We start from the raw sequence: 115,343 nt of genomic DNA, 5'->3' as shown, positions 1-115,343 counted from the left end.
TTAATTTGCTCTTTTTCTTGGGCAAAACCACAAAAGGAAACTACAAGCAATAAATAAAGGATATTTTTTTTCATAGTATACTATTCTTCAATTTCAATAATGTCTTCTTCAGGGTTTGCAATAGAATCTCTTAGAGTGTCTCGCTCTCTTAATAGCTCTTTTTCGATATTTTCTGGAATAGCAAGAGATAATTCGTTTAACTGTATTATCAGACTATTGTATGCGGTAATTAGTCTAATATTAGCATTTATTAATTTCTGTGAATCTTGTTTTTTATTTTCGCTTAGTTGCAATAGTAAACCCGATTCTGTAGCTAAAACAGCGATACGAGAAATAATGGTATTTACTTTAAGATCTGCAGAAATATTTTCTTTAAAATTTTCAACCATTAAATTCATGCTATCAGCATATTTTCTAACATAGAAAGGATTAGATTCTTTCATGGATACAACTAAGTTTTTAAGATTTTGAAAATCTTCAAAACTTTCTAAGTCTTTAGAAGCTTCTGGAGACAATTTTAAAACATCAACCGTAGCCTTTTCTTTAGATAAACTATCTAGTTGGATAATTTCTTTTTCTTCCTGAGTAGTGTTGGAATTTTCTTTTTTGCATCCTGTACAGAATATAGTAAGAATACATAATGTAGAAAGCAATAATCTCATCGTGTAATTTTCAATAACAGACCAAAAATAAACAATATCGTTGCAACTAAAAATTAAAAGCCTTAAGTATATCTACCTAAGGCTTAAAACAATTACTAATTTATATATTACGCATAATACCAAGCGCCATTTACATAGACCACTTCTCTCCAACCATAACGAGAGCTATAGTAATACCATTTGTCATTGTATCTATATACTCTTAATCCGTATACCGTATAGTATTGACCATTTTCATAAGTTGGTTCTCCACCGCCACCATCTCCATCAGGATACATTTTATCAATTCCTTGTAAATCACTAGAGGATAATGCATTTCTTTGAACGGAATAAGTGCTACCATCTTTTTTAGTGATTGTAGGTTGCCCATTTTTAGAAAAAGAATAAGCTCCATACATCATAATAGATCCAAAATCTAAGGCATCAGTATATTCGTCACCATCATAACCCTGTTCTACATAGGTTCTGAAATTAAACTCTCTTCCGGATTGAATATTCTGAAAATTGATCGTTAGATATTGATCTCTATCTGCTCTACTTTGTTCGTGCCATAAACCTACAGCATGACCAATTTCGTGTATGGTATTTCCAGTACTACATCCGCTTGCAAGATTAATGTTTTGTCTTCCACCAACCATTCCAACATTAGAAGAACAACCACTACCAGGTCTAAAATAGATATAGTTTGGTTCGTTTGTTCTTTCAATAAATGTTAGATTCGTGTTGTTTTCCCAGCTTGCAATTGCATTAGTAACACGTGCCTTGTTCGGTAAATCACTCGCGATTGTGTAATATACCGTATTGTTCGGCCATCTTCCAGAAGTTCTTCCAACGCTTTTGCTTTCGGATGGATCTTGGCCATCTTCCAAAACAAAGTTAGTATCTTCGGAGAAGACGTGATCTTTGGGAAGAATGATATCCCCTTCAAAAATACGATCTCCATTTAGCGATTCGTAATTAATGGGAAGACCTGCATAGAATCCTTCTTCAATAGTTCCTGTCGTGCTAAAATTAGCCCTTTCTGCTCCATCAAAAAGAGGTGTTTCTGGTTCTAAATTCTCTAGATCCGAAATAGGCTCGTTCTCAGAGCATGAGAACATAGCTAATGCTGTTCCTAGCATTAGGATTGATTTGTTAATTTTCATTTGAGTTTGTGTTTTTATGTTATTAACACTTGCTCTAACCAGAAACCACATCAATTAGTATTTTTCTAATAAATAATTAACACTTAATGCGATATAAAACAGGAAACGTTAATATTTGTAACATAAGAACTAAAAATCCTACAAACAGATTGATTTTCAGTGATTTGTTTGTCGACAAGTTTAAGGGTTAGGGTTTTGTATAGTGAGATCAGAAATGATTTGCCAGGTGTTTTCTTGATTTTTTACTAGCAAAAAAGTTACTTGCATACTATTTTCAGGAGCTTCTAGTAGTGCAATAACGGTTGCAGAATGTTCTTTAATATCTAGATGTAAAATAGAGGTTTTATAAGGCGTGCCGCCAATTTTCTTTTGATTCATTAATGAAATATATCCGGCTCCTGAGATGACGGTGGTTTTATCAGAAGTAGGATATCGATTTACCACAACTCGAAAGTCGGGATGTAAAATTTCACCAAACATAACTGTGTTGCGTTGGGCTCCTGCGGTTACAAATTTTTCTACCATAGTTTTAATTTCGTTTTCCATAACCTCTTCATTAGTTTGAGATTTACAATCGGCCGTACATAAACATATAATACAAACCATAATTCGTGCTAAAGTTTTCATTAGTATCAATTTTAGAATTTTAAACGGTGTGAAACTAAGAATACGGAAACAGGATTTTTGTGACGATGATCACAAAGTGTAATTAGGACATTCTTTTACGAATTCTACTCAGAGTTTCTCTGGCAACGCCAATATAAGATGCTAAATATTGAACTGGTATTTGCTGAATAAGTTCTGGATTGTGTTCTAATAAATATTTATATCGATCTTCGGGCTTTAGCGATGTTAACATTGTTGTAAAGGTATGCTGCTCACTTAATAAATGTTCAAGTAGTTTTCTTCCTAAACGTTCAAAGGATATTGATTTGTCATAAAGTTGTAAAAGTTCAGTTCTCTTAATAAAAAAACCTTCTGTATCACTTATGGCTACAATGTTTTTGTTGGAAGTGTTTTGAGAAGCCAAGCTGGATATTTCTGTGGCAAAATCAGAAACACTAAAAAAAGAAGTGTAAATCTCTTTAGTATTAATGAGCTCGTATAGACCCAAAATGCCTTTGGTAACAAATAAAATCCCATGATTGTATTGCCCGTTTTGTAATAGAAATTCCTTTTTTGCTAATGTTTTGTATTCAGAAATTTTTAAAAATTCTTTAAACTCTTCGTCCGTGAGTTTATGAAAGTTATGAAGAGTGGTTTTGAGATGATTAATAGCATTGTCCATACTATACGTAAACTAACTTTTGTTTTGTGTAAAGCACTAAGGTATTGTTTTAAAAAAAAGAACACAACATTACTTATAAAGAATATAATTCATATTTCTGCTCAATCCATTGGTTGAAATTGATATAACCTAATATGAAATTTGGGATGGGGTTTTTCTTTAGTTCTAAAGCTAACTCCTCAAAAGCATCCTTCTTTGCTTTTTCAGAAAGTTCGACAGTTTTGCTTAAAAATTTCAATATGAGCTTTTCATAGACTTCTATGTTTTTTTGCTTTTTAATATGTTTTTTTAGTGCATCTATCAAATATCTCATCGAAAATCCATTTCCTAGTTCGTAGTGTGTTAGAAGGTTGAGCCAATAGGTATAGGTGATAAGGTCTTTTCGGTCTTTTTTTGTCTGATTGTTCAGAATGTCATTGATCCAGTGAAGGGATTTTTGAAAATCTCTTTTTTGAAAGTAGATGTTAGCAAACTGAAATCTAAAAGAAAGCCAATAATTATCTGGAATTACATTTTTGTTTTCTTCTATAAAACCATGAATATTTTCTATAACCTCTTGTGTGTTGTGAATGTCTTTTAGGTTTCTGTGAATTTCTAATTCTATATTGTACAGACGAAGTTTTTCTTTAATTAATGAAGCGGAATTTACTGTAACCTCTGATGCTTTTTGTTTTAAGAATAATATTCTAACAAATGCTTCTTTGTATAGTTTTTCAAAAACAAGATATCCTAGATAATTATTGTAGACTGAGAAATATGTAGTAAAATATTCTTTAAGCAATTCTGGCTGTTGTTCCCATTCTTTGATCAGTTTTTCTATGAGTTGTTTTGCCTTTTTTGGATTGTTAGAGGCAAGATGTTTTCGGTATAAATTAAGTGCCTTTAGCGTTTTGTTCTGTAGGTGATTTGTTTTTTTGTGAGATAAAGAGGCGTTTGTGGGGTCTGTGTTGGCTAATAAAAGATTGATATAGTTGGTTGTAGAATCTAAGCATTGTTTCTGCTCCGTGATAATATCTTTTAAGGTTTCGAAATCTTGAGGATGCAAGGCTTGATAAACTTTTCTTTTCCAATCCTTTATTTGAAAAAGCAATACGTTTTGTTGAAAGTTGATAGCTTTTTTTTCTGCTCTTTTTAATTCACTATTGCAAATAGTATATAATCCTTTGTGAAATAAAATTTCAACATTCTTGATAATGCTTATTAATTCAGCTTGTATGGAGATTTTGGCGTGATAGTTTCTAAGAGATTGTAGAACACGTTGTTTTAGATAGTTCTTTATGGTTGTTAGCTGGTTTATAAAAGCTTTGTCTGAGAATTGTACTTTGATTAATGTTTCATCATAGGTCTTTTGCGATTCTATAGCATCAAAAAGTAATAGGTATTCAGCGTCTTCTCCTCCTTTAGAACTGAGTCGAAAATAACGCTTTTCACTTTTTGTCAATGACTTAATTAAATAGAATAATTCTTCGTTTTTTTTCATTTTAGAAACCTATGTTTTTTCAAAAATAATACTTTTTTTCATGACTCTGATCATATACCTTTGAGAGAATCTTAATCAATACTTTATTTTATTATGTCAAATGCAATTAGCTGGTTTGAAATACCAAGTACCAATTTTGAAAGAGCTGTAAAATTTTACAATGAGCTTTTAGATGTAGAACTACAACCTATGGAGATGGAATTTAAAATGGCATTTTTTCCATACAAAGATGGTGGAGTAGGTGGCTGTGTTACGCATGGAAACGGAAATACACCATCACAAGAAGGTACATTTGCCTACCTTAATGGAGGAGATGATCTTTCCATTCCTTTAGCCAGAGTAGAAAAAGCTGGAGGAAAGATTTTAATGCCTAAAACTTCTATAGGAGATAATGGTTTTATGGCAATTTTTCTGGATACCGAAGGAAATAGGGTTGCATTTCATTCCATGAAATAAACTATTTAATACATTCCTAAACTATCTAGAGATTTATACTATCCAACAGAAGTTCATTAAGAAATTCAGGATGTTTATGTTACTCTAGATAGTGTTTTGCTATATTTAATAACTGATACAAAAGACAATGCAATATTTTACACAAGACTATGTAGAATTTTTTAAGGAATTAGAATTTAATAATCATAAAGAGTGGTTTCATGCCAATAAAAAGAGATATGAAGCAAGTGTGAAGAGACCTTTTGAGATTTTTGTGGGTAAAATGATTCAAGAAATTCAGAAGTATGATCCTACGTTGCAAATTGATGCTAAAGAGTGTGTGCTACGTATAAACAGGGATATTCGTTTTTCAGAAGATAAATCCCCGTATAATTTATACTACACAGCCTTTATATCTAATGGAGGACGAAAAGATAAAAGTGTTCCGGGTTTATTTTTGCGATTGTCACCTATTATGGTTGGAGTTATGGGAGGATGTTTTGGTATTACAAAGGAACAATTGTTTAATTTAAGAACTACGATTAGTAATAATCCTAAAGATTTTAGAAAATTAATTGAAGAAAAAGAGTTTGTTGAGAGATTTGGAGAAATCAAAGGACGAGCAATAAAACGAATTCCAAGAGAATGGAAAGAAGCTTACAAAATTGAACCTTTAATTGGGAACAAACAATTTTATTTTGTTGGAGAAGAACCACCTTCATTAATCACCAATGAATCTCTGATTGATAAATTAATGGAGTATTGGAAGATAATGCGTCCTATAAATGAGTATTTAACCAAAGCAATTCAATAATGGCGTATAGTGAGTTCCTTTCGGATCGGATTCATCAGATTTTTAAAGACAAAAGAACAAATTTCTATACCAAAAGAATGATGGGAGGTCTTTGTTTTATGGTAGATGACAAAATGTGTTGTGGAATCCATTATGATAAAAAGAAGGAAACCGATTTATTAATGGCAAGAATAGGAGAAGAAGCCTATGCTATTGCTATCAATAGAACTGGGTGTTATCCAATGGATTTTACAGGAAGACCAATGAAAGGATATGTTTTTGTAACTCCAGAAGGTTTTGATATGGATGAAGATCTTGAATATTGGATACAATTATGTCTAGATTTTAATCCTTTAGCCAAAAGTAGTAAGAAGAAGAAATAGGCATGAAAATTTCTAAAATGCTATTTTAAAATAGATAGTCTTTGTAATTGTTAAAGTTCGATAGCGACCTATTGCATATGTCTAAAACAATCTTTATTAAAACAAACGTATTTATTGCAATGCAGTATCTTTTTGCTAGGAAAAAACAGAGTTTTTTGGCAATGATTGGTGTGTTGTTAGGAGTAACTACTTTCATAGTGATGATTAACTTTATGACTGGAGTGAATGATTTTTTAGATGATGCTGTTTTTAATGGAAGTCCTGATATAATTATTAGTAAGGATGTAGAAAAACCGAACGCTAATTCGATATTAAGTCAAGGAAGCTTTTTAGACAACTATGATAAAATCGACTCTTTTTTAAAGGATAAGAATAATGTGCAAGGTTTTGCGCATCAAATAATCTCTCCAGCAATTTTAATAAGTGATGCTAAGCAACTTCCTGGCAGTATTAATGGAGTTTTTCCGACTCAGGAAGATACCATGGTTGATCTCGAAAGAAGATTGGTAGAAGGAAAAGGGTTTCAGAGTTTATCTGCAAAAAACACCATCCTTATCGGTATAAGCTTGGCAAAAAGATTGCAAGTTTCTGTTGGGGATTCTATTAAAATGATTCTTCCTAATGGTAGAAATCAACAATTAGAAGTTTCAGGAATTTTTAGTTTTGGGATTACCACAATTGATAACGTACGAACTTATACCTCTTCAGAAACATTACAACATTTATTAGGTCAGAAGAATCATATCACTAATATTCACATTAAATTAAAAGATAGAGATGATGTGAGTATTAAAGATGATCTTGTTCAAAAATTCCAAGGGATAACTACAGAAGATTGGAAGGACAGTAATAAAACTATTGTCATTGGTAATAAAGTAAGAGACATTCTAACATGGTCAGTTTCTTTTGCATTGCTTTTGGTTGCAGGATTTGGAATTTATAATATTCTAAATATCACCGTAATTCAGAAAAGAAAGGATATTGCCGTTTTGAAAACCGTTGGATATTCTAGTGAAGATATTGTATTTATCTTTTTGGTACAATCTATTATTATTGGGGTGTTTGGAGCATTTTTAGGCGTCTTATTTGGATATGGTATTAGTTATTTAATATCTACAACACCCTTGGATACTTCGGATTTTATTATAGTAGAGACGTATCCTATTAACTTTAAGGTTTTTTACTACGTTTTGGGATTTTTCTTTGGTGTTTTGACAACTGCTTTCGCGGGGTATTTTCCATCTAAAAAAGCTAGTAAAGTGGATCCGGTAACGATTATAAGAGGGATATGATTTTAAAAGCTAAACAGATCAATAAATATTTTACAGAACCAGAAAAGCATCAGGTTTTACATGATGTTTCTTTATCAATTTTTGAAGGGGAGTTAGTATCTGTATTTGGTGAGTCTGGAAGCGGTAAATCTACCTTATTATACATTTTGTCTACGTTAGATACTGATTTTGATGGTGATCTAACAATATATGATCACAAAATTAAAAGGTTAACTGCTTCGCAATTAACTGATTTTAGAAATAAACATATCGGTTTTGTATATCAATTTCATTATTTGCTTCCGGAGTTTAATGTCCTTCAGAATGTAATGTTGCCTGCCATGAAACTTTCCTTAAAAAGTAAAAAGGAGATAGAACATGATGCTATGAGTTTATTAGCAGAAGTGGGTATGAAATCCTTTGCTAAACGCCCTGCATATCAACTTTCTGGTGGGCAACAACAGCGAGTAGCTATTGCAAGAGCCTTAATAAACAATCCTTCATTAATTGTTGCAGATGAACCTACTGGAAATTTAGACCAAAAAAACTCAGAATTAATATTCGATTTGCTTAAAGAAATTACAGGATCTAAAAATAAAGCTGTAGTAATTGCCACCCATAATTCTAAAATTTATCATAATTCCGATAGAAGTATTGAAATGATTGATGGAGTTATACGACTATGATTGTATAAAAACTTAAAAATCAATAAAATGGAAACTTCTTTTAATAAAAGTATTGTGATTTTCGATGGTGAATGCAATTTATGTAATGGTGTAGTAGGCTGGTTGATGAAATTTGCTCCGAAAGATCTTTTCCATTTTACTCCTTTTCAATCTCCACTGGGGCAGGAATTATTAAAAGAGCATGGATATCCAACTGAAAGGTTAGATACGGTGATTTTGATCGATGAAAATGGAGCACATACACACTCTGATGGTTTTATTAAGATAGTCTCTAAAATTCCAAAGTGGAAACGAGTAGCAGCCCTGTTAGCCTTTGTTCCTCGAATGATACGCGATGGAATTTATAAATTAGCTTCTCGCAACAGAGTAAAGTGGTTTGGACAGTCTACCAGTTGCACAATTAATTTTAGATAATTTTTTACTTCACTTCGCTATTGAAGGTCAATTAAAAAGAATTGCTACATTTGGATGATCACACAATACAATTCTGAATGAGCTTTTTTGTTAATAGGTATACGCGAATATGTATATTTTATTGGATGTTGTTGTCTGCTTTTTGGACTTTTGAGCTAAGTGCACAGAAGGAAGAAGTTATAGGAGTAGATACAATCCAAAACAAAAGTATTGATCAACTAGTAGACTTGATTAAAAATTCTAGAAGGGAAAAAGCTGCAGTTTATGAAAATATACTAAAAAGCAAAAACCTGTCGGGTAACGATCTTTCTGAGATTTATATAGATATTGGATACAGCTTTTATAAAAGAGAAGAGTCTGAAATAAGTATTTCATATTTTCAAAAAGCTATTGATATAGCGAAACGAAATTCGGATAATGAAACCCTTGCTAATGCATACTTAAAATTAGGAAATTCTTATTTGCAAGATTGGCAAAATCAAAAAGCCTTAGATACCTACCATCAAGTTTTACAAATGGCACAGGAACGAGGGAATCTTAAAAAAGAAATTGTTGCCAAATCCAATATTGTAATTGTGCTCAGAAGAATGAATCAGTTAGATAAAGCACTGGAAGACTGCAGAGGTTTATTGAGTTTTATAGATAAGACATCATATAAGAATAAGAAAAATCATGTAAATGTATTGACGATTATAAGTGAAGTGTATTTAGATCTAGGACAGTTTGATTCTGTTCTAAAATACGCGGATATAGGTATTGCTATTAGTACTCCTTTAAATTATGAAATCGGGATAGCAGATTTATATACCAAAAAAGGAATTGTTTTCTTTAAAAGGAAAGACTATGATCAAGCTTTGAGCTTTTTATATAAAGCGGAAAAAATCTTAAACAAATTAAAAGTTAATGATAGATCCAACCAGAGAATTAATGTGAATTATTTTTTGGCGAGTTATTTCTATGACATGCAATCATATGAAAAAGCAGTTGACTATCTATTAAAAACGATCAATGCCTTAAAGGAAAATGACCTAAGAAAGAATAGAGTGATAGATGCACATATGCTTCTCGCTAAAAGCTACAAGGAAATTGGAAATACAGATGCCTCAATAGTATGGTTTTCGAAACATCAGGAATTACAGGATCAATTTCAGAAAGATAAAGATAAAACAGTTCATAAAATCTATGATCAGAGTACACAGCAACTGGATAACAAAATTAGAAAGCTAGAAAGTAAACAGGAAAAAGAACAAAAGCTTAAGAGTTATATTTTATGGGCTTTAGTCATTGTGGCATTATCCCTTGTTTTTATACTAATTACTTATTTTAGAAAGCAAAAAGCAAATAAGAAGGTTTTTAATAAACTGATTCAAAAAATTTCTGATCTTGAATCAAAAGAAGCTCAAGAAAATATAGAAACTAGAGAGTCTACTAAAGAAATTTATATTGATGATGACAAAATTAATGCAGTGCTAAAGGGATTAGAGAAACTAGAAAAGCAAGAGTATTTTTTAAGTGTCGATTGCAATTTAAGATCCATTGCGAAAAAGGTGAAAACCAATGCTACCTACCTTTCCAGAATTATAAATAACTATAAAGGAAAAAGTTTTAATGATTATATCAATGACTTAAGAATTGATTATGTATTAAAACGATTAAAAAACGACAACAAGTTCAGGTCATTTTCTATTAGTTCGATTGCTAGCGAGATTGGATATAAAAGCGATAATTCTTTTACCAAACATTTTAAAGCCAAAACAGGGTTAAATCCTTCTTATTATATCAAGAATATTGAGAAGTTACCTGTAAAACTATAAAACTTCAAAAATGTCAATAGAAGAATGCCGCATTTTGTTTAAAATGAGGTTTGTCAATTATGATTTAAGGCTTGTAAAAAGTATATTTCATTATATTAACTCTATAGATCTTATTAGTTTTTAACGGTTTTTAGGATCTTTTAAATATTACATAATGAAAAAGCAATTAAAGAAAAGTGTAAGTCTCAAAAAGCTTACCGTTGCCAGAATTAATGATTATGGTATGACAAAAATTAAAGGAGGCGATTGTTTAGCTACTGATCATTGTAATTCGCATATGGAATGTGAATCCACTCAACATCGGTATTAGATCAACTACAAAAAAAATAATTAGAAAAAGCTTCATCAGTAAATGAGGCTTTTTTTATGCCTTATTTTATCCAAAATGCGGAAATTATACTTTTTTACTGCGTTTCACTGTGCTAATTTGGTAGAAGAACAAAATGAGAAATTGTTAACAATTCATTTTAGCAAGGGGTAACCGAAAACCTTAGAAAAAGAGTAGGTGTCTTAATTAAAATTACATTCATGAAAAAATCATTGAAAAAGCTGGAGCTTAAAAAACAAACAATTAGTGACTTAAATCTTAATAAAATCAAAGGAGGTATCAATCCAACACATTGTTGTCCTACGTTAGACGCTTTTAACAGCTGTCCTCCTCCAGGAAGATATTGTTTCTAATAAAATTATGACAAGTACTATATTTTTTAAAATGATTTCATAGTACCTGTCATAATACAAGTTTTTTTAATATTTTGAACGCTGAAACTGCCTTACTTTTAGGCAGTTTTTTTATAGTATGTTTTAAAGAGAAAAATGAATACAGAATCTATTTTATTAGATAAGCTAGAAAAGATTAGTGCTATCCTTTCAGAAAATTATACAGATAATCAACACGTAGGTGTTTTATCCGGAATATCAGGAATTGCATTGTTTCAGTTTTATTATGCAAAATTTACTGAGAATGATGCTCATGCTGATGTTGGAGTGGATATGATATCAACAGTGATCGAAAAAATAAATCAAGGCTATAGTTTTCCTACTTTTTGTACTGGTATAGCGGGAGCAGGTTGGACTATTGAGTTGTTGGACGATGAAGGTTTTATTGATGTGGATTGTGATGAGTTATTGGCAGATTTAGATGAATACCTAACTAGTGCAATCATTCAAATGGGAGAAAAAGATAAATTTTATGATTTCTTACATGGAACTATCGGAATTGGTTTTTATTTCTTCAAAAGATATCAAAATACAAAGTCTAAAACTTTGAAGGATGCTTATAAAGCAAAACTTTTAGAACTTATTGCCTCCCTAAAAAGAACTGCAATTGAAGAAGATAGTATGTTAAGATGGGAAACCTCTTTTAGTAATAATACTAGAGTAATTGGAGCCAATCTTAGTTTGTCTCATGGTATGGCAAGCATTGTTAATTTTTTATCACGTTTGTTAGGCTACGATGATTTTAGGGATGAGGTTAGACCTCTTTTAGAGAAAGCTACTCAGTTTATCCTAAGTTATGAAAATACAGATTCTTCTTGTTCTTCGTCTTTTCCAAGTTGGATTTATGAAGGCATGGAAAAGAATGGCCAAGAACGTTTAGCTTGGTGTTATGGTGATTTAGGGATTGGACTTACTTTATTTAGGGTTGGAAGAGCATTAAAAAATGATATGATAACCGAAAAAGGTATGAAAACAGTAGAACATTCTTGTAAACGAAGAGATCTGGAAGAAGCCAAAGTAAAAGACAATGGTTTGTGTCATGGTACTTTTGGTATGGTACAGATTTACAATTATATGTACAAGGAAACAAAAAAGGAGATTTTTAGGGAAACCGCAAATTTTTGGATGGAGCAAGGGATCGATATGGCCGTACACGAAGATGGGTACGTAGGATATAAGCAATGGTTTGGAGGAGAAGATCAAGGCTGGAGAAAGGAAATCAATTTATTAGAAGGTATCGCTGGGATTGGGTTAAGTATTATCTCTTATTTGGCGCCATTTGATACGAAATGGGATGAATGTTTATTAATCAGTTAATTTGAAGTATAAAGTAATATGAGCTATAAAAATTTTCCAAAATATGTTTTGCGAGCTCCTCTTTTTTCTTTTTCCTTTTTTAAAGAATTAACTGGGGATAATGAACTGAAAGAAGAAAAGCTAAAAAAGATATGTTCGGATCAGATTATTAAAGAGGCAATTTTTTTAGCTTCACCCTCCTTATATCAGGAATTTGAAAAGTGGTTAGCAGGGAATCTTACCGAAAAAGCGACGTCGGAGCGTATGATGTATTCTGTACTGAAGTATTTAAGTAGAATGTCTTCAAGATGTACGCCCTTTGGTATTTTTGCTGGAACTTCGGTAGGAAGCTTTTCGGAAATTGCAAACATTACACTTTCAGATAAATCAAAAAACAATCGTCATACACGATTGGATATGAATTATTTGGTAGCACTGTCCCAAGATATTGTAAAGGACGAAAAAATTAAAGAACAATTACTCTTCTATCCCAATACTAGTATCTACAAAGCCGGCAAACAATTAAGATATGTAGAATACTCTTATGTTAAAAGTAGAAGGGTTCATCATATTGTAGCAGTAGAAGATTCTGAATACTTACAAATAATATTAAGACAAGCGCGAAAAGGGGCTTTATTAAGAGATTTAGCGGCATTACTGGTAGATGATGATATTACATTAGAAGATGCATCAGGGTTTCTTGATCAATTAGTAGACAGTCAATTACTGATTAGCGAATTAGAACCTTCAGTATCTGGACCAGAATTTTTGGATCAGATAATGCCAGTTTTAAAAAGACTTTCAGGAACTGAGCATATTATTTCCGAATTAGAAAATGTTCAGTCTACTCTAGATCGAATTGATCAAAATATAGGTAACAATGCATATGAGTATATAAAACTAAGTGAATCTCTTAAGAAATTAGGGACAGAATTCGAATTAAAATATATGTTTCAGACAGATATGAGCTTATCTGTGGAATCGAATACCCTCAGTTATGATACCATAAAAAAAATAAGAAAGGGGCTTTCTATTATTAATAAAATAACCTTACCACCAAAAGAAACTTTTATTTCTAGATTTAGGACAGCCTTTTATGAGCGATATGAGAGTAGAGAAGTTTCCTTGTCTAATGCTCTGGATGTAGAACTTGGTATAGGTTTTTTACAAGATAAGGATTCGGGCGATGTAAGTCAGATTATAGATGATCTTATGCTGCCGTATAATTCAGAGAAAGTAGCTGTCAGAGATGTAAAATGGTCAGCTATTAATGCGGTACTTCAGAAGAAATTGGTAAAAAGTATCAAGGAAGAGGAGCATGTATTAGTAGTTACAGATGATGACTTTAAAGGATTAGAAGAGAATTGGGAAGATCTTCCTGATACTGTTTCCGCAATGGTGGAAGTGGTAAAAGTCAAATCAGAGGAGAAAATAATAATGTCTAGTTGTGGAGGTTCGAGTGCAGCCAATTTATTAGGTAGATTTTGCCATGGAGATAAGGAGTTAAATACATATACACAGGAGATAATTGATCTAGAAACCAAATTGAATCCAGATAAAATTCTTGCAGAGATTGTTCATTTGCCAGAATCAAGAGTAGGTAATATTTTAATGAGACCAAATTTTAGAAAATATGAAATCCCCTATTTGGCAAAATCTGTTCTAAAAGATGAAGATCAATTATTATTAGATGATCTAATGATCTCAGCAACTCCAAGAGGCAAAGTGAAACTTAGGTCTAAAAAATTTGATAAAGAAGTGATACCACATCTTAGAAATGCTCACAATTATTAGAGTTATGCTCTGACGATCTATCAGTTTTTAACAAATATGCAAACTCAAAATGTAAGAGGCGGAATTGGATTTGATTGGGGACCTTTTGCCGATGAATACGATTTTTTGCCTAGGGTAGAGTATAAAGATGTTATACTCTCTAGTGCAATATGGAATATATCCTCTAAAGATATTAAAGAGCTTTTGGGGGTATTAAAAGATGAAGAAAAATTCTTTGAAGAATTAAACAAATTTATTGATGCCAAGAAACTACCTCGTTTTGTGCTGCTCGCTGATGGAGACAATGAGTTGCTGGTGAATACTAGGAACACAACGTCAATAAAAATGTTATTGAATACTGTAAAGAAAAGAGGAAGATTTAAATTAAAAGAGTTTTTGCATACCGAAGATAGTATTGTAAAGAGTGGTGATAAAGCATTTACAAACCAAATTGTAGTGTCTTTTTACAACGAAAAGAAACTAAAAAATATACAGAATTAATGGAAGGAGTACAAAGAGCTTTTATTATAGGTAGTGAATGGTTATACTATAAAATCTATACTGGTCCTAAAACTTCAGACCTTATTCTAACTGAAATTATAAAACCTATAGCGAGTCAACTTTTAGAACAAGATGTTATTGATAAGTGGTTCTTCATTCGGTATAACGACCCTAAACATCATATTAGAGTTAGATTTCACTACAATGAACCAGAAAATGTAGCAGCTGTCATTAACGCATTGTATGCAGGATTAAAAGAGTTTTCTGATGAAGATTTAATATGGAAAATACAGTTGGATACGTATCAAAGGGAGATTGAACGTTACGGTGTTGATACAATGGTAGCTTCAGAAGAATTATTTTTTCTGGATAGCAAGATGATCGTAGATTTTCTCGATTTGATTGATGGAGATGAAGGGGAAGAGTTAAGATGGTTGTTTGGGATAAGAGCAATCGATCAGTTGCTTGCGGATTTTGGATATGATGAAGACCAGAAATTGGTTTTAATGGAGCGATTAAAAACTGGTTTTGGAGCAGAGTTTGGGATGAATAAAAATCTCAAAAAGCAAATGGATAAGAAGTTTAGAAATGAGCAAGAAAAGATTAAAAATTTTCTTAGACTTAGCAAAGAAGCAACTCCTGAATATATACCAATTCTTGATCTGCTTGAAGAAAAAACTAATAAGAGTAAAGCCTTAGTTGAAAGTATAAAATCTAAGGTGGATACTTCAATATTAGATGATAGAATGAGTAGTTATATTCATATGTTTATGAACAGGTTGTTTAGATCTAAAAATCGTTTGCATGAGATGGTTCTTTATGATTTGCTATATAGAAATTATAAAATTGCCTGGGGAATCCGAAAATTTAAAAACAAAAAACAACCTAATTAAATCATTATCAATACGTCTTTGTTTCAAAAATTTTAAATTGAATTAGGTAGAGGTATTTTAAAGTTATCTCCTTTTCAATTTAATTTCTGCATCATACCACTTTCAAAACAGAACTTTATTCTTTGATAATTTTTTTAGTAATTGTTGATGTTTCAGAAAATATTTTCATTAAATATAAACCCGAATGAAATGTAGAAATGTCAATACTATTAGAAGTGTTATGACTATCTAATGTTTCAGAAAATATTAGTTTACCGTGAATATCGTAAAATTCAACACTTTCTAATTTAAGATTTAACTCACCAGATATATTAATTGTGTTTTTTGATGGTATTGGATAAATGGCAAGCCTTTCCAAAGGATTTTCATCATTAACACTTAAGGTATTGTCAAAATTAATCATAAATTCAGTTAATACGGTATTTTCATTCCCATACAGATCGGTAAAGCTGCCAGGATTAATATAAACGGTTACTGTTCCCGTAGTGATAGCAGTAACAGTTGCCTGATAGGAGAGACCTCCTCCAGAAAAATTACTTATTGTTCCATTATCAACAATAATATCATTCAAACTAAAATTATTAATATCCTCATCGAAATTAATTGTGATTTCAAAAGAAGAGTTAGCCGTAGGATTGCTTTCGGCAGAGGTAATACTTGCGATTGGAGGTGTATCATCTATGACTAATATATTTATATTGGATGAATTAGCACAAATGTTGGCAACGGTATATGTAATTGTATATGTATTCGGTACTGAATTGGTTAGGTTGATTTCTCCCGTAGTACCATCTATATCTAATCCAGTTGGTATTGAGTTGAAAACACCACCTGTGATCCCTGTAATAATAGGAACAGCGTTTGGAGCTGTGGTTGAAAATGAGGATTCAGTGTATGAAAATGATGCGTCATCTAAATCGTTAATAGTAATATTAAAATCAAATGAGTTAGGACAAGTTCCAGTTGTGGTATAGGTTACTACATAATCACCCGGATCACTGTTAGTAATATCAATAACTCCTGAATCAGGATCAATATCCAATCCAGTTGTACTAGAGAATATCCCTCCTGTTAGTCCTGTAACAGTAGGTGTTGCCTCAGATTGATCTTTACAGTATAAGGATTGATCATAGCTAAAGCTAGGATCATCAAGTTCAGTTATATTTACGTTTACTTGACTGGAGTTTGGACAAGTTCCAGTTGTAGTATAGGTTACTACATAATCACCCGGATCACTATTTGTGATATCAATAACTCCTGAATCAGGATCAATATCTAATCCAGTTGTACTAGCGAATACTCCACCCGTTAGTCCTGTAATAACAGGTGTTGCCTCAGATTGATCTTTACAATATAATGATTGATCATAGCTAAAGCTAGCATCATCAAGATCTGTTATATTTACGTTTACTTGACTGGAGTTTGGACAAGTTCCAGTTGTGGTATAGGTTACTATATAATCACCCGGATCACTATTTGTGATATCAATAACTCCTGAATCAGGATCAATATCCAATCCAGTTGTACTAGAGAATATCCCTCCTGTTAGTCCTGTAATAGCAGGTGTTGCCTCAGATTGATCTTTACAATATAATGATTGGTCATAGCTAAAGCTAGCATCATCAAGATCTGTTATATTTACGTTTACTTGACTGGAGTTAGGACAAGTTCCAGTTGTGGTATAGGTTACTACGTAATCACCCGGATCACTATTAGTAATATCAATAACCCCAGAAGCAGGATCAATATCTAATCCAGTTGTACTAGCGAATACTCCACCAGTTAATCCTGTAATAGCAGGTGTTGCCTCAGATTGATCTTTACAATACAAGGATTGGTCATAGCTAAAGCTAGGATCATCAAGTTCAGTTATATTTACGTTTACTTGACTGGAGTTTGGACAAGTTCCAGTTGTGGTATAGGTTACTACATAATCACCCGGATCACTATTTGTGATATCAATAACTCCTGAATCAGGATCAATATCCAATCCAGTTGTACTAGAGAACACTCCACCAGTTAGTCCTGTAACAGTAGGTGTTGCCTCAGATTGGTCTTTACAATATAAGGATTGATCATAGCTAAAGCTAGCATCATCAAGTTCAGTTATATTTATGTTTACTTGACTGGAGTTAGGACAAGTGCCTGTTGTGGTATAGGTTACTACATAATCACCCGGATCACTGTTAGTAATATCTATGATTCCTGAATCAGGATCAATATCCAATCCAGTTGTACTAGAGAATATCCCTCCTGTTAATCCTGTAATAGCAGGTGTTGCCTCAGATTGGTCTTTACAATATAAGGATTGATCATAGCTAAAGCTAGGATCATCAAGTTCAGTTATATTTACGTTTACTTGACTGGAGTTAGGACAAGTTCCAGTTGTGGTATAGGTTACTACATAATCCCCAGGATCACTGTTAGTAATATCAATAACTCCTGAATCAGGATCAATATCTAATCCAGTTGTACTAGCGAATACTCCACCCGTTAGTCCTGTAATAACAGGTGTTGCCTCAGATTGATCTTTACAATATAATGATTGATCATAGCTAAAGCTAGCATCATCAAGATCTGTTATATTTACGTTTACTTGACTGGAGTTAGGACAAGTTCCAGTTGTGGTATAGGTTACTATATAATCACCGGGATCACTATTTGTGATATCAATAACTCCTGAATCAGGATCAATATCCAATCCAGTTGTACTAGAGAATATCCCTCCTGTTAGTCCTGTAATAGCAGGTGTTGCCTCAGATTGGTCTTTACAATATAAGGATTGATCATAGCTAAAGCTAGGATCATCAAGTTCAGTTATATTTACGTTTACTTGACTGGAGTTAGGACAAGTTCCAGTTGTGGTATAGGTTACTACATAATCACCCGGATCACTGTTAGTAATATCTATGATTCCTGAATCAGGATCAATATCCAATCCAGTTGTACTAGAGAACACTCCACCTGTTAGTCCTGTAATAGCAGGTGTTGCCCCAGATTGGTCTTTACAATATAAGGATTGATCATAGCTAAAGCTAGCATCATCAAGTTCAGTTATATTTACGTTTACTTGACTGGAGTTAGGACAAGTTCCAGTTGTGGTATAGGTTACTACATAATCACCCGGATCACTATTTGTGATATCAATAACTCCTGAATCAGGATCAATATCCAATCCAGTTGTACTAGAGAACACTCCACCTGTTAGTCCTGTAATATCAGGTGTTGCCTCGGATTGATCTTTACAATATAATGATTGGTCATAGCTAAAGCTAGGATCATCAAGATCTGTTATATTTATGTTTACTTGACTGGAGTTAGGACAATTTCCAGTTGTGGTATAGGTTACTATATAATCACCGGGATCACTATTTGTGATATCAATAACTCCTGAATCAGGATCAATATCCAATCCAGTTGTACTAGAGAATACTCCACCTGTTAGTCCTGTAATATCAGGTGTTGTTTCGGATTGATCTTTACAATATAATGATTGGTCATAGCTAAAGCTAGCATCATCAAGATCTGTTATATTTACGTTTACTTGACTGGAGTTAGGACAAGTTCCAGTTGTGGTATAGGTTACTATATAATCACCCGGATCACTATTTGTGATATCAATAATTCCTGAATCAGGATCAATATCCAATCCAGTTGTACTAGAGAATACTCCACCTGTTAGTCCTGTAATATCAGGTGTTGTTTCGGATTGATCTTTACAATATAATGATTGGTCATAGCTAAAGCTAGCATCATCCAGAGGATTCACATTTATTGTGATGGTTAAGCAATTAGCTGTTGTTTCATCGATACAGCTAATGCCACCATCTTCTGCTCTTATGTAATAGGTGGTACTGGGTGCTGTTGGAATTACTTCAAATGTTGAAGTATTTGTTTTGGTAGTTCCCAATAAATTTCCTCCACAGGAATCAGTGTAAATAGACCAGGTAGAAGCAATGTTTAAGTCACCAGTTATAGTAATAGTAGTTGTTTCTCCTTCACATACTTCAGTAGCTGCAGAAATATTTGGTGTACTTGGGGCTATACATACAGGAATTTGTTTAAACCATGCAAATCTTGCTACATTGAAACTACCTAAAATAGCATCTTTTAAACCATCTCCATCCACATCTCCAAAGTCTATAGTAGGAAAACTTCCTATTTCACCACGAGTTAATTCTCCATTGAAAGTACTTTGTACGGAGGCAAAGTTTGGAGCGGTAGGTGTTCCAGTATTTTCTAACCATCTAACAAAACCTGTATCAATCATAAAAAACATATCAAGATCCCCATCTTTATCAAAATCTTCGAATACAGGTATTGGAACATCCATATTATTAAACGCACTTTCGTCATCCCATGGACTATCCGCTTCGGATTGGCGTTCGAAGATAGGATTGTTTATGGTTCCGATATTTTTAAAATAAGTTAGTTTGTCGCTACCAAGTGCCACAAGATCTAAATCTAAATCATTATCAAGATCTACAAAACCTAAACCTGGAAATTCAGCTATCTCTTGATCATGGAGCCCTGGCAATCCATCGGGTATATATTCAAATACCGGAGTTTCTGGAGTTCCTATATTTCTGTAAAAAAGAACATCGTTATCTCTATCTCGTTCATAATCATAATCAGTACCAATAAACAAGTCTAGATCTCCGTCGTCATCAATATCTGCAAGTTGCGGTCTGTTTTGATTTCTTACTGTAAGTGTTCTTTCTATCCAAATAGTATCTAAAGTAGGAATGGATGCTGATACCCAATTAGGGGTTGTAATTGTACCATTGTTTTCAAAATAATGTACAGTTCCTCCTTGACTACCAGAAATGAAATCTAAATCACCGTCATTATCCAAGTCACCCAATATAGCAGATCGTAGACGACCTCTGGTAATGGAAGTATTAGGTATTGTTGCTACATCTAGTCCAGCTGGCACGGGTCCTGGTCCAGTCGATGTTCCATCAGGGTTATTGAGAAGACTTCCTCCTCTAAATTCCCAACTTATATAATCTGCTTGGGAGAATAGTAATTGATTCCCCAATAAAAGAAGTAGATAAATAGAAATTAATTTTTTTATCATTTTATTCCAGATATAGCTGATTAGTTCTGTAAACAGAATTTAACCATAAAAGCTTTTTATACAATTTTTAAACAGTACTATTTTTACAAGTAACAATTATGTGCTATAAAGTTCATAATTGAGAATTGTTCTTATCTCATTATCTTGATTTAAAATAGTATTATAATTATCTAGAGGAGGGGATGTTAGATAATTTTTTCCTTTCTTACTTTTTGGCAAAACTAGTAATTAAGTTTTTCTCTGGCAACATAAAGTAATATTAATGACTTATATTAGAGTAATGTAGAATAGGGATTGAATTTTAATTAAATATTCTGATAAAAGCCTAATGATGAAGAAGATCATCAAACTAATACCGGTTCTTTGTATCACAATATTGAACCTACAGTGTTGCAAAAAAGAATTAGATCCCGAAAAGATTGTGTTAAAATCAATTGAAGCACATGGAGGTATTGATAAGTGGAAGTCTGCAAAAGAACTTTCTTATGTAAAAACAACTATTTTATATGATAGCCTGGGAAGTGTTGAGCAAAAAACTATTCAAACTCATAAGAATATATTTGGTGCTAAACTTACTGCCGAAATGAAATGGATAGAAGATAGTATTAGTAAAATCATATTGCTTAAAAACGATAACATTTCGATCTATTTTAATGGCGTTGAACAAAAAGAACTAAAACTTAAAGAAAAATACCGTAGTGCCATAACTGGAGCGAATTACGTGATTTGGCAGCCTTTTAAATTATTAGACGAAGGATTGCATCTATCTTATGAAGGAGCAGATGTGGTAGATAATAAAAATGTATATACTGTGAAGGTAATTTATTTTAAAGAAGATGGTTCTCCTGACAACATATGGTGGTATTATTTTGATCAGAGAACCTATAAACTTTTAAGTACTATGGTACACCATGGTGATACCTATAGTTATATAGAAAACACCAAATATGAAACTGTAACAGGGTTATCCTTGAATAAGGAACGAAAAAGTTATAGAGTAGATAGCTTAAGAAATAAAAAGTTCTTAAGAGCCGATTATTTTTATGAAATTTTAGAATTCAATTGATTTTCTTTTTAAACTCAATAGTTTATTATGATAAACAATATCTTCCAGGTTCTGGCATGGCTGCTGTCGGTGGTATGTATATAAAGTTTTCACATTGTCCTGCACTGTAATCTGTACCTCCATTTACTTTCGATAACTCTTGCCGTGTTAATTTTCTAAATTTTTTCAATGTCCTCATTTTACTATGTTTTGGTTCTTTAATAAAGTTAATAAATTTTAGAATAGAGAGAAAAAAGAGTTTGTAAAAGATGAAAACCTATTTAAAAACAAAAAAGTCTATTAGTATTTTCCAAGTTGTAGTTTTGTTTGTTATTTTCTAATTAAAATTTATTAATGAGTTCTAAATATTAAAAAGAAGATGTTGAAAGTAATTTCTAATCAATAGTCTTTCTTTCTTCTAGATATCGGTGTATTTGACTAATAGCCATAGAACCTTCTCCAACAGCTGAAGCAACTCTTTTTACGGAACCCTTTCGAACATCACCGACCGCAAAAAAACCTGGTACACTTGTTTCCAAGGATTGTGGTTTTCTTTGTTCAAAAATCGCACACTTAGTCAAAGCGTTTTCAGTAACATCTGATCCCGTATAAATAAAACCTTTTGAATCGGTTGCAATTACTTCTCCAAGCCATTCCGTGCAAGGTTTTGCTCCTATAAAAGTAAAAAGATTAGAAATGGATATAGTTTCCTTTTTACCATTAGTTTGCAGCGTAACGGATTCTAAATGATGTGTTCCATATAAGTCAACTACATTGGTTTCCTTATGCAGTATGATATTAGGCTCTGTAATTATTCTTTGTACTAAATAGTCGCTCATTTTCGCTCCAATATTAGTGCCGCGAATTATGATATGAACTTCCTTTGCATGTTCAGCTAGAAAAAGAGCAGCTTGTCCAGCAGAATTACCTCCACCAACAACACCTACTATTTCATTTTTGCAAGAAGAGGCGTTCATCACTGTTGCAGAATAGAAAACTCCGCTGCCTTCAAACTTTTCAATAGTCTCTATAGGTAATTGTCGGTATTGTGCTCCTGTGGCTGCTATTACTGCTTTAGCTTTTATCGTCTTTCCATTGGTAGCACAAATAGTAAAGTAATTTTGATTGTATTCTAATGTCTTAGCTCGATGTGGAATAGAAATATTACATCCAAATTTTTGAGCCTGAATATAAGCCTTATTGGCTAGATCATTTCCTGAGATGCCTGTTGGAAATCCTAGATAATTTTCAATTTTTGAACTTTTTCCGGCTTGTCCTCCTGGTGCATTACTGTCTATAGTTACTACGCTTAATCCTTCAGAAGCAGCATATACACTTGCGGCTAGTCCAGATGGGCCTGCTCCAACGATTAAGACATCATAAAGCTCGTCTCCAAAGTCCATTAAAACACCTGCTTGCTTGGCAAGTTCTGGAATACTTGGTTTTCTGCAAATCTCTCCGGCAGGGTTTAATAGTATTGGTAATTCATTTTCTTTAACACCAAAGCTTTCTAATAACTGCTGCGCTTCTTCAGAAGTATCTATATTTAAAAAAGTATGCCAGATGTGGTTTTTTTCCATAAAATCACGAAGTGCATATGTTTCTTTAGAAGATAACGAACCAATTAATTTTATCCCTCCTTCGAATTCGTGTAACATTGTTTCCTGCCTTTGAACAAAAGCACTTAAAAGAATATCGCTAATATCGCTATGAGTTGAGATTACGTTACGAAGTTTATCGGCTTTTACACGTAATAAGGTAGAACCTTTTGAAGCATATCCATTGAATTGTGCTTTTCTATCAGACAGCATGCTATTATCTCCAGTAAATTCATTAATACTGTGAGTAACTATGATCTTTTCTGCTCCGCTTTCATCCTTTATATATACCTCTCCCTTAATAACAATGAAAAAATCATAATCCTTATCTCCAACGTTAAATATTGGTGTTTCGGTTTCAAAGTCTAGAAAGGTTCCATATTCTTTGAAAATATGAATTTGTTTTTGAGTTAATACAGGAAATCGTGAGTCGGTCATAAGCTGAGGTAAGTTTTTTAAGTTTTTTTTATTGTATAATCATCAAGTTATTATATGCTGAAGACAAATGTCTAATAACTAATTTACTACTTGAAGGTTAATGCTCCCGATGGGCAAGCATTAATCTGATCTTTTAGTGCTTCTATTGATGCGTTTTCCGGTTTAATCCAAGGTCTATCCTTGGGATTATAAACCTTAGGTAAAGTTTTAACACAAATGCCCGAATGGATACATTTTTTAGGTTTCCATACGACTGTAAAATCACCTTTCTTATATTCTTTTATTTTTTCCATAGTTAAGGTTTTAATACATCCTTGATATCATCGAGTTTTTTAAACATAGCGTTAGCAAAGGGACATAAAGGAAGGATCTTTATATTTTTTTTTCTTGCCATTTCTACAATTTTATAAAGCAATTGCTTACCAACACCTTTACCATTATATTCTGGTTCTACCTCTGTATGATCGATAATTATGAAATCACTTCCTGGATCAGAATAGGTCATTATCCCTGCTTTTTTATCATTGTCTCGAGCAATAGCAAATCCCTTATTTTCACGTTCTTTGATTTGTATTTCCATTTGTTAGATTTTAAGATTCATATGGCATGTCTTGTGTATCTAAAAGTAACTCTTTTAATTAAAAGTTTTTTTGAGAAGATTCTTAAAATACTCACAAGAATCATCAGATTTTGAATTTTCTTCAAATTGCACTTTAGATATTCTTATGTTCAGACTATTCGGATATGCTACGAGATTCTTTCCGCGTAAGAAGCGGGTTCAATTCCAGAGCCATATCGCGATGATAAAACTTTAGTAAATTCTGCACCAAAAAATAGTATTAAACTAGAATAGGAAACCCATAATAAAATTAAAATTACAGATCCAGCTGCACCAAAAGCAGATTGTGGGTTTACAGTTCCAAAATATATTCCTAATGCATACTTACCAATACTAAATAGCAATGTAGTTATGAATGCACCTAACCAAACATCTTTCCATTGTATCTTAACATCAGGTAAAACCTTAAATATCAATGCAAATAATACAGTAGTTAGTATAAAAGATAAAATGAAATTAATAAACTGGATAATGTAAATAATAAAGTTGGGAAAATGTTCTCCTATCCAGTCAGTAGTTGCGGTAATCAAAGCGGTAAGTACTAAAGATGTTAGAAGAAGAAAACCTATTACGAGAATTAAACCTAAAGAAAAGACACGATCTTTAATCATTTTTAGAAGCTCATTTTTTGGTTTAGGTTTTACTTTCCATATCGTGTTTAGTGACTTTTGTAAGGCAATAAACATACCCGTTGCTCCATATAATAAGGTGATAATTCCGATAATTATTACTAACGAGGTCTGTTCTATATCAATTGCATTTTGTAACATACTTTCTATAGTGCTCGCAGCGTCTCTGCCGAGAACTTCTGATATCTCTTTAATAATTTTGTTTTTAATTTGTTGCTTTTCATAAAAAATACCTGTCGTTTGAATGATGATGATAAGCAATGCTGGAAAAGAAAATAATGCATAATAGCTTACTGCAGCACTCATTTGAAAAGGTTCATTTGCATTCCAATTTTTAAAAGTTGTAATCAACGTTTTAAGAAATGACTGGATATGTTTAAATATTTTACTCACAATTTTTATAATTTATAAATCAAGAAGGTATAGCCCTTATGTAGATGAAAAAGGCTAACCTTATTTTTTTGCTTCGATAGTAAATATATTATTTGCCAAAGAATAATAATGCCTCAATCTCTATAAATATTAGCGCTTTAAGCGAAAGAGTTACCCTTTCTATCATATGCATCAAACTCTGGATCAAATCTGATATATCTTGCCATTATTCAAATTCGAATGTTATAAAAAGAATTAAAAAATATATCCTGCACCTAGTAGTGACATTAATACCAATGATGATTTTTTCACAAGAGATAATACATAAAAATAACAAGATATTACCAGGCAATCTAAAGAATGAAATTCTTAAAGCGCTTTCGTATTATCCAGAGTTAAAAGAAGTGGCTATAGAGTTTAAAATACAGCCATCTCTTAATAAATCATTTATGAAGGCTCAACCAAAGTTGAGTTCATTTTTTCGATCTAAAAAAAACAGAAAATATGTAATACTAATTAGTAATTCATTTAGCCTAGATGAATTGGTATTAAAAATCGAAGATATTCCTTCTGAGGTTTTGATTGGTTGGTTTGGTCACGAACTAGGGCATATAATTGATTATCAACAGAGAAGTTCAATAAACTTAGTGTGGTACGGCATTAGATATTTGTTGTCTCAAAATTACATACGAGAGGCTGAAAAAGCAGCTGATGTATATGCTTTAACCCATAATATGCAGCATTACATCCTACAGACCAAAAGATTTATTCTAGATAATGCAAGTTTACCCCAGAAATATAAGGATAGAATAAGAAGATTGTATTTATCACCAGATGAAATTCTTTTGTTGACTAAGGAGTTTGAGCAAAACTAATAGCGTTTACGCATCATCAAGGAATTTACTAACATGGAATCAATACTTAAAAAATCAGAAACATACATTTTTGAGCTCTTTAAAAAGGAGCTTTCACCTAGTTATTTGTATCATAATTATTTGCATACGAAAAGAGTAGTTACAGCTGCTTCAGAAATATTGGAGCATAGCGATATTAAAGAAGAGTTGCACGAAATTGTATTGATTTCTGCTTGGTTTCATGACGCTGGCTATATAAAAGGTTCCAAAAATCACGAAGAAAGAAGTGCTGATCTAGCTAGAGACTTTTTGGAAAAGGAACAGATAAGTTCAGAAAAGATCACTTTGATCACTGACTGCATTCTGGCAACAAGAATTGATCAACAACCTATCAACGAGTGTGAAGAGATTTTAAAAGATGCAGACACTTCTCATTTAGCCAAGAAATATTTTGATAAGGTTAGTAATTTATTGCTTCAGGAATTAAAATTAGAAGGCACTTATGAATATAGTACCGAAGAATGGAGAGAAGAAAATATAAAGTTACTTACACAAGAGCATCGATATTATACAAAATATGCAGTAGAGCATTGGGAACCAGAGAAACACAAGAACTTATTATCAATTCTGAAGAAGAAAAAAAAGAGAATTAGAAAAAGAAATAAAGAAAAGCTAAAAGCAAAATTAAAAGTAAAGTATAAAAATGAAAGCCCTGAAAGAGGCATTCAAACACTATATAGAGTTACCCTTAGAAATCATATAAAGTTAAGTGATATAGCAGATACAAAAGCAAATATTCTTCTTTCTGTAAATGCGATTATTATTTCTCTTGCGTTGGCAAACTTGATTCCTAAGCTAGATGCACCATCTAACCGACATTTAATGATTCCTAGTCTTATACTAATCTTGTTTAGTGTGGCATCCATTATTCTTTCTATAAGATCAACACAACCTAAAGTAACAGGAGGCGAGTTCACAAAAGAACAAGTGAAAAATAGAAAAGTGAACCTTTTGTTTTTTGGGAATTTTTTCAAAATGCCATATGACCGCTACCAAGAGGCTATAGATGAGGTGATTAATGATAAAAAATATGTTTATAAAATGCTCACAAAAGATCTCTACCTATTGGGGATTGTTTTAAAAAAGAAATACAGACTACTGAAGGTAACTTATATAGTATTTACAATCGGAATCATTCTTTCTGTTATCGCATTTATTGTGGCTTTTGCTGATATGAGTTTTGCGGAGCAGGTTGCTAAACCAATAATAACAAAATAGAAGTTTATGGAAATTGTAGGATCATTAATTAAAGGAGCCATTGATTTAAAAGGAGCATTATCAAATGAACCTAATCACATAGAATCCCAGAAAAAAGTACTCATCGATTTATTACGTAAGGCAGAAAAAACAGAATTTGGAGAAAAGTATGATTTTAATTCTCTAGCTAAATCAGAAGAGGTTCAGAAAGATTTTTCTAAAAGAGTTCCTTATAGTGATTATCATCAAATACATAATGATTTTTGGAAAAGAGTGGTAGAAGGAGAAGAGAATGTGACATGGCCGGGAAATCCAGATTATTTCGCATTAAGCTCTGGAACTACTGGTAAAAAAAGTAAGCGAATTCCTGTAACCGAAGATATGATTACTGCAATTCGTAAAGCAGGAATTAAGCAGGTAGAAGCACTTGCAAATTTTGATTTACCACCCGCTTTTTTTGAGAAAGAAATCTTGATGTTAGGAAGTTCCACAGATTTAAAACAGAAAGATGGTCATTTAGAAGGAGAAATTAGTGGAATTAGTGCTAGTAATATTCCTTTCTGGTTCGAAGGGTATTATAAACCAGGGAAAGAAATTGCTAGAATCGATGACTGGGACCAAAGAGTAAAACATATTGTCAAGCATGCAAAAGAATGGGATATAGGAGCACTAAGTGGAATCCCTTCATGGATGGAGTTATTATTGCAGGAAATTATAAGGTATTACAGGCTTAATAACATACACCAAATATGGCCAAATTTACAGGTGTATACTTCTGGAGGAGTAGCTTTTGGACCCTATGAAAAAAGCTTTAATAAATTACTTGCACAACCGATCACTGTTATTGACACTTATTTGGCTTCTGAAGGATTTATAGCTTATCAAGAACGCCCAGAAACGGATGCCATGAAGTTAATCACTGATAATGGTATTTATTTCGAATTTGTGCCGTTTAAACCCGAATATATCAATCCAGATGGATCCCTTAAACAGAATGCGCCTTCCATCACAATTAATGAGGTGGAAACAGGACAAGATTATGTGTTAATCATTAGTACGGTTTCTGGAGCATGGAGATATATCATCGGCGATACTATTGAGTTTACAGATATTGACAGAGCTGAAATAAGAATCACAGGAAGAACTAAGTTTTTCTTAAATGTCGTGGGATCTCAGTTATCAGTCAACAAAATGAATACAGCACTTCGGGAACTAGAAGAAAAATTTAATACAGAAATACCCGAATTTACTCTATCCGCAAAAAGAATTGATGGCGAATTTTATCACTGTTGGTATTTAGGTATGGAGACGGAGATTAATGATCAAGAGTTGGCCGAAGCTTTAGACCAATCTTTAAAAAATAGCAACAAAAACTATAAAGTTGCTAGAAATAAATCTCTCAAAGGAGTCAAAGTTACAACAGTTCCTGTATCCATTTTCTCAGAATGGAGCGGAACTCAAAAGAAAAAAGGAGGACAGGTAAAAATGGAAAGAGTCATGTCTGAAGAGAAATTTTCGGAATGGGAATCCTTTGTCTCAGAAAAAATATCAAAATAGAAATCGTTTTATGAATTTTAAAAATACATGTTATAGTCTTATTCTTTTCATTGTTTGCAGTTGTGCAACATATGAGCCTAAATATCGAGAACCTTTCGATGAATCTGGGGTTTCAGTTACTGAAAAGACAGTAGACAAAACTTTTTATTTAATAGGTGATGCAGGATATGCTAAGCCCAATCAAAGTACCTTAGGATTAACAGCCTTAAAAAAGTACATAGCGGATCATCCACAAGAAGGAGATTACACAATTTTTTTAGGAGACAATATTTATCCAGAAGGAATGCCTGATAAAGAAAGCAAGAAAAGAAAGTTAGCAGAGCATAGACTGGATGCACAGATAGAAGCGGTAAAGAATTTCGGTGGTAAAGTCTATTTTATCCCAGGGAATCATGATTGGTACAACAAAGGGCTTAAAGGATTAAAACGAGAAGAAGATTATATAGAGGATCAATTAGATGATAATAAACTTTTTAAACCAAAGACAGGATGCGCGTTAGAAAGTATTGAGATTAGTGAAAATGTACAATTGATATTATTTGATTCGCAATGGTTTTTAGAAGATTGGGACAAACATCCTACTATAAATGATAACTGTCCAGAAATTAAGACCAGAGAAGCATTGTTCTTGGAAATAGAAAGTGAATTCAAAAAAAATCAGAACAAAACTATTCTGTTTGCCCTACATCATCCTCTTTACACAAACGGAGTCCATGGAGGTAATTTCGCTTTAGAAAAACATCTATTTCCTTCACAAAAGAAAATACCCTTACCAGGGTTAGCATCTTTATCATTGTTGATTAGAACCAGTGGAGGTGTTTCTAGTCAGGATAATTTAAATAAGCAATATAAACAACTGGTTAATCGATTAGAGACTTTAGCAAATGCAACGACTGCGGGAAATATCATATTTGCATCAGGTCATGAACATTCCTTGCAATATATAGAAGAAGGTAGTATAAAACAGATCGTATCAGGATCTGGATCTAAAAACTCATATGCAACACTTAGAAACAATGGATTGTTTGCCTATGGAGCGCAAGGTTTTGCGAAGCTAAATATATACACAGATGGTTCATCAGAAGTGTCATTTTTTGTGAATAAAGAAGGAAAACCAGAATTAGTATATACCAAAGAAATATTTCCTGCCAATAAAAAGTTTGATACTTCTTCTCTTAAACCAATTACATATAATAAAATAAAAGCGTCAGTTTATAATCTGGAAGGGACTAGGCGCACCGAATTTTATAAAGGAATATGGGGAGATCATTATAGAAAATTATATGGGACTAAAATCGAAACACCCGTTGTCCAATTAGACACTCTTTATGGCGGTCTTACAGTAGTTAGAAGAGGTGGAGGTCATCAAACACGATCTTTACGATTGGTGGATAAGCAAGGTAGAGAATATAATATGCGAGCACTTAGAAAAAGTAGTGTGTTGTTTCTACAGTCTACTTTATTTAAAGATAACTACGTAGGTAATTCTCTAAAAAACACGGTTTCAGAAGACATTTTGCAAGATTTCTACACGGCTGCACATCCATTTGCCTTTCTGGCAATTCCAAAATTAGCAGATGCGGTAGGTGTTTTTCACACGAATCCAAAGCTTTATTATATACCCAAACAGGAAGCTTTAAAAGACTATAATAAGAGTTATGGAGACGAATTATATATGATAGAAGAACGTCCTGAAGAAGGTCATAAAGATTTGAAATCTTTTGGAGAACCTGATGATATAGAAAGTACAAATGACCTTTTCGAAAGATTGCGTAGAGATGAAAAATACAAACTCGATGAATCTGCTTACATAAGAGCACGATTATTTGATATGTTGATAGGAGATTGGGACAGGCATGAGGATCAATGGAGATGGTCAGAATACAAACTAGAAAATGGGAACAGACTTTTTAAACCGATCCCGAGAGATCGAGATCAGGTGTTTTCTAATTTCGACGGAGCTTTTTTAGGAACACTTCGTGGTTTACTTGGCTTTGCAAACCAATTTCAGGTGTATGGCGATGATATCAAAGATGAAAAGTGGATGAATATATCCGCTCTTAGAATGGATAGGTCGCTATTGAACAATAGTAGTAAAGACAATTGGGTTCAACAAGCGACATACATAAAGAACAATTTAAGTGATCAAGATATAGAGGAAGCTTTTACTCACCTTCCTATTGAAGTGCAAAATGAAACAACGACTGACATCGTCACTAAATTAAAAGGACGTAGAGATAACTTGGTAAATATAGCAGAGCGCTACTATGAGTACTTGGCAAAATTAGCAATAGTTACAGGAACGGATAAAGATGATTATATAGAAATAGAAAGGCTTCCTAAGGGTAAAACTAAAATTACTATTTCTAGAATCAAAGATGGTGAAAAAGCAGATATTGTTAATGAGAAAATATACAGTAAAGAGTATACGAAGGAAATATGGATTTATGGTTTGGATGATGATGATGTTTTTGAGGTATCAGGAAAACCAGAGAACCCTATTAAAATTAGAATAATAGGAGGTCAAAATAATGATATATATAATATCAAGAAAGGAAGAAAAATTACGGTATATGATCATAAAACAAAACCAAATACAGTTAAGAAAAAAGGTGGTGCATCTTTTAGGTTTACCGATAATTATGAAGTAAATCATTTCAATAAGGATCAACGGATTTTCAATAGTAATTCAATTGTTCCAACTGTTGGATTTAATCCAGATGATGGAGTCAGATTAGGATTATCAAATACATACACTTATAACGGTTTTTTTAGAAATCCGTTCACACGTCAGCATCAAATAAGACTTGGATATTATTTTGCGACACAAAGTTTCGATATTGAATATACTGGAGAATTTGCTGGGCTTTTAGGAGATTATAATGTAGAAATCTCGGGATTGTATTCCAACCCGAATTTTGCTGTCAACTTTTTTGGATTTGGTAATGATAGTCAAAATAATCAGGACGAATTAGATTTCGATTATAATCGTGTTCGATTAAGTCAATATGGAGGCCATATTGGTGTAGTAAAACGAGGAAGATTCGGAAGTTATTTTAATCATCGTATTTCTATAGAAGGTGTTGAGGTCGAACAGACTCCTGACCGATTTATTTCTGAGTCCATTTTTACAGAAGGGAATAGCCGAGTTTTTGATCGGTTATGGTTTGCAGGAGCAGAGACTACATATCGATATGAAAGTTACGATGTGGATGTGAATCCTACTCAGGGAATGAAGTTTGAAGTGAAGGCAGGTGGTAAATTAAATTTAGAAGATTCTGAGAGAGCATACGGTTATATCAAACCTTATTTAGGGTTCTACAATTCGATTATTAGAAGCAGGAAACTAGTACTTAAAACTGCAGTTTTAGGACATTTTAATGTTGGACGAAATTATGAGTTCTATCAATCTGCTCAGATTGGTGGAGAAAATCTACTAAGAGGATATCGAAATCAACGTTTTTCTGGTCAGAGTGCTCTAGCAGGAAATATAGACCTAAGGTACAGTTTCGATCAATTTAAGACGCGTCTTCTTCCATTACAAATTGGAGTATTCGTAGGAACTGGAACGGGTAGAGTGTGGTTAGAAGGTGCAGATATCACAAATACCTGGCATAGTGATTTTGGAGGTGGATTTTGGTTGAATAGTGCAGATGCTATTCAGGGTACTCTAAATTTATTTACAGGTGAAGATGGGTTGAGGTTTTCATTTGGATTCTCATTTAATTTTTAAACAAAAAAATAAATCATATGATAGTTAGAACATTTACATTAATTCTACTTACTGTTTTTTGTACAGTAAATAGTTATTCGCAAAAGGATTCACCCTATGAAACCGACTTATGGGTTGATGGAGCTTGGACAACCTTAGGTGTGGCAGGATCCGTATACGGGTTTACGCTATTGGTTAATAAGGAAGGGATTAATGAGCAAGAGCTTAATGATCTTAGTAGAGATGATATACCTTCTTTTGATAGATGGGCAGCTGGCAATTATTCTGAAAGTATAAATAAAGTAAGTGATATTCCTTTTTATACATCTTTTGCTACTCCATTTTTATTCTTGTTAAATGGAGATACTAGAGGACATGCAGGTCAATTATCAATAATGCTTGTAGAAAGTATGGCTACTACGGGAGCACTTTTTACAATAACTGCAGGTTTAGTAAATAGGCCTAGACCTTTAGTGTATTCTGAAGAAGCTCCTTTATCCGAACGATTATCAAAAGACTCTCAGAGATCCTTTTATAGTGGTCATGCTGCTGCATCAGCAACAGCAACGTTCTTTGCGGCGAAGGTTTTTAGTGATTTTTTCCCTGATTCTAAAGCAAAACCTTTTGTATGGGCTGGAGCTGCAATTATTCCTGCCGCAGTAGGATACTTTAGAATTCAATCTGGGAAACATTTTCTTTCAGATGTAATTCTAGGGTATACAATTGGTGCATTAACGGGAGTGTTAGTTCCAGAATTACATAAAAAAAAGAATAGAAACCTAAAGATAATGCCAAGCATAGGCTTTGGAGAACAAAATCTACGTATCTCGTATCGCTTCTAGAACTATTGTTTAATACTAAACTTTTAAAAATTTATGCATAGACTTTATATCCTTTTCTTTTTATGTTCATTTACGATGTATGGCCAACTTTCTGATTTGGCTAGGATAGAATACACCTATTTTCCGCAAAGAGATAGTGATAATTCTTTTAGAAGATTCAGGACATTTATAAAGTATCCTATCAAATTAAATGATAAGGGTAGCTACCTGATTCCTGGAATTGAATACAGAAATTTTAACTTTAGGTATCGTGATGAAGTAAATTTTGATAAAACAGATTTGGAACGATTCAGCTCGTTTGAAGCAAGTTTAGGATATACTTTTAAATTAAAAAATGATTGGAGATTTGCTGCACAATTGGGAGGAATTGTAGCGTCAAATTTTGAAAATGGAGAAATTGACAAGGATGATATCTTATTTACTGGATCAGTTTTTTTCATAAAAGACCATACAAAAAAAGAGATCCCAAAACCTTGGAGGCTTATTTTAGGGATCCGTTATTCTACCACAGCAGGAAGACCATTTCCACTGCCTTTTATTAACTATTATAGAGAATTTAAACCTGATTGGTCTTTTGTTTTGGGAGTTCCTAAGTCTAATATCAAATATCGATTTAAGAAAAAGAATGCTGTTCAGGCTTTCGCTACCTTGGATGGATTTTTTGCCAATATTCAAAATAATAGAAACTTTAATGATAGTATTACTGCAGAAGAAAAAGTTGCTAATAATATATCAATGACAATTGTATTAGCAGGCTTAGGATATGAACGATTTATTACCAAAAATCTTGTTTTTTACACGTATGGAGGATTTACAATTTTAAATGATATTAGACTTAGAGATGAAGATCAAGAAAATGTATTAACCTTAAACGATCAAAACAGTTTCTATATCCGTGGAGGTTTAAAATTGAAACTCTAAAAATTGTATTACAATAGTGGATTAAAAAATCTAGCAATACCTTCTAATAATTTCATTTTTAGAGGCCTGTTCTTAAAGGATTCATAGTCCAATTGAGTGCTCGTATCACAATCTTCAATAAAATGCTTAGTTAGTTCTCTCGAAACGTTTTCATCATAAATTAGCACATTGGTTTCAAAATTATGTTCAAAACTTCTATGGTCAAAGTTTCCGGATCCTACTGAGGCAATTTTATCATCTATAATAATTAATTTGCTGTGTAAGAAGTCTTCTTTTTGTTGATATACTTCAATCCCAAGGAAAAGCAATTCTTCTAAGAAAGAAAGTACACTGTATTTAGCTAACCAGGAATCTGATTTTCTAGGAATTAATAATTTAATCTTTACACTACTTAATGCTGCTATTCTAAGAGATTCCAGCATAGCACTATTAGGTATAAAGTATGGATTAGAAATATGGATGTACTCTTCGGCTAAATTGATCATTGTGATATACTGCTGCATAATGGATGGATGATCAGAGTCTGGACCACTAGAGACTATCTGGACAGGAACATCATCTACCATTTTTATTTTTGGAAGATAATAATCTGTTAAAAGTAATTCCTTATCACTGGCGAAGTAATAGTCTTTTATAAAAACTCGATGTAAATGATCAACTGCGGGTCCGTTTAGATACAAATGCGTATCATCCCAAATGCCCAAATCAGATTTAGGATTAATGTATTTATCAGAAATATTTACGCCTCCTGTAAAACCAATTTCACCATCAATGATTAGTATTTTTCGATGGTTTCTATAGTTTAAAGTAAACAAAAAGCTACCATAATGCAATGGCATTATAGGGAATATTTTTACACCTATATTTTTAAACTTCGAAATAGTATTTTTTTTCAGAGAATAGCTCCCAATGGCATCGTAGAGGATGCGGACTTCTACATTTTCTTGTATTTTTTCTTTTACTACTTTATATAATTTATCAACTAATTCACCCTCTTCTAAGATGTAATATTGTAGATGAATAAATTTTTTTGCTTTTTCTAGTGCTGTAAAAATGGTATCAAATGTTGTTTGTCCGTCTTGTAGTATGTTAATTTCATTTCCAGAAAGTGTAGTGAAGCCCGAACTTTTTTTCATCAATTGCGATAGTTTGAAGCATGTTTTATCCTCGAATTGGCTTTGGTATTCTTTTATAAGTTCTTGATTAAAACTTTCGTTATAAAGACGCCTTCGTACTGTTTGCTTTAATTTGAAAAATTTAAATTTTCTTCTGTTGATTCCAAAAATAATATAGAGAATAATCCCTATAAAGGGGAAAAGGATAATAATAAGTAACCAACTTAAGGATTTTGTAGGTCTTGAGCCGTACAATATGATATGTAGTGTAGCAAAAAAATTTAGGAGTCCATAAAGACATAGAATATATATCATATTTAATATGTGATCTTGTTGAAAAGCCTTTATACTAATATTAACTTCAAAAATTGAAATTAGTAAAATAAATGTTCAAAAGATAATTTCTTTTTTTAGACTTTAAAAAAGCGAAGAAGGTTCTGGTTTTTAGGAATCTTGTAGTAACAAAATTCATCCCAGTTTTATCTATAATATATATTGAGTTATTAATTGAGATGAATTCAAAGAATGGATATTCAGGAGTATGTTTTTTTGATTAAACTAGAGTTAGGTTAGCACTTTTATAAAGTAAATACACATAAATAAAAATAGCACTATAAAAAAGTTTATAGTGTACTTTACAATTTTTTTTAGTGGAATATTGTTCATGAGTGCGTTTTTAGAATTGGTTATTTTAAAAACAGGCAATTACCATACCCCTAGAATCACCTGTTTTTTTCTTTACAATTAATATTTAAATATTAATTGTCATCAGTAGCATCTTCCACAGCATCTCCAACTTCATCAGCTGCATCTTCTACTGCATCAGTGGTTTCTTCTACTGCATCTTCAATTTTTTCTCCAGTGGTTTTCTTTTCTCTACAACTAGTGAATCCTATAAGTAACAGGCACACTGTTGTTATGGTTATAAATGTTTTTTTCATCATATAATTATTTAAGGTTTGGATTGGTTAGGCTTTGAATCTTTTTCCAAATATTAAGGATACTAAAAAGAGTATTATAAATAGGAAAAATAATATCTTGGCGATACTAGCTGCTCCTGCAGCGATTCCTCCAAATCCAAATATTCCTGCAACTATTGCTAAAATGACAAAAATGACGGTCCAACGTAACATAATGTGTGTTTTTAATGATTTAACTTGCTCTGTGAAGAGTGGTTTGATTTTCAAACCTTAACTGCTGTAAAGGTCTTTAAATCAAGAGGAATTGTTTAACTGTATCACTTTAGATCTTAACTCCTTTACTTTTCGGTCATAGAATTTAAAAGACTTCGTTAAATTAGATTATCTTTATATTATACAACAAATCATCTAAGTGAAAAAAAAGATTTCAGTAAAGGATCAAAAGACTCAAAATATTGTCATAGACATGGCCAATGATTTGGGAGTGGACTATGAACAAATTAACAGAGAATATTGTATACGTATACCAGAAGAATTTGGCTCTGGGTACGTTCGATCTTTTGAATTTGATTTTGGAGTTGGAGTTGTAGAGACAGACTATTTATTAAAAAAAGAATTTCAATTTCATTTACAAAAGGGAGTAGTACACCCTTTAAAATTAATTTTTAATAGAGAATCTAGTATCTTTCATAAGTTTGAAGAAGAAGAGAAATTTCAGGAGATACGAAGGTTAGAAAACATTATTGTAGCGAGTACCCCTTCGAATAATCATATTTTTAAGGTGCCGTCGGGTAATCCAATTTGTATTTTTAGTTTAGAAATTAATAGAAAACTGTTTGAGGAAAAGATAGAATCGTTCCTTCCCGATATGCATGACGATCTCAGAATGCTATTTCGTGACGTGAATGGAATCAATACATTTTACAGTAAAAATAATTATAGTCTAGACATCTCGAAACTTATTTCAGAATTTACAGAGTGCGAGCTTTCTGGTTTTATGCGACAGGTATATTTAGAAGGGAAAGCATATGAAATATTAACATTACTCTTAAAACAGTATTTGGATGATTTAAAAGATCCAGATAAACGCCAAATAATTAGACAAGCTACTATCGAAGCTGTTGAAAATGCAGTAACAATTATAGAAGAAGAAATAGAAGGTATTGGCAATATTGTTAATCTTGCAAAAAGAGTTGGTCTTAATCAAAATACACTTCAGAGTGGTTTTAAAAAATTGTATAACACATCGGTCAATGAGTTTATTAAAAACTTTAGGATCGAAAAAGCTAAAGATTTATTGGAAGAATCGGATCTTAATATAACCGAAATTACCTATAAAGTTGGTATTAATTCTAGAAGTTATTTTTCTAAATTATTTAAGAAGAAGTACGGTGTGACTCCAAAAAATTACTTAGATAAAGTGAGAGGTAATAAAGATGATTCTAAATCTGCATAAACTACTAATGTAGAACAACTTTATTCAGTACATATAGCTTCCAATCCCTTGTTATAACTATTTTTCCTTATGCAAAACTGACCAATAGTGTTAGTATAAGTTTCAAAATTGTTAATCTGTTTAGGCTAAATCTAATTTCTTTGTACAAAAGCTAAATTACAAGTTAGATTGAGTCAAAAAATGCAGAGAATCGAAATACGAAGTATTGATGGTGCGGAAATTTTACAACAACTTAATGAATTCTTAGAGGGTAATATCGTAGAACAGTGGGGAGAGTATGTTCTAGAGTTTGATAATAAATTTGGAAAAGGATCTATAAGAAGTATCGCTTTTGATTGGGGAATTACTTTAGTGGATTACAATGTCAACTTTACCGAGGACACTAAGATTATCTTTAGTGTTGGCAATGCAAGCCCTATAGAGTTTATTTTTATATCCGAGGGTAGTTTAGAGTACCAGAATAGCTCCAGAGAAGGATCATATTCTTTCGAACGTTATCAAAATATTATCATTTCTAGTGAAAAGTTATCTAAAGAGACTTATATTTTTCCAAATAATACTAGTGTAAAAGTAAACTTCATTTACGTATTGCCCAGTAAGTTTATAAAGAAAAGAAATAACAATCTAACTTATTTGAGCAAAGGTTTACTTTCTTTATTCAATCAAGAAGAAAATGTTTTACCGTATAAGCATTTTGGAAATTACAATTTGAAAATTGCAGATCAGATCAAGCAATTGCAGGAAAGTTATGATCATGGAATTGTAAGAACCCTTTCTATAGAGGGTCAGTTAAATTTGATCATGGCTATGCAAATGTTAGAACATTATAATTATGAAAATAATCTGGGACTTCCAGAATCATTGTCCAGATACGATATAAAAAGGATTCATAAATTATCGGGATATATTATGGATAACATTTCAGAACCGTTATCCGTTAGTGCGCTGGCTACACGAGCGGGAATGAGCCCTAAGAAATTACAATTGGGTTTTAAGGTATTGTACTCAAAATCTGTTAACGAGTATATAAGACAATTGAAGCTCGAGATTTCTAGAGATTATATCAAAAATACCAACGATTCTATATCAGAGATCGTTTATAAAATAGGCTTAAAAAGTAGAAGTTATTTTTCTAAAATCTTCTTTGAGCGCTATGGAATTCTACCAACAGAATACAGGAAAAAAGTAAGGAAAGAGTAATAGAAAGAGCTGTTTTTGGAATACTAATACAAATTCTAAATGCTAAAACCTATCTGCTAAAATGTAGTAATTATTACATTTTAAAGGATAGATATTGTCTAAATCTTAATAAATATGACCTTAACACAAAAGGAAAGAACACTAGTAAATCTAAAATTTAAAACTACGTTGCCAATCGAAGAGCTGGAAAAGATCTCTACGGAACGGAAACGTATTTTAAAAAAAACAAAGGGATTGATATCGTTTTTCTGCTATACAAATGATGAAACCAAAACCATTGGAGGTATTTTTATTTTTGAAAGTTTGATCCTTGCAAACCAATACGTCGGAAAATTCTTAACCGATGGCTTAGGCCCAAAATATGGAGTGATTCCCATGACGCTGAAAATAGATATAGGTTCTATTAAAGAAGAAATAATTGGAGAAAATTTTGATATCGAAAATATTAGGGAATAGGAATGTCGTTGTAATAAACTGGGGCTAACATAGATTCAAAAGAAATATCATTTTTAAAAAACTCTTTGGCAATTGGATGTGCTGTTAATTCAGATGATGTTGCATTGTCCAAAAGTTCGTTAGTTTCATTAAGTGTTAATTTTGAATTTAACCATGTTTTGTAGTCTTTGTTGGTAATAATAATTGGCATTGAATTACAAAGATTTTGGATGGTTTGCACAATTCCAGTAGCTTTTGAAGTTACTATACTGCAGGTTATAAACCCATCATCGAGCGTATTATAAATTCCTGCTACTAAAAATGGTTTTCTATTTTTTTGATAAACGTAATACGGGTAAAGATTTCCATTATGTAAATGATATATATAAAAGCCTGTAATGATTATTGCACAATGCCTTATATCAAAAGAATTCTTTATCACTAAATTCGTATGTAGTTCATCTTTATGTACATGAAGGGTGTTGTAAACTTTTTGAAAATCAGACCATTCATCTTGATAGTTACTTGGCAAAAGGCCCCAAATACCAAAAGATATGTTGTTTAAGTTTTCTGAAGTAATAATAGATATCGTTGATTCACTAGTACCGTCAATCACGGATTTTTGGGTATAAAGTTTTGGAAACTTATATTTAATTTTAAATTCAGTTTCTATAGTATCCTTATCTGCTATGTTTGCAATTTTTTTAAACATCTCTTCTTCTTACGATTGCAAGTAAAAAAAATATACAAGACAAAGTTATCTCGTATCATTTAATTAGTAACGCATTTAAATGCTTTTTAGAAATTATTAGTAGTCGTTTATTTTTTTATGCGATAGAGTCAATCAAAAACCCAATAAAGATAAAGAATTGTTTATTTGCGGATTAAATTTGCAAATAGTACAAAATGCTAAACTTCTAAAATTCAACAAGATAAATGTTGTCCATGAATACATGAAAAGTGTAAAAATGAATACTTCAAATATTCCATCAGAGTTAAAAACTCTAAATGAACTTTTTCATGGAAGTGTTCAAACAAAGTATAATATTCATACACTTGTCATTGATTCATCTATAGGGGTTGGTCATATTAGATATACAAACTTACAGAAAGGTCTGTATACGTACGATTTTGATATCAAATTGTTCAAAGATTTGATGTTGCCAATAAATTCTATTACAACTAATTCTATACAATTTTTATATTGTCTGAAAGGATATTATTATCACCGATCGGATGAGTTTATTGAACAATTAAAAATAGAACAATATCATACTGCAGTTGCACACAGTAATAACTTTTCAACTAATAAGATATATATAGAAAAGAATTGTTCATTTATGTTTAATATAATTTGTATTGATAAAAATGAATATTTCGATTACTCAAACCTTCAAAACAACCTTTTTGATAAGAAAATTCAAGATTTATTATTCAATGTAAAGAATACATCAAAGTGTTTTCATCTAGGAAATTATAATTTAAAAATAGCCGAACAACTAAAATTGTTATTTAGTATAGAACATAGTATTGAGTTTTCGGAATTACTTTCTCAAAAGGGGAGATATTATCTTATCCTGGCTAAACATATAGAGCAGTTTTATACAGAAATCGAAAATGAATCAAACACTACTGGTTTACTAAAAAACGAATTAACTTCTATTTCAGCATTAGGGGAATTCATTAGAAATCATCCAGAAATTCAACATAGTATTAAATCATTATGTCTTAAATCTAGTATTTCTCCAGCAAAATTACAAGAAGGGTTTAAATTTATTTATGAAAGAACCGTATCTGATTTTGTACGCAATGTGCGGTTAGAAAAAGCCGCAAAACTTATAAGAAATACAGATTTATCGATTTCAGAAATTGTATACTCCGTTGGGCTCACAAGTAGGAGTTATTTTTGTAAGATATTTAAAAAAAAATATCTCTGTAGTCCAAAAGAATATAAACTAAAAAAAACATCATAATCATTACTCCTCTTAATAATAAAATTCCCTTTTTTAAAATTTTAATACCTTAATTAATCTGTCAATAAATAAAGTCCCCCTTACAAACCTTCATGGGATAAAAGACTTATAAGAGGAACTTTTACAACTAATTAACAGGGAATCGTAGAATTAATTTAGGTCTTCCAATCTCTTTATATTAGATAAGCCGAGTTCTATTTTTTGTTTCTGTTTTGCTAAGATAGTTTGTGTACTTGGCGGTAGTGTAGTTTCTGCAAGAACATCTTCATATTCCTCTACAGAAGCTTTTTCTCCTCTTATGGCTTCTTCTAACATGGATTCTTCATTATTACCAGATACTAAAGATTTAACATCCATCCATGTTCTATGTAAATTTCCTGTTATACTTCCTCCTTTATCTACTTCTTGCCCAAAGGATTTGATTTCACTTTTTAGCTCATGACCGAATTCATAACGCTCTTGAGCTTTTTGATTGAAATAGTTCTTAAGAGACGAATGTTTTACGTTTTCTGCGGCCTTCTTAAAGCCTTTTTCTGCATCATACGTCTTCTCTAATAGATCATTTAATTTACTTCCTACCTTTTCAGAATATGTTTCCATATTTATACTAAATTTTAAGTTATACGGTATGTTGTTTTAGGATGATTACCGATAAATCATCTTATATTTCTAATTTTTCTCTTAGAAAAAATATATCTGATATTAATTTTGAGAAATCCTTTGAGGACAACCAAAATTATTCCTGTTGCAAATCCACATACAAAAATTAAAAGCGCTTCTAATATCATATCATCGGGTTCTTGCCACTAAATTATTTCTGATTTAGGAAAAAGAATGGTTCAAATAGAACAAAAGTTAACTCATATGATTTTTAACTTTTTTTTAAAGTGCAAATAGTTTTAAAGAATTGTTTTGGGTCAATAAAAATTCCGTTTGAATCAAATTATAATTTTTTAAAAAAGGAAATTGTCACCAAAAAAATGATACAAGAAGGAACTATAGTTAAATGGAAATGGGGCAATGGAATGGCTGAAGGTAAAGTAGTGGAAACCTATACTGATAAAATTACCAAAACCATCAAAGGAACTGAAGTTTCACGAAATGGTGAACAAGGAAATAAAGCTCTATATATTAGACAAGAGGATGGAGATCATGTACTAAAAAGTGAAGAAGAAGTTGAGAGAGTAGAATAGTAATTCTATATAAAATTTGAAACCATGATAGAAAAAGGAATGACGGTTAAATGGAATCAAGGAAGTAAAATTTTATCTGGTACTGTAGAAGGAATACATATGTATTCCATCGGACGAGAAGTGAAAAAGAGTATCCTTAATAAATCCAGGAAAGCCCGTCTAGCTTTATTTATTCGTGTTGCTGATGGAACTCATGTTCTTAAAAATGACACACAAGTCTATTTAATCGAAAAATAAAATAATGATAAACCTTATAAAATTAATCGAATGTCTATACTAACAATACTTTTAAATATTTTTTTACCACCCTTAGCAGTTTTTTTAAAGCACGGTCTAGGTACTGCATTTTTAATTAGTTTACTCCTTACAATTATAGGTTGGATTCCAGGAGTGATTCATGCTTTTATTGTTAATCAATAATTAAGTCATTATGGAATATGTTAATGAATTGCAGGATGTTTTAAAATCAATGTTTCTATCAGAACGTAAATATTTTGTAGCATCTCAAAAAGTGCAAAACCCAGAACTTTTACGATTTTTGAATCATCAAAATATCCTTAGAAATGGATACATTAATAAACTGGTAGAAGTTTTTGAACAAAAACAAATAGGACTTAGTGTTTTTGAGGTAGAAAAACGAAAACACGTATTTGATATAGATGACTTGTACGCTGGATTACACATTAAAAAACAAGGGTATTTAGAATTGATGGAAGAATGTTTAGATCACGACCAAAAGTTAATCCAGAAATGCATTAATTGCTTAAATATTAAAAATATACCTTTAGATATCTTGGAGGTTCTAACCAAAATTTCCACATCACTCATATTTTATGGAATCGACGGGAATAAGGTAGCTCAAATATTTAAAAGAAAGTGTTATCATCAAAATTATAACAGAAGTAGGTATAGTAGTCTGATATGATTTCACATGAAATCGTGTTCAAAGCTTATCTTGTCCTCCAGTATCGGATTGGCCATATTCGGATTTATAGATTTGAACAACAATTAGAAAAAGACTAATCAATAAAGGTCCGAAAATTAACCCTATAAATCCAAAAAGTGGTACACCAACTATCACTCCTATTAAAGTGATAATTGGGTGTACATTATCCAGTCTTTTTAATACAAATAAACGAACCAAATTATCAGAAGATCCGACTACTACTAATCCGTATATTAGAATTCCCCATGCCTGAAAAGTTTCTCCGTTAGATAGCATTATCATGAAGATCGGAATAATAGCGATTAGCGTTCCTATAAACGGAATCATAGAACCTACCGTTACAATCACAAACCAAAAAAGAGGATCTGGAATTCCAAAAATAAAAAAGCCAATTAGTGCCACCAATCCTTGGATAATGGCAACCAATGGAATCCCTATGGCATTAGATCGTACCATCTTTTGACTTTCGTCTCCTATAATTTTAAGATTTCCGTCATTGATAGGAATGTATTCAAAAAGAGATTCTCTTAATTTCTTGCGGTTTGTAAGCATATAATACAATAAGAAATACATGATTCCGATAGCTATAAACACATTAAAAGTTCCACCTGCCAAATTTTGAAGGTTTTCGGCAATCCATGAAGAAACATTATCTGGGTCGATTTGAGAACTAATATCGTATCCAATTTGATGTTCCCAGGTATCTAATTGCTTTTTAACGGCGCGTATAAATTTTTCTGAGTTTTCGGTTACATTTCCAATTTTATTGCTCAACATTAAAATAAGTCCAATAATCGGAACTAATATTCCAACAAATGATATTACTAATAATACACCAGCTGCAAGATCTGGATGCCATCCTTTTCTAACGAGAAGGACCATCCATTTTCGTAGTATTACATATATGGTAATTGCTCCAAGTATACCCGATAAATAAGGTAATATTTCTCTAAATATTAGCCCTCCTAATAATAGGATTAGCAAGAGGATAAAAATCTGCCTAATAATATTTGGGCTTATGTTTTTCATAGGTTCAATATAGTGATGTTTCTATTATTTGTTTTTAGATACATCCTTTTCGTTACCAATGGTAAACTCTTTCGGGAAATCTAATGTACGGATTGGGAATGGAATATTAATATCATTTTCGCCATAAGCATCTTTTAATAACATCATAGTTTCGCTTTTTGCTTTAGCTACTTCTAACGCAGAGGTAGAATTAATCCAAAATCGCAACTCATAATTAATAGAGCTATCACCAAATTCTCTCCATAAAAACAAAACATCTTCTTTGTTTTCTACAGCGTCAAAATTATTTACAATAGTATCTATAGTAAGTTTTTTAACAAACCTAAGGTCTGATTCATAGCCTACACCACATTCTAAAATAACTCTGGATTGCGATGTCGTAGAATAGTTTTTAATCGGGTTTTCCACTACTAATTTATTTGGAATGTAAACTAGGTTGTTATCTACTTGTTTTATCGTTATTGCACGCAAATCAATATCTACAACCTCTCCTTCATAATCATTTGTTTCTATCCAATCACCAAACTTTAAATTCTTTATGTAAGAGAGTACAATCCCAGAATATGTATTTGCGAGTGCTCCTTGCAATGCTAAACCTACTGCCAAACCAGCTACTCCAGCACCAGCTAAAATAGTGTTAAGTGCTTTGCTAAGATTAAGTATCCCTAAAATTAAAAAAAGACCAATTGCGATTACCAAAATAGAAATGATTTTGGATATCAAATTCTTCATAGAAGGTCTTAAGTTACTTTTATTAAGAACTCGTAATATTAATTTACTGATATACTTAGAGGCGATCAATGATAATATGAAGACGAATATAGCTATTAAGACATTAGGAAGATTAACTACAATTGTATCCATCCAAGATCCTAATTTTTCAATCATTTTATCCCAGGCGTCTATGAATTTTTTTTCCATTATTGTTATTTTTTTTGTTTTGAAATCGTTTTTATGAAGTTGGGGGTATAATTCCTAATTAAGGAGAGCATATAGTACTCAGAGGTAGAGAAATGGTCTCTAGCAATAGTACATTCATGAATCTTATCGAAATATTGATGGATAGATCCATTTTCATAAGCTGATACTAAAATTGGATGTACATAATGTTTTTTGCATACATTCCTGGAGTTGCCCAGACCCGTTGCAGCCGCATCATAAGCTTTCAGAATATTTTTTTTGACTTGTTTTTCTTTATTAGCAACACCTAAATCTAGGAGCTCTCCAAAAAACAATTTGTTGGCAGACCAAGTCCTAAAATCCTTTGCTGTAAACATGCTTCCAGAAATATCGTGCAAGTAATTATTCACCATGCTGCTGTCTACTGTATGTTTTATTCCTTTTTGGTCATAGAATTTGAATAATTCCCATCCAGGAATTTCTTCACATCGATTTACCAATCGGATTAATTTTTTGTTCCGCAAGGTGATAGAGTGTTTTTTGCCTTTTTTACCTGTAAATTCAAATTTTAACTTATCCTTTTCTATCTGTAGGTGGCGAGATCTCATAGTAGACAATCCATATGTTTTGTTTCGTTTAGCATATTGAGTATTACCGATACGGATATGAGTCTCCTCCATGAGTCTTATAATGAGTGCTAAAACCTTTTGTCGAGACCATTCTTTTAGTTCCAGATCTTTATCTACTTGTTTACGGATTTTAGGAAGTTGTTCTCCAAAATCCGACATTTTGTAGAACTTTGTTTGACTTCTGATTTCTTTCCAAAGTGGATGATAACGGTACTGTTTTCTGTGCTTTTGATCTCTACCAGTAGCTTGTAAATGACCATTTTTTATAGAAGTTATTCGTACATTCTTCCAATTAGGCGGGATTTTAAGGTTTTCAATTCTAAAGAGTTCATTTTTTTCAGATATAAGCTTGCCAGATCTTTTGTATATAAATCTATTCCCGTCCTTATGACGGAAAATATCTAAATCACGGTCGTTTACATACAAAAGATTAAATTTATCAATCACTTGTTCCGGATGCTTTATTAGCTGTTGTATAGAAGAGGTATTTGTAATTACTTCCTGCATAAATGAATACTATAAACTTTGGAATTATTGGTAAAAAGGGTAAGAGCATATTTTTTAAACAAAAAATGACCTCTAATTATTTATTTAATAAAAGAGATCATTTTTTGATTAACCCTAATTATAATCTATCTCGTGTAAATCACTTTTGTATTGTCTAAAGTAGATTTAAATTCAGCGATATCTTTTACATATTTATATTGATCGTTAAACACTTCATCTGGCTTTTCTCCAGCAATAATATGTTTTACATTTAGATCAGGAGCATTTAAAATTACTCTATCAGAAACGCGCATTGTTTTGTCTCCTATTTTTTGATCAGTTTCATTTAGCTCAGAAATAACATATAAATTATTATTTGTAGCTACGATTTCCTGAATTTCAATAGTATGTTCTTTATCACTTACTTCAGCTTCTACAGTTAATGTTAGTTCTTCTTTTTCTCCAGAGTTTGGCATGTCTACATCTACATAAGGTACTTCTACCTCTACTTCTTCCATCGCAATAACTACTTTAGGAACTTTTACTGTTTTGGTTTTGGTACCTACATTTACGTCAGCCCAATCCACATCAAAAGTTGGTAATTGTCCTGATTCGGTTTCCACATCTACATCCACTTCAGGCAACTTGGCCTCTTTTTTTTGTTGTACATCACAACTACTCATTAAAAGGATAATCATAAATATCCCTATAAAATTTTTCATAATAAAAATGTTTAAAGATTAGAAATTTAAAAAAGCTATCTAGTAAGTTACATATCACATTTGCTCTAAAAATGTTTTTTTGAATTTTATATTATGGATAGCTCAATTTTATAGTTACAAAATTATAATGTGTACGTGCTAAAGGTGTGCGCATTTACGATTATGATTAACTGTTTTGAAAAAGTGCACTTTTAAAATTTTTCAGAATATGTTTTGGGTTAAAAATTGTGTCGATCGCATCTAAATGGGTAAAAATGATTAAAGAAATTGTGAGGATATAATTTAAAAAAGAATATATAATGAGCGAAAAGAAGACCATGGACTATTCATCGCTAAAAGCAATCTATATCAATTGCACCTTAAAAGATTCTTCGAAGCAAAGCCATACCGAAGGTCTTATGAAAGTATCTATGGATATTATGAAATCAGAAAATGTATCGGTAGAGTATTTGCGATTGGTGGATTATGAAATAGCTTATGGATTGATGCCGGATATGAAGGAAGAAGGAAAAGAAAAGGACGATTGGCCAGAAATTTATCAAAAAGTAATGGAAGCAGATATCGTCGTTATAGGAACTCCCATCTGGTTAGGAGAAAAATCATCTGTTGCATCTAAATTAATTGAAAGATTATATGGAATGAGTGGAGAAATGAATGATAAAGGACAATATATATATTATGGTAAAGTAGGAGGATGTGTTATCACTGGAAACGAAGATGGAATCAAGCATTGCGCAATGGGAATTTTATACGCTCTGCAACATTTGGGGTTTTCAATTCCACCACAGGCGGATTGTGGATGGATAGGAGAAGCAGGTCCTGGACCAAGTTATTTAGATGAGGAGTCGAATGCAAAGAATAATGAATTTACAAATAGGAATACCACATTTATGACCTATAATTTATTAAACCTAGCCTATATTTTGAACAAAGAAAATGGATTTCCGGCTTATGGCAATTCTAGAAAAGACTGGGACAATGGTAATAGATGGAGTTTTGATAATCCCGAATACCGTTAAGAACAATTGAGTTGGTATTATGAAATCTACATTAAAGTTTTTTAAAAGAATAAAGAGTACTATATTTCATAGTATTGCATTTTATCCTGTGTTGATTAGTACTGGGTTTTTGTTTCTTGCAATTGCGCTATTATTTGCAGAAAATTTAGAAGTCATCAATTCTTTTAAAAAAAAAGTTCCCTATCTTTTAGTGCAAGATAATGAGACGGCTAGAACAATTCTTTCTACCTTATTTGGTGGCATATTGTCACTAACAGTATTTAGTTTTACCATGGTAATGGTAGTTCTTAACCAAGCTTCTTCTAATTTTTCACCAAGACTGCTGCCTGGATTAATCTCCAACAAAAAACATCAAATTATTTTAGGTTTCTATATTGGAACAATTTTGTATACAATAATTGTGTTAATGTCCATGGGAGCATATGGCTCATCTTCAAACTTGGTTGGTTTTTCGGTGATGGTTGCAGCGGTATTGGGAACATTTTGTATCGGGTTGTTTGTATATTTTATTCATAGCATATCACAAGCTATACAAATACATAACATTATTGATAAAATTTATATATCTAGTTCCAAATTACTAAGAAAAGAAAAAACAGAACAAGAGGATAACCTTGTTAAAAGCCACAATATATCAGATAAATATTGGAAAGTTGTATACAGTAATAAAACTGGTTATTACCGATCTTTCGATATTGAACTACTAAAAGATTCCCTAAAAAGTAAAGAAAATATAATTGAAATTATTCCATACCCAGATCAACATATCTGGAAAGGAGATCCGGTGCTTATTATCAAAGAACCTATTTCTAAAGAAGAATTAGAATCTTTACACATTTGTTTATATATTCTATCTAATCGTCACGAAGATGATAGTGGTGTGGGTGGGATGATAAAATTAACAGAAGTAGCGGTAAAAGCCTTGTCTCCAGGAATTAATGACCCTGGAACTGCTATTAATGCTATTTCTAAGTTAGGACAATTGGTAGAAAAAGCATTAAAAATTAAACCAAAAACCTTTTTTTGTGTACCTAACTGTGACATTACTGTTGTACATAATAAAATAAGCGCTTCAGAATTAATGCGTGTGGTGATCCAACCGATTCGTATGTATGCAAAAGCAGATAGTTCAGTTTCTTATGAGCTTTTAAATGCTTTGGTTTTTATAAGAGATAGTAAAGAGATTTATGAAGGCTATGTAGCACCCATACAAAATGAAATTATCTCATTAGTTAACGATTTAAACAACAATATAAGCAATGATAAGGATCTAAAACGTATCTTAGAGTTGTTACGAAATAGGACAATTCCATGGAAGCAGAACCAACATTAATTTGTATTCCGGATATCAGCGGATTTACACAATTTATGAGTACAACTGATATAGAATTAAGTTCAAAAGTTATACCTGCGCTACTAAATAGAGTGATTTATGCGAATAAATTAGATCTTAGAGTTTCAGAAATTGAAGGAGATGCAATTTTGTTTTATAAAACGGGACCATTACCTACGTTTACCGAGCTGGTCAATCAATGTCGATTATTTTATACAGAATTCTACGAACAACTAAAAATACTTCATAAAAAGTACAAAAACAGTAATCAAGGTAAGAGTATTCCTGATATGCTTGGTCTTAAAATTGTTTTACATTATGGCAGTGAGATAAGTTCGGTTCCTATAGGTAAAAACATAAAACTAATGGGGGAAGATGTGATTATTGCACATAGATTATTAAAAAACAAAGTACCAATAGATGAATATATATTACTTTCAGAAAACTTACGCTCTCAATACAAAGAGAACACAATCGAACGTAATTTTGGTTGGGGAGAACTTCACGATCGCAAAGCTGAATATAAACATATAGGTGAAATTAATTATAGTTATATCGATCTGCGCCCTCTATAATTAAAATACTAAGATTTTAAGATGATCTATCTATTTTATAATTGAATTGGAATTATTTACATTTTTGAAATTAAATCTTTTCAACTACTACATCACGATAATATTTCCTGCATTACAATAGAGTTAAGATAAATGGTATATGAGCAAAAGAACCGTGCTTATACACAATATCTTTGTAATGAGAGTAATAAGAAAGACTTATGCTCCTTAAAGATTACTAATTAATAATAAAATAAGACTATGAATTATTTGAATATAGAAGAAAAAAAATTGCTGCCAGTAGTACTAGAGCTAAATGTTTTATTAGCAGATTACAATTTATATTATCAAAAATTAAGAGGGTTTCATTGGAATATCCTTGGAAAAAACTTTTTTGATTTGCACGTAAAATTTGAAGAGTTGTATAATGATGCGAAAGTTAAAATCGACGAAATAGCAGAACGTATCTTAACATTACAACACCATCCTGCTAGTAGATTACAAGAATATTTGAAATTATCAGATATCGAAGAGGTATCTTCTTCCTCAATGAAGGATACAGAAATGATCGAAGAACTTCTAAAAGATCACGTGAAGATTCTAACACAAATGAAAGTGATATTAAAACATTCAGAAGAAGCTGGTGATGAGGGAACGATTGATATGATTGGAGCTTATATAAGAGAACTAGAGAAATTTAGTTGGATGTTAAATGCTTGGTCAAAAAGTACTTCAGATAATTTAGACACCAGTCTTATTAAATAAGAATTAACACAACAGAATAGAGTAATAATAACTAAAAATCGCAAAACATGAATATTTTAAAAACATTGATGATAATTGTCTTAAGTTTTTCTATGACAAATATGATCGCACAAAGTAACTCACAAACTGTAGAAACAAAAACAACCAAAACGTTTGAGTTTAAAAAAGACGGAAAAACGATTCCATACAGAGTAACAGTGTACAGAACAAGTAATACGCCTCTAAAACTTAAGAAGACAGATAAGAGTAAGTTGAATCAGGAAAGAAAGAGCATGAATGAGCAAGTAACTAAGCTAATTTATGTTGATAACGATCAATGGGATGATTATGACAAGTACATTGTTTTACGTTACGAAAAAGATCCTAATGATAGTTTCGAATTAAAGCCGACTGACAAAGGTTTTAAAGTGGTAGTGGATCAAAAAAATGTAGAGTACATTTTTGGAGAAGGTCTATATTTTGTAAACAATGAAGACAAAGACTTCTTTTTTGTAGACGAATTTGATACCATCTAGGAGATCATAACATATCAAAACTAATTTAAAGACTCTCGTCAATCGAGAGTCTTTAGTTGTTTTGCTAAAAAAAAGATTTTTTTATTTAACAAATATTTACAACCTTACTCTAAAATGTAAGCAAGATCGTTTTATTATTTTTGTTAAAAACTTAAACAAGTCATAAAGTTCTTTCTAAATAAACCCTATTATGTATAGTTATTCTAACCAGGCATTAGAAATTAATGTCACAGCCAAAGATACTGCAGGTACTGTTAAACAAATTCAAGAAGTTATTGGCGGTACCATCGAAGAGCGATGGGGAGAGTTTACACTTATCGTAAATAACCTTAACGCCCACGGTTCTATACGATTCATCACATTTGATTGGGGAGTTAGTTTGTTAGAATATGATATTATCTTCCATAAAGAGGTTGTTCTTATTATGGATGCCTCTGAATATAATCCAATTCATTTTGCATATTGCCTCACTGGATTTTGTGGTCATCGTTTTGGTTATCAGAAGGAGATACATACGCTCGAGAAATTTCAGTCAGTTATCATAACCAGTAGAGATGGTGGTTACAACTATGGATACTTTCCTAAAGAAGAAAAGCTGGAAATTAATGTCATACAAATAGCTAGAAAAAAATACCTGAAGAAGAAACTTAATAATGTTTCTCAATTAAATGAGAAACTATATCAGGTTTTTATGGATGAAGATCATGAAAAAGCTTTTGCCTATTTCGGTACCTATAATCTTAGATTAGCAGATAAAATATCAGCTTTGAGAAAGATAAAGCAAAAAGGGATGATTCGAATTTTGCAAATCGAAGGAATGGTATATCAAATTCTTTCAATGCATATACAGCAGCATGATAGAGCTATGAAAAAAGAGGTGTTACCTACTACCTTATTAAGAAGAGAGTTGACTATTATTCGTAGGCTTGCTAAGAAAATTATTAATAATGTATCGAAGGATTATTCTTTGGAACAATTATCCGAAGAAAGTGGATTGTCCCAAGCAAAATTACAAGAAGGTTTTAAAGTGTTATATACGAGAACAGTGACAGAATATATTCGTCACGTTCGGTTAGAAGTAGCTAGAGATCTTATTAGATCTACGGATATGAATATCTCGGAAGTTGTGTATTCTATTGGTTTTAGTAGTAGAAGTTATTTCTCCAAAATTTTTAAAGAGAAGTATAATATCAGCCCTAATGATTTTAAAAATAGTGTAGAAAGGCCAGTTGAACAAATTATGGCAAGCTAAACGCTGTTATTTAAAAATCTTACGGATTAAATATAATATTCCGTACTTTTTAACAGCACTAAGTATTGTAGAAACCCATTGATTTGGTAATAAATCTTGTTTTAATTGATCTTTTGTTACTTTCATTTCCTCAATACAAATTTGTCGTTGTAAATTGAGAACTTTCAAGTCTTTTTGGATTTCGCTAAATGAAGTATATTCTTTTCTCATAGTTTTTAGTCAAAAAATTCTTTACCTATTTTCTTAATTACTTTTTTATCGATTGATTTTCGTAGTAAGTAACTTATTCCAGTCATGATAAAAAGGAATGTTGCTACAAGAAGACATGAAAGACTATAGCTTTCTAAAATTTCTCCTAACCATAGTACAGAAGCAACCAGTAAAAAAATAAATCCTAAAAATAGCAAGCTGCCTATGATGGCAAGCTTGCTTAAATAGGAAAATGTTCGTGTTAGTTGCTGAAATATCTTCAGTTTGAAGTATTTTTCAGAAACTTCTACATACGTTTTACTAGTATCTAAAACAGTGCTGGCACTGTTATTAATGGAATCAAAAACGCTCATTATGATGTTTTTTGTAATTTTTGAGTTTTTGATTTCAATCTTTCTAATTTCTTTTCTAAAGAGGTAATTAAATCCTCAGCCTTATGACTTGCATCTGAAACAATTAATTCTAATTGATCATCTAATGTTTCTTTCTTTGAGGATAAGGTCGTATTTATTTTATCTTGGAGCGAAATAGCCTCATTTGCGATTCTATCTTTAGCGGCGGTTGTTTCTTTTGCAATTTTTTGTCTTGTATTTGATCCTTTATCAGGAGCAAATAAAATTCCTAAGGTAGTTCCTATTACTGTACCAGCTAGCACGCCTAATATGGTATTACTTGAATTACTCATTTTAATCTTTTTTAAAGGTTAATATTTCTTTATTACAAAGATCTTCAATCAAATAAGATTGTATTAACTCAAATCATGGAGATGTTAACGGATATCAACTTTAGTAAAAGGATCAAGATTTGATGTAAATGCGTTCATACTTTACATCTTCTCCATTTAATTTTGATTTGATCTTAGAAAGTAATAGCTCATTATACCAAGAAGTAAATGAGTTTAGATTTCATTTTCACGATGTAATGAACTCTTAAAAGAATATAAAATGAAAAACAAAATTCAAACAAATTTCCCTTTTACAGGAGAAGTTTTAAATACATATGATCTTTTTACAGATGATCAAATAGAAAATGCGTTAGAAAAGTCAGCTGAGACTTTTACCTCTTGGAGAAAAGTTACTCTAAAAGAAAAAGTAGAGATGCTTGCGCGATTATCTGATATTTTAGAAGAGAATAAAAAGGTATGTGCCAATCTAATTACTTTAGAAATGGGAAAACCTTTTAAGCAAAGCATTGCAGAAATAGATAAGTGTATTTGGCTGATAAATTTTTATGCAAAAAATGCAGAACAATTTTTATCAGATGAACTTATCGAAACTGATGCAGAAGAAAGTTTTATCAGCAAGGATCCTTTGGGAATCATATTTGGAATCATGCCTTGGAATTATCCTTTTTGGCAAGCTTTACGATTTGCTATACCTACGATAACAGCAGGAAATACCATTGTACTAAAACATGCTAATAATGTTTTAGGATCTGCTTTAATGATTGAAGATATTTTTAGAAAAGCAGGATATCCTGAATATTGTTTTCAAACCATAATTGCCACTCACGACCAAGTTGAAGATATCATAGCTGATGATCGTATAAAAGGAGTAAGTTTTACTGGTAGCGAAAAGGCAGGGAAGAAAATTGCGGAGCTTGCAGGAAAATATCTTAAAAAAATAGTCCTAGAACTTGGAGGAAGTAATGCCTGTATCATATCAGAAGATGCTGATTTAGATAAGTATATAGATACAATTGTTAAAGCTAGACTTCAGAATACCGGACAAAGTTGTATCGCAGCTAAACGATATATCGTAGAAGAAAAAATTTATGATAAGTTTTTAGAATATTACAATAATGGAATTCAAAAATTAAAGTTTGGAGACCCGCTACATCATGAAACGGATATTGCCACTATGGCAAGAGAAGATCTTGCAGAAGAAGTGGAACAACAGATTACTGAATCCGTAAATAAAGGCGCAAAAATTTTCATTGGTGGTAAACGAGATAAAGCTTACATAGAGCCTACTATTCTAACAGATGTTACTCCTGATATGCCAGTTTTTAATGAAGAGGTATTTGGTCCGGTAGCATCGATAATCAAAGCAGAAAACCTAAAGCATGCGATACAATTAGCATCAAACTCTAAATACGGCTTAGGTACAATGGTTTTTACCGAAGACCAGCAAAAAGTGAGAGAATTAATTAGTGAGATTCCCGATGGAGCGCTATTCGTTAATGAAATGGTTAAATCGGACCCTCGATTACCTTTTGGTGGTACTAAAGCCTCTGGTTATGGTAGAGAACTTTCCAAAGAAGGAATATTAGAGTTTGTAAATAAAAAGACAGTTTATATAAAATAATTTAAAAAAAGAAAAATACCTATATGAAATTTATAAAAGACGAAAATGAAGAAAGAAGAGATTACATTTTTCAAAAAAATAAGAAAACAAAACTGGGAGCTAAGTTCATACTTCTTGTATTAGCATTCTTAATTGTAGGAGTAGTTGCCTCTGGAATTTTTTTAGAATACTTGTAGTAGATTAAAATTTTCAAATGCGTCAATGTTGCTATGAAATAAGATAACATACCCTGTTTAGTCGTAGTATTTTTGATGTGAAGTTAAATGATGTTGAATTTTAAAAATAAAAAATGATAAAGAAAATAATATATATGTTTTTACTAAGTCCGATGATGATGTTAGCACAGAAGACTACGGTAGAACTCGCAGCGTTTGATGAGTTAAAAGTGTATGATGCTATTAATGTTACACTAATTAAAGCGGCAGAGAATAAAGCTGTCATTACTGGTGATGATGTCGACCAAGTAGCAATTGTTTCTAAAAATGGTAGAGTAAAAGTAAAAATGGAGATTGATAATATTCTCGATGGGAAAGATACCAACGTTACCATTTACCATACAGAAGATCTTGCCCTTATTGATGCAAATGAAAATTCGGTGATTACTTCAAATAGTACTATAGAATCAAAGTACATAACTATTAGAGCCCAAGAAGGTGCTGAAATAGATTTAAAAGTTAATGCAAAAAACTTGGATTCGAAAGCAGTATCTGGAGGAAAGATTAGTATTTCGGGTGATGTACCAAATCAGGATGTCTTAGTACGAACAGGAGGAAAATATTTTGCAAAGAAATTATCCGCAGAACAAACAGATGTTACAGTTCTTGCTGGAGGAAAAGCTTATATAAATAGTGATGAGTACGTGGATGCGAGTGTAACCGCTGGAGGCATCATTGAAATCTATGGAAATCCCGAAAAAGTAAAACAAGATAAAACCTTAGGTGGATCGATTGTGATCCGTAAGTAATTGTGTATGTTGATTCATAATTAAGTTTGATTGATGATGATTAAAGGGAGATTGAATTTGGGGTATTCATCTCCCTTTTTTCTTGAAAAGAAGAATAATAAGGTTTATAAAGAATAAAAAAAATGGCAAAAATAATAGAAGTTAAAATAGACAGAATACCAGATTTTATTGAAGTTGATGATGATAAAACAAATGAGGTGCTTATTCATACAGAACTTGAATTTCATCCACTAGACATAGAAACAAATATGGAGTATATATTACATCTTTTTGTATACGATGTACATGGTAAGAAAGATGTTCCAGTATTGATTTCTAATTGGGATGATACAAAGGTCTTAAGAGTGGCTAGAGATGATAGAAGAGATGATTTCTTATGTAAAGAAAGTGTGCTTATCAGATCAAGCGAAATCAATAAAAAAAGTGTAACCATAAAGACACCGATGATTTTGAAATTAGGGAAACTGCAAGAAAACACTTCGGTGTATACGAGAAAATTTGAAGTATTTGCGACTATGATACCTGCTGTTGACCGTGTGTCTAATTGGTCTAAACCATTTGAGTCTCAATTAGTATTTAAAAGCAAATAATAAGAATATGAACGTTTCGGAACAACTTTTATCGATATTACAAAATGAAGGAGTAAGACATATTTTTGGTGTGGCTGGAGATGCTCTAAATCCATTAGTTGATGCTATAGCAAAACAAGATGTGGTACAATGGGTAGGTGTTAATCATGAAGGAAATGGCTCATATGCTGCTTTTGCACAAGGAGAACTTGGTAATAATTTTGGAGTGTGTGCAAGTACTGTAGGACCTGGAGCATTACACCTTATTAATGGGTTGTATAATGCAAAAAAGGAGAGAACACCAGTAATTGCTATAACAGGTCAGGTTCCTGTAGAGTTCTTAGGAACAAATTATCATCAGGAAGCAGATTTGCAAAAAATATTTGATGATGTATGCGAGTATCAAGCAATCGTACGATCACCAGAAGAGGCTCCAAGAGTGATTCTGAGAGCAATTAAAATTGCTATTAATCATAATTGTGTTTGCAGAATCGAACTTCCTGGTGATATAGCTCAAATGAAAGCTAAAAATCACGATTATATCCATAAAGTTTTTAGATCCAAAAGTAATATCATACCACAAAATGATGAATTGATCGAAGCCGTAAATTTAATTAATGAAGCATCTACAGTAGGGATATTAGCTGGAGCGGGATGTAGAGATGCGAAGCAAGAAGTGTTAGCATTATCCAAAAAGCTAAAAGCACCAATTACCCATTCATTAAGAGCGTCTGATATTTTTGATCATTCTACACAAAATGTAGTAGGATTAACAGGCTTGATCGGAAATCCTTCGGGATATAAAGCAGTGATGGATTGTGACTTACTTTTAATGCTAGGTACCGATTTTCCATATAGTGATTTTTTACCCGAAAACACTAAAATCATTCAGGTGGATATAAGACCAGAGAATTTAGGAAATAGATGTCCTATTAATCTTGGTCTTCATGGCGATATTAAATCTACGGTAGCAAGTCTGTTAATAAATACAACGGATAAAGAAGATGATACCTTCTTAAAAAAATTGAAACAACAATTTGAAGAATGGAAAGAAGGAAATAGAGACAAAGCAGACCCATCACGAGATATGGAACCATTGCATCCACAAATATTTGCGAAAGCAATAAGTGATACAGCATCTGATGATGCCATTTTTACGATAGATACAGGAACGGCGGCAATTTGGGCTTCAAACTTTATGAATTTTAATGCAGAAAGACGAGTGATAGGATCATTTAATCATGGTTCTATGGCCGTAGGATTACCCTCAGCAATAGGAGCGCAGCTTTTACATACCGATCGAGAAGTATGGAGCCTTGTTGGAGATGGAGCTTTTAATATGTCATTACAAGATTTTTCTACAGCAGTACATAATAATCTTCCTGTTAAAATTATAGTTTTTAATAATTCGCAATTGGGGTTTGTAAAAATAGAAATGGAAGAAGCTGGATTAGCTCCTAACATGGATGCATTAAAAGTCAATAACTTCAATTTTGCTGAGTATGCTAAATTATGTGGAGGAGACGGTATTAGAGTAGAAAAAGCGAAAGATATTCTTACTGCAGTCGCATTAGCGAAAAAGTCAAGTAAGCCATTTGTGATAGATGCTGTAGTTACAAATGCAGAGCTCTCATTACCACCTAAAATAGGTTTTGAAGAAGTAAAAGGCTTTGGCATGTCAAAGATAAAAGAAGTGCTAAGAGCGTTTAATGGAGAAAAAGAACAATGGGAAAATATCAAAGAGGAGGTTGAAGCATATTTTGATTAAATCGATAAAAAATAAAAAATTATATACATATGGACATAGAGAATTTGGGGTTAACAAAAGAAAATTGGGAATATTTCTTAAAATGGGTTTGGGATTTCGTGCCGAGTCTTCTATCTGCTATTGTAATTTTCTTTATAGGTATATGGGTTATTAACCTTTTTAGTAAAGGATTAAAGAAGTTTTTTCAGAAAAGAGATTATGATGAAACCTTAGAACGATTTTTATATGATCTAATTAATTTAGGGTTAAAAGTATTATTAATCATACTAGTAATAACTCAGTTAGGAGTCCAAACATCGTCTCTGGTTGCAATATTGGGAGCTGCTGGTTTGGCTGTTGGATTAGCACTGCAAGGTTCTCTGGCAAACTTTGCCGGTGGCGTGTTAATTTTGTTTTTTAAACCTTTTAAAATTGGTGATTTTATAGAAGCGCAAGGAACATCAGGAACAGTGAAAGAGATTACTATTTTTACTACTAAACTAAATACTTTTGGGAATCAATTAGTCATAATTCCAAACGGGAAACTATCTAATGACAACATCACAAACTATTCAGCAGAAAATAAAAGACGAAATAAAATAGACATCGGAATTTCTTATAGTAGTAATATTAAACAAGCGAAGGATATACTATTAGAGCTGGTGAATGAGCAAGAAGCGGTAATCAAAGATCCCTTACCCGAAGTAGTAGTTTCTTCTTTAGGGGACAGTTCGGTGTCTTTATCCATACGTTATTGGGCATCAAATGAGGATTTTTGGGCGATACATTTTTACACAATGGAGCAAGCTAAAAAGAGACTTGAAGAAAATGGAATTTCTATACCTTTCCCACAACGTGAAGTTAGAATCCTGAGTACTACAACTAATGAAATGAAATAAAACCTTTAAAATATATTATGATGAGTGATAGACCAAGAATTAAAAACGAGGCACAGTATGAGGCGCTGCGCGAAAAAGGATATAGTAAAGAAAAATCAGCTAGAATTGCAAACACTCCAGATAGTGGTACAAAAGGAGGAAAAGCAACAAATTATGAAGACCGAACAAAAGATGAGTTATATGAACAAGCAAAGGATATCGGTATTGAAGGAAGATCAAAAATGAACAAGGAAGAGCTTATTGATGCATTACGAAATAATTAAACTTGGTTTTCTATTGGAAAGAAAAACATAAGTAGAATATTTAAATTTATAGATCAGAGTTTATCTGTTATACTCTGTCCAATAGGAAATTACTTTTGGTAATTTCTCTTTCAGATCTAAATAATTTTTAGGTTTTGTAATATAGCTATTGCCTCCTAATAAATATGTTTCCTTAATCTCTTCAGGTCTTTCAGAAGAGCTTAGAATTATAACAGGTACATTTTTTATCTGTTTTTTGTTTCTTAGGTAATTCAAAACTTCTAAACCGTTCATTTTAGGTAGTTTTATGTCCATAAGAATGCATTTTGGAGGATGAGTAATAAATTCTGAGGACTCAAAAAACTGAATTGCAGATTCACCATCTTCTAGGTATTTTATCTCACAATCCTTCATTTCTTTTTCGACAACACGTCTCATTAATTCTATATCAGTTCGGCTATCTTCTACAGAGACTATATAAGGTCTATTCATTTTCATAACATTTTTACAAGACAGGAAGTAACATTTATTTCCTTTCTTATCATATTCTCCAAGAATTATATATTTAGTTTCCTGGATTTGATGTAATTCAATTTGGTTAAAAATACCAAAAAATATGATTTTAAAGTTTTTGATATTTCCTTACAAATAGTAACAACAAAAATAAGTAAGACTTTCTCTAATGTTATTGTGAAAAATATAGATGTTAGCTTGATTGCTAATTGTTTGTAATTGGGAAATATAATTTGAATTCTGAACCGACTCCTTTTTCGCTCATTGCGGATATAGAACCATGATGTGTTTGCATGATTTTATGGCAAATCGCTAGACCTATACCTGTTCCTTTATATTGTGTTTTTTCATGAAGACGGTGAAATAGCTTAAAAATAGACTCTTTGTGTTTTGGGTCAAAACCTATACCATTGTCTTTAAAAGTGATTTCTAAGAAATGAGATGATGAATTCTCTAGATTTTCGGATAAATTATGATGTATCCAAAGTTCAGGAATAGCGTTAGTTTTTCTATATTTTATAGCATTAGAAATCAGATTTACAAATACTTGTTTGATTAGAAACGGTATTCCATATATTTCTGGAAAATTAATAGTATGAATTTGCACCTGATGTTTACTAATTTCTTCTTCTAGTTCTATGAATGCATCTTGAAGAATGGTATTCAAATTAATTTTTTCAAAAGGAAGCTGCTTTTTTCCGATGCTAGAATAGTCTAGAAGATGAAGAATAAGTTGCTGCATTCTCTCCGAAGAATCGCTTATTTTATCTAGATAGTTAAGAATTTTATCAGGAATCGTTTCTTGATCTACGTTAAGTATGCGTGAAATGAACATTCTTATTTTTCGTAACGGTTCTTGTAGGTCATGACTAGCAATATGGTTAAATGAATCTAGTTCTTCATTTATGGTGAGAAGCTCTTGATTTTTTTCTTTTAGTAGTTTTTTGGATTTGATTTCTTCGGTAACATTTCGAATAACCCCTAGCATCATTTGGCCGTCTCTTGAAGGAATAAAATGAGCGTTTAAAGAAAAATATAAAAGCGTATGATCATTTTGTATAGAAAATTCAAACGGAGGTAATACATCCTCATACTGCAAAGTCTCAATTAGTGAACGAAGTTTAGCACTTTTTTGTTCATCCAAAAAGCAAAATACTCCTTCATTTTGAAGGCATTTCGCATCAATTGTGTCTTTAAAAAGTTCTCTTATGTTTTCTGAGAAGACCCAAATGTTTTTGTTAATATTCCACCTAAAACTAGCAGTTTTTGATATCTGTTCTGAGTCATTAAGGATCGTATTTTGAAACTCTAAATGACGTAAAGAATCTCTTAATTGAGCTTCCACTTTTTTTAGTTTGCTGATATCTTTAGAGGTAACAATAATACCATTGTTTTGTTTGATCACCTTACCTTCTAACCAAACAGTCTTTTCTTCAAATTCAAATTCTCGTTCATAAGTTATCTCAAAATTTTCCTTATTGTAACAGGCAGTATATATTTCGAAAAGACCGTTTTCAAAAATTACAGGAAAAATTTCTGAAGCACTCTTGTTAATTAACAAATCAATACTTGATTTTATATATTTTTCAAAATTATTGGTGATATACACTAATTTAAAATCAACAAGTTGTTCTTGTTCAAAAATTGGTGTAAAATAACTAATAATACTTTCTGAACGATCAATAAGTGATTGTAAAAATTCTGTAGATTCTACGTCTATAGTAAGTGCAATATGATCATTTTTATGAGTCAAAAACGTATGATTTTATCAAGCTAAAATTAATTTTAAAAAGAAGAGAACAAATTACAACATTATTGCCTAATAGAGATAAAGTTTATGTCTAAATTTTGAAGATCAGCTCTTTAAAAACATCATATTAATGGCTGATTTTAGTAAAGAAAATAAATTGACTCAATAATGATATGAATAATCTCAATACAGTTAAACATAAATATGTAAAATATAGAATGATTGATTATATTTGTTTAATCTTTTAAGATTATAATTAAACGTTTGGTAACAAAATTAATGTTCTAATTCATGAAGTTTTATCTAAAATACGATATGGATGTAATTTTCAGAAAGACTTTAGAACAACAGCTAAGCAATTTGCAGGTGGCTTATAAGATCAATGGTTTAGGCGAGATAGAGTTTTTGCAATCGTTGAGCGCAGAAAAGGTAAAAGAGCTTACGGTTTTACTTTCGGTTTATGGAATAGAAATCATCAATGATCATAAGAGTGAAATTGTCCAAAGAATTAAAGATGCGATTTCGGAAATGGTACTAGATACTTCTTCCGAAAGAAATCATAAGTTATCAGAGTATTTGCCAAACAAATTAGAATATTCTTATACTTATTTGTCTAGCTTATTTTCAGAAAGCACGTATACTTCTTTAGAAAATTTTTTAATTATAAAACGTATCGACAGAGTAAAGCAAATGTTGGTTCATGAAAAGTTAACACTTTCACAGATAGCATTTGAGTTAGGTTATAGCAGTAATGCTCATGTATCAGCTCAATTTAAAAAAATAACAGGATTGACTCCCACGGTTTTTCAAAAAATTATTAAAAAACGTTCTGAGAACAAAACATCATTTAAGCAATCTTAATTTTGGTAAAATGTATCTAGATAGACTCCATATAGCATTAGTAGAAGATGACGAGGACGATAGAATGTTTTTTAAGGATGCTATAGACGAGATCCAAATGAAGACAAATCTTTTGCTTTTTGGGAATGGACAAGAGTTCTTGGATCATATTTTACTTCCTGGTCAATCTCTACCTCATTTGGTGTTTTTGGATCTCAATATGCCTATAAAAAACGGGATAGAATGTTTAGAAGAATTAAGAGCTCAAGAGCGATTCAAAAATTTATCTATAGCGATCTATTCTACTTCCTCTTCTGATCAAGATATAGAGGACACTTTTATCAAAGGTGCCAATATATATATCAATAAACCAAATGACTTTAATAAACTGAAATCTGTCATTTCAGAGGTTTTAAAGATTAATTGGCAATATCATACTTCTAATTTAAGTCGAGAAAACTTTCTTTTAAGAGTTTAATCTTTTGATTGTAAGTCGTTTATTCTTTCTGTAGTGGTAATTATATAACATTTTCCAAAAATTATATAATACTATTTTTTGTGTTGTTTAAGAAATTTACATAAAAAATAAACAAGATTCCTATGAAGACTAAACATTATGCAAGGGTAAGCAGAATCTTTAAAGATTTAAAAAATTATCCAAACAGCTCTGTTATAAATAGTGATAACAGTTCATCTGATAGAACATCAGTTAAATCCGTAAAAGTCGATTTTTTATCTAATCCTGGGATTTGAATCATCTTTTTTAGAAACTCTTAAACACAATCAATCTTAAAAATTTCGAAACGTTATGAAAGCTTCAGAAAATAAATCAATCATTTCTAGTAAATATCTGGATGCGTTGGCTTCTACTTTAAACATAGATTTTCCGGGTGATCAAAATGATGTTGTATTGCCCATACATTCAGAAAAAGCATTCGGGCATGTTAATTTTTTCTCCTCTGGAAATTATAAATGGTATACTGAAATAAATATTAATTGTCATGTAGATATTAAGGTTCCGCTACTAGAGGATAGTTTAGGGTTGATTCATTTTATATATTGTTCCAAAGGAAGTGTTACACATGAATTAGATGGAAATAAGCAGATGTTGAACGAATTTCAAACAGCCATCATATACGATAAGAAATTGTCTTATCTTTCGTTCACCGAAGGTGAGGAGGCAAAGGTTGTTATTATATCGGTAGCAAAGCCTAGTAGTGTTTTGTTTTCGAATATTGCCAGGGATATTCATAACTTATTCGAAGGCAAATTGGTAAATGAAAAGTTTAGTTATTATGGATCCTCTAATCTTAAAATTTCCGAAGAGGTCGCAAAGATAAATACTACCAATAAAAAAGGGCTTGTTAAAAAATTATATGTTGAAAGTATTATCCAGATGATTTTGGCAATGGAAATTCAGCATCATCAAAAAGATTTAGATTCTCAAAATGAATTATACGGAGTGTTAACCCTTAGAGAACAAAAGATCGTTAAAGAAGTTGCAAAAGAAATACGTGAAAATTGTGATTATCCTTTCTCTATCAAATACCTAATGGATCAAACAGGACTTTCTGCTGCTAAACTACAAGATGGATTTAAGATGTTATATAATCGAACTGTTACTGATTATGTGAAAAATACGAGAATAGAAAAAGCTGAAAACTTAATAAAGACAACAGATCTCAATATATCGGAAATTGTTTATAGCATAGGATTTACGAGCAGAAGCTATTTTTCTAAAATTTTTAAAGAAAAATACAATTGTAGTCCGCGACATTATCAAGAGAGATCTAGAGATTACTCCTTTTCGAGAATTGCATAAACCATAAAGCTTATTCCAACAAAATGACCGCATGAAGATGCGGTCATTTTGTTGTAGTGGATGTTAGCAAGCTAACTAGTAAGCTTTCATTCCTTCTTTTCTTCTTTCCAGTTGATCTTTTAAATCTCGGATTGTTTCATTGATAGCATCGATAAAATTATTTTCATCGGAGGAAGCATAAATTCTTGGTCCAGGAGCACTTAATCGTATACCACAATGATGAGCTTTTTCATTATTGGAGGCATTCGTTTTCTTGAAAAAGATATCTGCTCTAATCACAAAAGGAAATTTTTCTTCGATCATATCGAGCTTATCTTTTACCTGCGTTTCTAGGCGGTCACTAGCACTAATGTTAGTATATTCAAAAATGGTTTTCATTATATAATTTTTTGTAGATTATCTATTTATCTCATGATTTATTAAAGATTAGGAATTAATCATTTAGATTTTTAAGAGGTTGATTATTGTTTTGTTCTAAACCATTTTCAGATGAATATAGTCCATTAGTTATGGTGCCGTAGTTCCCATTAAACGTAAACTCTCGTTGTAACATTCGAGTTCGTTTAGAAGGATCTTCCTGATCTCTTAAATCTTCAGGAAGATCATCTGGATTTCCTCCATAATATCCCAGAGCAATTGCTGTAGCAATGTGATACTCATCAGGAAAATTAAATTCCTTTTTCGCTTTTTCATAATTTACACCGGCCATTTGGTGTAATCCTATTCCCAAATGTTGAGCCTGAGCTGTAATGTTTCCAACAAAAAGGCCTAGATCATGTCGCGCATGAAAGTTCTCTTCGCCTTCATCTGTTGTTTTTTTGAAGGCAGTTAATAAAAGTACTGGCGCATTTGTTGCCCATGATTTATTAAAATCACTAAGACAGGCTTCTATTCTTTTGTAAGTTGAACTGCCTTTAATGGCCCAAATGATTCTCCATGGTTGTCTGTTATACGAACTAGGAGCCCATCTTCCTGCTTCAAAAAGAGTTCTTAATTCCAATTCGGATACCGGAGTTTCTGAGAAAACTCTAGGTGAATAGCGCTCTTTTAATATTGGTAGTATGTCAAATTTTGTTTCTTTTTCTTCTGCAATTATGTTTCCCATATGTAATGTTTTAAAATTATGTGTAACCTAGAATGGTTACGACGAGTAGTGAAGTAATAAGCCGTGTAAGAAAGGTCAAATAACTTGATCTTTCTTACACTTATATGCTTATAAAATATGATTACAACTTTCTCGCGAGTGTTCTGTTGTTATGCATTAACAACTTGTTCTTCATGTTTACCTTCGCATAGTTCTTCGATAACTTTATCGATAAAAGCTGGTAAATCATTAGGATTTCGGCTAGTGGTAAGACCACTGTCTACAACTACAGCTTCATCTTTCCATTTAGCACCTGCATTGATAACATCATCTTTAATAGAATGGTAAGAAGTAACTTCTCTATTTTCAATTACTCCTGCACTAATTAATAGCCAAGGAGCATGACATATAGCTGCCACTGGTTTCCCGCTTTTAAAGAAAGACCTAATAAATTCTAATGCATCATTATTTGTTCTTAAGATATCTGGATTTATAACACCACCTGGTAAAACTAGCGTATGATAGTGTGATGAATTTGCATCAGCTAATGTTTTATCCACTTTAATGGATTTTCCCCAATTACCGTCTTCCCAACTTTTTATCTCTCCAGTAGTATCAGATATGATATGTACTTCAGATCCTTCTTTTTTTAAAGCGTTATAAGGCTCAAATAATTCCGAAGCTTCAAATCCATTTGTAGCAAGAATAGCTACGTTTTTGTTTTCTAATTTCATAGGTTTTAATTTTTTACAGTTTATGCTATTTTCTGTAAAGGTACTTGTAACCTATTGTTATCGGGTGCTTAAAAAAGAGAGAAGTTAACTCATATGCTGGTAACGTAATTTTTAGGTCAGATATATTTGATTTTTGAATTCAGTAAAGTGTAGGTAAGATTTTTTAAAAAATCATTACCAATAAAAATGATACTCCATATAGTATTATGGAACCTATTAGTAATAGGAATAAAGATTTAGTTAGTTTCTTTTTGAAATTGATTTTGTTCGGCATGTAAATTTTATAATTGTGGTTAACCAGTTATTACAAATAATAACCTAACGCATAATAACTTCTTTTACTGCTAGAGTCAAGAGTTTTAACAGGGTTTAACCATTTTTTGTTATAATTATGAGAATGGCTTAGTACTACTTGATTTAGAATAAAAAATGTAAGACTCTTCCTTTTTTAGATGAATTAGAATTTTAGTGTCAACATAATTAATCATCAATCTTTATACATCAAAATTTGATCTTCTTCAATGATTACTAGGATTGATGTAGTACAGGAAACTTATCTAAAACAAAAAAGTCCAACATTTCTGTTGGACTTTTGCTCCCCCTCTTGGGCTCGAACCAAGGACCCTTTGATTAACAGTCAAATGCTCTAACCAACTGAGCTAAGGAGGAATATGCTTTTGCAAATGTAGAGTGTTTTTCTCTTTTGCGAGTGCAAATATATACTAATTTTTGATACTCAAAAAGTTTTTTTTAATTTTTTATCATTTTCCGAAAATTGCACGATAAATATCGTTACCATTTGCGAAAAGAAGTAAAGCGATTAAGATTACAAAACCTACTAGTTGCGCATACTCCATAAATTTGTCATTTGGCTTTCTTCCTGCGATAATTTCATATAATAAAAACATTACATGTCCACCATCCAATGCAGGAATTGGTAGAATATTCATAAATGCTAAAATAATCGAAATAAAAGCGGTTGTACTCCAAAAAGCTGCCCAATCCCAAACAGGAGGGAATAAATTACCGATAGCAGCGAAACCACCTATTTGCGTAGCTCCTTTTTTTGTAAATACATATTTAAATTGTGCGATATAGTCGTGTAATTTCCAATAACTATAATCGAACCCTTTTCCAATACTTTCTACAAAAGAATATTGTTCTCTATTAATTTTATAAAAAACAGGATAAACACCAATAGTTCCTTTTTCATCGGTCTTAACAGAAATTGTCTGTTCCGATCCATCTCTAAGAAAAGTGATATCGATTTTTTGATCTTCTTTTGGTTTTACTTCTTTTTGAAATTCATTCCACCATGTTATTTTCGTACCATTCACTGATAAAATTTTGTCTCCATTTCTTAAACCTGCTTTGTAAGCTGGTCTATCAGCTACCACGGTATCTAATATTGGTTTAAGTCGGATATCAAATGGCTCCATTACTCCTTCTTGGAACATAGTTTTACCTATATCTTCTGGAAGGTCAATAGTTTTTGTGCTACCATCAGCTGATAATACAGTAATATTTTGAACATCTCTTAAAAAGAGAAACATATTGATATCGGTAGCATCTTTAAAGTCTTCTCCATTTACTTTTAGAATTCTATCTCCATCTCTGAAACCGTATTTTTCAAAGATTTCAGCCACTTCATATCCATCAGGAATATCTTCCATAGAAACGTAAGATGTACCCCAAGTGAAAATGATAGCCATATAGATTAAAAACCCTAGAATAATATTAACAGTTACTCCACCAAGCATAATAATCAATCGCTGCCAAGCAGGTTTAGATCTAAATTCCCAAGGTTGTGGAGGACCTGCCATTTGTTCTTTATCCATGCTCTCATCTATCATTCCAGAAATTTTGACATAACCGCCTAAGGGTAACCAACCGATTCCGTAAACAGTTTCGCCAATTTTTTTCTTAAATAGAGAGTATTTTACATCAAAAAACAAGTAGAATTTTTCTACTCGAGTTTTAAATAATTTAGCAGGAATAAAGTGTCCTAATTCGTGTAAAACGATTAAAATGGACAAACTTAATAATAGCTGTAATGCTTTTACAATTATTGGACTCATAGGGTCTAATTCAAAATTAAATCACGCAAAAGTAACCTTTTAGACTAGTTTATAAAAGAAATCAGGTCTACAGATGTAGGTTTTAGTATTTTTTTAGCGAAAACAATAATTTCTTATACGATAAACCTCGTAATTTTGTTATTCTTAAAAAAACAGGTATGCTTCGCTTTTTTTCCAAGTACAAATTCTTTGCCATTGTACTATTTGTATTATCTGCAATTATAATTTCAATTATTTATTCTATTCTAAAACCTAAACGCGTTCTTAGAGTGTATGAACCAGATATGGTAGCTACTGAATTAGTAGATAGCACCGTACAACACGTTCGTAAATATCATAAAATTGCAGATTTTAGTTTATGGAATCAAAATGGTAAGAATATTACACAAGCAGATTATAACGATAAAATTTATGTAGCAGATTTCTTTTTCACTACATGTCAGACAATTTGTCCAATTATGACAGATCACATGAAGTTAATTCAGAATAGATTAAAAAAAGACTCTGAAGTAAAGCTACTATCTCACACAGTAATTCCAGAAACAGATGATGTGCCGCAATTGAAGGAGTATGCAAAACGAAAAGGTGTTGATGATACCAGATGGAACCTAGTTACCGGAGATAAAAAACAAATTTATGATCTGGCACGTAAGTCTTACTTAGTTGCCAAATCAAATGGAGATGGTGGACCTTATGATATGATTCATACCGAAAACTTTGTATTGGTTGACAAAAAGAAGCGGATTAGAGGGTTTTATGATGGTACAGATTTAGAGGAAATAGAACGTTTGTTAGAAGATATAGAGGTTTTAAAGGAAGAAAATGTAAAATAACACAGCTGCCATATGTTATTGGTAAGCCTGACAGCTGTGTTTCTAGGGATTACTCATAAATTTTAAGAATGCATACGCTTGCATACTTAAAACATTGATGGTCGCAGATTTCTGTCATTACCATTCTGGTTCCAGACCTATAGTGAATGAAGTAGGAGTGCATCTAGTATATGAAACAAGAACCCCATCTTCATTTACATAACAGATTAGTTTTTCGTCCCATCCATCAGGACAATCCGGTCTCCAAGGTGGTAAGTTTTCTGCAGTAGGGATGACTAGTTTGTCGAAGACATCAACCTTTCCATCTACCGAAGAAATTGTAAAACTTGTAATAAAAGCATTACGCAATCTATAGGATAGTTTACTTCCTGTTTTTTCGTTTCTAGCTACGAGGTACTCACCATCTTTCTTTGGTATTCTAACAGTATATTCATCATACTTTTCAATTTTATCAGCTTTATCATCATTAAACAAGTTGATGTTTTCTGAATCTGGACTATTCTTTTCACAAGAAGAGATAACTACAACGAAGCAAATTGAGAATACTTGAAGTAGTAGGTTTTTAAGATTTTTCATTGTTATAGGTTTTAATTACAAATAGAATTTTTTCTTACTCTATTGAAGGCTTTTCAGTTTCCGCCTGTTTCTAAATTTAGATGGGTTGAAAGTAATTTCGATTTCTGGTATCAGTGTCCGAGAATTTTGAATTTCAAGGATTTCGGACTGTTTTTGAGGTGAAACACCTTTTTTTAATAGGATACAGACCCTTTTATGAACGTATTCCAAAAAATATCATAAAACCTTGTATTAATCATGTACATAGTTTTCTCAATAGAGTTTTTTCCATTACTTTTGCCTTGTTTAAAATTATTCTAAATAAAGCTTGAAAGTCACCATTGCACATCTCAAAAAAGGTCAACGAGGATTGATTAAAGAAATTACTTCGGATACGATTCCTCTTAAGTTACTGGAAATGGGTTGTTTACCTGGTAACGAAGTGCAGTTGGTTCAAACAGCTCCCTTTCAATGCCCAATGTATCTTACAATTAATGGTAGTCACCTAGCCATTCGAAAAGAGATCGCTTCACAAATAGAAATTGAAATTATTTAACCAGATTACTTTTTATGGCTAAGCAGATTAAAGTTTCACTTATAGGAAACCCGAATACGGGTAAAACCTCTGTTTTTAATTTGCTTACAGGGTTAAACCAACAAGTTGGTAATTATCCTGGTATTACGGTTGAAAAAAAAGAAGGTATTTGTAAACTACCAAGAGGAGTAAAAGCTCATATCTTAGATTTGCCAGGAACTTATAGTCTTAATGCATCTTCTTTAGACGAGAATGTGGTGATAGAAATATTACTCAATAGAAAGGATAAAGATTTTCCGGATGTAGCTGTGGTAGTAACAGATGTAGAAAACCTGAAAAGAAATTTATTATTATTTACTCAAATTAAGGATTTAGAAATCCCAACAATTCTGGTCATTAATATGGCAGATCGTATGAGTAAAACAGGTATTTCCTTGGATATTCCATTGCTAGAAAAAGAGTTGAATACAAAGATTGCATTAATAAGTGCTAGAAAAAATCAAGGTATAGATGAGCTAAAGGAATTAATTCTATCCTATAAAACACTCCCAGTAAAACCTTGTCTCAATGCGTTAAGTTTTGATCCTGATTATTTTGGAAGACTTCAAAAGGCTTTTCCAGATCAATCTTTGTATAAACTATGGTTGGTAATTACTCAGGATGTAAATTTCAGAAAAGTAGAAAAAAAGAAACTGTCTATATCACCAGATTTTGAAATTAAATCAGAGAGTGAATTAAAACGATTTCAACAAAAAGAAACTATAAAGAGATATCAGTTTATTAATCAGGTGCTCAAAAAAGGTCTCTTTGTAGACGAAAAATCTGCTACTGGATTACGTGCTCGGCTGGATAGAGTATTGACCCACAGATTTTGGGGTTATTTTATATTTTTTGCAATCCTATTATTAATATTTCAAGCTATCTATGATTGGTCTTCTTATCCAATGGATCTAATAGATGAGGGATTTGCTTGGTTAAGTGAGAGTACTAAATCTTTATTACCAGCAGGTCCTTTTGTAGATCTTATTACAGATGGCATTATTCCGGGATTAGGAGGAATTGTCATTTTCATTCCGCAAATAGCATTTTTATTTCTCTTTATTTCCATTTTAGAAGAAAGTGGTTACATGAGTCGTGTTGTTTTTCTTATGGATAGAGTAATGCGAAAATTTGGACTTAGTGGAAAAAGTGTTGTCCCATTAGTATCAGGAACAGCTTGTGCTATTCCGGCCGTTATGGCTACAAGAAATATTGAAAATTGGAAAGAAAGATTAATAACGATTTTGGTAGTCCCATTTACAACCTGTTCTGCAAGATTACCAGTGTATCTAATTATTATTTCCCTTGTGATTCCTGATAAAAAAGTAGGATGGGTGTTTAGTTATCAAAGTTTAACGCTTATGTTATTGTATTTTATAGGATTTGGAGGAGCGGTAGGAGCAGCCTGGATATTGAATAAGGTACTTAAAACAAAAAGTAAAAACTACTTTGTAATAGAAATGCCTGGTTACAAAGTTCCTTTATTAAAAAATGTACTTATTAATGTTGTAGAAAAGACGAAAGCGTTTGTTTTTGGTGCTGGAAAGATCATTATGGCACTTTCTATTATTCTTTGGGTATTTGCGAGTTTCGGTCCTAATGAACAATTTAGTAATGCAGAAGAAATTGTTACTGCAGAATATCCAAACTTATCTCAAGAAGAATTAGATCAGAAAATTGCATCTCACAAACTAGAATATTCGTTTATAGGTTATGCAGGAAAGGCTATTGAACCTATCGTAGCACCTTTAGGGTATGATTGGAAAATAGGTATTGGAATTATTAGTTCTTTTGCGGCTCGTGAAGTTTTTGTGGGAACACTAGCTACTATTTATAGTGTAGGAAGTGATGAAGAAGAAACTATAAAAAATAGAATGGCTGCCGAAGTACATCCGGTTACTGGCACTCCATTATTTAATTTAGCAAGTGGAATTTCATTATTATTGTTCTATGCTTTTGCCATGCAATGCATGAGTACTTTAGCAATTGTAAAAAGGGAAACTAACGGTTGGAAATGGCCAATGACACAACTGGTCTTTATGAGTGTTTTAGCATATAGTGTTGCACTTATTGCATATCAAGTTTTAAAATAGCATATTTTTTGCTAGTATAAATGTATTATAAATATGAAGACGATAAGTTTTTGTATTTTTAAACGACTAAAAAACTATGAATTTACTTATTCAAAATATACTTGTGATTGTTGTTGTTGCTTTAGCAATTGGTTTTTTAGTAAAAAAATTCTTTTGGAAACCTCAAACCTCTTCAGTGAGTAAAAAATCTGGTGCTTGCGGTAGTAATGGTTGTGGTTGTCATTAAACATATATCATGGCTGCTATAATAATTCTTATTGCTTATTGGTATGATTATAAATCCAATAAAAAACAGTTTATAAAAGATTTAAAAGGAGGTTTGTTTTTTGTATTCCTTTTGTTTAACGTATTTGGATTGCTGTTTTTTGTTCTAGACCAAGGAATCGTGGTTTCAAGTTTATCTTTAGGAATAGCAATACCAAGTATATTATGTATCAAGTTCTTTATGAGTAGAATATTTTCTTCTTCTTATCGAAGGGTTACTGCTGATTAAATATACTCCTACAAAAATAAAGGCACAACATAGTAATTTTGTAACCGTGATATCTCCCTTGTATTGACTATCGGCAATGAAATATGCTATACTACCCACTAATAACATAGCTATGGCAGGTTGTACATAAATATAGCTACTAGATACTGTAGGCTTCACATATTGTAGCGCAAACATATTTAATAGGTATGCTAAAAAGGTTGGACCAATAATTACATAAAATAGGGATGTCCAATTGCTAGCGGTGTATGTAGTGAAGTCTGTTTCTAGTAATTGGCCAATACAAAAAGGAAACATGAAAATGAAACCAAAGAAAAAAGTCCATACTATTACTGTTAGTGGTTGGTATTTAGACATCATTGGTTTTACTAGAACAAGGTAAAAGGCAAATGACAAGGCGTTTAAACCAATAAAAATATTTCCTTTTAATGAACCTGTTCCTATTCCCGAATTGCCCAAGTAAATTAATAAAATAGCCCCACTACCTCCTATAAAGATTCCGAGAATTCTGGACAATGTCAGAGGTTCTTTTAATAAAAAATAACTAATAACTACTGTGAATATAGGCATTGCAGTAACAATAATGGCTGCATCTACTGGAGAGGTTAGGCTAAGACCATTCATGGAAAAGTATTGGTTCGTAGCTACTCCTAAAAGACCGCAAATGAGTAATCTGGGAATATCTTTTTTTTCTACTTTTTCTTTTACGAAGGATTTTAAAAGTAGAAATAATAGTCCAGCTCCTGTAATTCTCAAAAATACAAGTGCAGATGCTCCAATTTTATTAGGCATTAGCCCTTTTGCTACTAAATAATTTGCTCCATAAATCATATTAAGACTGAGTAAAGCAATGTGGGCTTTAGCTTTGTTTGAAACCATTGGATAAAGAAACTAAATATAAATTGATTATTTTACAAGCAATTCTAAATAATAACTAGAAGGATCAATTTTCTGTCCGTTCGCTGGATAAGGACTTAAGTTGTAACCAAAAATCTTTTTTTTATCCGATTGTATTAGTTCTTTTGGTTTTATGGGATTAATTCCACTGGCGCTTATGATATATTCTTTTTCTTCTACCAAGGTGTCATTTTCATAAATTCCTATAATCACCTTTGCTTGCCCAGCCCAAACACAGCTTACACCTGTTGGACATCGCGAGTCTTCCACAACGTTGATAAAGTGAATACTCTTATTTCCAAACAAGGCTTTTTTACCAGCTTTTAGTTTTGTTATGATCTGTGGCGATTCTTTTTTCTCATGAGAACTTTGAGCATCAATTTTTGAGAAAGAAAAGAATAGGAATAAAAAAATCAAAAGGTATTTCATCATAAAAGCTTTAAGGTTAAAGGTATGTGAAAACTTATTATTAATTACCGAATTTATGAACAGTTTATAAATTTTCATAATATCTTTATACTCTTATATGTCCAAAAAAAAAGTCATCATTGTTGGATCTGGAGTCGCTGGATTGGCTGCGGCTATACGCTTGAGGAATCAAGGGTTTGAGGTAGTGGTTTTTGAAGCTAATTCGTATCCTGGAGGAAAGCTCACAGAAATTTATGAAAAAGGCTATCGATTTGATTGTGGCCCATCCCTTTTTACTATGCCACAATTTGTGGAAAACCTTTTTGAAATCTCTAATAAAAATATTTCCGAATACTTTGATTATACGAAGAAAGAGGTGGTTTGTAACTATTTCTACGAAGATGGAACAAAATTTACTGCTTTATCTGACATAAATGATTTTGCAAGAGAAGCAGCACAAATCTTTGATGTAAAAAGTGATCATATTCTAAAATATTTTAAGAGAAGTAAATTGAAATATGACCTTACATCTTCCTTATTTCTCGAAAATTCATTGCATAAACTATCTACATACTTGTCCAAGGACACATTAAGAGCTATTGCAGGAATCAATAGTTTAGGTATTAATACAAAATTACATAGTTATAATGCTGAGATTTTTAAAGATCCAAGATTAGTTCAGTTTTTTGATAGGTTTGCAACCTACAATGGATCATCGCCGTATCTTACACCAGGAATAATGTCTATGATTCCTCATTTAGAACAGCATTATGGTACTTTTTTTCCAAAAGGAGGGATGCATCGTATTACAAAAGCATTATATCAATTAGCACTAGATTTAGGGGTTCAATTTCGTTTTGATACGAAAGTTGAAGAAATCTTAATCGAAAATAATAAGGCAGTTGGTATAATCGCAAATAAAACTAAGGTACTTGCTGATATTATTATATCTAATATGGATGTTGTACCAACATACAAGAAGTTATTACCTAATCAAAAGGAACCGAGAAAAACTCTAAAACAACCAAGATCTAGTAGCGCCCTTATTTTTTATTGGGGAATCAAAAAAGAATTCCCAGAATTGGATTTACATAACATCTTTTTTTCTGAAAATTATAAAGAGGAATTTGAATATATTTTTGAAAAGAAAGATGTGTATAAAGACCCAACTATTTATGTAAATATAACTGCAAAAAATGAACCGAACGATGCTCCAAAAGGATGTGAAAATTGGTTTGTGATGATCAATGTTCCCGGTAATGAAGGTCAAAATTGGGATGCAATTATTGAAAGTTCTAGAAAACAAATTATAGAAAAACTTACTAGATTACTCGATGTGCCAATCAAGGAATATATAGAAACAGAATTAATTTTAGATCCTAGAAGTATAGAAACAAAAACACAATCATATCAGGGGTCTTTATATGGATCTAGTAGTAATAATAAGTTTGCAGCGTTTTTGAGACATCCTAATTTTTCTAAAAAAATCAAAAAGCTATATTTCTGTGGAGGAAGTGTACATCCAGGAGGAGGTATTCCGTTATGTTTGCTATCAGGAAAGATAGTTGCCGAATTAATTCAGAAAGAGCATAAACATGAATAATCTATGACAGCAGAAAGAAAGCAAATTATATCATTCGTTGTAATCTGGTTATTTACTGTTTCTGGGATTATTGGTATTCTATGTGGTTACGAAGATTGGTTCTTACCACTAACTCCTTTGAATTTATCAGTTTATACCGTGCTAATTTTTTGGATGTCTAATACAAGGAAACGATTAATTATTGCAATGTTAATCCCCTTTTCTATTGGTATGATAACAGAATATTTGGGGGTCAATCATGGATTGATTTTTGGGAATTATCAATATGGTGATAATTTAGGTAGTAAAGTTTTAGGCGTTCCGTGGATAATAGGGGTTAATTGGGCTCTTTTGGTGTATACCTCTGCTGCAATTGCTAAAAAAATACACTCTAATATATTTATCGCTTCAGGTTTGGGAGCATTGTTGATGGTAGCGCTGGACATAATTATAGAGGTTTCTGCTCCTAGGTTTGATTTCTGGGAGTTTGATAAAGGTATAGTACCTATCCAAAATTATATAGGTTGGCTAGTTACCGCATGTATTGTTCAAGTTTTATTTCAAAAAGCTTACAAAACCTTGCAATACGCATTGTCAATTCATATTTTCATAGCAATATTTATATTTTTTACCACATTTTTGTTTTTCTAGATGCAGCGATATGATTACATCATAATGGGTTCTGGAGCTTCCGGATTAATGTTAGCTTATCATATGGCAATGGATCCGTTTTTTGAAAAAAAGCAGATTCTTCTCATTGATAAAGAAGAAAAAAATCAAAATGATCGTACTTGGTGTTTTTGGGAAAAGGAAGTTGGTATTTGGGATCCTATAGTTAGTAAAAAATGGGAAAATGTTTTTTTTGGGAGTACTCATTTTTCTGATACGATCAATATAACACCTTATGTCTATAAATTAATAAGAAGTAAGGATTTTTATGAGTTCGTGTTCTCATTTTTGAAAAACAAACCTAATATAGAAATAATACAGGAAACGGTTAAGGGATTTGTGGATGAAGGAGATATAGTTGAAGTAGAAACGGATAAAGGATTTTATTTAGGTTCTACTGTTTTTAATAGTATACTTTTCTCCTCAGCGTATAAAAATCAAAACAAGTATCCATTATTGAATCAGCATTTTGTAGGTTGGTTTGTGAAAACCGATACACCTGAATTTGATCATTTAACGGCTACATTTATGGATTTTGAGGTAGAACAGAAAGGAAATACTAGATTTATGTATGTTTTACCATTTTCTAAAACTGAAGCTCTATTTGAATATACACTCTTTTCTAAAGACCTTCTTTCGGAGTCAGCGTATGAAAAAGAAATAGAATTATATTTAAGAGAAAAGGGGATTCAAACGTATGAGATCACCGAGAAAGAAAAAGGATGTATTCCGATGACCTGTTATCGGTTTAATAAACAAAATACCACGAATGTTATTCATATTGGAACCGCTGGTGGATGGACCAAAGCGAGTACTGGTTTTACATTTCGAAATACAGAAAAAAAAGTCAGTCAATTAATAAAAAATATAAAAGACGGAGGAGAGCTGTCTAAATTTGATAAGCGAACCAAGTTCTGGTATTATGATTTATTGTTTTTGGATGTTTTGTCCCAAGAAAATCATAAAGGTTCGGAGTTATTTTCTAGATTATTTAGAAATAATGATACAGAAAAAATTCTCAAATTTTTGGATGAAGAAACTTCGTTTTTAGAAGATCTAAAAATAATGTCTTCTATGCCTGCTGCAAAGTTTTTAAAAACAATTTGGGCTAGATTGGTTTCTTAATTAAAATCCTTTGCGATTTTAAAACCTACCATAGGAATTTGATTTATGAATACTATAAGTTCTTTTGGATTGGGTTCTGAAATAGTTGCTTCAAACTGAATGACTCCATTTTCAGGTTTGATATCACCTTGGTAATTAAACTGTCTGTTATTTATCGTATAAATAATTGAATTTACAGCTTCATTATATGTTATTTCAAATTTTACGATTTGAGAAGTATTAACATCTAAAATTCCAGTTGATGGAGAAATTAAGCTAAAGTCTTTTGCTTTTTCATGTTGATAGAAAAGCGGAGCATCTAAAAATTCTTTTTTGCTGATCGTTTTTGGTAATAAGCTGTTTTCATAGAAATCTGGATAATGACCTTTTATAAAAAGTTCCGCAGGCATTCCGAAATAATCATAATTTGTTTTTTCTATAAACTCTTGTGTTTGCACATTATAATAACCTGTGCTTCCCCAAGTAGCATCAATGAGATATTTTTTGAAATCAATTTCTATAATATTCCATGCATGATCAACACGATATTCTCTTCCAATATGTGGTATTTGGTTTTTAGCAGTTCCTAGCACATAAAAACAAGTAATACCAAGGTGGTCACAAACATCTTTAAAAAGTTGTGTATATCCTTCGCAGACTGCGATTCCAGTAGAAACAACTCTTTTAGAGATTTTCTCTCTATATTTTTTCTCTGTTTTTAGATGTTTTTTAGAACCAGATTTAGTCTTATCATATTCTATGTAATTGGAAGATCTAAAACTTGGAAAAGGATTATAACTTACAGATTTGTAGGAGTTAGCATAATCAGAATAAAACTTTCCTGATTCATTATAGTCATAGGATATATTTTTTGTGATCCAGGAGTAAATAGCTTTGGCCTGATCTAGTTCTGTTTTAAAATCTTTAGCTATTTGATCAGCAAGTTTTTTAGGAGTTTTGAAGGTAGTAGGGTATTTATGAACTATAGCCTCTATTTTGTCAAAATCCTGACCATAGATATTAAGTGCCGAAAACAGGCTTAGTAGGAAGAAAATTAGTGGCTTATACATACAATAAATGTAGCATCAAAAATTAAACCAATTAAAATACAACTATTCATTATATTTTAAAAGAGATTGTTTAATTATGTTAGGCCTCGTTCTTTTTGGATTTGTTCATAGGCTTTTTGTACTTCTTTGAACTTTTCTTCTGCGCCTTTTATATGCACCGGATCCATATGCTGTACTTTGTCTGGATGATATTTTTTTACCATGGTCCTGTAAGCCTTTTTTACTTCAGCATCAGTAGCATTTTTATCAATTTCTAAAATTTTGTATGCGTGATTACCTGTTTTAAAAAACATGGCTTTAATACTTTCAAAATCACTAAAATTAATCCGCATAAAACCAGCCATTTTCTGAATTTCTCTAGCTTCGGCTTCGCTTACGTTACCATCAGCATTGGCAATTCCAAAAAGAAAATGAAGTATTTGTAATCGTGCCGCATAACGAGTACGTTGTGTTAAAAACATACAAATACGCTGAGCAGAAATCTCTCTGTTCTTAATAATTTCATTAAAAGTTCTAAACGTTGCATTAGCACGTTCCTTTCCGTAGGCACTAACAAAATATTGACGAACGTAATCTAATTCTGTTTGATTTATACGACCATCGGCTTTGATTACGATTGAAGAAAGAGAAAGTAAATTAAGTTCAAAATCTCCTGGACTCACTTGTTTGTCTTGGGTAAAAACGTTTGTAAAACTTCCTGCGCTTTTACTGGTTCTTCCATCCAACAGACTACCTAGTATAAAACCAAGTATGGCTCCAGGAACCTTAAAAAATATTCCTCCTAATATAGCCGCAAACCATTTAATCATTCATGAAAAATTTAGGTGTGTAAAGATAGTTGAATTATTTACACGATTTTTAAGTATACTATATTAGTATTACCACCGAGAATTTTGTTACGAAAAGTTAGTTTTTGTTTGCTTTTCCGACTACTTGGCAGTCATAGGGATATGGTACATTATTTGTATCTTTGTCTTAAAATTTAAAATAAAAAAATAGTAAAGAAATATGTATCCAGCAGATTTAGTAAAGCCAATGCGCGAAGACCTAACTAGTATAGGTTTTGATGAATTACAAACAGCTGCAGATGTTGATGCGGCGATAGCAAAAGAAGGAACTACTTTGGTAGTAGTAAATTCTGTTTGTGGTTGTGCAGCGGCAAACGCAAGACCAGGTGCAAAAGCATCTTTAGCAAATGATAAAAAACCTGATAATTTAGTAACAGTATTTGCAGGAGTGGATAGAGAAGCTACTGATAAAGCTCGCGGATATATGATCCCATTTCCACCATCTTCTCCGTCAATGGCATTGTTTAAAAATGGAGAATTGGTGCATATGCTAGAACGACATCATATCGAAGGAAGACCTGCAGAGATGATTGCAGAAAATCTTAAAGATGCTTACAACGAGCATTGTTAGGAGTTAGGCACATAAATTCAAAAAGAAAACCGTCTGTATAGCAGACGGTTTTCTTTTTGAATGGCAATTTTTTTGGAATAATTTTCTAGAATTTTAGACATCGTAATTTTATGCGTTAAAGAATTGGCGTTCTAAAAATAATATCAGACCTTGCACAACAGTAACACAAATCAAAATCATTAATTGCTAAGAGAAGTTATGGGGGCATTAAAAAGGATCGTTTCGTATCCGCTTTCAGTAGTTTTCTATCTGTTTTTTGGACTTACCCTATTAGTTTTCCAACCATTACAATGGTTAGGACTTAAGCTTGGAGGGGCAAAAGGACATAGAGGAGTTGTCAATCTAATGAACCTTTGTTTATTGAGGTGTTTACACTTTTTAGGAGTAACATTTAGTTTTAAGAATATACATAAATTACCAGAAGATCGTTCTTTAATTATTGTTTCTAACCATCAGAGTATGTTTGATATTCCATTAATATCTTGGTACTTGCGTAGACATAAACCAAAGTTTATTTCGAAAATTGAACTAGGAAAAGGAATACCAAGTATTTCTTTTAATTTGAAATATGGTGGTCATGCATTAATAGATCGAAAAAATGCAAAACAGTCGATTCCAGAGATCTCAAGATTTGGTAAGACGATTGCTAAAAATAAATTTGCTGCTGTTATTTTTCCAGAAGGTACAAGAAGTAGAACTGGGGAACCCAAAGAGTTTGCATCTACTGGATTAAAAATATTGTTCAAAAATGCACCAGATGCGTTAGTAGTTCCAGTAACTATTAACAATAGTTGGAGATTAGTAGAGCATGGTAATTTTCCTATGGGAATAGGTTTACATCTTACGTTAGAAGTAAAAGAACCTGTTGCTGAAGAAGGATTGACAAAAGAAGAAATATTAGATATTACTGAAAAAAGAGTAATCTCTACCATAAAAACCCAAATATCATAATCATGGCTATAGACAACATTAGATTAGAAGTGATGCAATTATTGGAAAAGAAGATAGAATCTTTTATAGATACTTATCTAATTCCGATTGATCAGGTATGGCAGCCTACAGATTTTTTGCCTGATTCCCAGAATGAGGATACCTTTTTTGATGAGGTAAAAGAGTTAAGAGAGTTGGCGAAAGAACTTCCATACGATTTTTGGGTAGTTTTGGTAGGAGATACTATTACTGAAGAAGCGCTTCCGACCTATGAGTCTTGGTTAATGGATGTAGAAGGAATTAATCAACACGAAGGAGAAGGTGGAAATGGTTGGTCTCGTTGGGTGCGTTATTGGACGAGTGAAGAAAATCGTCATGGAGATGTACTAAATAAGTATTTGTATTTATCGGGAAGAGTGAATATGATTGAAGTCGAGCGTACAACTCAGCATTTAATAAATGATGGTTTTGATATCGGTACGGATAGAGATCCTTATAAGAATTTTATCTACACAAGTTTTCAGGAATTGGCAACTAATATTTCTCATAGTCGTGTAGCTAAAATTGCCAAAGGCTATTCTAACAAGTCTTTAGCAAGAATGTGCAAGATTATTGCAGGAGATGAGATGCGTCATTTTAATGCATATAGTGATTTTGTAAAGAATATATTCGAGGTAGACCCTAGTCAGATGATGGTGGCGTTTAAAGATATGATGAAGCATAAAATTGTAATGCCAGCTGTATTTTTAAGAGAGTCTGGAAATTCTATTGGTAGTGCTTTTGAGGAATTTTCGAATGCGGCTCAGCGATTAGGAGTATATACTTCTCAGGATTATATAGATATCATGCAGCGTTTAATCAATAAATGGGAGATTGATAAACTGGTAGATTTAACGGATGAAGCTGAAAAAGCACGTGATTTTGTGATGAAGTTACCAGCACGTATGCAACGTATCAATGAGAGGTTAGTAGTTCCTCAAGAAGTGTTCAAATTTAAATGGGTAGAGCCTGCTATGGTAAAATAAGGTAGCGTATGAATAATGATGAAATTATACAGAAAACTGTTGATTTTGTAAAACATACATTGCGTAATGCCGAAGGAGGTCATGATTGGTTTCACATAGAACGGGTTTTTAAAACATCTACAACCATAGCTAAATCTGAAAATGTGGATGTTTTGGTGGTTTCCTTAGGTGCTTTATTACATGATATTGCCGATTCTAAGTTTCATAATGGCGATGAAACTGTAGGGCCAAGAGTAGCAAAAGATTTTTTAGAAAGTGTAAGCGTAAATAACAGCGTTATTGATCACGTGATCAATATTGTCGAAAATATCTCTTTTAAAGGAGGAAACGTAATACAAAAATTTAAATCTCCAGAATTAGATGTAGTACAGGATGCTGATCGTTTAGATGCTATTGGTGCAATTGGTGTTGCACGATGCTTTAATTACGGAGGTTTTAAAAATCGAGCACTTTACAATCCTGATATTAAACCAAATCTTCAGATGAGCAAAGAGGAATATAAAAAATCCGAAGCTCCGACTATTAATCATTTTTACGAAAAACTATTATTACTTAAAGATCGAATGAATACTGAAACAGGTAAAAAGATGGCAGAAAAGAGGCATCTCTTTATGGAACAGTTTTTAGATCAGTTTTATCTGGAGTGGGAAGGTAAATCTTAAGTTGTAGTCTAAAAAAGAGTCTAAAAATTGCTATTTAGACTCATCATTGTACAATAGTTTAAAGCTTGTTATTGCTTTAGAGTTTGGTTGTTATTTTTTGAATATTTTTATTCTTTTTTGAACGTGATCTTTTTCTAGTTGTAGAATATAAAAACCAGTATTTAGGTTCGGCGCAAGAATTTTTATGTCGTCTCCATCCCTATTGGTTTTGACTTTTTGGATAGTCCCATCGGTTCCAAAGAGTTTTATAGAACGTACTGCTTGTTTAGAGCTAATTCCTTTAACAATAATTTCATCTTTAAAAGGAATAGGATATACCTTAATTCCTTCAAAATTATAAGCATCTACTATTGGTGGAGTAGGAGCCGTATTAGTCGTGTTATATGTTGTTGGAGTATTGTTAGTAGCAGACGGAAGGTATCTCACCGTAAGTTCGGCAACGGAAGCCCAACGTTTATCGTCTACTTCTGAAAGGGCTCTAAAATAGATATAACGAGTGTTAAAGGAATCAAATTCTACGGTTTGTTTTAAGCTTGATTTTTGAAAACTTCCAGCAGAGAGCTCCTTCCAGTCATTGCCATCCCAACCAAATAATATATAATCTTTTACCATTCCGGTAGTTCCGTTTTGTCTTCCTTGATAGGAGAACCCTACTAATTCTTTTGCTTGTCCTAAGTCTATGGCAATAAAATGAGGGTGTGATGTATTGTCATCGTACCAGTTGCTATGCCAATAAGTGTTTGGATCTCCGTCAGCAGCTTTTTCTTTGGAATGATCTGCATTGGTAGTTTCTTCACTATTGGTATCATAGACGATACAGCCTTTACAATCTTCGACTACATCATTAATTGCTATTGCAACAGTATTTGAAAATTCAGAATAACTGTCCGTATCGTAGGCTCTAACACGATAAGAATAAGAACCATTAGGAACGTTTTGATCTGTAAATGTCTCTACTCCAGATCCAACAAAATCAATACGCTCAAATCCATTACCATCATTTCGTTGAATGGTAAACCCATTTTCATTATTAGAGTTGTCTTTCCAATTTAGCGTAACATCATTTTGATTTGCTTGAGCGGTTAGATCACTTGGCGGTGTAATTTCATCGGGATCTGTATTTCCTATTGTTACCGCAGCAACATTAGAAAATTCAGAATAGTTGTTGGCATCATATGCTCTTACACGATAAGAATACGATCCATCTTGGAGGTTTTTGTCTGTATAAGTTTCTATTCCGGTTCCAACAAAATCAATCCGTTCAAAACCGTTTCCATCATTTCTTTGGATAGTAAATCCATTCTCATTATTAGAATTATCTTCCCAAGTCAGAGTAACATCTGTTTGATTTGCTAGTGAAGTAAGATTTGTAGGCGGGTTAATTTCATTAGGATTAGAGTCTTCATTATAAAGATCAGATTCCCAAATTCCACGCCCATAGGTGGATACTCGTATTTTTCTTGTAGGATAATGGATTTCGAGTTCTGTGGTTTGTACTCTAGGGAGATTGGTAGAAAAAGGAACCCAGGAATTAAGATTATCGTTTGTATAATATACTCCAGATTGCATCCCTACATACAGGCCATTTGCACTGGTATCATCAAAAACAAGGCATTGTACTGATATTTGAGGAAGATTTCCTCTAATATTTGTCCAAGAACTTCCAGCATTGGTAGAGACGTAGACTCTAGAACCTGTTGCGGCTAGCGCCAATCTTTCAGGATTGTTTGGATCTACAGCGATGAAATTTACATTTCCGCTAAAATTGCTTACTTCAGTCCAATTAGGCGAATTACTTTGACCGTTTTTGGTTCTCCATACCCTTCCTTCCTGTGCAATGTAGATATAGTTGTTATTGGATGCAGCTATTGCCATTTCATCAAGATTTCCTCCAACATTTATGCTCGAAGTGATATTTCTCCAACTTCCATTGCTACCACCGTTGTTACTTCTATATAGATCTCTGTACCCTACGTAGATTTTGTTATTATTAATTGGATCCATCATGAATGGAGTAACCCATTCACCACTAAAGTTTCCTGGTTTACTAATATTTCCTATGCTATTCCCTCCATTGGTACTTTTATATAAAGACCCAAATTGAACAGTTCCGTAAACAATATTTTTGTTTTTATGGTCTATGAAACATTCCATACCATCTGCTCCAAGCCATTCTTTAAATTGTCGATTTGCTCCATTCATGATATTGGTACCATTGTCTTGAGCTCCACCAACGATCATGTTAGCATCGGTAAAGGCACCGCCAAATCGATAATATTGTCTAATGGCAAGTCCGCCTTGAGTAAGATCTGCCATATTGTTTCCCCGATCTCTACTTCTAAAAATTCCACCATCACTACCAACATAAATGGTTCCATCTACATATTGCATTACTTCGATGTCGGCATGTACATAAGATCGATCTCCTGGATTACTCCATGTTGCGAGTGTAGAAAATGTGACTCCACCGTCTAAAGATCTGGAATAATTCATACCTCCTACATGAACCTCATTAGCATTAGTGTCTGATACAGCAATAGCCATATCACGCGAAGCTTGTGTAAAGTATACCTGATTGGTACTGCTCGATGTTGCTCGAGTAGTAAAACTAGAACCTCCATTTAAGGAACGATATAGGTTGCCAAAACCACTTCCTCTTTTTTGTACGAGATATATGGCATTTGGATTTGCAGGAGTTACAGCCATTTTCATTCGTTCACTTCTATCGATACCATTGGTAATTCTGCTAAATGAACTACCTCCATTGGTTGATCGGTAAAAGCTGTTTCCACAAGCATATACAACATCGGTATTACCAGGTTTAAATTCTACGTCTTCGGCTCTGGTATTTAGTACGATACTAAAACTTGATCCACTGTTGTTAGATCTGTACAAAGCTTTTGTGGTACCTACAAATATTCTACTACTATTAGGGTGAATAAGAATCCTTCTTGGGGTCCCGCTTACTCTTTGAATTTCTGACCAGGAAGATCCTCCGTTTGTTGATTTTAGAATTTGACCAGCAGAATTTCCAAGATATACAATGTTTGAATTGTTGGGATCAATAGCGATGGACCAAATAGACATACTAAACATTTGATCTCCTATTGGACTCCAGCTTTGTCCAGCGTTTGTGGATTTCCAGATTCCTCCTCCTGGAGATCCTGCATACATTAGTTTTTGCTGAGAAGGTTCAACTGCAAATGCCGTTACTCTACCTAAACCTGGAGTCCAGCTTGAGGTGCGCGTCCAATTAAAAGGTCCAAGTTCCTGCCAACCACTGTTTCTTTGATTATTTTGGATGTTAGTTTTAGAATTATTCTGAAAGAATTCATAGAATTTTCTGGATTCATCAAGAACTTTAGCATCACTAATTATGTGTCCTTTGGAGTCTGCATTTCTTTTTGCCCAGTACAGGCTTCGCATGTATAATTTATATCCACTTCCTTTACCTTTGTCCTTGTTCCTATAATAGGAATTACCAATACGTTCTAGTTTGGATACTTTAAGGTTTTCTTCTTCAAGAAGTTCATAAAATTCTTGAGCAGAACTTTGAAAAAATACAGTGTTAATAATTAGAAATACTAATACGTATTTCCATCGTTGTAAAATGAGTGAGTTACTTAGTTGAGTCATTTTTTTGGGTTTTAAGAAGAGGTGTTTGATGGTGTATCAAACACCTCAGAATTTGTTGAATAGATTTTATTGCACTTCGAGTTTTTTAGTGGTTATTTCGCCTCCGCTAATAATTTGTATAAAATATATACCAGTGTTTAGAGTATCAATATTGATTATCTCCTTTAAGTGTTGGATGGACGATTTTTGTTGAATAGTTTTTGAGAAAATGTTTCTTCCCTGTAAACTGTTAATGTTAATTTTAATAAGATTGTTTTTAGGTCTTTTTATTTCTAGAGTAATAAAACCCTTTGCCGGATTCGGATAGATTAAAATTTCATCTATTGAAGATATTTCTGGTTTTTCAACAGTTTGGTTTGTAGATGGATCTTCAGCACAAGTTGCAATTTCTATCCATTCTGATCCGTTCCATTCAAAGGCTTTTCCTTGATATACCACTTGATCTCCAGAAATATAATTAGTGTTTTCAGACCATGGATCAATTCCAAAACATGGATCGTTAGTATTGATATCACAGTTTAACAATTCCCAGTCATTACTTTCTGTTCGTAACCATACATTGCCTTGGTAAATGACAATATCTCCAGGTTTATAATCTGTATTATCTGTCCATGGTATCGCTCGAGAACAAGGATCTGAAAGACATTCGCCTAGATCAATCCAACTATTATTAGTGGTTCGTTCGAATAATCTACCTTGATAGGTAACTTGATCGCCAGCAACATAGTTAACGTTACCTGACCAAGCGTCAATTCCAGTACAATTTACTTGATCTCCATCTCCTCCATTATCTCCATCGCTATTACAGCTACCCACACAGTTGGCTCTTCTTATATTACTTCGAATAAGGTCGCCTGGCTGTGGACCGAACCCTTTTCTAAGATTCGTTCCAGCGTTGGTTAAATGGCAATAACTCATAATGGTCCCTCCATTTGAGGGTATTCCTGGTCTTCCACAACTTCCTTCTGTAGAATAACAACCATCTATTGCGGTATTATTTCCATTCCAAACACAAGAATGAGTGTGGTTAGATCCAAAGTTGTGACCTAATTCATGAGCGATAGTGGAGATGTTCCAGGAGTAGGTAGGCACATTTTGATAGCTTCTATTAATGCCCGTTAGTCCGTACCTATACGAACCACAAAGAGCATTTAACCAAGCAACTCCGCCAGAATAATTATAAGTAACAAAGTGTGCCAGATCTCCATTAAACCCATTTTGATTTCGATAGTTTCGATAACTATCAAGGCTATTAAAGGGATTAGATGTGGTCCATGAGGTAAGGCCAGACAATTTTATTTTGATGTCTTCATTGGCATATAGTATTGCGACTTGGTTAAACATAGCCTCAACAAAGTTTGCTGCTGACTGACTTCCTCCTTTGTCACGTACTACATCATTAGCAATATCAAAAAATATTTCAGGACACTTTACTTGATTTGAAGCAGGCGGTTCATTATCAACTGTATCATTGTTTCCGCTTTTTTGATGTACATCAGTAATTTGACAAATAAAATCATTAAGATGACTTATATCTTTATCCTCATAAAGAATATGGTCTGTACTATTATCTAATTTGCCGAGAACGAGGTCACTCTGACTTCCTTCTACGCTAATGATTCCAGAAATTTCGCCATCATATATACTAATAGCAGCAATAGAGTTAGGACTGTTTTTGACAATACCTTGATAATGAACAATTTTTTTTTCTGGTGAGATTACCTTTTTCGAAGGCATTTCCGTAATATAAAAGTCATCCGTTTTGATATTGGTTTTTACCAATTCTAATAGCATTGATGACTTTTTTCCTGGTAGCATTAAATTAATAGCTTCTGGAGAAGAAGAAATCATCTTTTTGTTAAACTCAGTATTTATAGAAAGAATAGAATAGTTCTTGAATTCTTTTGGGAGCGTAGTATTTGATTTTTCTGTTTTTAAGTTTAATAATGATACAGTTTTAAAGAATGTGCCTGATGATTTTGCATTTTGAACACGGGTTTTTGGATTATGGTTTTGGGCAAAAAAAGATGTGGTGATGCTTAGCATCACAAAAAGTGTAAAAATACCTTTCATAGATTTTGGTTTTTAAGAGTTAAATATTGAGTATTCGGTAACTTCTAATCATGTAGTTGGAATACACGATTTTTCAAAAAAGAGGTAATGATTTAGCCTTCCCTTCTTATTTTGAAATCGATTTAGACCTACTGATACATTTATAGAAATGATCTAAGTCTATCTGATGTTTTTCAAATAAATAGGAAAAGATTAAAACTGGTCTTTTTTATTTTTTGTTAAGTGAGATCAACAGGTGTTGATGACAACTGTCTTAATGATGAGATAAATTTTCATTTTGAGGTTTTAAGGTTATTTAGTAAGAGTTTCGTTTTGAAACATTTGAAATATTGGTTAACCAAAAGTACGATTTTTTTACATAATATAAATTAGGTGAAGTTAAATCTATATTAACTGTTTTGATCTTAGAAATCGTAAAAGAAGATTTTTGTCTAAAGACATTTATAAAGTAAAAGGCAGACGATGATGAGTCGTCTGCCCTTGGTATGACAAAGTTCGTTTTTTGATTGAAAGATTGATTGTTCGTTTTTTGATTATGCGAAAATGCTAACTACAAATTCTACCACGAATAGAAAGTAGTTTAGTATAAAATCGATCAACAGTTTTGTAAGTGCTATCATGATTAATAATTTATATTCCCGTTATTGATTGTTACTAGTTTTGAAGAACTTTGATCAACAAACTCTAAAGTAAATCTGTCGATTTCTTTATAACCATCCACTTTTTTTAGTAATAGTTGGTTAATCCTCTTAGCTTCAGAATTGAGATCGGTGTATTTACAATTCTTTAGTTCATATTCAGCGGTTTCTGTTGAAATTTCCCTTTCAGAAGTAGCTAAACCTTTTACGTATAGAAATTGTTTTATCTGATCGCATTCACAGTTAGATTCTAAAACCTTTAAAATAGCATTCGATTTATCTTCTACTTTATGTCTTGTAATAGTTGCATATGTAACTACTCCAGCGACAATACCGATTGAAAATAAAAGAAGTTGCTTTTTCATTTATTAATCTATTTGATGTACTAAGAAATTAATTGATTGATGATTCAAAGTACCTTTAAAAAAAACCTAATAACAAGAGAAGTAACCCTATTTTAAAGAAAACAGGTTGTCTTTTTGTGTTTCAAAGTATTGAAAATCAAGTTTTTATTTTGTTTATACGTGTGTTTTATTAGGAATTACGGGAAAGCCCTATATTTATAAATTTAGGGTGTTTAAAGATGTTTTAAGCTTAGAAATTAAGAGTCTACTTTTTAGCTTTCAATTGTTTTATGTAAAACGAAGGGAGTAATCCAGTATGAATTTTAAAGTATTTTGAAAATGAGTCAGCACTTTTGTATCCCACTTCTTTTGCGATTGATTTAATGGAATATGATCTGAATTTAGAATCATTCTTTAATCTTACAATCGCATAGTTTATTCTAAGATCATTAATGTATGTATTAAAGTTTTTATTAAAGTGAACATTAATGACTTTGGATAGGTAAGAGGTATTCGTATTGATTTTTTTCGCCACATTATACAAATTACATTCAGTTTTTAAGTAGTATTCCTGATCTTCTACTTTTTTAAGTCCGCTAAGAATCTGATCATATAACTCCTGATTAATATCTAATTCACTGGATTGAGAATCCAATTTGCGATCTTTTGTATCGATTACTCCTTGATTAATAGCGGTGGACTTATTGATCACCTCAGTGGAATTAACGACTTGTTCCCTTTGCTCGATTTGGGCAAATAAAGCTTCGAATTTTTTCTTATTTTTCTTTTTTACTTTTTGAAATAATAATAAAATAACTAGTAAGCTTATACCGAATACTGCTAGACCAATTTGAGAATACGTAAGCCTATTTTTTTGTCGTTTTTTTTGATTCTCCAGATTATCGATTTCACTTTGATACCCTTTCATTGTAATATCCTGAACTTTTCTAGAAGCTATAGACTTTTTATTATTTAGTTTGCTTAAACTTAAAATATGTTTTTCATAATATTCATTAGATTTCGCTAAGTCACCATTTTTTTTATAAGATTGTCCCAAGAGCTTATAACATATGCTCAGTTCGTCAGAATTAGAATATTTTTCGGTAAGTATTTTTAAAGATTCCTGAAGTACATCAATACTTTCATCATATTTTTGTTGTTCCAGTTTACAGTTACCGATCAAGTTTAAAATTTTACCTAAAAACACAATATCATTAGCCTGATAGCAGAGAGCTTTTGCTTTATCTAAATAAAAAAGACTTTTCTCATAGTTCTCCCTTTGTTTATAGATAATTCCTCTATGCATCAATAGATCAATATGTATATTATCTATTTTTACTTTTTCGGTAAATTTTAAGCCTTCATCGTTATAATATAATGCTGAGTCTAAAAGATTTAGTTTGATATAGGCTTCACATATTCTTGCTTTGTTGAGCATAGGAACGTGTTTGGCAAACTCCCCTTCTCCAGTAGCCAGAATTTCATCACTTATCTTAAGTTCTTCTAACGCTTGTCTAGGATCTCCAGAACGTAATTTAACAAAACCCAAATTTGTTTGTAAAGCCCATAGTGCATAAGGATAATCAATTTCTTTTGCAATGTTTAAAGATTCATAGTATGAGTTCGCTGCATTGTCATACTCTTCTATGTCGAAATAATGGTTTCCTTTTAGTTTTATAAGGTCTACAATGGTTTTTTTGTTAATATCGTATTGCTTTGCTAGAATAATAGCTTTATCCAAATATTCAATGGCGGCACTATTATTTCCTTCATTAAGATTAGCTACACTTAGGTTTTCTAAAGCAAGTATCATGTGTATTACATCTTCACTTTCTAAAGCGGTTTTGTACAAAAGATTACTTACAGAAATAATTTCGTCGATATTATTTTCTTCCAAAGCTTCCAACTGAAAACGAATATCGTCAATACTTTTATCGACTAAAATTTCATCAATCTGGGCTGTGATTTGGTTAAAAATCAGTAAGGTGTAAACGATAAAGAAATGATGAAATCTCATAAAGAATGGCCCAAACCTTTGAGTTATGCTCCAAAAATAACCAAAATAGCTTCAAAATAGCTTTAATTGCCCATCTTTATGTTGCCGATGCAATTCGCAATTTAAATTAGATCGTTGATGTTGACTAAAATATTTTTTTCTTGCAATAGTAAATAGTTGATGAATTTGTTCTGCGATTTTTCCACTTCCTTTCATTCTTCTTCCGTATTCACTATCATTTAGGTTACCGTTATGGCATTCCATAATTTGATGTAGAATTTTATCCTTTCTATCTGGAAGTTTGTGTTCTAGCCATTTTGTGAATATTTTTCCAATTGCTCCATTTAATCTAACAATCGTGTAACCAATATTCTTAGCTCCTCTTAGAGAAATTTCCTTAGATAGATCTAAAATTTCATGACTGTTAATAGAAGGAATAATGGGTGCCATCATTACATCAGTGGGAATACCCAAAGTATTTAGTTTTTCGAGAGTTTCTAATCTCTTTTTAATGCTTGCGGTTCTGGGTTCTAAGATTCGACGTGTTTGCTCGTTAAGAGAGGTAATGGACAAAAAAATGGAGACTAAATTATCTTTGGCAAGTTCTTGCAAGATATCAATATCTCTCTGAATTAGAGAGTTTTTGGTAATGATTCCGACGGGATGTTTGTACTTTAAGAAGATTTCTAAAAGTTGTCGGGTAATTTTTAGTTCTTTTTCAATCGGTTGATAGCAATCTGTATTACCAGATAGTGCGATGGGATATGCCTCCCAATGTTTACTTTTTAGTTTTTTTTCAAGGAGTTTAGGAGCATTTTTTTTAACCAATATTTTAGTTTCAAAATCTAATCCTGCTCCATATCCCCAATATTCGTGGGAATTTCTGGCATAACAATAAATACATCCATGTTCGCAACCTTGATACGGATTTAAAGAATACAACATTCCAACATCTGGACTATTTACCTTATTTACAATAGACTTCGGATAGGTTTCAATAAAAGTGGTTTTCTGATTTAGAATGGTTTCTCCTTCTTTGGCTAGATAATTCAAAAAATCATCCCTTAGTTCATGTTCATCTTCTAAGAATCGATTATGGACTTTTTCTTGTGCTCCTCTTCCTTTTATGTTCTGTTTCGGTTTCAAAAGGTATCTTTTTTACGGTTTAAAAGTAAAACTTTTGTTGGAATATTTCCAATAAAAAATGGAATATTTCCAAATAAAGAAAGTAATTTTGTAATAGTCGGATTTAGGTAAAAAAATAGTCAGTGATGAAGAATAGAAGTTATGAATATGATGTGGCTTTATCCTTTGCAGGAGAGAATAGAGCGTATGTAGAGAAGGTGGCAAATAGTCTAAATAAAAAGGGTATTAAGGTATTTTATGACTTATTTGAAGAAGCGAATTTATGGGGAAAAAATTTATATGAATACTTATCAGAGATTTATCAAAGTAAAGCAAGGTACACCGTATTATTTGTATCCAGTTTTTACAATAAAAAATTATGGACGAATCATGAGAGAGTTTCGATGCAAGCAAGAGCATTTCAGGAAAGCAGGGAATATATTTTACCTGCAAGATTCGATGATACAGAAATCCCTGGAATTCTTAAAACGATCGGTTATATTAATCTGGAAAACAGAACTCCTGAAGAATTAGCCATTTTGATCGAAAATAAATTAAAAAAGGATCAAACGTTTTTCAGAAATCGATGGTCGAAACTCTCTACCATGATCAACCCGAAACCGTTTATTTTTACTTTAAAAATAATAAATGAGAAAGAAGAGTTTATTAAACACGCCAAAGTGGTATTGATGGCCAATAACTCTACTTATTTGGAAGGTTTTACAGATGAGAATGGGTTAGCACATTTTGTGATAAGGACCAGAAAGTTATACACTGTTTTAGTAGCGCACTCAGATTATCCAGCTGTAGTTTTTCATAATGTCAATCCAAAGGATGATATAGAGGTAACTATTGAGAAATCTGAAAACACCGGTTCAGTAATTATTAATAAGTCGGGACAAATCCCTGGACTAACTGGCAAAGTTGAACCAGCAATTAGTACAGATGAAAAGTTGTCAATATATGCTGATAATATTGCAATAGAAGGAGGCAAAAATCAACCTTATAATATGGATTTGGATGAATCAGTTACTTTAGAAGATAAGGAAGGAAATATCATTTCGTTGATATTTCGGTTTTTTCAAGGAAGAATTGCTCTAATCGATTATTACAAGAAAAGTGCGGTAAGACAATTTTTATAAAAGTGGATACCAATATTTTTGTAGTTATTTCAGGATGGTTTTAATACAATGTTAAAAACTTATAAAATACGTTAAAACCATAAATTTAACATTTTTTTAAGACATAAAAACTAGTTAAACCTGTTTTAGTACTATGAGAAAAATGTTAGTAGTGCTATTTGTGTTAGGTTTAATGCAAAGTGTACAAGCACAGTTTATAGAGGTTTTAGATACTAATGAAAATCTAAAAACAGATGTTAAGAGTGATTTTGTATGGATTCAGACTAATGAGATTAATCAGGTAATGAAGGGTATCGAAGTTGCTGGAATTAAAGAGAATGAAATCAAACAACGATTAAAAAGTAAACCGATCTCCTTAATCATGTATTGGCGATATGATTTAGTTTCCGATGATAGGTTAGATAAGAATCAATTAGCAGGTGTTGATTCCTACACTTCTGAGTATGAAATGACTGATTTAGGAAAAAAATTAGTTACACTAGGTCTCATTAATACTATTATTGAATAGAAGGAATTTAATAAATTTAGGTGTAAACGATATTTAAAAGTCTGGTTACTACCAGACTTTTTTTGTTCTTTAAGGTAACAAAAGTTAGCATTATTGTACTAAGGCTTAGGTAGTATATGTTTTTTTGTAAGCTCATGAATTACAGTTTGATTCTTATAGAGTACATAAAAATTTATCTTACTTTTATACAAACAACTTAAACCTTTAGATATGCGTCTTTCTCGTATTTTATCACTCTCCTTATTATTAATTTTTGTTTTTTCTTGTAAAAAGAAAGATGCTAAATCCATGGCAGAGGCTAATGCTTCTGAACTTAATAAGTATCAAGAATATATTTCTGATTTATCAACAGGAGTTATTTCTGTGCTAGATAATGTCTATGTGGTGCTTCAAACACCAGTGGAAGGTTGGGATGATAATCAGGAGCTTTCTGATAAAGTGTTATCGGTTTCTCCAAAAGTAAAAGGAAGAGTATTCGTAGTGAATAATCAAACAATAGCTTTTCAGCCAGAGGAAGGTTTTAAAGAAGATACGGAGTATACTTTTACTCTACATCTAGAAGATTTAGTTAAAGATTTAAATGATGATTTGGATGATGAGTTCGTTTTTAGTGTTAAAACTTTAAAACAGCAATTTTCGATAATTACAGACAATCTTCAATCCTATAGCAAAGATTGGCAATATTTAAATGGTACTCTTACTGCTAGTGATTTAATGAAGCTTGAAACTGCAAAAGAATTAATCAAAGCATCTCAAAAAGGAAAGGATGTGCCGATTAAATTTGGAGAATCACTAGATAAAAGTCGTCAGTTTAGTTTTAAAATAGATAGTATTCAACGTTTCGATAATGATTCGGAAGTAGAGATAAAATGGTCTGGGAAACCTTATGATATAGATACCGAAGGAGAAGATGTATTACAAGTACCAGGTAAAAATAACTTTTCGGTAATTAGTGTTTCTGTTTCCAATTTTAACGGACAATATGTAGAGGTGAATTTTTCAGATCCGTTGAAGAAAAATCAAAATTTTGATGGTCTGGTCACAATTTCAGGAGCCAAAGATGTAAAATATACTGTGCAAGGACAGAATTTAAAGGTATACCCAAAACAAGAGTTAAAAGGAACTTCGCAGGTTACCATTTTTGAAGGAATAAAAAGTATTGACGGTTATAAATTGAAGCAAACATATTCGGAAAGTATTTCTTTTCAACAACCAAAACCTGAAATACGATTATTACAAAGCGGAGTAATTCTCCCTACTTCGGAAAATTTGAAATTTAATTTTGAAGCAATAAACCTAAGAGCAGTTGAAGTACAGGTGGTGAAGGTTTTTGAGAATAATGTTCTTCAATTTTTACAAAATAATAATCTTGATGGATCGAGTAACTTAAGAAGAGTAGCGAGACCTATCGCTAAAAAACTAATCAATCTACAAGAAAATGCATCACTAAATTTGAGTAAATGGAATGCTTTTGCAATCGATCTAAACGAACTTATTTCTCCAGATCCAGGTTCTATTTACCGAGTTGAGTTAAATTATAGAAAAGCATATTCATTGTACAAATGTGATGGTGCTGCCATAGATGACACTCCGCTAGAAGAATTAGCAGATAATTATGATACCGAAGAAGAATCTAGTTTCTGGGATAGTTCTCAATATTACTATGATGATTATTACGATTATGATTGGAATGAGAGAGATAATCCTTGTAGCAATTCTTTTTATAGAAATAAAAAGGTAGCAGCTAATGTATTGGCCACTAATTTGGGAGTAGTGGTCAAAAAAGGGTTGAATAATTCTTATTCGGTAATCGTAAATGATATTATGACTACTAACCCTGTATCGAATGCAAAAGTTACTTTTTACAATTACCAACAACAAGAAATAGGAGTAACCACTACGGACGCAGAAGGAATGACTGGTTTTGATGCTGATAAACCAGCCTTTTTTGCAATTGTTTCCTCAGGGAAACAACAAACCTATGTAAAACTTAATGACGGAAATGCATTATCCGTAAGTAAATTTGATGTTGCTGGAGTAAGATTACAAAGAGGAATAAAGGGCTATATATATGGAGAGCGAGGAGTTTGGCGTCCTGGAGATACATTGTTTTTATCCTTTATGCTTAATGATAATGCGAATAAATTACCTAAAGGACATCCAGTTAAGTTCGAATTGAAAGATCCGTATGGAAAGGTTGTGCATCAAGAAACAAAAACAGAAGGAATAGGTAATTTTTATAATTTCCAGGTAACCACTTCTCAAGAAGCACCAACCGGTAACTGGCAAGCAAAAGTAAATGTAGGAGGAGCGAGCTTTTCAAAATCTTTGAAAATTGAAACGATAAAACCCAATCGTTTAAAGATAAAGACAAGCTTTGATGATAAGATTCTAGGAGTAAATAAAAGTATTAATGGGAATCTTGAAGTTTTATGGCTTCATGGTGCGGTTGCTAAGAATTTACAAACTGATGTAAACGTTCGTTTTAATGCTAAAAAGACTAGTTTTAAAACTTTTCCTGGATTTATTTTCGACGATCCATCCCGAAGATTTGGGACAGATGAGCAGGAAGTATTTACGGGGAAACTTTCCTCGGAAGGAAAAGCAAGTTTTTCTATAAAACCTAAATTAGAAAACAAAGCAGCAGGAATGCTAAAAGCTTCATTTATTACGAAAGTATATGAAAATGGAGGAGATTTTAGTACCGATGTGATTTCCAAGGATTTTTCTCCATATGATACCTATATTGGATTAAATGTTCCCAAAGGCGATAAAGCGAGAGGAATGTTACTAACGGATACCCAGCATAATTTTGAGGTAGTTTCTGTAGATAAAAACGGAAAACCCAAATCGGTAAAAGATCTGGAAGTGTACGTTTATAAAGTGAGTTGGAGATGGTGGTGGGATACATCCGAGGATAATCTTTCTTCTTATAACAGAAGTTCCTATAGAAATGAAATATTTAAGACAAAAGTTTCTACAAACAGTAAAGGTCAAGCCAACTTTAATTTTGAAATAAAACATCCAGAATGGGGAAGATATTTAGTAAGAGTAGTGGATCCTAATGGAGGGCATGCAACTGGGAAAACAATTTATGTAGATTGGCCAGGCTGGGCTGGAAGAGCTAATAAGAATGATCCGTCGGCGGCTACGATGCTTATGTTTTCTTCAGATAAGAAAACTTATGATGTTGGAGAAACAGCAACTATTACATTTCCATCAAGTGATGGAGGAAGAGCTTTAGTAACCGTAGAAAATGGCACCGAGGTATTAACATCTATGTGGGTCACTCCTCAAAAAGGAGAAACAAAGTTCGAATTGCCAATAGAAGATTTATATACTCCGAATGTTTATATTCATATTACGTTACTACAATCACACAATTCTACAGCTAATGATTTACCTATTCGTTTATATGGTGTTATACCGATTTCTGTGGAAAATCCAGCAACCAGAATTAAACCTGTAGTAAAAATGCCTGATGTCTTGCGACCAGAAGAAACCATAAATGTAAAGATTAGCGAAAAAGAAGGAAAGGCTATGACATATTCAATAGCTATTGTAGATGAAGGGCTACTTGATCTTACTCGATTTAAAACTCCAAATCCATGGAATACTTTTTATGCCCGAGAAGCACTAGGTGTAAAAACTTGGGATGTTTATGACGACGTTATCGGAGCTTATGGTGGAAGTATTAATCAAATTTTTAGTATTGGTGGTGATGCCGAAGCAGGAGGAGGAAAAGCCAAAAAAGCAAATCGTTTTAAACCAATGGTGGTCTATAAAGGACCTTTTGAATTGGAAAAAGGAGAAACCAAATCCCATTCGATTAAGATTCCTAAGTATATCGGTTCCGTAAGAACGATGATCGTAGCATCAGATGCAGAAAATGCTGCATACGGAAATACAGAAAAAACTACACCTGTTAGAAAACCATTAATGGTGTTAACATCGATTCCTAGAAAAATTACTCCAGGTGAGAAAGTAACGATTCCCGTTACTGTTTTTGCCATGGAGAATAAAGTTAAGAATGTAAATGTTACGCTAAAACCAAATAAAGGATTTACTGTTACAGGCGAAACAACGAAGCAACTTTCATTCTCTCAACCAGATGAAAAAATGGTTTATTTTGATATCGAGGTACTGGAAGGAGCATCGATCACGGATATCGAGGTTGTAGCTAGTGGTAATGGTGAGAAAGCTTCTTATAGCATTCCTATTGATATAATGAACCCAAATCCGATGACTACAGAGATCACCTCTATAGTTCTGGAACCTAATAGCGAACAAGAGATTGATTTTGCTTCTTTTGGAGTAGATGGGAGTAATACAACTACTATAGAACTGTCCTCATTGCCTCCAATGAATTTTGAAGGAAGGTTAAAATATTTAATCCGCTATCCACATGGATGTGTTGAGCAAACGACTTCAGGAGCATTTCCTCAATTATATTTAAATGATGTGTTTACGCTGCCTTCCGATAAGAAAGCCAAGATACAGCGTCATATGGAAGCAGCTATTTACAGATTGAAGAGATTTATACAACCAAACGGCGGAATGTCATATTGGCCAGGTTATAGTAATGCAAATGACTGGGGAACAACTTATGCAGGACATTTTCTGTTAGAAGCTAATAAAAAAGGATATGTATTACCAATAGGATTTAAAAGCAATTGGATCAACTATCAGCAGCAACAGGCAAAACGTTGGAGAAGTGGAGGTAGTGATTTAGCGCAAGCATATAGACTTTATACTTTGGCATTAGCAGGTAGTCCAGATTTATCATCTATGAACAGATTAAGAGAAACTTCTAATCTTTCTAATAACGCTAAATTAAGGTTAGCGGCTGCATATGGATTGGTAGGACAGAAAACCGCAGCAGAAAAACTAATGAATACGGCAAATATTGATTTTCAGCCTAGAAAAGGTGGTTATTATTATACCTATGGTTCTACAAATCGAAATCGAGCGATGGCATTGGAAACATTGGTGTTATTAGATCAAAAAGTAAAAGCACAGAAGTTAGCAAAAGAACTTGCCAAAGAATTATCCTCTAAAACATGGATGAGTACGCAAACGACATCATATGCTTTAATGGCAATGGCAAAATATGCTGCGTATGTTGGAGGAAAGGGAATCGATGTAGAGTATTCGTTAAATGGAACCTCTAAGATGGCAAAAACTGATAAAACCCTGCAATCGTCAGGAGAGTTGGCCATTACAAAAGCTAATAAACTGAAGCTAAAAAACAATAAGGATAATACCATTTTTGTACAGCTAGCAACGAGTGGTATTTTACCAGTAGGACAGGAAAAAGTGATCCAAAGTAACTTTAAGGCAGTTGTTGATTATAAAAATAGAGATGGAAAAATAATTGATGTTACTCAGCTTACACAAGGAACTGATTTTGTAGCCGAAGTAACCATAACAAATACTTCGAGTAGTAAAGTGAAAGATATTGCTTTAACAGAGATCTTTCCGTCTGGTTGGGAAGTGGTAAATACGCGTTTTACTGATTTTGGTTCTTTTAGAACTAATAAAGTGACCCATACAGATATCCGCGATGATCGAGTGAATTTCTATTTTGATTTAAAACCGAGAGAAAGTAAAACAGTTACATTATTATTAAATGCATCCTATTTAGGAAATTACTACTTACCAGGAATCCAATGTGAGGCGATGTATGATAATGATTATTTGGTGCGTACAAAAGGGAAGTGGATACAAGTGGTGAAATAGAATCAAATTAGATGCAATACGTTGTAAGTAGAGCAAAGCTTCCGAAGGCAGAAGAGCTGAAAACTCTTTTTTTGCAAGCTAGTTGGGCAAAAGATAGAACCATTGAAAGCATCAAAAAATTATTGAAGCATACTAAAATATTTGTGGTAATTCGAAATGAAGATACGAATCAACTTATTAGATTTGAACGTGCAATTTCGGATGGAATCCCTAGAGCTTTATTAGATATTGAAAACTATACCATTACAATGTGAAAAATTAGAATGGATGTATCAAAGCAATTGGTGAAGTAGCTTGTTTTTGATATGAACAAAAAATAGAGGAACTCTACCGTTTCAATAATTTTATTTTGTTTGCGGCATTTTGATTTTGAGGATTTAGAATTAAAGATTTTTCGAAATTGATGATGGCATTTTTCTCATCTTTATGAAGTAAATATGCCTCTGCTAAACTATCATAAAGATTGGCAGAATTAGGATAAATATATAAAGCCAACAAAAACACCTGAATACCTTGCTCTATTTTGTTTGGATCAAAAGATAAGCGTAAGCCTAAGGTATTAAGCATTCCTTCTTCTAAAATGAGTGTTGGATGTTTTTCTTTTTTGCTTTGATATAGAAGAATAAGATTTTGATAATTCTGATGTAAAGCCATATCATTAAAATCTCTATAGGTAAAGGCCTTTTCTAATTTACTTTTGGTTGTCACAGACACTAGTTTGTTATCAATATTTAGGGACTCTCTAAAAGTGCTTTCATCATCTTTTCTTTTTAGGTAAGAATTCAAAAACTGCAAGGTGTATTGGGATAGTAGCCGATAAGATTTCATAATCTCAACATCACTTTTATCTTGTCTTTTATCTCTATTGGCAAATAAAACTCCGAAAGAACTAAAATAAGAATGCGTTAAATCATGGAACTTAAAACTATGAGATTCACTATACTGTAATGAATCATATAGTTTAAACTGGTAATTCAATTCAGAAGGAATTTTATCACTAATCATTACTTCTTGAGGAATATCCTTTTGAGCAAAATGGATATATGGAATATCAAACCTTTTTATATCAAAATATGGTGATTTCTCTAATACCTTGTAATTATATCTTTCAGAACCATCTAAGCTTACCAATGCTTTTACATTAGAGTTTTTCATCGATGTGATTACATTAGATAAACCACCAAAACTATATCCCATTAGAGCAATCTTGTCTGTAGCGACGTTACCGAATTTATGAACTTCTTTTAGAATAAACTCCGTATCTCTAGATTGTGCTTCTGCAGCTCTAGGAGTTGCGCCTTCTAGTTCTTTAGTAATTGCTCCTCTTGATGGATTTGAAATAACTACATAACCATGACTTGCTAAATATTCGAATAAAGCAAAATTTTCAATAGAAGTAGCTTCATAACTAGAAGCATATACAATTACTGGAAATTTTTCTTTCAGCATTGGAGCATTATAGACTGCCTTTACCTTTTCGGAGAGATGCGCTTTATTTTGAGGAGTATTCCATAGATAATGAAACCAATCTAATAAGTACTCATCCGGTAAGTTTTTCCATTCTTCCTCTTCTTTTAAGATATGTAAATAGTCTAATACAGTTAGTTGTTTATCATTTTTTGTTTTAATGTTAGATGGATACCATATGCTTATTGGGATTGGTCGGTCTATTGATCGGTTATTAAACTCGTTTTTAATACGGTACGTTCTTGTACTATCAATTAAAGTATAGTGCTTAAAACCTACTTTGTAATCTCCATATGGAAGATTTATTTCTTCTAACGAAGTTTGGCAAAAAACGAATTGTATTTGGAGACATATAAGAATTAGTAAAGTACGTATTCGCATCATCTTAGAAATATAGGTTCTTTTCTAAAGATTCATGTGGTTAGTGTTTGTTACAGTTTTTTGATTTTTAATTAATTAAATAAAGGAATAATATTAAAATCAAAAATATTATTCCGAAAACTATTTTTAAAGGAAATTGTGCCACACCAAACGTAAAATTCATAATTTTTTCTAATCCTAAAGTTGCGTTTGAGATAGAGTTCGTGTAAATTTTTACGGCGTTAGGTTCATCATTTTGTTTGCTAAGCTCTTCCTTTAATTTGATTTCGTCGAATTTAATTGTATTAGAAACCAGTGTTAGAATTTTTTTAACGATTCGATTTACTATTCCTCCAACAAAGGGAACTTTATCTGATACTATTTTGGAAACCATGGGAATTGTAACGATATGAATAATTCCTTTAAAAAGTAATCCAAGAACATCTTTTCTATTATCTTTATTTACCTGATTATTTACTTGATTAATATCGGCCACTGCTGATTTCATAATATCTAGGGAATAACTAATTATGCCCCACATATCAGACTTCATCTTCCAAATAAGAAATAACAAGCCTATTAATAACCCTGAAATTAAAAATAAAATTAACCCGATGATTGTATAAATAACATACTCTATATGTACTAAATCAAGCACATAGAAACCAATAATGAAAAATAAGAGTGACAGTAAAATAGGGCGAATTACCCAATTGATTACATATTTTGGAAAAACTAAAAGTTCTACGAAATTTTCAACAACTTCTTCATTTCTATATTTTCTAACATCAATTCCTAATTCGTTTTTTATCTTGTTATCTAGTTTTTCAACATCCTTTTTAGTTCTAATTTTCATATTATGATTTGATTTTTGATTGATGATTCAATTGGCTTTTAGTTCGTACAATATAGACTATTATTTCCCAGTGTCTTTATGGTCTACAATGTTACGAAGATTTCTCTGGCTTTTTGAAAATAAAAAAAACCGATTACGTAAAGACATAACCGGTTGTATCAACTTATAACACATTATTTGTTATCTATAATTAGTATCATAATTAAGATTATTCGAAATTTCGGCAAACATTTCATCCGGAATATTCATAGCAAGTTGATTTGCAAAATTAGAAAGCACTTTTGCAGCTATATTGGTGATCACGTCTAATGCTTGCGGTTTCGTATATCCCGCATCAAAGAAGTTTTGTAAACTCGCATCACTCACTCTTCCTTTTTTGTTGTAAATATCCTTAGTAAACTCATGCAACACATTAAACTTTTCATTAGAAAGTTTTTGTTTGTTAATAATCTCATTAAGATCATCTGGGTTAGAATTGAATAATACTTCGCCAGCAAAAGTATGACCACCAGCACAATAAGCACAAGCATTTTCTACAGCAATTGTCATCTGTACGATATTGTTTTCTTCGGGTGATAGTGTGCCAAATTCTGCTAAATAATTCTGAGTATCTACATAAGATAATAATGTAGCCGGAGCGGATTCTAATAATCGTCCTAAATTAGGTACGGTATTAAATTTTTCTTGATACCAATTTATTCTTTGAGCAACTTCTGGTATTGGATTTTCATTTAATTCTAGACTAAAATCTCTTGCAGTTGTTTTCATTTTTATATGATTTATAATTACCATTACAAAAATGAAAAGAAGGTGTAATTTGATGTTTTATAATCAGTTCAATGATTTACTAAAATGGGTCATTTTATAATTCGTTGGAGAAACACCGTAAAAAGATTTAAAGGTTTTAGAGAAATGGGAAACATTAGCGAAACCACAATCATAAGCGATATCAGTGGCTCTTAGATCTGTAGTACCCAGTAATTGAATGGATTTTTCTAATTTTTTCTCTCTGAGATAAGAAGCAGGAGATGTTCTATAGATTTTTTTGAATTCTCTCTTAAAAGTAGAAAGACTTTTATTCGTTAAATGTGCTAATTGATCTAAGGTAATATTAGAAAAATGATGTGCTTCGATAACTTCTCTAAATGTATAAGAGGTAGGATGAAATAAATTAGAAAGTATGGAACGAATGGCTGGCGCATTTTTGGTTTGGTTTAGTAATAGAATAATTTCTTTAATCTTTAAGGTTAGGATTTCTTCATTTACCAAATTCGGATTCTCAAAATAAAACAGAATACTCTCAATATATTTCTTTACTAAAATATCACTTTGTAATTTAGACATTCCAATATCCGAAGGCTGTCGGTTTTTGAGAAAGTTAGGTAGCTTATTTTCATACACCTTTTGCAACACTTCTGGATGAAAGTGAACTGCTAGTGCTTGGTATTCTTCGGATGATTTAGAGGGCAACATATTACAAGAATAGTTCCCACATTTCATAAGAACAGACTCTTCTGAGTTAACTTTTAGCTTTTCAGTTTCGGAGATAGAATCATATTCTCCTTTGATTATATATAAAAAACAAGCCTCATCGTGCATGAGATTTGGTTTTTTATACGGTGGTTTTAGAATAACCGTTTCAAATACTATTTTCCCAAATAGATCAATCTTTTTATAATCGAGGATCATTTCTTTTTAAGTAAAGATAACTTTTAGAATGTTCAAAGTTTTGTATAATTAGGTCAATTTTTATTGTCAATTTAGATCAGATTTATAGAGTAAAGAATATGAACTAAGTTTTCTATTTCACTAATTAGTTTTATTTAAGAATTCAATTCTCGGTATTGACCATGATTAATGTTTGCAATTCTTTTTTCAAATTCATCAATGAGATTTTTATACAATGCTATTATTGGTTCTATAACTTGTGTCCAATCGTCAAATTCTAGATGATATTTGCAAACAATGCTCCAATAACCATCCAAACTACAAACAACTAAGGGACGAAAATCTTCTTTATTCGCAATTTCACTTAGAAGGTTTAAGGCATTATTAGTTTTTAAAAAATGAAGTACATTTTGGTTTTCAGATTTTAAAACGAATCTACTTTTTCTTCGTAAGAATAGATTCTTTAAATGAGAAATAGTGTCTATTTCAAAAGGGATTGGTTGTAGATCGTTAGATAATTTACAGCTTATAGTTCCAACATAATTAGTTCCTGTTTGATTAACGATCGTAAATTGATTGGATTTGTATTCAAATTTTATTTTAAAAATAACATTTGGACTTCTCGTTCCATCTCCAAACGATATGTCCTTATCATGGAGATACAATTTACCGTTTTCATTTTTAGCAATTTCCTTAAAGAATTCTATTAGCGTTTTCATATATCAGTAGTCTTATCCTACTAATAAGTACGAAAATTGTATAAATTGTTACTTTATTAGATCCAAAACCAAATCAATCTGATTTATATTATCATCAACTTTAGGGTATAATAGCAATGTGGATAGTATTTGAATACTATCAAACTGTTCATCTTTTGTTGGTCTCATTACTTTTATCCAACCACCATAAGTTCCGCCAGTATTTTCATAATTCTCTATTTCAAATTTGTTTAGAGCTAGTTGAGATTCCTTTAAGCTTTTGGTAGGAGTTAAAATAACATTTCTTATGTTGTTAGGAATTTTTGAGATAAAATCCTGTGTCTTTCCGAAATAAGTCGCATTTGGGATTAATGCTCTGAGTTGCAATTCAATTTCTAATTCTAACATGTGGTTCGGAAATAGATCTTTATAATGATGTATTGCTTCTTTTTTATGTTGTCTGTATATAGTTACTATTTTTTCATAATATAGCTTTCTTAAAGAAGGTAGTTCTTGTTTGATAGGCTCGTTCAATAATGCATCTATGGATAATCGCTGTTTGCACAATGCAGGAAGGTAATTGTTTTGTAAGAACGTTTTTCTATTTATAAGCCTTTCGACTTTTTGTTTTGTTTGCTCGTTTTGATGGATGATTCCTTCATCAATACTATTTTTTCTTTCTTCTAAAGTTGGAATATATTTTTTAAACTGTGTTTCGGTGAGAATAGATTTCATGAATTCTCGATAAAGCTCTAGTTTCTCCCATTCATTGTAATATTCACCATATTTATCCTTTACAGGTTCGTTCTCTTCATAATAAAACATTTGTTTAGCTTGATTTCGATCTAGATCTAATGAGTTGGCGTAAGAATTCATAATTACATCAGTTCTCATATCCACAATTGCTTTATAATCATCTTCTTCGATTTGATTAAAGGTTGTGAGTTCTTCTGGAGTTAGAAATCCATGTAATATTTCATTAGCAACTTCTTTAAATCTATAATGATAAGGCTTTCTTGGTTGATTATCGGATATAATTTCTTCGTTTCTTTTTATTACTAATTCTTCTGTATCGTTAAGAAGTAACTTAAATTGATCATATCGATTTTCTGATAGATTAAGAGCTTTATATTTTTTTAAGTATCGTTGATTTTTATAAGTTTCAAAATCATTCTTATCTATATGTCGTTTTTGCTCTTCTACAATTTTTTTGAACCTTGTTTTTTGTGAACTGGTTAATCTTCTTGCTATAGCTAGCATATACTTTAAATTCGCTTTTTCATATTTATAATCAGGATCAATACTAAAAGTATATTCTTTAAGGAATAAATACGTCAGTTCATCGATATCTTCAACCTGATCTTTTGTTAATGATAGGATTTCGGTAAAATCATCTGTAAAAGTTCTAGTTTGGGTAATTTTTGGATGTGACATTTACTGTTTTTAGGTTTTAAGTCGGAAATTCTAAAGGTAAGTGTCTTTTTTTAACGGTTTGTTACCCCATTTTTTGGTTTTATTACACAATAAATGGAAGGAGGGATAAGTATTAAATTTTCATCGTTAATTTATGCGCTGTTTATAACAATGTTTCTTTCGATAGCGTATTGTAGATCTTTTTTGTTCAGTGGTTTGTTGATGAGATCGTTCATACCAGCTTTTTTACAATCATCCGAAACTTCACTTAATTCAGAAGCTGTAAGGGCGATAATAGGTATTGAAGTATTAAACTCACGGATTTCTATTGTGGCACGCATACCATCCATAACTGGCATATTGATATCCATAAGAACAAGATCGAATGTGTCCTTTTTTATAGCTTGTACTGCTTCGATACCATTAGCAACAATAGTACATTCACACCCAATGTTTTTGAGTAAATTTTTGGTAACCAGTTGATTTATTTTATTGTCTTCTGCAACCAGGATATTGGCGGAGATCGAATCCTGCTCAGACGATTCCTCATCTTTGTCTGGGATTTCTAAACTCTCAGGAATGTCTGTATCGAGCTCGAAGTAAAACATCGAGCCGACCCCTTTTTTACTTTCAAAATAAATTTGACTTCCCATAACCTCAATAAGATTCTTTACTATAGACAACCCTAATCCAGTACCTTGTTTATTATCGTATACACTCCCTATTTGTGAGAATTCTTCAAAAATATACTCTTTTTGATCTTCTGGAACACCCATTCCAGTATCTTCAACTTCAAAGCGTAAGATTACTTTAGAGCCTTCTTTAGAAATTAGTTTAATTCTTAACCAAATTTTTCCTTGCTCTGTAAATTTAATAGCATTTCCAAGAAGATTAATGAGTACCTCGGAGGTTCGCAATGCATCTATATTTAGTAATTTAGGAATGCTGGGATTAAATTTTAAAATAAGTTCGTTTCCTTTCTTTTGGGCTTGATATTCGAAAGATTGGAGTATGTTTTGGGTTAAAGAATGAACATCCGTCGGTGTTTTAATAAGTTCCTTTTCTTCTGAATCAATTTTACTTACTTTAAGAACATTGTTTACCAAATCCAATAAATAATCTGCAGAAAATTTTAATGAATTTAGTAGTTTTTTGTCCTTATCCGATTGTTTTTCGTTTTCTAAAAGAATAGAAGAAATACCTACTACGCCATATAAGGGAGTTCTGAGCTCATGACTAATAGTGGAAATAAATTGAGATTTAATTTTACTAAGTTTTTCCGCTTGCGATTTTGCTTCGTACAATTCAGAATTTTTTATCTCAAGAATTTCAGTGACCTTCTTTTTAGATTGATACCCACGATAGTAAAAGAAAAAAGCTACTGCCAGTAATAAAAGTGCTGCTGTCGAGATAAAAATGATAAGCTTATTATTTTTGTCAAGGTCTACAAGTAAATCCTTTTCTCTTTCTGCTAATGCTAATTTTTTTTCATATCGATCAACTTTAGATCTAAAGTTAACGGTCTCATTTCCCTTAGATCTTGCGTTTTCAAATACTTTACGTTCATTCGCTTGAAGTAACTTTAAATCAGCTAAGGCTCTTGGGTAATCACCAATGTTTTCATACATCTCTGCTCGATACTGATAAAAATAACTTTTTCCTTTTGGCCAATAGGACTCGTCTTGCAAATACTCTAAAGATTTGTCAAAATATTCTTCAGCTCTTGCAATGTTTCCTTGATGGGAATAGTTCCTAGCTCTTAAAAGGTACAATGAACTTCGATCCACAAGAATACTATCAGGAATGCTAGCATCTATGCTGTCTGCTTCTTTAAGGTATACGGAAGCTTCATCATATTTATCTAAATCCATATAAGTCCAAATCAAATTATGTAAAGGGACTTGATACTGCTCTATATGCGAACTTTTCTTTACAAGTTGCACTGCTCTTTGGTAATAATCCAAAGCACTTTCAAAATCGTTATTACCATCATAGTATATATTTCCCAAACTATGTAGAATGTAAGGCAAAAGTAATTTGTCTTTGGTCTTTTCGGTATGTTCTAATGCTTTAAGATAGTTTTTAGTGGCATTTTCATAATCAATAATCTCGTATTGAACAGTTCCCATTAAAAAGTAACCATGAGATATATAATGATCATTTTTAAGTTCTCTACCATAGTCGACTGCTTTAAAGGCGTACTCTAACGATTCGTACATCTTATTAGCAACACGTAATTCTTCAGATTTTTTTATGAGATTATAAAGGCTGTCATTGTATTTGTAAGAAGGTTTTTCTTGAGAAAACGTACATAAAGTGCATAAAATAGCAATTATATAGAGGGTATTTTTTTTCAATTCTAAACAATTTTATTAAAAATGAACACATCTAAGTATATGATCATTGGATGTATTACACTGTTTAATTTTTTATTATAAGCCCTATTGTTTTTAATTTATTGGAAGATGCAGTGGTCGTTAGTTGTATTAAAACTGTCATAATTTAATAAAATTAAAGGGTTTATTTATGATTTTTTTAAGAAAACTCAGGAATAAACTCCAGTGAAATAAAATATTTGGGGAATTTTCCTCTTAACAAATAGGGAAAGGTGAGTGTACTGTTTTGATCTTAAATTTAGTTTTCAAATTAATTTTTATCAAGTTTCATAAGTTATCTAAATACATTTACATAAATTTCACAGATATTGAATTAATTAATATTGAAGGGAAATCATTATTGTGTTCAGAAGAGCTTTAAATTTTGTGAAGAAACATCCAATAAAATTCATTTTAATTGGAATTGCATCTATTTGGTACTATTTTTCTTTGCCATCTCCATTATTTAATGATCCTACTGCTACGGTAATCGAAACGAAAACTGGGGAATTACTTGGTGCCAAAATAGCAAAGGATGGACAATGGCGTTTTCCAGAAACAGACAGTGTACCACACAAATTTAAGGAGTGTATTATTGCATTTGAAGATCAACAATTTTATAGACATTTAGGATTTAATCCTGTTGCTATGTTTGAAGCAATTGGTGAAAATTTGGAAGCAGGTAAGGTTGTAAGAGGTGGTAGTACTATTACACAACAAGTAATACGGCTTTCTCGAAAAGGACAGAAAAGAACGTACTATGAAAAGGTGATCGAGCTCATTTTGGCCACACGATTAGAATTAGGAAAATCTAAGGAGGATATTTTAAAATTATATGCTTCTTACGCACCGTTTGGGGGCAATGTAGTCGGAATCGATATGGCTTCATGGAGATACTTTGGATTGCCAGCACATCAATTATCTTGGTCAGAAAGTGCTACCTTAGCGGTATTGCCCAATGCACCGTCTTTAATTTATCCTGGTAAAAATCAAATCCAATTATTAAAAAAGAGAAATAGATTACTAAAAACATTATTGGAACAAGAGAAAATAGATTCTATTACCTACCAATTGTCGGTAAGTGAATCATTACCTAAAAAACCATATACATTACCGCAAGATGCATCACATTTATTGGATCGATTGGCTCGCGATAATAAAGGTGAACGTATGCAAACAACAATTAATCGATCTTTACAACAACAAGTAAATAAGTTAGCTGAGCGCCATCATGGCATATTGAAGCAAAATGAAGTGCATAATCTAGCGGTATTGGTTTTGGATGTACGTACCAGAGAAGTACTAAGTTATGTGGGAAACGCTCCAACAGACAAAGCGCACCAAAAAGATGTGGATATTATAGAAGCTGCTCGAAGTACGGGAAGTACTTTAAAACCTCTTTTATATGCAGCAATGATGGATAAAGGAGAGTTACTCCCAGAGCAGTTGGTTTCTGATATACCAACTGTGATTGCAGGTTATACTCCTATGAATTATGATGAAAGTTTTAACGGCGCTGTACCTGCCAACAAGGCGCTTGCAAGATCGTTGAATATACCAGCAGTAAGATTGTTACAACAATATGGATTGCAACGATTTAGAGATGAATTAAATATATTTAAAATTAAGGATCTTAAATATACTGCGGATCACTATGGATTATCACTCATTGTAGGTGGAGCAGAAGGGAACCTTTGGGATTTGTGTAAAACGTATGCTGGTCTCGCTGGCACACTTAATCATTATGAAGAATCCTCTAGCGAATATTATAGTAATGAGTTCGCAGAACCAATTGTTTTGGCCAATCAAAATGTTGATTTTGGTAAACTCGAACAAGAAAAGCCTATGTATGGTTCTGGAAGTATATGGTTAACTTTTGAAGCAATGAAAAAGGTAAATCGTCCAGAGGGTGATGAAGCATGGGAATTTTATGATTCTGCCCGAGAAATAGCTTGGAAAACAGGAACTAGTTTCGGCAATAGAGATGCTTGGGCGATTGGGGCAAGTAGAGATTATGTAGTAGGAGTATGGATAGGAAATGCAGATGGCGAAGGAAGACCTGAACTAACTGGATTAAATTCTGCAGCACCATTGCTATTTGATGTAGTCAATTTATTACCAAATTCTAATTGGTTTCCGGCGCCTTATGATGATTTGGTAGAAGCTGAGGTATGCACACTGAGCGGTTTTTTAGCTTCAGAAGAGTGTGCTTCTAAAAAAATGTTGATTCCTACGGCAGGAATTAAAACAAAACCTTGTCCGTATCATAAGTTAATTCATTTAGATCCTTCGCGAGAATTTCGTGTGAATTCTTCTTGTGAATCAGTAGATACAATGATTCATGAACCATGGTTTGTATTGCCGCCTTTACAAGCATATTATTTTAAGGGAAAACACGCTAGTTATAAAAATTTACCTCCCTATAGATCAGATTGTGTAAAGGAACTGACGGGTAATATGGATTTTATTTTCCCGAAAGGGAATAGCAGTGTATACCTACCTAAAGGGTTTGATGGAAAAACTAATGATGTGATATTAAAAATAGCTCATACTATTCCAGAAACAAGAGTGTTTTGGTATATAGATGATAATTTTATAGGAGTTACGAAACAGTTTCATGAAATGCCGGTAAAACCATCTCCAGGAAAACGTATTATTACGGTAATTGATGAAAAAGGGAATGAGTTAAAGAAGAGAATCGAAATTAAAGAGTAAAACTATATCCCAATAATTCGCTTATCAGGATATAGTCTTAAGATTTTAAAGAGGTTTATAGACTAAGCCAAAAGAAAATGAAGTTTCTTTGTTAAAATTACGACCATCTATATTTTGATTATAGGCAGTAGAAACGCCAATCTCATTCTTATATACTGGGATGTATAAGTTTACATTAATATTCGTATAATCAACTTCGGTTTGTGGAAGTGCTCTTGGTCCTCCAGCTTCGGCAAATTCTGGTGTTCCAATATCAAGTCCGTCCATCGAATCTTGTACTGCTAATTGTACATGTGTATAAAAATAGTTGTTAAAATACCCCAGCTTTATACCGTATACTTGCGCATTAGGAACATCAAAATCACTGTTGTCCTTTAAACTGTATCCATACTGTACTTCTGTGAAAAAATTAACTTTTGTTGTTAGCTGAGCCATAACATTTGCATTAAAAGCATTCGCATTGTTTCCCAATGATAGAACACCTTCAGCTTCATAATTACCAATAGGAATACTGGCTCCCACAGCTGCACCGATACCAAGTTTTCCTAAGGAGTTGATGTTCCTTTCTAAGATTCTTCCTTTTAGAAATACACTTAGGTCCTGAATACCTTCTACGCTTGATGTTCCTTGTACCGGATCTGGTTCTCCCGTTTCACTTTCTATAAATATGTAAGGTATATTAAGGGACGCAGATAACCAATTTGTGATTCCGTATTCACCATAAAGATTCACTATATAGGAAGATATCGAACCTAAACCAGCAGGGTTACCTTCTGTAAGCTCAGTGCCTCTATAAAACCTGTCATATTGTTTGAAAGAATAACTCGGAGCTATTGTAAGTTCATTCTTTTGTGGATAAAAACCACTTACTTCTGTTTGAGCTACTAAAGGAGCAGAAAAACATAGTAATACCATAGCCCCTAAAAAGGACTTCTTAGATTTGTGTAACATGATAATTTTTTAAAAAGGTTAATAAGCCTCCTTAGACGGGGAATATTCACCTATAATTACAAACCAAAATGTTACAGATTTGTTAATTGAAAAATCCTCAGATTTTGAAGATTTTTTTACCAATTTCGGAATGGAAGCTTGCTTAATTGAGAATTATAATATTTGGGATCACCTGTTACTTCATCTCCTAACCAATTTGGTTTATCAAAAGCTTCATTTTCGTCTTGTAATTCTATTTCTGCAATGATTAATCCTTGGTTTTCATCAAAAAATTCATCCACTTCAAATACATGATCTCCAGATGGTATTTCATACCTAATTTTTTTGATGACTCCTTGTTCACAAATTTTAATTAAATTTTTGGCATCTTCTACAGGTATGTTTTTTTCCCATTCATAACGAGAAGTACCGGTTTCATTACTCTTACCCTTAATAGTAATAAAAGCTTGTTCGTCTTTGATCCTTATTCTAACAGTTCTATCAGGATCTGTATTTAAAAATCCTTGAACAATATGTGTGCTCCTATTTGCCTCCTGCTTATATGCATTTGATTTTACCAAAAATTTACGTTCTATTTCAATCATTGTAATATTTATTATGCAAAGGTTATAATAACTACAATCTCCTAGCACCTTTTTTTTAGATGCTTATATCCATATTTGAAGATCAAAAAAACAATTTTTAATCTTCAAATATGGATATTTAGATTGCTTGAAAGATATTATTTATCTAGACCATTTGTCAATAAATTTTTCATTTAGCCTGATAAAATCTTTGTTCTTTGCTTTCTTAGATAATTCTAAAGACTTTTTTGCAGCATTGACGGCTTCGGTTTTTCGGTTGAGATCTGCGAGAATAAGTGCTTCTCTATATACTTGGAAAAACAGTGGCTTTTCGGACTTAGTTGCTTTTTGAATATAAACTAGTGCTTTGTCCAGATCTTTTCCTGTTTCATGTAAATAGAGTGCTGCTTGAAAATAATCAAAATTAGATGGTCCAGCTAATGTCTTTTCTATATTAGCCATCGCTTTAGTGTGCGTATTTAGTTTTATAGGTATGGCAATTTTACTTTGATCCCAAGCTATTACTAGATCGGTACTGTTTAGTGTGATTTCATCAAAGTATATTAGTAAAGTTTCCTGTGAGTCTTTTAGTTTCTCTGATCTTACCTGAAAACTAGCAGTAGGTTCTTTTTCTACATATGTGTTCCAGTTTCCAGATTGATAGGTGTATAAATTTACATCCCAATATTCAGAGTTAGGTTTGGTTAAAATTGCATAAGATCCTTTTTTCACTTCGGTGTTCTGAATTGTTAGATCTTCACTAAAAGTAACTTTTGTGGTGGCGTTTGCGCCAGTTCTCCATAACTCTCCGAAGGGGATAATTCCATTTTCTCCAAAAATAACTCTATCTCTTTTACTAGGTCTGGAATATTGAATCTCTATATCCGCTAAGCCAACAGTTTGAGTTGTTTTTGATAATGGACTTAATGCCGGAATTGAAAGTTGGGCATTAGTAGTAGTTACAGTGAGTAATACACTGATGAAAAATATTTTGAACATAATTTTTAATTTAATAATATTAGAGATTTGAGAAGTATTCTTTGGGAGTTGTACCCATTAGATCTTTAAAAGATTTGTTGAAGGTGGTTTTTGAGTTAAAGCCTGCTTCTTGAGCTAAACCAAAAAAGGTCATATTTTTCGCTTGATCCGTCTTTGCTAAATCGATAAATTCTTTTATGCGATAATAATTTACGTATTCGAAAAAATTCATTCCGATACGCTCATTAAGTAAACGAGCTATTTCTGGGTTGCTTACACCTAACATTTCCGCTAATTCTGATTTAAGTAGTTTCCTGTTTAGATACGGTTTTTTCTCAATCATTAAATGATCTAATTGCGATTTTAAATCATCTAATTGGTTATGTGATAATTTGGATTGCACGTATTTTTTGGGTTTTATGATATTCGAAACCTTAAATAAATCAGGTTCTTTCATCCCGTAAAAAGTGATAAATAAAATAATTAGGGCAATACTGATCCAGATTACTTGCCAACTTACTCGATTGAATAATTCATAATCCAATAGCCAATTAAGAAACATTAGAAACCAGCAAAGTAAACATATACCAATAGCAATTAGAAAATTTAGAAAAAATTGAGATTTGATATAATAGCTTATCTCATTCTGAATATCTTTTTTAAATTTTAGGAATATCATTAGACTTTTGATCCAATAAGTAATATTAAAAGCCAATCCTATTGCAATAAAAATCAGTGTGATTCTAAATTGAAGTCCACTTTGAATTCTAATTTTTAAGATATCATCAGAGGGAATAATAAAAGCTATAGTTACCCCAAGATTGTATATTACAGCTGGTAGGTAATGCAGTAATTCTTTCTTTGAAAAAGGTTTGTTCAATAAGCTGGACCTCGTAAATAGATAAATAGTAGCTCCGAATAACAAAGTAGAAAACTCAGAAAAAGTAACCCATCGATAATTATCACCAAAGAACCCTGATATGTATAAAACCCGACCCGTAAGTCCAATGGAAAGGACAAGTACTAGGAATGCTATATATTTATTAATTGTCTTTCTCTTTTTTGGAGAAAATACATAAATAAAAAGCAAAAATAGGCTTTGAAAA

Annotated in this window: 109 protein-coding genes, 1 tRNA gene and 1 pseudogene (2 of these 111 running past the window's edge); 59 read left to right on the top strand and 52 right to left on the bottom strand. The window is 32.1% G+C overall.

The window, feature by feature from the left end; all coding sequences use genetic code 11:
- The 6 genes from ACWNT5_RS03975 to ACWNT5_RS03950 all read right to left on the bottom strand — a co-directional run.
- On the bottom strand, positions 1 to 74 hold the beginning of the coding sequence (locus ACWNT5_RS03975; protein ID WP_299610825.1) for a nuclear transport factor 2 family protein. Its footprint begins 415 nt before the window's first position; 74 of the gene's 489 nt are visible here — the first part of the coding sequence; the start codon lies at positions 72 to 74; its stop codon lies beyond the left edge, outside the window.
- A gap of 6 nt (positions 75 to 80) precedes the next feature.
- Positions 81 to 662, bottom strand: coding sequence for a hypothetical protein (locus tag ACWNT5_RS03970; RefSeq protein ID WP_456516664.1), 582 nt, complete (start codon positions 660 to 662; stop codon positions 81 to 83).
- A gap of 107 nt (positions 663 to 769) precedes the next feature.
- On the bottom strand, positions 770 to 1,807 hold the full coding sequence (locus tag ACWNT5_RS03965; protein ID WP_299610830.1) for a M12 family metallopeptidase: 1,038 nt from the start codon (positions 1,805 to 1,807) through the stop codon (positions 770 to 772).
- A 180-nt stretch (positions 1,808 to 1,987) separates the two neighbouring features.
- Positions 1,988 to 2,434 carry a nuclear transport factor 2 family protein gene (locus ACWNT5_RS03960; protein WP_299610833.1) on the bottom strand — a complete coding sequence of 149 codons (447 nt, stop codon included), beginning with the start codon at positions 2,432 to 2,434 and terminating at the stop codon, positions 1,988 to 1,990.
- Positions 2,435 to 2,516: 82 nt separating this feature from the next.
- Entirely contained in the window at positions 2,517 to 3,095 is a 579-nt protein-coding gene (locus tag ACWNT5_RS03955) for a Crp/Fnr family transcriptional regulator (RefSeq protein ID WP_299610836.1), read from the bottom strand.
- A gap of 73 nt (positions 3,096 to 3,168) precedes the next feature.
- Positions 3,169 to 4,575 carry a hypothetical protein gene (locus ACWNT5_RS03950; protein ID WP_456516663.1) on the bottom strand — a complete coding sequence of 469 codons (1,407 nt, stop codon included), beginning with the start codon at positions 4,573 to 4,575 and terminating at the stop codon, positions 3,169 to 3,171.
- A gap of 93 nt (positions 4,576 to 4,668) precedes the next feature.
- On the opposite strand from ACWNT5_RS03950, the gene ACWNT5_RS03945 reads away from it, so the two are divergent.
- From ACWNT5_RS03945 to ACWNT5_RS03890, 12 genes and pseudogenes are all read left to right on the top strand, one after another.
- Positions 4,669 to 5,031 carry a VOC family protein gene (locus tag ACWNT5_RS03945; protein ID WP_456516662.1) on the top strand — a complete coding sequence of 121 codons (363 nt, stop codon included), beginning with the start codon at positions 4,669 to 4,671 and terminating at the stop codon, positions 5,029 to 5,031.
- Between the two features lie 127 nt (positions 5,032 to 5,158).
- Positions 5,159 to 5,824, top strand: coding sequence for a DUF2461 domain-containing protein (locus ACWNT5_RS03940; RefSeq protein ID WP_456516661.1), 666 nt, complete (start codon positions 5,159 to 5,161; stop codon positions 5,822 to 5,824).
- Positions 5,824 to 6,186 carry a TfoX/Sxy family protein gene (locus tag ACWNT5_RS03935; RefSeq protein WP_456516660.1) on the top strand — a complete coding sequence of 121 codons (363 nt, stop codon included), beginning with the start codon at positions 5,824 to 5,826 and terminating at the stop codon, positions 6,184 to 6,186. The genes ACWNT5_RS03940 and ACWNT5_RS03935 overlap by 1 nt, the downstream gene beginning before the upstream one ends.
- A 77-nt stretch (positions 6,187 to 6,263) precedes the next feature.
- Positions 6,264 to 7,478: an ABC transporter permease gene (locus ACWNT5_RS03930; RefSeq protein WP_456516659.1), complete on the top strand. Its 1,215-nt coding sequence runs from the start codon at positions 6,264 to 6,266 to the stop codon at positions 7,476 to 7,478.
- Positions 7,475 to 8,143: an ABC transporter ATP-binding protein gene (locus ACWNT5_RS03925; protein ID WP_456516658.1), complete on the top strand. Its 669-nt coding sequence runs from the start codon at positions 7,475 to 7,477 to the stop codon at positions 8,141 to 8,143. The genes ACWNT5_RS03930 and ACWNT5_RS03925 overlap by 4 nt, the downstream gene beginning before the upstream one ends.
- A 27-nt stretch (positions 8,144 to 8,170) precedes the next feature.
- Positions 8,171 to 8,557 (top strand): thiol-disulfide oxidoreductase DCC family protein, encoded by a 387-nt coding sequence (locus ACWNT5_RS03920; RefSeq protein WP_456516657.1) that lies wholly within the window; start codon positions 8,171 to 8,173, stop codon positions 8,555 to 8,557.
- Positions 8,558 to 8,634: 77 nt separating this feature from the next.
- On the top strand, positions 8,635 to 10,371 hold the full coding sequence (locus ACWNT5_RS03915; protein ID WP_456516656.1) for a helix-turn-helix domain-containing protein: 1,737 nt from the start codon (positions 8,635 to 8,637) through the stop codon (positions 10,369 to 10,371).
- Positions 10,372 to 10,525: 154 nt separating this feature from the next.
- Positions 10,526 to 10,681 carry a class I lanthipeptide gene (locus ACWNT5_RS03910; protein ID WP_299894165.1) on the top strand — a complete coding sequence of 52 codons (156 nt, stop codon included), beginning with the start codon at positions 10,526 to 10,528 and terminating at the stop codon, positions 10,679 to 10,681.
- Between the two features lie 218 nt (positions 10,682 to 10,899).
- The gene (locus ACWNT5_RS03905; protein ID WP_456516655.1) at positions 10,900 to 11,052 is read left to right on the top strand and encodes a hypothetical protein; all 153 of its coding nucleotides are present in this window, start codon (positions 10,900 to 10,902) and stop codon (positions 11,050 to 11,052) included.
- A gap of 135 nt (positions 11,053 to 11,187) precedes the next feature.
- Positions 11,188 to 12,408 carry a lanthionine synthetase C family protein gene (locus tag ACWNT5_RS03900; protein WP_456516654.1) on the top strand — a complete coding sequence of 407 codons (1,221 nt, stop codon included), beginning with the start codon at positions 11,188 to 11,190 and terminating at the stop codon, positions 12,406 to 12,408.
- Positions 12,409 to 12,426: 18 nt separating this feature from the next.
- Positions 12,427 to 14,661 (top strand): annotated as a pseudogene (locus tag ACWNT5_RS03895) (lantibiotic dehydratase family protein).
- Positions 14,661 to 15,554 carry a thiopeptide-type bacteriocin biosynthesis protein gene (locus tag ACWNT5_RS03890; RefSeq protein ID WP_456516653.1) on the top strand — a complete coding sequence of 298 codons (894 nt, stop codon included), beginning with the start codon at positions 14,661 to 14,663 and terminating at the stop codon, positions 15,552 to 15,554. Before ACWNT5_RS03895 ends, ACWNT5_RS03890 begins: the two are co-directional and overlap by 1 nt.
- A 115-nt stretch (positions 15,555 to 15,669) precedes the next feature.
- Here ACWNT5_RS03890 and ACWNT5_RS03885 read toward each other — a convergent pair whose 3' ends face one another.
- Positions 15,670 to 20,634: an Ig-like domain-containing protein gene (locus ACWNT5_RS03885; protein WP_456516652.1), complete on the bottom strand. Its 4,965-nt coding sequence runs from the start codon at positions 20,632 to 20,634 to the stop codon at positions 15,670 to 15,672.
- A 331-nt stretch (positions 20,635 to 20,965) separates the two neighbouring features.
- Here ACWNT5_RS03885 and ACWNT5_RS03880 point away from each other — a divergent pair, with 331 nt between their 5' ends.
- Positions 20,966 to 21,700 carry a hypothetical protein gene (locus ACWNT5_RS03880; protein WP_456516651.1) on the top strand — a complete coding sequence of 245 codons (735 nt, stop codon included), beginning with the start codon at positions 20,966 to 20,968 and terminating at the stop codon, positions 21,698 to 21,700.
- A gap of 25 nt (positions 21,701 to 21,725) precedes the next feature.
- Here the strand turns inward: ACWNT5_RS03880 and ACWNT5_RS03875 are convergent, their stop codons facing one another.
- From ACWNT5_RS03875 to ACWNT5_RS03855, 5 genes are all read right to left on the bottom strand, one after another.
- A complete protein-coding gene (locus tag ACWNT5_RS03875; protein ID WP_456516650.1) occupies positions 21,726 to 21,878 on the bottom strand; it encodes a hypothetical protein in 153 nt (50 codons plus the stop codon).
- Between the two features lie 196 nt (positions 21,879 to 22,074).
- Positions 22,075 to 23,715 carry an FAD-dependent oxidoreductase gene (locus ACWNT5_RS03870; RefSeq protein WP_456516649.1) on the bottom strand — a complete coding sequence of 547 codons (1,641 nt, stop codon included), beginning with the start codon at positions 23,713 to 23,715 and terminating at the stop codon, positions 22,075 to 22,077.
- An 86-nt stretch (positions 23,716 to 23,801) separates the two neighbouring features.
- Positions 23,802 to 24,008 carry a (4Fe-4S)-binding protein gene (locus tag ACWNT5_RS03865; protein WP_343910993.1) on the bottom strand — a complete coding sequence of 69 codons (207 nt, stop codon included), beginning with the start codon at positions 24,006 to 24,008 and terminating at the stop codon, positions 23,802 to 23,804.
- A 2-nt stretch (positions 24,009 to 24,010) separates the two neighbouring features.
- Positions 24,011 to 24,295 (bottom strand): GNAT family N-acetyltransferase, encoded by a 285-nt coding sequence (locus tag ACWNT5_RS03860; RefSeq protein ID WP_456516648.1) that lies wholly within the window; start codon positions 24,293 to 24,295, stop codon positions 24,011 to 24,013.
- A 167-nt stretch (positions 24,296 to 24,462) separates the two neighbouring features.
- Positions 24,463 to 25,356 (bottom strand): YihY/virulence factor BrkB family protein, encoded by an 894-nt coding sequence (locus ACWNT5_RS03855; protein WP_299604624.1) that lies wholly within the window; start codon positions 25,354 to 25,356, stop codon positions 24,463 to 24,465.
- 275 nt (positions 25,357 to 25,631) lie between these two features.
- Here ACWNT5_RS03855 and ACWNT5_RS03850 point away from each other — a divergent pair, with 275 nt between their 5' ends.
- The 6 genes from ACWNT5_RS03850 to ACWNT5_RS03825 are packed head-to-tail and all read left to right on the top strand — an operon-like array spanning position 25,632 to position 34,478.
- A complete protein-coding gene (locus tag ACWNT5_RS03850; protein ID WP_299894184.1) occupies positions 25,632 to 26,210 on the top strand; it encodes a hypothetical protein in 579 nt (192 codons plus the stop codon).
- Positions 26,211 to 26,243: 33 nt separating this feature from the next.
- A complete protein-coding gene (locus ACWNT5_RS03845) occupies positions 26,244 to 27,467 on the top strand; it encodes a Pycsar system effector family protein (protein ID WP_456516647.1) in 1,224 nt (407 codons plus the stop codon).
- A 6-nt stretch (positions 27,468 to 27,473) separates the two neighbouring features.
- On the top strand, positions 27,474 to 29,003 hold the full coding sequence (locus ACWNT5_RS03840; RefSeq protein WP_456516646.1) for a GH3 family domain-containing protein: 1,530 nt from the start codon (positions 27,474 to 27,476) through the stop codon (positions 29,001 to 29,003).
- A 10-nt stretch (positions 29,004 to 29,013) separates the two neighbouring features.
- Positions 29,014 to 32,736: a metallophosphoesterase gene (locus ACWNT5_RS03835; RefSeq protein ID WP_456516645.1), complete on the top strand. Its 3,723-nt coding sequence runs from the start codon at positions 29,014 to 29,016 to the stop codon at positions 32,734 to 32,736.
- A gap of 17 nt (positions 32,737 to 32,753) precedes the next feature.
- Positions 32,754 to 33,557, top strand: coding sequence for a phosphatase PAP2 family protein (locus ACWNT5_RS03830; RefSeq protein WP_343911008.1), 804 nt, complete (start codon positions 32,754 to 32,756; stop codon positions 33,555 to 33,557).
- Between the two features lie 33 nt (positions 33,558 to 33,590).
- On the top strand, positions 33,591 to 34,478 hold the full coding sequence (locus tag ACWNT5_RS03825; protein WP_456516644.1) for a DUF6268 family outer membrane beta-barrel protein: 888 nt from the start codon (positions 33,591 to 33,593) through the stop codon (positions 34,476 to 34,478).
- Between the two features lie 8 nt (positions 34,479 to 34,486).
- Here the strand turns inward: ACWNT5_RS03825 and cls are convergent, their stop codons facing one another.
- From cls to ACWNT5_RS03810, 3 genes are all read right to left on the bottom strand, one after another.
- The gene (gene cls, locus ACWNT5_RS03820) at positions 34,487 to 35,908 is read right to left on the bottom strand and encodes a cardiolipin synthase (protein ID WP_456516643.1); all 1,422 of its coding nucleotides are present in this window, start codon (positions 35,906 to 35,908) and stop codon (positions 34,487 to 34,489) included.
- A 443-nt stretch (positions 35,909 to 36,351) separates the two neighbouring features.
- Entirely contained in the window at positions 36,352 to 36,534 is a 183-nt protein-coding gene (locus ACWNT5_RS03815; RefSeq protein WP_299604604.1) for a hypothetical protein, read from the bottom strand.
- Between the two features lie 27 nt (positions 36,535 to 36,561).
- Entirely contained in the window at positions 36,562 to 36,726 is a 165-nt protein-coding gene (locus tag ACWNT5_RS03810) for a DUF1328 family protein (protein WP_299604601.1), read from the bottom strand.
- A 199-nt stretch (positions 36,727 to 36,925) separates the two neighbouring features.
- Between ACWNT5_RS03810 and ACWNT5_RS03805 the strand changes: the two genes are divergently transcribed.
- From ACWNT5_RS03805 to ACWNT5_RS03795, 3 genes are all read left to right on the top strand, one after another.
- Positions 36,926 to 37,969, top strand: a complete 1,044-nt coding sequence (locus ACWNT5_RS03805) for a helix-turn-helix domain-containing protein (RefSeq protein WP_456516642.1) — start codon at positions 36,926 to 36,928, stop codon at positions 37,967 to 37,969.
- 180 nt (positions 37,970 to 38,149) lie between these two features.
- Positions 38,150 to 39,169, top strand: a complete 1,020-nt coding sequence (locus ACWNT5_RS03800; RefSeq protein ID WP_456516641.1) for a helix-turn-helix domain-containing protein — start codon at positions 38,150 to 38,152, stop codon at positions 39,167 to 39,169.
- Positions 39,170 to 39,283: 114 nt separating this feature from the next.
- Complete coding sequence (locus tag ACWNT5_RS03795) at positions 39,284 to 39,625, top strand: hypothetical protein (RefSeq protein ID WP_299894198.1); 342 nt, start codon at positions 39,284 to 39,286, stop codon at positions 39,623 to 39,625.
- Here the strand turns inward: ACWNT5_RS03795 and ACWNT5_RS03790 are convergent.
- The gene (locus tag ACWNT5_RS03790; RefSeq protein WP_456516640.1) at positions 39,615 to 40,316 is read right to left on the bottom strand and encodes an SOS response-associated peptidase family protein; all 702 of its coding nucleotides are present in this window, start codon (positions 40,314 to 40,316) and stop codon (positions 39,615 to 39,617) included. The two genes, ACWNT5_RS03795 and ACWNT5_RS03790, sit on opposite strands and share 11 nt — an antisense overlap.
- Before the next feature lie 256 nt (positions 40,317 to 40,572).
- Between ACWNT5_RS03790 and ACWNT5_RS03785 the strand changes: the two genes are divergently transcribed.
- Entirely contained in the window at positions 40,573 to 41,577 is a 1,005-nt protein-coding gene (locus ACWNT5_RS03785; protein WP_299894210.1) for a helix-turn-helix transcriptional regulator, read from the top strand.
- A 150-nt stretch (positions 41,578 to 41,727) separates the two neighbouring features.
- Here the strand turns inward: ACWNT5_RS03785 and ACWNT5_RS03780 are convergent, their stop codons facing one another.
- Positions 41,728 to 42,177: a ferritin-like domain-containing protein gene (locus ACWNT5_RS03780; RefSeq protein WP_299604584.1), complete on the bottom strand. Its 450-nt coding sequence runs from the start codon at positions 42,175 to 42,177 to the stop codon at positions 41,728 to 41,730.
- A 380-nt stretch (positions 42,178 to 42,557) separates the two neighbouring features.
- Between ACWNT5_RS03780 and ACWNT5_RS03775 the strand changes: the two genes are divergently transcribed.
- From ACWNT5_RS03775 to ACWNT5_RS03760, 4 genes are read left to right on the top strand one after another with little or no spacing between them, the layout of a single operon-like run.
- Positions 42,558 to 42,770, top strand: coding sequence for a hypervirulence associated TUDOR domain-containing protein (locus ACWNT5_RS03775; protein ID WP_299894212.1), 213 nt, complete (start codon positions 42,558 to 42,560; stop codon positions 42,768 to 42,770).
- 24 nt (positions 42,771 to 42,794) lie between these two features.
- Positions 42,795 to 43,007: a hypothetical protein gene (locus ACWNT5_RS03770; RefSeq protein WP_456516639.1), complete on the top strand. Its 213-nt coding sequence runs from the start codon at positions 42,795 to 42,797 to the stop codon at positions 43,005 to 43,007.
- 30 nt (positions 43,008 to 43,037) lie between these two features.
- Positions 43,038 to 43,190: a YqaE/Pmp3 family membrane protein gene (locus ACWNT5_RS03765; RefSeq protein WP_299604576.1), complete on the top strand. Its 153-nt coding sequence runs from the start codon at positions 43,038 to 43,040 to the stop codon at positions 43,188 to 43,190.
- 10 nt (positions 43,191 to 43,200) lie between these two features.
- Positions 43,201 to 43,695: a hypothetical protein gene (locus ACWNT5_RS03760; protein ID WP_299604574.1), complete on the top strand. Its 495-nt coding sequence runs from the start codon at positions 43,201 to 43,203 to the stop codon at positions 43,693 to 43,695.
- A gap of 18 nt (positions 43,696 to 43,713) precedes the next feature.
- Here the strand turns inward: ACWNT5_RS03760 and ACWNT5_RS03755 are convergent, their stop codons facing one another.
- From ACWNT5_RS03755 to ACWNT5_RS03740, 4 genes are all read right to left on the bottom strand, one after another.
- Entirely contained in the window at positions 43,714 to 44,745 is a 1,032-nt protein-coding gene (locus tag ACWNT5_RS03755; RefSeq protein ID WP_299894218.1) for an AI-2E family transporter, read from the bottom strand.
- Between the two features lie 24 nt (positions 44,746 to 44,769).
- On the bottom strand, positions 44,770 to 45,666 hold the full coding sequence (locus ACWNT5_RS03750) for a mechanosensitive ion channel family protein (RefSeq protein WP_456516638.1): 897 nt from the start codon (positions 45,664 to 45,666) through the stop codon (positions 44,770 to 44,772).
- A 5-nt stretch (positions 45,667 to 45,671) separates the two neighbouring features.
- A complete protein-coding gene (locus ACWNT5_RS03745) occupies positions 45,672 to 46,781 on the bottom strand; it encodes a DNA topoisomerase IB (protein ID WP_299604567.1) in 1,110 nt (369 codons plus the stop codon).
- 125 nt (positions 46,782 to 46,906) lie between these two features.
- Positions 46,907 to 47,482 (bottom strand): hypothetical protein, encoded by a 576-nt coding sequence (locus tag ACWNT5_RS03740; RefSeq protein ID WP_299604565.1) that lies wholly within the window; start codon positions 47,480 to 47,482, stop codon positions 46,907 to 46,909.
- A 299-nt stretch (positions 47,483 to 47,781) separates the two neighbouring features.
- Between ACWNT5_RS03740 and ACWNT5_RS03735 the strand changes: the two genes are divergently transcribed.
- The 6 genes from ACWNT5_RS03735 (at position 47,782) to ACWNT5_RS03710 (ending at position 52,920) form a co-directional block, all read left to right on the top strand.
- Positions 47,782 to 48,501 carry a flavodoxin family protein gene (locus tag ACWNT5_RS03735; RefSeq protein ID WP_456516637.1) on the top strand — a complete coding sequence of 240 codons (720 nt, stop codon included), beginning with the start codon at positions 47,782 to 47,784 and terminating at the stop codon, positions 48,499 to 48,501.
- Between the two features lie 19 nt (positions 48,502 to 48,520).
- Positions 48,521 to 49,834: a DUF2254 domain-containing protein gene (locus ACWNT5_RS03730; RefSeq protein ID WP_456516636.1), complete on the top strand. Its 1,314-nt coding sequence runs from the start codon at positions 48,521 to 48,523 to the stop codon at positions 49,832 to 49,834.
- Positions 49,813 to 50,409 (top strand): DUF2652 domain-containing protein, encoded by a 597-nt coding sequence (locus ACWNT5_RS03725; protein ID WP_456516635.1) that lies wholly within the window; start codon positions 49,813 to 49,815, stop codon positions 50,407 to 50,409. Before ACWNT5_RS03730 ends, ACWNT5_RS03725 begins: the two co-directional genes overlap by 22 nt.
- Before the next feature lie 240 nt (positions 50,410 to 50,649).
- Complete coding sequence (locus tag ACWNT5_RS03720) at positions 50,650 to 51,153, top strand: Dps family protein (protein WP_299894223.1); 504 nt, start codon at positions 50,650 to 50,652, stop codon at positions 51,151 to 51,153.
- Between the two features lie 47 nt (positions 51,154 to 51,200).
- On the top strand, positions 51,201 to 51,668 hold the full coding sequence (locus ACWNT5_RS03715) for a hypothetical protein (RefSeq protein ID WP_299604552.1): 468 nt from the start codon (positions 51,201 to 51,203) through the stop codon (positions 51,666 to 51,668).
- 190 nt (positions 51,669 to 51,858) lie between these two features.
- Complete coding sequence (locus ACWNT5_RS03710; protein ID WP_299604550.1) at positions 51,859 to 52,920, top strand: helix-turn-helix domain-containing protein; 1,062 nt, start codon at positions 51,859 to 51,861, stop codon at positions 52,918 to 52,920.
- Between the two features lie 6 nt (positions 52,921 to 52,926).
- Here the strand turns inward: ACWNT5_RS03710 and ACWNT5_RS03705 are convergent, their stop codons facing one another.
- Genes ACWNT5_RS03705 through ACWNT5_RS03695 form a run of 3 tightly spaced genes read right to left on the bottom strand, consistent with a single transcriptional unit; the run spans position 52,927 to position 53,815 of the window.
- A complete protein-coding gene (locus tag ACWNT5_RS03705; RefSeq protein ID WP_299604549.1) occupies positions 52,927 to 53,130 on the bottom strand; it encodes a DUF6327 family protein in 204 nt (67 codons plus the stop codon).
- 5 nt (positions 53,131 to 53,135) lie between these two features.
- On the bottom strand, positions 53,136 to 53,483 hold the full coding sequence (locus ACWNT5_RS03700; protein ID WP_299604546.1) for a phage holin family protein: 348 nt from the start codon (positions 53,481 to 53,483) through the stop codon (positions 53,136 to 53,138).
- Complete coding sequence (locus ACWNT5_RS03695; protein ID WP_299604543.1) at positions 53,483 to 53,815, bottom strand: YtxH domain-containing protein; 333 nt, start codon at positions 53,813 to 53,815, stop codon at positions 53,483 to 53,485. Before ACWNT5_RS03695 ends, ACWNT5_RS03700 begins: the two co-directional genes overlap by 1 nt.
- 259 nt (positions 53,816 to 54,074) lie before the next feature.
- Here ACWNT5_RS03695 and ACWNT5_RS03690 point away from each other — a divergent pair, with 259 nt between their 5' ends.
- The 7 genes from ACWNT5_RS03690 (at position 54,075) to ACWNT5_RS03660 (ending at position 59,878) form a co-directional block, all read left to right on the top strand.
- On the top strand, positions 54,075 to 55,436 hold the full coding sequence (locus tag ACWNT5_RS03690; RefSeq protein ID WP_456516634.1) for an NAD-dependent succinate-semialdehyde dehydrogenase: 1,362 nt from the start codon (positions 54,075 to 54,077) through the stop codon (positions 55,434 to 55,436).
- 23 nt (positions 55,437 to 55,459) lie between these two features.
- Complete coding sequence (locus tag ACWNT5_RS03685) at positions 55,460 to 55,612, top strand: hypothetical protein (RefSeq protein ID WP_299604537.1); 153 nt, start codon at positions 55,460 to 55,462, stop codon at positions 55,610 to 55,612.
- A gap of 113 nt (positions 55,613 to 55,725) precedes the next feature.
- Positions 55,726 to 56,400, top strand: a complete 675-nt coding sequence (locus ACWNT5_RS03680) for a head GIN domain-containing protein (protein ID WP_456516633.1) — start codon at positions 55,726 to 55,728, stop codon at positions 56,398 to 56,400.
- A 122-nt stretch (positions 56,401 to 56,522) separates the two neighbouring features.
- On the top strand, positions 56,523 to 56,990 hold the full coding sequence (locus ACWNT5_RS03675; RefSeq protein ID WP_299604533.1) for a hypothetical protein: 468 nt from the start codon (positions 56,523 to 56,525) through the stop codon (positions 56,988 to 56,990).
- Positions 56,991 to 56,997: 7 nt separating this feature from the next.
- Positions 56,998 to 58,737, top strand: a complete 1,740-nt coding sequence (locus ACWNT5_RS03670) for a thiamine pyrophosphate-dependent enzyme (RefSeq protein WP_299604531.1) — start codon at positions 56,998 to 57,000, stop codon at positions 58,735 to 58,737.
- Between the two features lie 29 nt (positions 58,738 to 58,766).
- Positions 58,767 to 59,615, top strand: coding sequence for a mechanosensitive ion channel family protein (locus ACWNT5_RS03665; protein WP_299604529.1), 849 nt, complete (start codon positions 58,767 to 58,769; stop codon positions 59,613 to 59,615).
- A gap of 17 nt (positions 59,616 to 59,632) precedes the next feature.
- Positions 59,633 to 59,878, top strand: a complete 246-nt coding sequence (locus ACWNT5_RS03660) for a DUF7218 family protein (RefSeq protein WP_425545854.1) — start codon at positions 59,633 to 59,635, stop codon at positions 59,876 to 59,878.
- A gap of 60 nt (positions 59,879 to 59,938) precedes the next feature.
- Here ACWNT5_RS03660 and ACWNT5_RS03655 read toward each other — a convergent pair whose 3' ends face one another.
- Both ACWNT5_RS03655 and ACWNT5_RS03650 read right to left on the bottom strand, forming a co-directional pair.
- Positions 59,939 to 60,349: a response regulator gene (locus ACWNT5_RS03655; protein WP_299604525.1), complete on the bottom strand. Its 411-nt coding sequence runs from the start codon at positions 60,347 to 60,349 to the stop codon at positions 59,939 to 59,941.
- 226 nt (positions 60,350 to 60,575) lie between these two features.
- Positions 60,576 to 62,123, bottom strand: a complete 1,548-nt coding sequence (locus tag ACWNT5_RS03650) for a sensor histidine kinase (RefSeq protein ID WP_456516632.1) — start codon at positions 62,121 to 62,123, stop codon at positions 60,576 to 60,578.
- Positions 62,124 to 62,411: 288 nt separating this feature from the next.
- Between ACWNT5_RS03650 and ACWNT5_RS03645 the strand changes: the two genes are divergently transcribed.
- The 3 genes from ACWNT5_RS03645 (at position 62,412) to ACWNT5_RS03635 (ending at position 64,782) form a co-directional block, all read left to right on the top strand.
- On the top strand, positions 62,412 to 62,981 hold the full coding sequence (locus tag ACWNT5_RS03645) for an AraC family transcriptional regulator (RefSeq protein ID WP_299604521.1): 570 nt from the start codon (positions 62,412 to 62,414) through the stop codon (positions 62,979 to 62,981).
- Positions 62,982 to 62,991: 10 nt separating this feature from the next.
- Positions 62,992 to 63,438 carry a response regulator gene (locus ACWNT5_RS03640; protein WP_299604518.1) on the top strand — a complete coding sequence of 149 codons (447 nt, stop codon included), beginning with the start codon at positions 62,992 to 62,994 and terminating at the stop codon, positions 63,436 to 63,438.
- Between the two features lie 330 nt (positions 63,439 to 63,768).
- Complete coding sequence (locus ACWNT5_RS03635; RefSeq protein WP_299894242.1) at positions 63,769 to 64,782, top strand: helix-turn-helix domain-containing protein; 1,014 nt, start codon at positions 63,769 to 63,771, stop codon at positions 64,780 to 64,782.
- A gap of 75 nt (positions 64,783 to 64,857) precedes the next feature.
- Here the strand turns inward: ACWNT5_RS03635 and ACWNT5_RS03630 are convergent, their stop codons facing one another.
- The 5 genes from ACWNT5_RS03630 to rseP all read right to left on the bottom strand — a co-directional run bounded on the left by ACWNT5_RS03630 (position 64,858) and on the right by rseP (position 68,678).
- Positions 64,858 to 65,160 (bottom strand): HPF/RaiA family ribosome-associated protein, encoded by a 303-nt coding sequence (locus ACWNT5_RS03630; protein ID WP_299894244.1) that lies wholly within the window; start codon positions 65,158 to 65,160, stop codon positions 64,858 to 64,860.
- 55 nt (positions 65,161 to 65,215) lie between these two features.
- Complete coding sequence (locus ACWNT5_RS03625) at positions 65,216 to 65,887, bottom strand: nitroreductase family protein (RefSeq protein WP_456516631.1); 672 nt, start codon at positions 65,885 to 65,887, stop codon at positions 65,216 to 65,218.
- Between the two features lie 149 nt (positions 65,888 to 66,036).
- Positions 66,037 to 66,600 (bottom strand): type 1 glutamine amidotransferase domain-containing protein, encoded by a 564-nt coding sequence (locus ACWNT5_RS03620; protein WP_456516630.1) that lies wholly within the window; start codon positions 66,598 to 66,600, stop codon positions 66,037 to 66,039.
- Between the two features lie 595 nt (positions 66,601 to 67,195).
- Positions 67,196 to 67,269: transfer RNA gene (locus ACWNT5_RS03615), tRNA-Asn, on the bottom strand.
- Positions 67,270 to 67,361: 92 nt separating this feature from the next.
- Complete coding sequence (rseP, locus tag ACWNT5_RS03610; protein WP_299604503.1) at positions 67,362 to 68,678, bottom strand: RIP metalloprotease RseP; 1,317 nt, start codon at positions 68,676 to 68,678, stop codon at positions 67,362 to 67,364.
- A gap of 158 nt (positions 68,679 to 68,836) precedes the next feature.
- Between rseP and ACWNT5_RS03605 the strand changes: the two genes are divergently transcribed.
- The gene (locus ACWNT5_RS03605) at positions 68,837 to 69,511 is read left to right on the top strand and encodes an SCO family protein (protein ID WP_299604500.1); all 675 of its coding nucleotides are present in this window, start codon (positions 68,837 to 68,839) and stop codon (positions 69,509 to 69,511) included.
- A gap of 117 nt (positions 69,512 to 69,628) precedes the next feature.
- Here ACWNT5_RS03605 and ACWNT5_RS03600 read toward each other — a convergent pair whose 3' ends face one another.
- A complete protein-coding gene (locus ACWNT5_RS03600; protein WP_456516629.1) occupies positions 69,629 to 70,087 on the bottom strand; it encodes a hypothetical protein in 459 nt (152 codons plus the stop codon).
- Between the two features lie 307 nt (positions 70,088 to 70,394).
- Here ACWNT5_RS03600 and ACWNT5_RS03595 point away from each other — a divergent pair, with 307 nt between their 5' ends.
- From ACWNT5_RS03595 to ACWNT5_RS03585, 3 genes are all read left to right on the top strand, one after another.
- Positions 70,395 to 70,622 (top strand): FeoA family protein, encoded by a 228-nt coding sequence (locus ACWNT5_RS03595; RefSeq protein WP_299604494.1) that lies wholly within the window; start codon positions 70,395 to 70,397, stop codon positions 70,620 to 70,622.
- 14 nt (positions 70,623 to 70,636) lie between these two features.
- Positions 70,637 to 72,733: a ferrous iron transport protein B gene (feoB, locus tag ACWNT5_RS03590; RefSeq protein WP_456516628.1), complete on the top strand. Its 2,097-nt coding sequence runs from the start codon at positions 70,637 to 70,639 to the stop codon at positions 72,731 to 72,733.
- 76 nt (positions 72,734 to 72,809) lie between these two features.
- Complete coding sequence (locus ACWNT5_RS03585) at positions 72,810 to 72,959, top strand: FeoB-associated Cys-rich membrane protein (RefSeq protein WP_299894258.1); 150 nt, start codon at positions 72,810 to 72,812, stop codon at positions 72,957 to 72,959.
- Positions 72,960 to 73,160: 201 nt separating this feature from the next.
- Here the strand turns inward: ACWNT5_RS03585 and ACWNT5_RS03580 are convergent, their stop codons facing one another.
- Both ACWNT5_RS03580 and ACWNT5_RS03575 read right to left on the bottom strand, forming a co-directional pair.
- Positions 73,161 to 74,105 (bottom strand): DMT family transporter, encoded by a 945-nt coding sequence (locus ACWNT5_RS03580; RefSeq protein ID WP_456516627.1) that lies wholly within the window; start codon positions 74,103 to 74,105, stop codon positions 73,161 to 73,163.
- A 27-nt stretch (positions 74,106 to 74,132) separates the two neighbouring features.
- Positions 74,133 to 74,555 carry a hypothetical protein gene (locus ACWNT5_RS03575; RefSeq protein WP_456516626.1) on the bottom strand — a complete coding sequence of 141 codons (423 nt, stop codon included), beginning with the start codon at positions 74,553 to 74,555 and terminating at the stop codon, positions 74,133 to 74,135.
- Between the two features lie 94 nt (positions 74,556 to 74,649).
- Between ACWNT5_RS03575 and crtD the strand changes: the two genes are divergently transcribed.
- From crtD to ACWNT5_RS03560, 3 genes are read left to right on the top strand one after another with little or no spacing between them, the layout of a single operon-like run.
- A complete protein-coding gene (gene crtD, locus ACWNT5_RS03570) occupies positions 74,650 to 76,134 on the top strand; it encodes a 1-hydroxycarotenoid 3,4-desaturase CrtD (protein ID WP_456516625.1) in 1,485 nt (494 codons plus the stop codon).
- 3 nt (positions 76,135 to 76,137) lie between these two features.
- A complete protein-coding gene (locus ACWNT5_RS03565) occupies positions 76,138 to 76,764 on the top strand; it encodes a carotenoid biosynthesis protein (RefSeq protein ID WP_456516624.1) in 627 nt (208 codons plus the stop codon).
- On the top strand, positions 76,765 to 77,907 hold the full coding sequence (locus ACWNT5_RS03560; RefSeq protein ID WP_456516623.1) for a lycopene cyclase family protein: 1,143 nt from the start codon (positions 76,765 to 76,767) through the stop codon (positions 77,905 to 77,907).
- Here ACWNT5_RS03560 and ACWNT5_RS03555 read toward each other — a convergent pair.
- Both ACWNT5_RS03555 and ACWNT5_RS03550 read right to left on the bottom strand, forming a co-directional pair.
- Positions 77,904 to 78,956 (bottom strand): transglutaminase domain-containing protein, encoded by a 1,053-nt coding sequence (locus tag ACWNT5_RS03555; RefSeq protein ID WP_456516622.1) that lies wholly within the window; start codon positions 78,954 to 78,956, stop codon positions 77,904 to 77,906. The genes ACWNT5_RS03560 and ACWNT5_RS03555 overlap by 4 nt on opposite strands.
- A 74-nt stretch (positions 78,957 to 79,030) precedes the next feature.
- On the bottom strand, positions 79,031 to 79,765 hold the full coding sequence (locus ACWNT5_RS03550) for a TerB family tellurite resistance protein (RefSeq protein WP_299604469.1): 735 nt from the start codon (positions 79,763 to 79,765) through the stop codon (positions 79,031 to 79,033).
- A gap of 199 nt (positions 79,766 to 79,964) precedes the next feature.
- Between ACWNT5_RS03550 and ACWNT5_RS03545 the strand changes: the two genes are divergently transcribed.
- The 4 genes from ACWNT5_RS03545 (at position 79,965) to ACWNT5_RS03530 (ending at position 82,992) form a co-directional block, all read left to right on the top strand.
- Positions 79,965 to 80,375, top strand: coding sequence for a BrxA/BrxB family bacilliredoxin (locus tag ACWNT5_RS03545; protein ID WP_299894274.1), 411 nt, complete (start codon positions 79,965 to 79,967; stop codon positions 80,373 to 80,375).
- A gap of 183 nt (positions 80,376 to 80,558) precedes the next feature.
- On the top strand, positions 80,559 to 81,326 hold the full coding sequence (locus tag ACWNT5_RS03540; RefSeq protein WP_299604463.1) for a lysophospholipid acyltransferase family protein: 768 nt from the start codon (positions 80,559 to 80,561) through the stop codon (positions 81,324 to 81,326).
- 2 nt (positions 81,327 to 81,328) lie between these two features.
- On the top strand, positions 81,329 to 82,330 hold the full coding sequence (locus ACWNT5_RS03535) for an acyl-ACP desaturase (RefSeq protein ID WP_299604461.1): 1,002 nt from the start codon (positions 81,329 to 81,331) through the stop codon (positions 82,328 to 82,330).
- 8 nt (positions 82,331 to 82,338) lie between these two features.
- Positions 82,339 to 82,992 (top strand): HD domain-containing protein, encoded by a 654-nt coding sequence (locus ACWNT5_RS03530; protein WP_456516621.1) that lies wholly within the window; start codon positions 82,339 to 82,341, stop codon positions 82,990 to 82,992.
- A gap of 90 nt (positions 82,993 to 83,082) precedes the next feature.
- Here the strand turns inward: ACWNT5_RS03530 and ACWNT5_RS03525 are convergent, their stop codons facing one another.
- From ACWNT5_RS03525 to ACWNT5_RS03505, 5 genes are all read right to left on the bottom strand, one after another.
- A complete protein-coding gene (locus ACWNT5_RS03525) occupies positions 83,083 to 86,628 on the bottom strand; it encodes a discoidin domain-containing protein (protein WP_456516620.1) in 3,546 nt (1,181 codons plus the stop codon).
- Between the two features lie 66 nt (positions 86,629 to 86,694).
- Positions 86,695 to 88,701 (bottom strand): M12 family metallo-peptidase, encoded by a 2,007-nt coding sequence (locus ACWNT5_RS03520; RefSeq protein WP_456516619.1) that lies wholly within the window; start codon positions 88,699 to 88,701, stop codon positions 86,695 to 86,697.
- 622 nt (positions 88,702 to 89,323) lie between these two features.
- Positions 89,324 to 89,704, bottom strand: coding sequence for a hypothetical protein (locus tag ACWNT5_RS03515; RefSeq protein WP_299604453.1), 381 nt, complete (start codon positions 89,702 to 89,704; stop codon positions 89,324 to 89,326).
- A 244-nt stretch (positions 89,705 to 89,948) separates the two neighbouring features.
- A complete protein-coding gene (locus ACWNT5_RS03510; protein ID WP_299604451.1) occupies positions 89,949 to 91,700 on the bottom strand; it encodes a tetratricopeptide repeat protein in 1,752 nt (583 codons plus the stop codon).
- A 51-nt stretch (positions 91,701 to 91,751) separates the two neighbouring features.
- Entirely contained in the window at positions 91,752 to 92,825 is a 1,074-nt protein-coding gene (locus tag ACWNT5_RS03505; RefSeq protein WP_299604448.1) for a PA0069 family radical SAM protein, read from the bottom strand.
- A gap of 125 nt (positions 92,826 to 92,950) precedes the next feature.
- Between ACWNT5_RS03505 and ACWNT5_RS03500 the strand changes: the two genes are divergently transcribed.
- From ACWNT5_RS03500 to ACWNT5_RS03485, 4 genes are all read left to right on the top strand, one after another.
- On the top strand, positions 92,951 to 93,946 hold the full coding sequence (locus ACWNT5_RS03500; protein WP_456516618.1) for a TIR domain-containing protein: 996 nt from the start codon (positions 92,951 to 92,953) through the stop codon (positions 93,944 to 93,946).
- Between the two features lie 133 nt (positions 93,947 to 94,079).
- Positions 94,080 to 94,454 carry a hypothetical protein gene (locus ACWNT5_RS03495; protein ID WP_299604445.1) on the top strand — a complete coding sequence of 125 codons (375 nt, stop codon included), beginning with the start codon at positions 94,080 to 94,082 and terminating at the stop codon, positions 94,452 to 94,454.
- Positions 94,455 to 94,664: 210 nt separating this feature from the next.
- Positions 94,665 to 100,193, top strand: a complete 5,529-nt coding sequence (locus ACWNT5_RS03490) for an alpha-2-macroglobulin family protein (RefSeq protein WP_456516617.1) — start codon at positions 94,665 to 94,667, stop codon at positions 100,191 to 100,193.
- 11 nt (positions 100,194 to 100,204) lie between these two features.
- Complete coding sequence (locus ACWNT5_RS03485; RefSeq protein ID WP_299604441.1) at positions 100,205 to 100,447, top strand: hypothetical protein; 243 nt, start codon at positions 100,205 to 100,207, stop codon at positions 100,445 to 100,447.
- 73 nt (positions 100,448 to 100,520) lie between these two features.
- On the opposite strand, the gene ACWNT5_RS03480 is transcribed toward ACWNT5_RS03485, so the two are convergent.
- From ACWNT5_RS03480 to ACWNT5_RS03450, 7 genes are all read right to left on the bottom strand, one after another.
- Positions 100,521 to 102,044, bottom strand: a complete 1,524-nt coding sequence (locus ACWNT5_RS03480) for a CocE/NonD family hydrolase (RefSeq protein WP_456516616.1) — start codon at positions 102,042 to 102,044, stop codon at positions 100,521 to 100,523.
- Between the two features lie 64 nt (positions 102,045 to 102,108).
- Entirely contained in the window at positions 102,109 to 102,876 is a 768-nt protein-coding gene (locus tag ACWNT5_RS03475) for a hypothetical protein (protein ID WP_299604437.1), read from the bottom strand.
- A 180-nt stretch (positions 102,877 to 103,056) separates the two neighbouring features.
- Positions 103,057 to 103,644, bottom strand: a complete 588-nt coding sequence (locus ACWNT5_RS03470; protein WP_299604435.1) for a carboxymuconolactone decarboxylase family protein — start codon at positions 103,642 to 103,644, stop codon at positions 103,057 to 103,059.
- Positions 103,645 to 103,707: 63 nt separating this feature from the next.
- On the bottom strand, positions 103,708 to 104,565 hold the full coding sequence (locus ACWNT5_RS03465; RefSeq protein WP_299604433.1) for a helix-turn-helix domain-containing protein: 858 nt from the start codon (positions 104,563 to 104,565) through the stop codon (positions 103,708 to 103,710).
- A 134-nt stretch (positions 104,566 to 104,699) separates the two neighbouring features.
- Entirely contained in the window at positions 104,700 to 105,263 is a 564-nt protein-coding gene (locus ACWNT5_RS03460; RefSeq protein ID WP_299604431.1) for a hypothetical protein, read from the bottom strand.
- A 48-nt stretch (positions 105,264 to 105,311) separates the two neighbouring features.
- Positions 105,312 to 106,676, bottom strand: coding sequence for a hypothetical protein (locus ACWNT5_RS03455; RefSeq protein ID WP_299604429.1), 1,365 nt, complete (start codon positions 106,674 to 106,676; stop codon positions 105,312 to 105,314).
- A gap of 131 nt (positions 106,677 to 106,807) precedes the next feature.
- Positions 106,808 to 109,012, bottom strand: a complete 2,205-nt coding sequence (locus ACWNT5_RS03450; RefSeq protein WP_299604427.1) for a response regulator — start codon at positions 109,010 to 109,012, stop codon at positions 106,808 to 106,810.
- Positions 109,013 to 109,417: 405 nt separating this feature from the next.
- On the opposite strand from ACWNT5_RS03450, the gene pbpC reads away from it, so the two are divergent.
- Positions 109,418 to 111,745 (top strand): penicillin-binding protein 1C, encoded by a 2,328-nt coding sequence (gene pbpC / locus ACWNT5_RS03445; RefSeq protein WP_299604425.1) that lies wholly within the window; start codon positions 109,418 to 109,420, stop codon positions 111,743 to 111,745.
- 45 nt (positions 111,746 to 111,790) lie between these two features.
- Here pbpC and ACWNT5_RS03440 read toward each other — a convergent pair whose 3' ends face one another.
- From ACWNT5_RS03440 to ACWNT5_RS03425, 4 genes are all read right to left on the bottom strand, one after another.
- Positions 111,791 to 112,696 (bottom strand): transporter, encoded by a 906-nt coding sequence (locus tag ACWNT5_RS03440; protein WP_456516615.1) that lies wholly within the window; start codon positions 112,694 to 112,696, stop codon positions 111,791 to 111,793.
- 116 nt (positions 112,697 to 112,812) lie between these two features.
- Positions 112,813 to 113,280 carry a CYTH domain-containing protein gene (locus tag ACWNT5_RS03435; protein WP_299604421.1) on the bottom strand — a complete coding sequence of 156 codons (468 nt, stop codon included), beginning with the start codon at positions 113,278 to 113,280 and terminating at the stop codon, positions 112,813 to 112,815.
- 141 nt (positions 113,281 to 113,421) lie between these two features.
- Positions 113,422 to 114,258 carry a DUF2911 domain-containing protein gene (locus tag ACWNT5_RS03430; RefSeq protein WP_299604419.1) on the bottom strand — a complete coding sequence of 279 codons (837 nt, stop codon included), beginning with the start codon at positions 114,256 to 114,258 and terminating at the stop codon, positions 113,422 to 113,424.
- A gap of 19 nt (positions 114,259 to 114,277) precedes the next feature.
- Positions 114,278 to 115,343, bottom strand: the 3' portion of a protein-coding gene (locus tag ACWNT5_RS03425; protein WP_299604416.1) for an AraC family transcriptional regulator. 38 nt of this gene lie beyond the right edge of the window; the window shows 1,066 of its 1,104 coding nt (coding positions 39-1,104); its start codon lies off the right edge, out of view; its stop codon occupies positions 114,278 to 114,280.

Source organism: Aquimarina sp. 433, from assembly GCF_054054605.1.
Note: the sequence above shows the minus strand (reverse complement) of the source record. Positions and strands in the feature narration are given on the sequence as shown.

Coding starts and splice junctions, on each gene's coding strand:
- cls (WP_456516643.1), bottom strand. CDS start 35,908: ATGATATATATTCTATGTCTTTATGGACTCCTAAATTTTTTTGCTACA.
- ACWNT5_RS03765 (WP_299604576.1), top strand. CDS start 43,038: ATGTCTATACTAACAATACTTTTAAATATTTTTTTACCACCCTTAGCA.
- ACWNT5_RS03550 (WP_299604469.1), bottom strand. CDS start 79,765: ATGATTAAATGGTTTGCGGCTATATTAGGAGGAATATTTTTTAAGGTT.
- ACWNT5_RS03435 (WP_299604421.1), bottom strand. CDS start 113,280: ATGATTGAAATAGAACGTAAATTTTTGGTAAAATCAAATGCATATAAG.
- ACWNT5_RS03580 (WP_456516627.1), bottom strand. CDS start 74,105: ATGGTTTCAAACAAAGCTAAAGCCCACATTGCTTTACTCAGTCTTAAT.
- ACWNT5_RS03470 (WP_299604435.1), bottom strand. CDS start 103,644: ATGAAAACAACTGCAAGAGATTTTAGTCTAGAATTAAATGAAAATCCA.
- ACWNT5_RS03530 (WP_456516621.1), top strand. CDS start 82,339: ATGAATAATGATGAAATTATACAGAAAACTGTTGATTTTGTAAAACAT.
- ACWNT5_RS03710 (WP_299604550.1), top strand. CDS start 51,859: ATGTATAGTTATTCTAACCAGGCATTAGAAATTAATGTCACAGCCAAA.
- ACWNT5_RS03825 (WP_456516644.1), top strand. CDS start 33,591: ATGCATAGACTTTATATCCTTTTCTTTTTATGTTCATTTACGATGTAT.
- ACWNT5_RS03695 (WP_299604543.1), bottom strand. CDS start 53,815: ATGAGTAATTCAAGTAATACCATATTAGGCGTGCTAGCTGGTACAGTA.
- ACWNT5_RS03700 (WP_299604546.1), bottom strand. CDS start 53,483: ATGAGCGTTTTTGATTCCATTAATAACAGTGCCAGCACTGTTTTAGAT.
- ACWNT5_RS03465 (WP_299604433.1), bottom strand. CDS start 104,565: ATGATCCTCGATTATAAAAAGATTGATCTATTTGGGAAAATAGTATTT.
- ACWNT5_RS03945 (WP_456516662.1), top strand. CDS start 4,669: ATGTCAAATGCAATTAGCTGGTTTGAAATACCAAGTACCAATTTTGAA.
- ACWNT5_RS03930 (WP_456516659.1), top strand. CDS start 6,264: ATGTCTAAAACAATCTTTATTAAAACAAACGTATTTATTGCAATGCAG.
- ACWNT5_RS03675 (WP_299604533.1), top strand. CDS start 56,523: ATGGCAAAAATAATAGAAGTTAAAATAGACAGAATACCAGATTTTATT.
- ACWNT5_RS03480 (WP_456516616.1), bottom strand. CDS start 102,044: ATGATGCGAATACGTACTTTACTAATTCTTATATGTCTCCAAATACAA.
- ACWNT5_RS03885 (WP_456516652.1), bottom strand. CDS start 20,634: ATGATAAAAAAATTAATTTCTATTTATCTACTTCTTTTATTGGGGAAT.
- ACWNT5_RS03740 (WP_299604565.1), bottom strand. CDS start 47,482: ATGAAAAATTTTATAGGGATATTTATGATTATCCTTTTAATGAGTAGT.
- ACWNT5_RS03900 (WP_456516654.1), top strand. CDS start 11,188: ATGAATACAGAATCTATTTTATTAGATAAGCTAGAAAAGATTAGTGCT.
- ACWNT5_RS03655 (WP_299604525.1), bottom strand. CDS start 60,349: ATGAATAGACCTTATATAGTCTCTGTAGAAGATAGCCGAACTGATATA.
- ACWNT5_RS03690 (WP_456516634.1), top strand. CDS start 54,075: ATGAAAAACAAAATTCAAACAAATTTCCCTTTTACAGGAGAAGTTTTA.
- ACWNT5_RS03940 (WP_456516661.1), top strand. CDS start 5,159: ATGCAATATTTTACACAAGACTATGTAGAATTTTTTAAGGAATTAGAA.
- ACWNT5_RS03645 (WP_299604521.1), top strand. CDS start 62,412: ATGAAGTTTTATCTAAAATACGATATGGATGTAATTTTCAGAAAGACT.
- ACWNT5_RS03685 (WP_299604537.1), top strand. CDS start 55,460: ATGAAATTTATAAAAGACGAAAATGAAGAAAGAAGAGATTACATTTTT.
- ACWNT5_RS03955 (WP_299610836.1), bottom strand. CDS start 3,095: ATGGACAATGCTATTAATCATCTCAAAACCACTCTTCATAACTTTCAT.
- ACWNT5_RS03860 (WP_456516648.1), bottom strand. CDS start 24,295: ATGGAAATACAAATCAAAGAACGTGAAAATAAGGGATTTGCTATTGCT.
- ACWNT5_RS03845 (WP_456516647.1), top strand. CDS start 26,244: ATGGAATCAATACTTAAAAAATCAGAAACATACATTTTTGAGCTCTTT.
- ACWNT5_RS03640 (WP_299604518.1), top strand. CDS start 62,992: ATGTATCTAGATAGACTCCATATAGCATTAGTAGAAGATGACGAGGAC.
- ACWNT5_RS03965 (WP_299610830.1), bottom strand. CDS start 1,807: ATGAAAATTAACAAATCAATCCTAATGCTAGGAACAGCATTAGCTATG.
- ACWNT5_RS03960 (WP_299610833.1), bottom strand. CDS start 2,434: ATGAAAACTTTAGCACGAATTATGGTTTGTATTATATGTTTATGTACG.
- ACWNT5_RS03660 (WP_425545854.1), top strand. CDS start 59,633: ATGATGAGTGATAGACCAAGAATTAAAAACGAGGCACAGTATGAGGCG.
- ACWNT5_RS03520 (WP_456516619.1), bottom strand. CDS start 88,701: ATGAAAGGTATTTTTACACTTTTTGTGATGCTAAGCATCACCACATCT.
- ACWNT5_RS03490 (WP_456516617.1), top strand. CDS start 94,665: ATGCGTCTTTCTCGTATTTTATCACTCTCCTTATTATTAATTTTTGTT.
- ACWNT5_RS03705 (WP_299604549.1), bottom strand. CDS start 53,130: ATGAGAAAAGAATATACTTCATTTAGCGAAATCCAAAAAGACTTGAAA.
- ACWNT5_RS03600 (WP_456516629.1), bottom strand. CDS start 70,087: ATGAAAAATCTTAAAAACCTACTACTTCAAGTATTCTCAATTTGCTTC.
- ACWNT5_RS03745 (WP_299604567.1), bottom strand. CDS start 46,781: ATGCAGGAAGTAATTACAAATACCTCTTCTATACAACAGCTAATAAAG.
- ACWNT5_RS03735 (WP_456516637.1), top strand. CDS start 47,782: ATGAGCGAAAAGAAGACCATGGACTATTCATCGCTAAAAGCAATCTAT.
- feoB (WP_456516628.1), top strand. CDS start 70,637: ATGGCTAAGCAGATTAAAGTTTCACTTATAGGAAACCCGAATACGGGT.
- ACWNT5_RS03485 (WP_299604441.1), top strand. CDS start 100,205: ATGCAATACGTTGTAAGTAGAGCAAAGCTTCCGAAGGCAGAAGAGCTG.
- ACWNT5_RS03925 (WP_456516658.1), top strand. CDS start 7,475: ATGATTTTAAAAGCTAAACAGATCAATAAATATTTTACAGAACCAGAA.
- ACWNT5_RS03635 (WP_299894242.1), top strand. CDS start 63,769: ATGAAAGCTTCAGAAAATAAATCAATCATTTCTAGTAAATATCTGGAT.
- ACWNT5_RS03495 (WP_299604445.1), top strand. CDS start 94,080: ATGAGAAAAATGTTAGTAGTGCTATTTGTGTTAGGTTTAATGCAAAGT.
- ACWNT5_RS03525 (WP_456516620.1), bottom strand. CDS start 86,628: ATGACTCAACTAAGTAACTCACTCATTTTACAACGATGGAAATACGTA.
- ACWNT5_RS03620 (WP_456516630.1), bottom strand. CDS start 66,600: ATGAAATTAGAAAACAAAAACGTAGCTATTCTTGCTACAAATGGATTT.
- ACWNT5_RS03950 (WP_456516663.1), bottom strand. CDS start 4,575: ATGAAAAAAAACGAAGAATTATTCTATTTAATTAAGTCATTGACAAAA.
- ACWNT5_RS03755 (WP_299894218.1), bottom strand. CDS start 44,745: ATGAAAAACATAAGCCCAAATATTATTAGGCAGATTTTTATCCTCTTG.
- ACWNT5_RS03665 (WP_299604529.1), top strand. CDS start 58,767: ATGGACATAGAGAATTTGGGGTTAACAAAAGAAAATTGGGAATATTTC.
- ACWNT5_RS03515 (WP_299604453.1), bottom strand. CDS start 89,704: ATGAAAAAGCAACTTCTTTTATTTTCAATCGGTATTGTCGCTGGAGTA.
- ACWNT5_RS03560 (WP_456516623.1), top strand. CDS start 76,765: ATGCAGCGATATGATTACATCATAATGGGTTCTGGAGCTTCCGGATTA.
- ACWNT5_RS03630 (WP_299894244.1), bottom strand. CDS start 65,160: ATGAAAACCATTTTTGAATATACTAACATTAGTGCTAGTGACCGCCTA.
- ACWNT5_RS03585 (WP_299894258.1), top strand. CDS start 72,810: ATGAATTTACTTATTCAAAATATACTTGTGATTGTTGTTGTTGCTTTA.
- ACWNT5_RS03475 (WP_299604437.1), bottom strand. CDS start 102,876: ATGAAAATTAGAACTAAAAAGGATGTTGAAAAACTAGATAACAAGATA.
- ACWNT5_RS03510 (WP_299604451.1), bottom strand. CDS start 91,700: ATGAGATTTCATCATTTCTTTATCGTTTACACCTTACTGATTTTTAAC.
- ACWNT5_RS03780 (WP_299604584.1), bottom strand. CDS start 42,177: ATGGAAACATATTCTGAAAAGGTAGGAAGTAAATTAAATGATCTATTA.
- ACWNT5_RS03535 (WP_299604461.1), top strand. CDS start 81,329: ATGGCTATAGACAACATTAGATTAGAAGTGATGCAATTATTGGAAAAG.
- ACWNT5_RS03775 (WP_299894212.1), top strand. CDS start 42,558: ATGATACAAGAAGGAACTATAGTTAAATGGAAATGGGGCAATGGAATG.
- ACWNT5_RS03430 (WP_299604419.1), bottom strand. CDS start 114,258: ATGTTCAAAATATTTTTCATCAGTGTATTACTCACTGTAACTACTACT.
- ACWNT5_RS03605 (WP_299604500.1), top strand. CDS start 68,837: ATGCTTCGCTTTTTTTCCAAGTACAAATTCTTTGCCATTGTACTATTT.
- ACWNT5_RS03460 (WP_299604431.1), bottom strand. CDS start 105,263: ATGAAAACGCTAATAGAATTCTTTAAGGAAATTGCTAAAAATGAAAAC.
- ACWNT5_RS03905 (WP_456516655.1), top strand. CDS start 10,900: ATGAAAAAATCATTGAAAAAGCTGGAGCTTAAAAAACAAACAATTAGT.
- ACWNT5_RS03750 (WP_456516638.1), bottom strand. CDS start 45,666: ATGGAAAAAAAATTCATAGACGCCTGGGATAAAATGATTGAAAAATTA.
- ACWNT5_RS03680 (WP_456516633.1), top strand. CDS start 55,726: ATGATAAAGAAAATAATATATATGTTTTTACTAAGTCCGATGATGATG.
- ACWNT5_RS03915 (WP_456516656.1), top strand. CDS start 8,635: ATGAGCTTTTTTGTTAATAGGTATACGCGAATATGTATATTTTATTGG.
- ACWNT5_RS03760 (WP_299604574.1), top strand. CDS start 43,201: ATGGAATATGTTAATGAATTGCAGGATGTTTTAAAATCAATGTTTCTA.
- ACWNT5_RS03770 (WP_456516639.1), top strand. CDS start 42,795: ATGATAGAAAAAGGAATGACGGTTAAATGGAATCAAGGAAGTAAAATT.
- ACWNT5_RS03440 (WP_456516615.1), bottom strand. CDS start 112,696: ATGTTACACAAATCTAAGAAGTCCTTTTTAGGGGCTATGGTATTACTA.
- ACWNT5_RS03720 (WP_299894223.1), top strand. CDS start 50,650: ATGAATTATTTGAATATAGAAGAAAAAAAATTGCTGCCAGTAGTACTA.
- ACWNT5_RS03725 (WP_456516635.1), top strand. CDS start 49,813: ATGGAAGCAGAACCAACATTAATTTGTATTCCGGATATCAGCGGATTT.
- ACWNT5_RS03880 (WP_456516651.1), top strand. CDS start 20,966: ATGAAGAAGATCATCAAACTAATACCGGTTCTTTGTATCACAATATTG.
- ACWNT5_RS03935 (WP_456516660.1), top strand. CDS start 5,824: ATGGCGTATAGTGAGTTCCTTTCGGATCGGATTCATCAGATTTTTAAA.
- ACWNT5_RS03835 (WP_456516645.1), top strand. CDS start 29,014: ATGAATTTTAAAAATACATGTTATAGTCTTATTCTTTTCATTGTTTGC.
- ACWNT5_RS03875 (WP_456516650.1), bottom strand. CDS start 21,878: ATGAGGACATTGAAAAAATTTAGAAAATTAACACGGCAAGAGTTATCG.
- ACWNT5_RS03565 (WP_456516624.1), top strand. CDS start 76,138: ATGACAGCAGAAAGAAAGCAAATTATATCATTCGTTGTAATCTGGTTA.
- ACWNT5_RS03785 (WP_299894210.1), top strand. CDS start 40,573: ATGAATACTTCAAATATTCCATCAGAGTTAAAAACTCTAAATGAACTT.
- ACWNT5_RS03910 (WP_299894165.1), top strand. CDS start 10,526: ATGAAAAAGCAATTAAAGAAAAGTGTAAGTCTCAAAAAGCTTACCGTT.
- ACWNT5_RS03830 (WP_343911008.1), top strand. CDS start 32,754: ATGATAGTTAGAACATTTACATTAATTCTACTTACTGTTTTTTGTACA.
- ACWNT5_RS03555 (WP_456516622.1), bottom strand. CDS start 78,956: ATGTATAAGCCACTAATTTTCTTCCTACTAAGCCTGTTTTCGGCACTT.
- ACWNT5_RS03730 (WP_456516636.1), top strand. CDS start 48,521: ATGAAATCTACATTAAAGTTTTTTAAAAGAATAAAGAGTACTATATTT.
- ACWNT5_RS03865 (WP_343910993.1), bottom strand. CDS start 24,008: ATGGAAAAAATAAAAGAATATAAGAAAGGTGATTTTACAGTCGTATGG.
- ACWNT5_RS03715 (WP_299604552.1), top strand. CDS start 51,201: ATGAATATTTTAAAAACATTGATGATAATTGTCTTAAGTTTTTCTATG.
- ACWNT5_RS03810 (WP_299604601.1), bottom strand. CDS start 36,726: ATGTTACGTTGGACCGTCATTTTTGTCATTTTAGCAATAGTTGCAGGA.
- ACWNT5_RS03575 (WP_456516626.1), bottom strand. CDS start 74,555: ATGATGAAATACCTTTTGATTTTTTTATTCCTATTCTTTTCTTTCTCA.
- ACWNT5_RS03920 (WP_456516657.1), top strand. CDS start 8,171: ATGGAAACTTCTTTTAATAAAAGTATTGTGATTTTCGATGGTGAATGC.
- ACWNT5_RS03625 (WP_456516631.1), bottom strand. CDS start 65,887: ATGGGAAACATAATTGCAGAAGAAAAAGAAACAAAATTTGACATACTA.
- ACWNT5_RS03500 (WP_456516618.1), top strand. CDS start 92,951: ATGAAGAATAGAAGTTATGAATATGATGTGGCTTTATCCTTTGCAGGA.
- ACWNT5_RS03545 (WP_299894274.1), top strand. CDS start 79,965: ATGTATCCAGCAGATTTAGTAAAGCCAATGCGCGAAGACCTAACTAGT.
- ACWNT5_RS03970 (WP_456516664.1), bottom strand. CDS start 662: ATGAGATTATTGCTTTCTACATTATGTATTCTTACTATATTCTGTACA.
- ACWNT5_RS03670 (WP_299604531.1), top strand. CDS start 56,998: ATGAACGTTTCGGAACAACTTTTATCGATATTACAAAATGAAGGAGTA.
- ACWNT5_RS03455 (WP_299604429.1), bottom strand. CDS start 106,676: ATGTCACATCCAAAAATTACCCAAACTAGAACTTTTACAGATGATTTT.
- crtD (WP_456516625.1), top strand. CDS start 74,650: ATGTCCAAAAAAAAAGTCATCATTGTTGGATCTGGAGTCGCTGGATTG.
- ACWNT5_RS03850 (WP_299894184.1), top strand. CDS start 25,632: ATGATGATTTTTTCACAAGAGATAATACATAAAAATAACAAGATATTA.
- ACWNT5_RS03840 (WP_456516646.1), top strand. CDS start 27,474: ATGGAAATTGTAGGATCATTAATTAAAGGAGCCATTGATTTAAAAGGA.
- ACWNT5_RS03815 (WP_299604604.1), bottom strand. CDS start 36,534: ATGAAAAAAACATTTATAACCATAACAACAGTGTGCCTGTTACTTATA.
- ACWNT5_RS03870 (WP_456516649.1), bottom strand. CDS start 23,715: ATGACCGACTCACGATTTCCTGTATTAACTCAAAAACAAATTCATATT.
- ACWNT5_RS03795 (WP_299894198.1), top strand. CDS start 39,284: ATGACCTTAACACAAAAGGAAAGAACACTAGTAAATCTAAAATTTAAA.
- rseP (WP_299604503.1), bottom strand. CDS start 68,678: ATGAGTCCAATAATTGTAAAAGCATTACAGCTATTATTAAGTTTGTCC.
- ACWNT5_RS03890 (WP_456516653.1), top strand. CDS start 14,661: ATGGAAGGAGTACAAAGAGCTTTTATTATAGGTAGTGAATGGTTATAC.
- ACWNT5_RS03800 (WP_456516641.1), top strand. CDS start 38,150: ATGCAGAGAATCGAAATACGAAGTATTGATGGTGCGGAAATTTTACAA.
- ACWNT5_RS03790 (WP_456516640.1), bottom strand. CDS start 40,316: ATGTTTAAAAAAATTGCAAACATAGCAGATAAGGATACTATAGAAACT.